The following is a 99,474-nucleotide window of genomic DNA, read 5'->3' on the forward strand; positions in this document are numbered from 1 at the left end:
CTATATAAGGATGCCTTGAGAGCTACACTCGCATTGTCTTATAAAACAAAACAACCCCCATTGTCCCCACAGAGTTATTTCTATTTTAAACCATTAATGGCAATTTTGTCTCTTCTATGGTTTAACTGTCCACTTTAGTGATGTATGATAGATGGAAAATACTTAGGCACTAGGGATACTCAATGAGCACTATCATCGATTCATTAGAGCTTGTATGCGAACGAATGCAACAAGAGCAGGCTGATCTAAAAGCGGTCATCAAAGAGCGTATGCAGATCAACGTTACGGATAGCGAGGTAGAGGGGAGCGTAGACCGTCTCATCTACAACCATTCACTTAAGAAGAAAGAGCTTCAAGAGTTGTTTGGCCTATCTCGAGTAACGTTTAACTCACGAATCGATGAGGCAACAGAGCAGGGCATTATTGGCGCCCCCATCATTCAAGGGCGCACACACCTCTACAATCGCTTTGACGTGGCGAACATGATGGATTTCATGAACTTCCCTAAATATAACCAGCGCTTTGAGCCGACCACAATTGTGGTGGAGAACCACAAAGGCGGCACCGGGAAATCGACCACCACAGTGACATTAGCGACGGCGACAGCGCTCGACCTTAACCTAAATGCTCGATGCTTAGTAATAGACCTAGACCCACAGGGTTCGACAGGGCAGAACCTTATTCACCAAGCGGATGATGAGTCTGTGTATATGACAGCGGTCGACATTGCCCTATCTGAATTTGAGCCGGAAGGGGACTTCGCCCAATACCTCAACGACTATAGTTACGAAGATCTCGTGAAGGCTATTCCATTTAAGACGCATCTTCCGAACCTCGATGTGATTCCCGCGTTCCCGTCTGATGAGCGATTTGTCGACTTCTACTGGGGGCAAGATGAGGTAGGGCAGGCAAAGATGGTGAGTGTATTACGGGAGAAAGTCTTACCCGTGCTTAAGAAAGAGTATGACCTCATATTTATTGATACGCCGCCACAAAACTCTCCAATCTTGTGGGCCGTTAACGAAGCGGCCGATGCAGTGCTGATCCCGGTAACGCCTCGCGAATTCGACTTTGCATCAACCAGTAATTATATGGGCACCATGCCGGGTACGTTCCGGGAATTGCCTTCTAAAGGTACAAATCTGAAGTGGGCGAAACTTTTGCCGGTGAATTTTGATGATAAAAGCGCACACGAGGTGAAGGTGTTCGATAAGTTGTTGCGCGCAGCACAAGGGCACTTGCTATCGACAGCGATTCGCCACTCTGAGGCGTTTGTTGCAGCGGCAGAGAGCAACCGAACGGTGCTGGATATTCGTAAATCAGAGCAGGTTTGTAGTGGTAAACAATTCGACCTTGCTATGACATCCGTGAACGCCGTTTACCACCAATTCATCACTGAAATCAAACAGCTAGCAACTAAGGGGCTTTAACATGTTACGACCACAAGATAAACGCACTGGATTCAACCAAGGCAATCAACTTGGTAAGCGTAGCAAATCAGAGAGCCCTAAAAAGGTCTTCACCTTTGCGAGCGGTAAAACCGCCACAGCGGAACGAGTCGTCGTTAAAGCGGACGAGTTGACTCAGAAAACGGCCATCCATTCTCTGAATCCTCGACGTCAAGAATCACTCACGCTGGATTCAGTGCGTGACATCTTGCCAACCATTCAAGAAGAGGGCGTGCATACCGAAGGGGTTGCGCTCAAAGACGAGCAGGGCACTTATCAGTTACTTGATAGCTCACGCCGCCGGTTTGCTTGTGTGCACGCAAAAAAAGACCTGCCTTTGTGGGTGATTGAAGATAGCGTTGACCAAGCTGATCTCGTTGCGTTCATTCAAACAACTCAATCGGTTAAGCGCTTATCTTATCGTGAGCTAGGTGCAGACTACCAAAGTATTATGCAAGAGCAGCAGTTTAAAAAGATTGATGAGCTAGCCGAGTATCTCAATATTGGCCGAGAAACTTGTCGTAAACGTTTTGCCGCTGCGGCAATCGACCAACGCTTGATAGAAGTGTTCCCGGACTGTGAGGGGATCCCTAATGGCTATTACGCCAAAATTGCCAAGGTCGAAAAGTATCTAGCTAAAGAGGGGGTGACTGCATCACGCTTCATCCAATCACTCAAGGTAAAACTCGACGATTTTGACAATGTGGAAGACAAGCAAAAGCATGTACTTAGCTTGATGGAAGCGCAGATTGCGAAGGGCACAGAGAAAGTTAGCTGGGATACCCAAACGCTCGCGAATTTTGATGATAAGAACAAATATGCCAAGGTCTCTCGCAGTAGTGATAAGCGCGGACTAAAAATCGAGCTTAGCCGCCTGCCTACAGAGCTCTATGATGACATTATCGCGTTTGTTGAGCAGAGAGTTACTGAAATAGAATAAGGTGATTGATGCGATAGCATCAATAAAATATGGTGGGGACAATGGGGGTTGTTTTACCTGAGTTGATCTTAGATTATGTGCCTGATAGTGGGACTTCCATACTCGTCACCAGGAGCAATCCCGAGGCAACTCCAAAACTTTTACTCAATGAGTGAGAGTTTAATACGAGAACCTCGCCGAGAAAGAGCCTTCCCTAGAGTCGTTCAGAAAGAACCAAGCCGATATCCTAGAAAAAACAATGCCGCTCACCTTAAGTGAACGGCATTAGTGCAAAAGCTCCGCCCTATAGCATCGTTCATACTTTGCGACCCTGTAAATAATTCTGTGTAACTGTCGGGGTTACATGTATTCAGTGAGTCGATCTTCGAACATAATCATAAAGCGGTTTAGAGCTTGCGCTTCTTGATCGCTTTTCTAATAACGCTGTTGAGGGATTCAATGGCGTTAGTCGTGTCAATGGCTCGGCGAATATCCTCTGGGTAGTTAAACAGGGTGTTGAGGTTCTCCCAATGCGCCGTCCAAGAGCGACTGATTTGAGGATATTTACTATCCCATCGTTCAGAGAACTGCTCTAAAGCGAGCAGTGCCTCATCTTCTGTGGCTGATTGGTAGATTTTCTTCAGGTCAGCCGTCACCGCTTTGTAGTCTTTCCAAGGGACGTATTTGACCGAGTTTCGCACCATGTGGACGATACAGAGCTGTATTTGCGTCTCTGGGAACGCAGTGTTGATGGCGTCAGGAACACCTTTTAGTCCGTCAACGCAAGCGATAAGGATGTCTTTTACCCCACGGTTTTGAAGCTCTGTCAGCACGTTAAGCCAGAACTTGGCGCCTTCCGTTTCAGAGAGCCACATGCCGAGCAGTTCTTTTTGGCCTTCCATGTTGACGCCTAACGCAAGATAGACCGCTTTGTTGATGACTTGCTTGTCTTGACGCACCTTAACCACGATGCAATCGAGATAGACGATAGGGTAAATGTCGTCGAGAGGTCGCGACTGCCATTCAATCACTTGTTCGAGTACCGAGTCGGTCACCTTTGATATCAGCGTTGGCGAGACATCAGCATCATACATTTCCTTGAACGTTGCGACGATTTCACGTGTGGTCATGCCTTTCGCGTACAGGCTCAATATCTTGTCGTCCATAGATTGGAATCGAGTTTGGTGCTTGCGGACGAGTTGAGGTTCAAAGCTAGCTTCGCGGTCGCGAGGGACGTCGATATCGACTTCTCCATCATCGGTGATGATTGATTTACCCGAGTAGCCATTGCGGGAGTTGGAGCTGGTTCTAGGTTGGTGTTTTTGATACCCAAGGTGCTCATCGAGTTCAGCGTTTAACGCCGTTTCAACGGTCACTTGGTTAACATTTTTCGGAAGTCATCAAGATCAGATTCAGTCTTAATTGACTTTGCTGCTTCACGAGCAAAAGCTTCGAGTGCTTTCTTATCCATATTGTCCATCCTTAGCCTTTAAGGCTTAAGTCTAGACAGTTACACAGAATTCAGGACACTCTCTACTTTGCTTGCACTGCTGGCGTGCGACTATTGAAACAGTGAACTACACACCACTAAATCAAAGATTGTAGTGGGTGCTTCTTGGTGTAGCCTTGACTTATGAGCCAAACTCACCAATTCTAATACGAGTGACCTAGCAAGTGACTCGCATCGGCTGGAACACGCAGCCGCTATCGAATAGACCTCTCAGGAGGTCGTTTCCGAATTCTTTTCTAATGATATTCAGACATCCGTTCACATCGGCGTTAAGTAGCTTTCCGCAAGATGATTTGTATAGACCGCGCTTTACACGCTTACCGCTGAACGACTTCTCTCCACCTTCGCCGTGCTTTGGGATGTGGTCAAAATCGATAGCACTAGCCTTGCTGGTATAGCTTTCATCACGAACGATAACCTCGATGCCGTATTCTTCCGCTTTGTACTGGATCTTATTAACCAACTCAGCATGAGGGATAGACACAAACTTCTGATTGTTCACGCGACCAATACCAATGGATTGTTTCCAATCTTTGTTCTTACCAATGACGATAACACCTGTATCGGTTTTTAGGCACATGTCGATAATGAACCTAGACACCTTATGAAGATGATCATTAATCCAGTTGTAACGCTTCATCGACTTAGCCAGAACGTGTTTGCCATTGCCGATTGATTGAAGTTTCGCTTTGTCCTTGTTGTACTTGTTATTGATTGACTTGATGACTTTGCCGTTAATCAGAACAGGGCGCACGCCTTGCTGATTTGATGCGATGGTTGCTAGGTTATCAATACCCAAATCAATGCCAATTACATTGGACTTATTGAGCGAGACAGCATTGCTAGGGCTGTCGTTCTTGTACACAACTTCAATGAAGTAGCACTTACCTTTTGGCACAAAACGAATATCTTGAACGATACTCAGGTCTGCTTTTTGGTTGAATGGCTGGTTGTCGCAGCACATGATTCTGAATGGCTTTAGGTTGATCACGTCAGAGCCAGATAGATGAACCATTCCGTTTTCTACCTTGAACCCATTCCTACCAACAATGAATGTTTTTTGGTGTTGCGCGTAATTAGGGAGCTTTGGTCGTCCATTGAACTTGTCAGGGCTCTTGCGCCACTCCTTGATTGAAGCAAAAAATGACTTCCAATCCTTACCAAGAACTTGAATCACTCGTTGCGCTGACGCTGCGCTAGGCATCCCCCTATAGCTTTCGTGGGCTGCTTTCTTTAGCTCTTTATCGACTGCGCTATGAGAAATGACATTTGAGTTATTAATAAACTCTTGTCGAATGCGATAGTTAGCTACATTGAATACAGACTTAGCCAAGCGGCACGCATGGCGCACAGCTAGGTAATTCTGGTCAGATGGCTTAACAAGTATTCGCTCGGCTCTCATGGTTTACTCTCAAGAAGTTCAAGCGTATGATGCACCTCAAACCAATTAGTGTCAATATTAACCATGGGCAAGAAAGCTAGTTATGGCGCACATTACCACTGCGTTTACAATCTAAAGTACCACTTGGTGTTAGTAACTAAGTATCGACGAAAGGCATTTACCAATCAGATGCTAATCGACCTTGAAGAAAAGATGCGCGAACTAGCTGATAAGTGGGGAGTGACTATATTGGAATTTGGCGGAGAATCGGATCATGTTCACTTATTGCTTGATATGAACCCATCAATACAGCCAAGCAAATTCATCAATAACTTGAAGACTGTCAGTTCTAGGTACATGAAGAAGATTCACGGTGAACACCTAAAGCGATACTACTGGGGAACTAACGCAATGTGGTCTAGAGCTTATTGCTTGATAACAGCAGGAGGCGCACCGTTGTCGGTACTAAAGCAGTACATCGAAGCGCAAGAACGACCTCACTAGGTTATCGCTGCGCGATAATGACTTACATCTCCACCCAAATAGCTTGTCATGCGCGAAGCTTTGACCGCTATTATGGATGGAGAATTACGTCAATTTGTTAAAAGCTTATGTGGAAAGTCAATCGACCCCAGATTAAGACGCTATCGCGTCTACGCCTTATATCCCCGCCCTCATCAGGCGAGGGTTTACGGCGAAATTGCTAAAAATAGCAGTTTGAAGGGCTTTATCGAGTGATTTTTCAACATCCTACGCACTTATGGATATTATAGTGTCCAATTTCTGTTTTATTTCGATATAATGGATATAACTGTATCTACTTGGTCTTTGCGGATGAACTTTACCTTACTTGATGATACCGATGTAAGCCAAGCCTATGCGGCTTATTTACGTGAGTTACGCAGGCAGGCAAAGCTGTCACGAGCGGCGCTTGCTGAGCGAAGCTGCGTACCTGCGGCCACCATTAAGAAATTTGAGCTGACCGGGCAAATTTCATTTCGCCAATTGCTGTTGCTATGGCAGACCCTTGATTCGCTAGATAGGCTTTATCAGCTCACACAACCTAGCAAAGAACGCGCTGCTATGCCCACGAGTATTGATGAGGTGCTAAAAGATGAGTTTTAAACCCATTCAAAAACTCACTGTAATTCGTACGCTAAGCTCAGGTGAGCAGATCTCTGTTGGAGTCTTGGCGCAGAATCGACAAGGCGTCTTTTTTCAGTATGCAGATCGTTATTTGCAGCAGTTTGGCAATTTATCACCGTTTACCTTGCTGTCGAGTACGCAAGTTCAAGCCGCACCTAAAGCGCCGCACCAAGGTGTACATGGCGTATTTGGAGATTGTTTGCCCGATGGCTGGGGCATGTTGTTACAAGATCGTATTTTCCGGCAAAAGGATATCCTGCCTAATCAATTAACGGCGATGGATAGACTGGCCTTTGTTGGTGATAAAGGCATGGGAGCATTGTCTTTTTCTCCGGTGTCTGAGTTTTCAGCCACGACGAACTCGGAAATTGATTTAGCGACGTTAGGCTTGGAAGCACAAACGCTGTTCGATTCTTCGATGTCAGATTATATGGATGATAATCACGATGAGTTAGATGGGCATACGCAACAGGTGTTGGCCGCATTAGTTGCCGGTGGTAGTTCGGGTGGGGCAAGGCCTAAGGCGCAGATTTATATGCCTACTGGAGAAACTCAGCATTGTCGAACCTTTGCTCAGCCTGGAGATGAGGCTTGGCTGATTAAATTTACCTCGAAGAATCTTGCGCTCGGTCATGAAGAAGGTTTGTGTGAGGCGGTTTATTTACAAATGGCAGAACTTGCTAAGTGTCAACCGCCGCAATGGCAACTCATTGAAGCACCACCTACAAGCGGTGCGTCTGCTTGGTTAGCGCTTAAGCGTTTTGATTATGTCACGGAACCGACCGACTTAGGCAGCAAGCGCAGTGCAGGTCGCTTGCATATGCACAGCGCTTGCGGGCTGCTGGATGCAGACTTTCGAACGCCAAGTTTAGATTATATTGACTTGATTAAAGCCAGCCGTCAGTTGTGTAAATCCCCCGCGGCTGGTCAGCTGCAATTTCGTCGCGCCATTTTTAACCTGCTGTCGTCTAATCAAGACGACCACAGTAAAAATTGGGCGTTTTTGCAAGCGGATGAAGGTCAATGGGATCCTGCACCTTTTTACGATGTGACCTACAGCCCACATCCATTCAATGAACACGCCACTGCTTTCGGCGGTTATGGCAAAGCGCCACCGCTTAAGGTGATGCAAAAACTTGCTACCAGTGCTGGCTATGGGAGCTGGCATGAGGCAAAGCAAGTCATTGAAGAAGTCGCAGAAGCCATCAGCCAATTTACTTATCTTGCACAGCAACAAGAGATCAGTAAGACAACAATGTCTGCAATTTCTAAGACATTGGATCAGCGCAAACAAGAGAATGCAGTGTTGTTCTATAAAAATAAGAAGGGACAATAATGAAGCACGGCCGAAACGATCCTTGTCATTGCGGCAGTGGTAAAAAATTTAAACGTTGTTGTATGAGTAGCGTTTCCAAGCAACATGCCCAAATCTTCGATGATGTTGAAACCATGCTGGCAATGAACCCAAGTTTAAGCATTGATGAACTAAACGCAGCCTTGCAGCACAAAGCGCACCATCGCAATAATCAACCTCATCCTGATTTTTGTGGTGTGACGCCAACGCAAATGGCCAATTGGCTTTATGCGCCTTTCGACGAATTAAAGTGGGTGACAATCAGCACACCCGACTCTCTTTCTGCCAGCCCGGTGATGCGCTATTTAGCCCTCATTCTTGATGAAGCTATTGCGCAAGAAGGCTCCTTCAAAGCCACTAGTAAAGGCAACTTACCAACTAAATTAGTCAAACAGGCTAGTGAGTTATTGCCGGAGTTTGCCGTTGCTCAATTCGAACGTGATATAAGTATCAGCGAGTTTGCGGGCAGCAACGAAGACAAATTCAATGCCTTGCACTATACCCGAGTGCTCGCCGAAATTAGTGGCATTATTTATCGGCGAAGCGGTCGCTACCATGTAAAAAAATCAGCGCAAAAGCAGTATCAAGCGCTAGGCATAGAGACCTTTTTCAAACCTATGTTAGAGGTCGCCATCAGCAAATATAATTGGGGCTATTTGGACGGTTTTGAGTATGATGCCGACTTACGAACCTTTTGGCTGTTTATGTTGTGGCGCATTCAAAGCCACAACAAGGTGGATCAACTGGTAGACGAAGTGATGATAGCTTTCCCTGATTTACTACAGGGTTTCCCAGTAGATAATTACTTCTCGCCGGAAAGAAACCTAAGCATGCTCATCGAATCTCGGTTTATTGAGCGATTTTTACAGTTTTGGGGATTTGTGAGTATTGATCCAAGGCGTTTTTTATACACGGAACCTATTGGTAGAACGGTACAGGTACTGCCTTTATTGAAGCAAACTTTTCAATTCACAATCAATAAATAGCAAGGTCTTCGTAAGCGAAAATGTATGAGCAGGTACTCAGGCTAATATTGGCGGCCCACCACTAAACAGGTAGTTGGTAACGGACATCTGCAAACCGATTTGGACGGGAAAAATAAAAAAGCCCAGTATTTACAAGAAATAACAGGGCTTTTAAGACATTTTCGACGGGTGAAAAAACTATTCGATGTTTTGGGTCAGTAAAAGCATCGACAACGAGTTTGCTTTTACTGACCCGGCTTAACATGATGGTAAATTAAGCTTCTCGCACTTTATTCTGCGTTGCTTTGACTTGTTTTTTCTTAATACGAGCAAAGATGCCGCCAAGAATCACGATGCCACACAGTGCGTAAGTCACCATGAATGATGTGTCACCTGAAACCAGACCAAGGTCAGAGAACGTAATGTATGCACCTAACACCATGTACAAAATGACTGCTGATGCTTCAAAACGGAATTCCCACGGTTTGATGTCCATTGCTTCGTTGACCGGTAACACGTAGTCAGTATCACGTGGGCGAGCCTTACCAATGGCAAGCATGATTAGACAACAGGCTACAAACAACACCGCAAGCTGATGGAAGAAGTGCAGTTCTGCGAGTGGCTTAAGAGGCCCTAAGTAGTCATGCATTGACGATGGTGTGAACTGAACAATACCGTACGCCGCAACAAAAACAGCAAGTGATACTTTCGCAGCCATGGCTGGTACTCGTTTAGTCATGTAACCCATAAATACAATCGTGAAGATTGGCACGCTGAATAATCCTGCTAAGCGTTGTAGCAAGTCGAACAGGCCATTTGGTGCGAACATGATGAACGGAGCAATGCCAACAGATAGAATTGCAATGAACAAACCAAAAACACGTCCTTTGTTGACTAGCTGCTGGTCAGAAAGCTTGTTCTCTTTATCAAATAGCGGCTTGTAAACATTAAGCGTAAATAGCGTTGTTGATGAGTTTAGAACGCCGTTAAACGTAGACAGAATCGCACCAAACATTGCTGCTAAGAAGAAACCTACAAGTGGCTTAGGCAGAACTTCGTTTACTAGACGTGTGTACATCGTGTCTGCTTCGTAACTTTGACCTGCGGCATCAATGGTTCCAAACATATGATAAGCAATGATACCTGGAATAATTAAGAACAGTGGAGTAAGTACTTTGATAGCACCTGCTAGAATTACCCCTTTTTGTCCTTCTTTCAGGTTCTTTGCCCCTAATGCACGTTGGATGATTGCTTGGTCAGTGCCCCAGTAATATAGGTTGACTAGCAACAAGCCTGTAAACATGGTCGAGAAGGGTACGTTAGGATCATCGGCTGCACCAACCGCTTGTAGCTTGTCAGTCGCGTTGGTCGAAATGATATGCATCCCTTCCATAAAGCTACCATCACCAAGCACAATTAAGCCGAAGATAGGTATCATTAAGCCACCGACAATCAGACCAACACCGTTAAGAGTGTCTGCGATTACGACCGCTTTTAAACCACCATAGATAGCATAGAACAAACCAAGGAAACCGATCACTGCAGCAATAAGTAAGATGGCTTGGAAACGACTAATACCCAACATGGTTTCAATATCAAAGATACCACCGATGACCATTGCACCGGCGTAAAGCGTATTCGGTAGCAAGTTCACGATATAACTTAAAAGGAATAGCACAGTAACAAACTGCTTTACCGATAAGTCATAACGAGACTCCAAAAAGTCTGGAATAGTGGTAATACCTTGCTTTAAATACCTAGGGACTAAAAACAACGCGATGATGACCAGGGTGATACCCGATGCGACCTCATAGCCCATTACCGACATGTTGCCTTTGAACGACAGTGCACTCATTCCCACAAAACTAGTGGCAGAAAGGTTGGTTAGAATCAGTGAGCTTGCAATCAGGCCACCAGTTAGGCTTCTTCCACCAAGGAAGAAACCATCTTTAGAGTCATTTTTCTGATTCTTAACACGAGACCAGGTGTAATACACCACGAACCCGGTAAAGAAAAAGAATGACAGTAGGATTGTCATTGGCATTTTATTTTTCCTTAAATTTTGTTAGTAAATTCTTATTGGTTATTTTCTTCAGGCAAAGGGGTAGCGTCAGATGAGCATCACCCCTTCACCTGTATTCTTTTATTTCTGTTTGGTATTACTTTTCGCTAATCGAGCTTATATTTTTCTGAGATGTACAATTAGCGCTGACTCTGGGTCGAGGATTGGCAGAGTTAAGCCGATCTCTTTAAGGTTATCCCCGCTGAGTGTCAGTGTTTTATCTAGCCATTTAGGGCGTTGTTTCATTAGCTGGAAGCTGGTTTTTGGCATTTCCACCAGTTTGACTTGGTATTTCGCATCCACATCGGCGCAGCTAATACGAAGCGGAGAAGGCAATGCATGATCCGGCATGGTGAGCTGACAAACGGTAATGAGCATTTCATCATCATTTTCCACACCATAGATATTTTGGTTCTTATCCGCTGGATCAATGCGGAAGCTACGACCACGATGAAGAAGATGGCGATATTGCTTGTGCAGAGCAATGTAGTGTGAGAATGCTTCTTTCTCTTCCTGAGACTCTTTCACTGGGTCGAGCTCAACCCCCATGTGACCACCAAGAGCCGTTACACCCCGCATGTTGATGTTGTGGCGACGGTTAGTTGAATGGCACTCATAGGGACCAATATGTGCTCCCATTACCTCTGGTGGGAAGAAGTAACTCATGCCCTTTTGAATTGCTTGACGCTCAAGTGCATCATTGCAGTCAGAAGCCCAGAAACGCTGCGTGCGTTTAAGAATTTCGAAGTCAATACGTCCACCACCTGAAGAACATGATTCGATCTCGACTTCTGGGTGAGCTTTATTGAGTTCATCAACTAAGCGGTATAGTGCCCGTGTTTGACCATGTACAGCGGGTTTGCCTTCATGACCCGGCTGAACTAACTCACGGTTCATATCCCATTTCAGGTAAGTGATATTATAACTGGTTAAGAGGTCGTTAAGGCGCTCGAACAAGTAATTAAAACAGTCGTCATTTTGTAAATCCAAAACGTACTGCCAACGGCCAGATGGTTGATGATAACCTTGTAGGCCTAGCACCCAATCCGGGTGATTGCGGAACAAGTTTGAATCTTGGCTCACCATTTCTGGTTCAACCCATAAGCCAAACTCCATCCCTTTTTGATTAACATGTTCAATGACTGGTTCTAGACCATTTGGGTATTTCACCTCATCTAAGTACCAGTCACCAAGTGCCGCACGTTCACCATCACGACCGATAAACCAGCCATCATCAATGATGAATCGCTCTACACCCATTTCAGCGGCTTCTGTCGCCATTTGCATGATGTATTCAGGTTTATGATCAAAGTAGATACCTTCCCAAGTATTGAGGTGAACTGGGCGTGGTTTATCAACTGGAAACTTCACAATATTATCGCGAACAAACTGCTGGAAGCGTTGTGCGACACCATTCAAACCGTTGTTGCTATAACAGCCATATAGCCAAGGGCTTTGGTAAGATTCGCCTTTCTCGAGGATCACCTCGCCGGAAAGCAACAATTCACCCGCTTGAACAAAACGACGACCATCGCTACGAACATCAGCGCGCATTTGGTGGTTGCCACTCCAACCAAGATGGAAGCCCCAAACTTGGCCAAGCTGCTCGCTGAAACCGTTCGAACCAACAAACAATCCCGGGAAGTTCTCGTGGGAGGTACGCCCGCGACGGTTCTCTTGCATAAAGCCACCGTGCTCAAAGCGTTGACGCTGTGTTTGGAACTCGTGACACCAACGACCGTGAAATGTCATTATCTCGTTTGCGTGATTTGGGAGCGGAAGCGTAGAAGAGAGTTTGCCTAAGTAGTACTGGCCATCACCGAGGTTTTTCACTGCGACACGTTTTTGCAGTACATCCGTTGCAGAGTTCAGCATCAGCTCAATAACAAGCTCAAGGTTGGCAGTGTTATCCACTAACGTAAAAGTAGCCCCATTAGCCTGTTCCTCAATGGCAACACAGTTGAACACTGGCGCCCAATCCAACCCCTGACGGTGACCTTCAATACCAGGTGCATTGAAGTGTCCGCTGCCTAATTCAGGGCAAAGTGATAGCGGCACATCCACATCCAGACGAGCTTGCGAAATTGGACGTTCCGTTGATAGAAGAAGGTCTTCATCAATCTGAGCAATTTTCGCTCCCCAATGCAGAATTTCTGGTACGCGATCTGTTTTAATAATAACGCTGTGGTTTTTACTCTGTAGGTGTACAAACTTAGTCATATTCAAACTCGGCAGTTGTTTTCGTAAACATTTTGTGGGTTAACTATCGATCTAAATTATGCATAGTGGTAGTGGATTAACGGTAAAACGTGATCTTATAAGGCTTTGAAGCAATAAAAACATGGCTTAGATCGACTGTTTTCGATAACATCTTATGTGTTTTCGATAACATTTTTGGCGTGTATCAAGTTAATTTTTATCTCGATTTGTTAATATTTGTCCAACACAAAGATTAAGGTGGTAAATAGCATGGGTGTAACTTTTAAAGAAGTAGCAAAATTGGCTGGAGTGTCGACCCAAACAGTATCTCGTGTAACCAATGGTTCGGAAAATGTTTCTGAATCAACCCGCGCTAAAGTCAACAAAGCCATCAAAAAACTTGGTTATGTTCCCAATAAAGGCGCACAAATGCTTAGCCGTGCTAAATCAACCAACATTGGTTTGGTTACCCTAGACATGGCATTGCACGGCGCAGCATTAATTGCTAACGGAGTAAGACGAAAAGCCAATCAGTTAAACTTCGGTACCTCATTTTCCATTGTCTCTGGACCGGGCTTAGACAATATTCAAGCCTCAATGAGAGAGTTGATTGCTCAGCAAGTGGATTGTGTGATCCTTAATGTTCCTTTAACCTCAGAAGAGGCTGTCACGCTAGTCGAGCAGTTTCCTAGCCACCACCTTATTTTTATTGACGTACCAGACGGAACATCGGTTAATTTTGTGCATGGCGAACACGCGTCTGGCGCTGCAGAAGTCGTCAAACATCTTCTCGATACCGGACGAGAAAAGTTCCTACTGGTTACTGGCCCTGAAGAATCGAGTGCCTCTAAAATTCGTTTAAATAGCTGGCTAGATGAAATATCAAAAGCGGGTAAAGAGGTGGCCTTTCAGTACCAAGGAGATTGGCAAGCGAGCAGCGGCTATTTAGCAGTGCGCGACGCCGTCGGGCAACAACGTGAGTTTGATGCCGTTGTGGTTGCAAGCGACCAGATGGCACTTGGCGCTCTGCGAGCATTGGATGAGTTACAAATGAAGGTGCCGGAGCAAGTTGCCGTAGTCGGTTTTGATGGTATCACCGACAGCGCTTATTTTACGCCACCGTTAACCACAGTAAAGCAAGATTTCACGCTAATTGGTGAACAAGCCATGATCCAAGCGATTGAGCTAAAGAATCACACTCCTCAAGATACCGATTCTTTTAAGCAAACTCGTATTCCTGTAGAGTTAATCGTTCGCAAGAGCAGTGAACAGAAACCACAAAACCATTACAACAAGCATGAGATTCAGAAGTTATTAAAAAAGGTAGAATCACTTCTACCTTAATCAATGAAATCAAATGAAAGTGTGTCGTGGGCACTACCACCCCCTATAGGAGTGTGGTAGTTAAAAAATCGAGCCGAGCCTGAACACTTTTATCTCTGAGCGTCCAAATTTAGGATGGTAATCGCGTTGGCAACGCTCGTTGCTAGTATATCGATGGCTCCGGTACGAAGAGCTCCAACAATCGACAATGGCTTGCTGCTTTCTGCGGCTATGGCGATAACCTGAGGGATTTTTTGGTAGTCAGCAATGGTTAAGCCAATGACACGATTACTCATTTTTGTGTCCTGAACTTCCCCTTTGATGTCGTAAAAATCATAACCCCCAACTTCTCCGACTACACCTTGCTGAATACGTGCCTCAACCATTTCTTGTACCGAGAACCAGCCTAGGTTGACCATGTAGCTACTTTCGTTCAAATCACCGATACCAACTAACGCGACATCTGCTTTACGAGCAATGTCCATAGTTTGCTGTACCGTTTCATCCTCCATTAGTGCACTACGTAACTCAGGGTTGCGTATATACGCTGGGGCATACAGTGTTTCACTAACCCCGTCGAAAGTCTTAGCGAAGCGACGCGAAATATGGTCGGCATTGAGGATGCCTCCGCGAGGGTGAATCCCGCCGATACTTGATACAAAAGTACACTTTTTGGGGTTCACAATACCAGTGTGTTCTGATACTGCAGAAACATTTCTTCCTTGTCCTACGGAGACGACCATTCCGTCTTTTAGAGTCGTAGATAGATATGTCGATACTACTCCGGCGAGTAGTGCTCGTTGTTCGTTCTCTGTTGGTTGGTCAAGAGCGATCAGCGCTCGTTTGAGACCAAAACGTTCTTTAAGCTGTTCTTCTAGTTTGGCACCAAATACAGGGTGGTATTTTACTTTAATTTCGACAATACCTTGGTCCCTTGCACGTTTCAGTAAGCGACCAATTTTGACTCGAGATAGGCCAAAACGCTTTGAAATCTCTTCCTGAGTGGCGCCGTCTTGGTAATACGCAACAGAAATTTCGGTGAGTAGGTTAGTCTCTTCCGTCTGTTCTATATTATTCAGTTCCATGATGTTCCTTGTGAAATGGCCGCTTAATGCGGCTCTTGTTTATGTCGCGACCGGTTCTAGTTCACTTTCAAGTAGGTGTGAATCATGAGTGGACTTAACCATTCTAATCTTTTTTGACTTGCCTTGTATCAGTAGAGTCTCGGTAGTGAGTGATTGGCCCTGTTTTTGAACACCATTAAGGACGTCGCCAGTCGTGATCCCGGTTGCCACGAATATCACCTCGGAACTTTTTGCTAGTTGATTCAGTTGTAATACGGTATTTGGCGTAACATTCATTTCCGCACAGCGCTGAAGCTCTACTTTTGCTAACGCGATAGTATGCTGGTCTTGTCCTTTGACCTGATCGCGTGGAAGCAAGCGCGCTTGCATATTTCCACCCATTGCACGAATGACTGCGGCACTGACAACGCCTTCTGGTGCACCGCCAATACAGTACATGACATCAACTTCACTTTGTTCCAAACAAGTGAGTAGTGACGCTGCAACATCGCCATCAGGAAAGGCATAAACTCTTACGCCAAGGTTTTGCATCTCCTTAATGGCAAGGTTGTGTCTCGGCTTTGCTAATGTCGCGACCACTAATTCATTAATAGGTTTGTTGAGTGCTTGTGCGATATTCTGCAGGTTTTCTGTGAGCTCGAGTGTTAAGTCGATGGCGTGTCTTGCTCGAGGACCAACAACGAGTTTTTCCATGTACATGTCTGGCGCTTGGAGGAGTGTACCTTTCTTTGCTGCAGCAAGTACTGCAAGCGCGTTAGATTGTCCCATGGCTGTCATGCGTGTACCTTCGATGGGATCAACTGCAATATCAATCTCAACACCACCCGAACCGAGTCGCTCACCGATGTATAGCATTGGTGCTTCATCGATTTCTCCCTCACCAATCACAATGGTTGCGTCGACCTGAGTTCGATTCAGTTGTAATCGCATTGCTTCTACAGCTGCCGCGTCTGCTTTCTCTTTATTTCCTCTACCAAGCCACTGATAGCCTGCTAAAGCAGCACGTTCGGTTACTTGTACGAGAGCGAAGCCTAGTTCATCCATGTATATGTCCTTATAAAAAATGTTGATGGTCGTTCATTTGTTAAGGTTACATTTCAAATGTTCATCATGCAAAACAAAAAATGAGCAATGGGTATAGATCAAATGTTAATTGCTATGTGCATCGTAATTCAGCCAAGTCGTATTGTATTTTTGCATTTACGAGTGGGGGGTGAGCCATGGTTACGATGGGGTTTAGGAGGTGTTTTGGTTAAAGCTATGTTTTTTAATCGTATTTTTGCGGGGGATTGTTGGAGGTAATTGTTTTCAAGTTAAAATGCTTAGTTTCATATTGATCACGTAATTGTTATCAATATGTATATATTTGGTGATCCAAGTCCCACTTGAAAAATGTTCATATGTTGTTTTTCTGTATATATGATTAAGGTCATTTGTAAAGTTCGTGGTCATATGAACAGGAGGAAACATGATAGCGATAGGTTGTGATGATGCGGCGATTGAATTGAAAGAGTGCCTGAAATCGCATTTGGCTTCGAAAGGTATTGAATTTGTCGATTATGGGGTAGACCAACAAAGTGCAGAGCTTTACCCAGATATAGCAAAGGCAGTCAGTGTTGCTGTCAGTAAAGGTAAACACCAACGCGGAATCATTCTCTGTGGTACGGGTATAGGTGTATCAATTGTGGCGAACAAAGTCCCGGGTATACGGGCTGCTCTGTGTCACGATACTTTTTCAGCAGAGCGAGCTCGAAAAAGTAACGATGCTCAAATTATCACAATGGGATCTCGAGTCATCGGTCATGAGCTAGCTAAGTCTATTTTGGATACATGGCTAGATTCTGAGTTTTCTGATGGTCCTTCAACCAAAAAAGTAAATAGAATTAAGGAGATAGAGAAAGAGTTTATAAGCTAATTTTGCTTCAATGTTTAACGGAATAACGTGGAAATAAAAATGAATAATATCAAACTTACTCTGACTACAACGGCAATCACAACCCTACTATCGACTAATGCATTTGCAACAGATCTGAAAGTGGCAACAAGTGCTCAAGTCGGGTCACTCCAGTACAACACAACTCAATATTTCACCGAAGTTGCGAACGAAGAGTTTAAGAAACAAGGCATCGATTACAACTTGAAGTTCTTCGGTGCGGCTCAGTTAGGTAAAGACAAAGACGTTCAGCAAAAACTGAAATTGGGCACAGTAGATTTGGCACTACTAACATCAACGCTGCCAACTCACGTTTCAGAAATGGCCCTGTTTGAACTGCCATTCCTTGTGTCTGACCGTGAACACGTTGCAAAGATAGAGGAAGACGTCTTCTGGCCATATATTGCGCCGGCCGCTGAGAAAAAAGGCTACAAAGTCATAGGCTTTTGGGAAAACGGCTTTCGCAATATTACTAATGCGAAACGTCCAATTAATACACCAGAAGATTTACAAGGTCTGAAAGTTCGAACACCAAACAGCTCTTGGCGCGTGAAAATGTTCAAAAACTGGGGAGCTAATCCAACGCCAATGAGCTTCAGTGAAGTATTCATCGGTTTACAAACAGGTGTTATCGATGGGCAAGAAAACCCATACACCAACATTTACGCGGCAAAACTGCATGAAGTACAGGGTTACCTAAGTGTGACAAACCACGTGTATACACCGGCATACCTCACTGCAGGCGCGCGGCACTACGGTAAGTTTCCTGATGATGTTCGTGCCATCTTAGAAAGCTCAGCGAAACAAGCGCAGCAATGGGGCTACCAAGAAGCGACAAAACTTGAGACAGAGTTAAGAGACAAACTTGTTGAAGGTGGTATGAAGCTCAACATTGCAAATCGCGATGCCTTTGTCAGCGCAAGTCAACCAATTTACGACGACTTCGTGAAAAATGTAAATAACGGCAAGGTGATGTTAGATAAAGTTATGACGGCAAGTAACTAAGTTAAACGCCATAACGTTTATCTCTAACGGCTGCACCGTTGGGTGCAGTCTAGCTGTCACATGTTGCGAGGGCTTACGATGTCTTTTTTAGCTAGCATAAATACAATTTCACATGTTTTAGAAAAAGTGCTTATCGCGATTTCGATGACCATACTCATCGCGTTAAGTACCATTATTATTGTCGCTGTTTTTTCACGATTTAGCGGCGCTTCTCTTTATTGGTACGACGAAGTGTCGGCCATTCTTTTGGCTTGGCTAACCTTTTATGGCTCCGCTTTATGTGCACTAAAACGTTCTCATATGGGGTTTGGAGGGTTAGTGGCTAATATGACGCTTGGTATGCGCAAAACCGTTTTCCTACTGAGTGAATTCATTGTTATTGCGTTCTTCGCCGTCATTGCTTGGGCTAGTTACTACATCTTACAAATCTTTGGTGACGAGACACTGACCAGCCTAGATTTTATCCCTTTGGCCTTTGCTCAATCAGCGCTACCAATTGGTGCGGTGCTGTTTATTGTGGCTCAACTGTGCTCTCTCCCCAAAGCGTGGGCGTGGATTCGTCTTGGTTCTAACCAAGAAAATGAAGAGATCAGAGAAGCCATCAAAGATGCGAAAAAAGATATGGCTGAAGCCATGGAGGCAGTGAAATGAGCGCGCTAGTTGTACTATTTTGTTTAATCGGCTTAGTCATGATCAATGTCCCAATTGGTATAGCTATTGGTGCTGTAGCTCTGATTGGTATGGTAGCGACATCGGGTATCGATGCTATCTATAACGCGGCTTTGGCGATGTTTGAAGGTGGCTCAAAATTTACCCTGTTGTCTATTCCATTGTTTGTCTTTGCTGGTGCATTGATGAATACGGGTGGTATTTCGCTGCGCTTGATCAATTTTGTTAACGCGATTGTGGGCTTTGTCCGAGGTGGACTTTCAATGGTGAATGTGGGTGTATCGATGATCTTCGCTGAGATCTCGGGCTCCGCTGTAGCCGACGTTGCAGCCTTGGGTTCGATCTTGATTCCTGCAATGAAAAAGCGTGGATATTCCGCCAGTTTCTCGGCGGCAGTCACATCTTCTTCTGCCTCGCTCGCTGTAATCATCCCACCTTCTTTACCTATGATTATTTACGGTGCGATGGCAGACGTGTCCATCTCGCAGCTATTTGTCGCCGGTATTATCTCTGGCTTACTGGGTGCGGCGGGTATGTTTGCGGTCTGTTATTACTACGCAGTCAAATACAATCTACCTCGTGAGGAGTCTTTCAGTTTACGAAAATTATGGGTTGCATTTAAAGATGCGTTCTGGGCTTTGACTCTGCCATTCGCCATTCTAGGTGGCATTCTTTCTGGGTTTATGACCGCAACCGAAGCTGCGGGTATTGCTGTTCTACTCGCGATTGTTATTAGTGTTTTCATCTATCGGGAAATGAACCTAAAGCTGTTTTACAAAGCGATGATGGAAGGTGTGACTGGCACTTCAGTAGTGATGCTCTTAGTGGCGACATCAGCAGTGCTTGGTTTGTTCCTAACTGAGCAAGAAGTACCACAAGCAATGGCGGCTGGGATTCTTAGCATTTCAGAAAACAAATACGTTGTACTGATGATGCTAAACCTCATGTTGTTGGTTGTAGGTGTATTCCTACACGGTGCAGCAGCGATCATCTTAACGGTTCCCATTGTATTACCGCTAATTCATGAACTGGGTATCGACCCAATTCACTTCGGCATCATGCTTGCTCTTAACATCTCGATTGGTCAGCAAACGCCTCCGGTTGCCAGTGTGTTGATTACCGCATGTTCGATAGCTAAACGTGACATTTGGCAAGTAACTAAAGTGAATATTCTATTTATTGGTGTGTTGTTCGCAGTGCTTATGCTTGCGACCTACGTTCCAGCAATGTCTGTTGGCTTTGTTGACTACATGTATAAATAACTTCAAGGATTTGAGAAATGACTAAACCTACTATTGCACTTGTTCTCGGCGACCCTTCAGGTATAGGCCCTGAAGTAGCAGTAAAAGTATTGGCTAAGGAAGCAAACCGCCAGCAAGCGAATATTCTGATCATTGCCGATGAGTATGAATTGCGCAAAGGCATGGACATCGCGCAAGTATCGTTTGATTACGATGTAGTTGATAATTTTGAACAAGCTAATTTTCAACCTAGTAAGCCGGTGTTGTTGAGGTTCTCAAGCTCTCACGAGGAGCCGATAGAATACGGACAAGCCACGCCGCAAGGTGGTACTTATGTTCTTGAAACGTTGAAGATTGCTGTTGATCTGACGTTAGCCAACAAAACGCATGGTATCTGCTTCGCACCATTGAATAAGCAAGCGATGAACATGGCAGGGCTAGCACATCGAGACGAGCTGTCATGGTTTGCAGAATTGACGGATTTCCACGGCTTTGGCTGTGAAGTGAATGTGGTAGATGACATCTGGGCTGGCCGCGTGACATCGCACATTCCATTTAAAAATGTGGTGGAAAACCTAACGGTAGAGTCGGTGCTTGAAACCATCGAATTGATGAACACAACCTTGATATCTGCAGGTTTTGAACAGCCTCGTATTGCGGTGCAAGCACTTAACCCGCACGGCGGTGAAGGAGGCCTGTTTGGTGATGAAGAAATCACAGTAATTGCACCAGCGATTGAAAAAGCCAAGGAGAAGGGCATTCAAGCGTTTGGACCTTTCCCTGGCGATACTACGATGTGGGTCGTGGAGAAAGAGAACATGAACTCAATCGTGTCTATGTACCACGATCAAGGAGCAACCGCATTAAAGATGATGGGCTTCGATCGTGGTGTCACTGTTCAGGGCGGGATCCCAATTCCGATTGCAACGGCAAACCACGGCAGTGCATTTGATATATACGGTAAAAACGTCGCGTCGACACCTGCGATGGAAAATGCGCTCAAGCTTACAGTCCGTATGGCATCTAGCTATCAAGCGAACAATCAGTCCTAGGGTAGGGAAGAGTATGAGAAAACCAAAAAAATTAATTAATGACCCTATGAATGTCGCTCAGGAGCAATTCGACGGTTTGCTCGCGACGATGAATGGAAAATTGGAGGCGTTACCGGGAATTACCGCGGCGATGCGTACAGATTATCCATCAGACAAAGTGGCGATTGTCACTGGTGGTGGTGCTGGGCACGAGCCGTTATTTGCCGGTTATGTTGGTCCAGGACTAGCGGATGCTGCGGTACTTGGCGATATCTTTGCAGCTCCAGCGCCTAACGTGATTTTACAAACCACTGAAGCGGTCAGTAACGGTAAAGGTGTGATTTATATTTATGGTAATTACGCTGGCGATAATATGAATTTCGACATCGCGGCAGAGCTAGCGGATGATGATGATATCAAAACTCACTCTATTCGTGTCTGGGATGATGTTGCTTCAGCACCGTTGGACAAAATTCAAGAGCGCCGCGGCACAGCCGGTGATTTGTATGTACTGAAGATCGCAGGCGCCGCTTCTGAGCAATATGATGACTTTGACAAGATTGTGTCGGTAACAGAACGTGCTCGTGATAACACCCGGTCCATTGGTGTTGCCCTATCAGCGGGATCGGTACCACAAACCAATACCTTCAACTTTGAACTGCCAGACGACGAGTTAGAAATCGGTATGGGCTTACATGGTGAGCCGGGTGTATCACGCGAAAAAATGACATCGGCAGATGACGTCGTCGATCGCATGATAGACCAACTTTGTGATGACCTACCTTACCGCTCAGGTGATGATGTCTGCTTGCTAGTCAATAACCTTGGTGCTTCAACTTATATGGAGCTGCTTATTGCCAATCGACGTGCGCACATTAAGTTGGCCGAGCGCGGAATTAAAGTACATAACACTTTAGTCGGGAACTACTGCACTTCACAAGAAATGTCAGGTTACTCGATCACTCTTATGAAGCTTGATGATGAGCTAAAAACACTATTTGACCTACCTTGTGAATCATTTGCGTTGAGGAAGTAAAAATGAATGCATTAACAGCGAAAAACATGATGGCTTATGTTGCTCAAAAGATGGTTGCAAGTGAGCCAGTATTGACCAAATACGACCAAGCGATTGGTGATGGTGACCATGGGATTGGTATGGAGCGCGGCTTTAAAGCGGTTGCTGAGCTCTTAGACAGTGATTATCAGCCGGAAGATGTCAGTAAACTACTGTTGAAGATTGGCTCTACGATGATGGCCACCATGGGCGGTGCGTCCGGTGCGATTTTCGGTACTTTGTTCCGCAGTGGTGCGAAGTCAATTAAAGGTACGACAGAGCTTGATACGGATACGTTATCTACGTTCCTAGCAGGCGGCTTACAAGGGGTTTATGAACGTGGTGGTGCTAAGCCGGGTGATAAAACTATGATAGATGCATTGGTGGCTGCGGTCGAAAAATCAGAACAACTTTCTGGTCCACTAACCGATACGCTCCCGGCTATTGCACAAGCTGCCGCACAAGGTGTGGAAGCAACCAAAGATATGATTGCAACTACAGGTAAAGCAAAGACACTAGGCGAACGTTCGCTGGGGCACCCAGATCCAGGTGCGATGTCGATGGCGTTTATTCTGCAGTATATGAATGAATACGCGGCTGAGCAGGTTACCGCATGAAGAAGGTCTGGGTCGGCACTAGCTGGAAAATGAACAAAAATATGCAAGCAGCCGAAGCCTGGGCTTCTGCTGTCTTGCCATCATTGACACGTTGTTCGAATCGTATCCAACCTTTCGTGATCCCGCCTTTCCCTTACGTGCAAATGGTGTCTAAGTTGTTCTGCGAGCAATCGATTCGCGTCGGAGTACAGAACATTTGTTGGCAAGATGAGGGGGCATACACCGGTGAGGTGTCTCCTATTATGGCGAAAGACTGTGGCGCGACGATTGTCGAAATTGGTCATTCTGAGCGTCGAGCCATGTTTGGCGAGACCGACGAAACGGTCAATTTGAAAGTACATGCAGCACTGCGTCATGGTTTAACTCCACTTGTATGCGTTGGTGATACCGCGCAAGAGAAAGAGTGGGGGGTATCAGTGGAATCTGTCATTCGACAAGTGAAGATTTCATTGTATGACGTTCCTGTTGAATCGTTAGTGCGAGTAGTGATTGCTTATGAGCCTGTTTGGGCGATAGGTGAACATGGCGTACCGGCAACTAAAGAAGAAGCGCAAATTATTCACCAAGCCATTCGTTCAGCTTTAGCTGATCAATATGGTTCAGACGTCTCTCAAAGCATGATTCTGTTGTATGGAGGTAGCGTAAATTTGTCCAATGCGAGTGGCTTAATCGAACAGCCTGATATCGATGGTGTGTTCGTCGGTCGAACAGCGTGGGAAGCAAATGGTTACTCAGAGTTACTGAGTATAGCTGAACGAAGCAGCTAAGGGCGGGTATGGAGCAAGTTAAGTTAATGAGCTGGATCATTCTTGGCCTAGGGTGTGCCACTTTGATCACTGGGATTTCCAAACCTAGAGTGGATTGGGTCAGACGCTTTGCTTTTACTTATCTTGCGCCGTGCTTGTTTTTTTCATCGGTATATCGAACGGATCTGCAAAACCTTCCATCACTGTCGGTATTTACTACTTATATTTTATGCTTTGGCGTTGTTTTCTGGGGACTGAAAGCATGGCTCGTCACACAAGGTAATCATACGGTGGCTTCGTCCAATATCAAGGCTGTCGCAGCTTTATATCCTAATGCCGTTGGGGTAGGGGGCCCGCTAGTGCTTGCGCTTTACGGTCCCAAAGCCACTTTAGTTCTGATGGGTGTGATCGTGACGAACCTGTTATTGGTTTTACCATTGGTCAATATCTTAATGATTCGCTCGGGCGAGCAAGGGTTTTATAACTACCGTAATGTGGCAACTGATCCGATCTTATTGGCCATCGTGTTTGGGTTATTGCTTAACGCACGGGGTATTGAGCTTCCTATCCTCTTAATTGATGGGTTCTCTATGATTGGAGCAGCTGCAATACCAATAATTTTATTCATCTTAGGCGCAAGCTTAAGCTTTTATTCACTCCGCTCACTAATTCAAGAAAAAATAGGCCTACTTTTGGCCATCAAGATCCTTCTATTTCCAATGCTTATATTGCTATGCGCGAAGTATGTTTTCTCTCTCTCGGTTATCGAAACCCAAGTGCTGGTTATTTTGGCCAGCCTACCGACGGGTTTGAATGTCTACTTGCTATCCGAGCGGTATCAAGTCGCCAAAGAAGCCACCGCTGGAGTGATCCTATTTACTACCGGCTTCTCTCTTATCTCTTTGTTGGGTTGGGAAGTGTTGCTGTATCAGTGGGTAGTTTAAACAAAGAATTGCTAAAAGGTTGAACACTATGAAAGTATTAGAAAGACTAGCCATCAATACGGCTATTTTTGACGGACATGACCTCAAGACATCGTTAAAAACGATTCGAAGCTTGGGTGTAAACCAAGTTGAATTCGCTTTTAATCAGGGCTATGTAGGTAGATTAGATAGCGATATGTTCTCTAACACCCATGCCCAATACTTGTTGTCACTGCTAGAGAAAGAGCAACTGATCACACAAGCTTTGGGCTGCACAATGAACTTGGCGTCTCCCTCAGCGATAGAAGATTTTATGGTACGTATCGATTTTGCGCACACGCTGGGTGTTACTTATTTAAATACTTGTACCGGTCCTATTGCCGATCGTCACATTATTGTCGAAAACCTGAAAATATTGGCTGAATATGCCAAGGATAAAGGTTGTGTTATCTGTATCGAAAATGGCGGCGACCATAACTTTAACGCTTTTGCGAGCGCGCATGATGGCGTAAGAATTTTGTCGGAAGTCGATAACTCGGCACTAGCTCTGAATTTCGATCCTGGCAACTCAGTGTCATTAGTACCTAATCTTAGCCCGAGTGAAGAAGCGCAGGTCGCATTGCCATTCTGTCGTCACTTCCATGTTAAAGACGTTCAAGTGCATGACGATAAGTTCACCTTTCCAGTGTTGGGCGAGGGGGTGGTAAACTATCAGTCGATTCTGCAGTCTTTAGCATCGCGTCAAATACCTTTTAGCATTGAAAAGCCGTTGCGTATGTACCGTCGAAAGGACTCCTTTCCTATTCGAGGGCGCTCACCAGAAAGCATGGAGACCATTGTTTCGGTATTGAGGCAATGCATTGAATACATTAACACTACCACTGACTAAGCGGGTGGCCGTATGCCAATTAGTACAATTGAAGAAATTATTGAAGATTATCGCCTAGGTAAAATGGTCATTCTAATGGATGATGAAGATCGTGAGAACGAAGGCGATATTATGATGGCGGCGCAACATGTGAGCGCACAAGACATCAATTTTATGGCCACTCATGGTAGAGGTTTAATTTGTTTAACTCTGACTAAACAACGTTGTGAATCACTCAACCTATTCCCGATGGTTTCTAACCCAACAGAACCTTGGGCTACAGCCTTTACCGTTTCTATCGAAGCGGCTCAGGGGGTTACAACGGGTATTTCAGCAGAAGACCGCGCTACTACCGTCCAAGTGGCTGTTGCGCAAGATGCCAAGCCTACTGATTTGGTCACTCCCGGTCATATTTTTCCTCTAGCGGCAAAAGAGGGTGGTGTACTTGTTCGTGCAGGACATACTGAAGCTGGTTGTGATCTAGCGAAGCTAGCGGGTGTCGAACCGGCATCAGTTATCGTAGAAATTCTCAATGAAGACGGCACTATGGCTAGGCGCCCTCAATTGGAGGTGTTTGCCGAAAAGCATGGTATTAAACTTGGCACAATTGCGGATCTGATTGAATATCGCAACACAACTGAAACTACCATCGAGCGTATTGCGGAGTGCAAACTTCCCACTGAGTTCGGCGACTTCTCAATGACTACTTATCGCGACACGGTCGATAATCAAGTGCATTATGCATTAACTAAAGGCGAAGTTAATTGCGAACCGACCAACGTAAGAGTGCATTTGCATGATATCTTCAGTGATTTGCTGTTTTCGACTCGCGACAACAAACAAAGTTGGTCACTTAGAAAATCAATGCAAAAAATTGGTGCTGATGGTGGTGTTTTGGTGATTTTAGGCCACCAAGAATCGTGCGAATCTACTATCGGGCGAGTAAAGAATTATCAAGCGCTAGATGCTGGACAGAATGTTAAGCCGAATAAGAAAGATCAAGCGTCACGCCAAGTAGGTGTTGGTTCGCAAATCTTGGCGGATCTTGGGGTCAGCAAGATGAACTTACTTTCTTCGTCCGACAAGAAGTATCATGCTTTGTCTGGCTTTGGCTTAGAAGTGGTAAGTTATATCGAGCCTTAATGTCCCCTTTCTCCAAAGGGGGACTCTTAGTTCGCTCGAATCAAATTGGGTCATCTAGACTGGGTTACTCCAATCCGCTAATCCAGTCGCTCCCTAAGCTAATCCTGCCTGCCCGACAGTTGCTGCGTTAAGATCTCGATGATGGCTTTCTGTTTCGAAGGTACATTAAAGCATCGCGATCGTATTTGCTTGGTTCGAGAGCAAGCAGTTTTATTTACCAATTCAAAACCAGCGGTTTAATTAAGTGTTCAGTACTATTATTGTCTATCGATAAGTGCCCGCCATCGATATGGCTGATGATCTTTGGCCGTTCAGGGAGCGTGTACTTTATCGTCTTAGCCAGCCTGTTAGACTCTATCACTTGTTGAAACGTCACCCACTCGCACAGCCCATTTAGTATGTATTTACAAAATAAAAACTTATTTATAAAAAATTATTAACTTTGTGAGACCGGTTTCATTTTCTGACAATCTCTGTTGCATAGGAAGTGCGCAACCCATAAGTTGAAACTAGTTTCAATTAGAGGGGTGTTCCGTGTTTGATATTTCGATAATGTATCGATACTTAGACTCGTTTATAGATGGATTTTCGATAACCGCTAGTATTAGCGTCGCTTCTATTATTGGTAGTTTCTGTATTGGTTTGCTGGTGATGTTTGCGTGCATTAGTCAGTCAAAAGTGCTGTCTAAAACGGGCTATATCTACATAAACGTGTTTAGGAACATTCCCTTTATTGTTCAGGTGTTCTTTATTTTTTATGGTTTACCTGAACTACGTATTTTCATTGATCCCTACGCCACGGGAGTATTGGCGCTATCTATTGCTGTTGGCGCGTATTGTGCTGATGTGCTGCGGGCGGCTGTTCAGCAGGTTGATCGGGACGTGATAGAAGCAGCTCAATCCTTTGGCTTAAAACGCCTAACTATCTATCGAAAGATCGTTCTTCCCATCGCGTTGCGAAATTCGATCAAACCGCTAGGTTCGATCTTCGTGAACCTAATTTTGACCACGTCTATTTTGTCGACAGTAACACTTAACGAACTTACAGGGACCGCAAAAATCATTGCGGCGGAAACGTTTAGGCCATTTGAAGTTTACTTCTTTTTATTACTGTTTTACTGCGTGATGACGTACATCTTATCCATTCTTATTGCTTTAGTGCACAAGCGACTAAATCGATTCTCTGAAGTAGGAGCATAGCGATGTCTGATAATGAATTTGTCCCCTATGACCTTATTGTTTTGCTTAGTGGAATCAGTGTTTCGTTAAAGGTGTTTTTGGTATCTAGCTTGTTTGGCGGTTTGTTGGGTTTAGGGTTGGCGCTATCTCGTCACTATCGATTCCCTATATTGAGCCAGCTTTCTGTTTTTGTAAGCGAGTTTCTTAAAAACTCACCAGTTCTGGTTCAGCTGTTCCTGATCTACTTTGGTCTGCCGATCTTCCTCTCTATGGACATGTCGGCGGAATTAGCCGCGACTATCACGCTGACAGGTAATACGGCTGCATTTGTTTCCGTCATTATTGTTACCGCAATGGCAGCGGTAGATAAAGGTCAGGTTGAAGCTGCACGTTCGTTTGGCATCTCTGAGATGGTGATTTTGAAGAAGATCATTACGCCTCAAGCATTGCTGGTTGCCATTGCGCCACTCGTCGGTCTCGCGGTTAACCAACTACAGGTCACGTCACTAGTCTCCGTTATAGGGGTTATGGACATTACAAAAGTAGGCGCCATTTTGAACCAACGTACGTGGCAGCCATTTATTGTTTGGCCTGTCATCGGGCTGACCTACTTCTCCATGTCGATGGCCATCTCCAAGGTGGGAAGAAAGCTCGAGCTCTACTTACGAAAACATCAATCTTGGTCTTTAGCATAAGGTGAACCCCATGATTTCAATTAACAACGTAAAGAAGTCTTTTGGAAGTAACAACATATTAAAAGGGGTCAGCCTAAATATTGAGCAAGGTGACGTAGTTTCTATTTTAGGTGCGAGTGGCTCTGGAAAGTCAACCCTACTGCGCTGTATCAATGGGCTGGAATCAATTAATGACGGTGACATTACCTTCCTCGACCTTTCGGTTTCCAACAAAACGGAGCTACAAAAGATCCGTACGTCAGTGTCGACGGTGTTTCAACACTTTAATCTTTACCCGCATTTGAGCATTTTGGACAACATCACCCTAGCACCTATTGAAGTATTAGGGCAAAGCAAGGAACAAGCCAAAAGCACCGCAAGAGAACTGTTAAAGCTTGTTGATTTAGCCGACAAAGAGGCGAGTTTTCCAGCTCAACTCTCTGGCGGACAAAAACAGCGTATCGGTATTTGTCGCGCTCTAGCAATGAAGCCGGAGTGTTTGCTATTGGACGAAGTAACTAGTGCGCTTGACCCAGAAATGACCTCAGAGGTGCTCGATGTACTCGCTGACCTGGCAAAATCAGGCACAACATTAATCTTTGTCACTCACGAAATTGCCTTCGCGAAAAAGATCTCCAATCGCATTGTTTTCCTCGACGAAGGGGTAGTAAGAGCTGACATGGATAAAGACGCTTTCTTCTCCGATGAAGGCGGTAAAAAAGACGAAAGAATTAGACGATTTTTAGAGAAAATGGATAGCAAATAATGATTGTATTATCAAATTCAGAAGCTTGGCCGGGAATCGATGACACGGTAAATATGCTTAATAGCGGCGACAATGGTCTCGATGCGGTTATTTGTGGTATTGAAAAAGTTGAAGCAGAACCAAGAATTCGCAGTGTAGGTTACGGTGGCTGGCCTAACCTATTGGGTGATATGGAATTTGATGGTGCGGTAATGGACGGCAACACGCTTCGAACAGGTGCCGTAGGGGCCGTCAAAGATCATTTTCACGTCACGCGCATTGCCAAAAAAGTGATGGAAGAACTGAACCACGAAATCCTCGTGGGGGAAGGGGCGACACGCTTTGCCTATGAAATGGGTTTTGAGTGCCCTAACCCTCTACTAGAGGACTCTAAAGAAGTGTGGTTTAAGAAGCTTCAAGAAATCACTGGCGAAGAAAACCCTGACATGTCGACTCGTCCGCTTGCGCATCTCAATTCAATGATCACCGACCCAGAGAAAGTCCGTGATACCACCGTATTTCTAACTAAAGACAGTAAAGACAGTATCTATGCAGCTACTAGTACGTCAGGGTGGGCATGGAAATATCCAGGACGCCTTGGCGATTCGCCTATTGTCGGCGCTGGTTTTTATGCGGATAGCCGATATGGTGCAGCGGCCTGCACTCATACTGGGGAAATGACCATCAGAGCCAACACATCCTACTCCATAGTAATGGCGATGCGTCTTGGCTTCTCACTAGATCAAGCGGTAGATATGGCCATTGAAGAACTAAATTCGCTTAGAACGGGCTTTTTAGCCGGCGTTGTCATTCATGCGATCGATAAAGATGACAACTACCGAGTCATCAATTTTGGATGTGAAGAGGACATCAAATACTGGGTTTACAAATCTGGAATGAGTAAACCTGAACAAAGAATAGCGGAAAGACGCTATATGGATAAACGAAATGAAATGGAGAACCACAATGAAATTTAAGGCATTGGTTACCACCATATTGGCAAGTGCACTCGTAATCAGCTCCCCCTCAGTATTCGCTGGCAAACTCGAAGACATTCGAGAGCGCGGTTACATTAAAATTGGCGTTTCACTCGGTGGCGAACCTATCGGGTTTCGTGATCAAAAGAATAACCCAGTAGGTTATGACGTTGATTTAGCAAAACGCTTAGCACAAAAACTTGGCGTTGAAGTACGCTTCACTGATGTTCATGGTGACGCTCGTGTTTCAATGTTGTTTTCTGACCAACTAGATGCTGTCATCGGTAATATGTCAGCGACATTAGAACGTGCTAAATCGGTAAATTTCTCTATTCCTTATGCACGCGCTGGCCTTCGTATTGTGCATCAAAAAGACCAGAATATTAATTCACTGCAGGAACTTGCGGGCAAACGCGTAGTTGTAGGCCGAGGTTCAACTGGTGAAACCTTTTTGAAACGTGAAGTGCCAGACGCTGAACTGGTTTACACCGATAACTTTGCACCAGACGGTGTATTGTTGCTTCGACAAGGCCGTGTAGATGCGGGTATTGAAGACAGCTCCCTGATTGATTACCTAGCCACTAACAACCCAAATCTTGTAACTCTGCCAGGCTTGCACTCCAATGACCCTATCGCCATTGGAGTGAGAAAAGGCGACGCCGAGTACTTACGCTGGATGGATATGTTTGTTTCCGATTACATTAATTCTGGTGCTTATGAAGCCTCTTACCACAAATGGTGGGGCGCGGATGCTAACCCACCTAAACTAGTGGGTACTTGGTAAGCTAATAATTCAAAGGCCCTTTCCCCCGGGCCTTTTCTCTTCTCTATCTTTCCACAAGTTCCAATGAGCTAGCTGTATGAAAATTGAAGTCTGTATCGATAACATTGAATCACTGTACACTTCCATCGCGGCAGGGGCCGATAGAATAGAATTGTGCAGCGCTCTGTCGCTGGGCGGTCTAACGCCCTCATTAGGCTTGATAACTCAGGCTGTTGCTGTTTCTTCTATCCCTATTTATGTAATGATTCGCCCTCGCGATGGCGACTTTGTCTTTAGTGAAGAAGAGATCCACTTTATGGAGCAGGAAATACTCAGCTACAAGTTGCTTGGCGTTGATGGCGTCGTCATTGGTGCGCTTAATCCCGACGCTACCATTAATGAGTTGGCACTGCGTCGATGGACTACCGCCGCTCAAGGTATCGGAATCACTTTTCATCGCGCATTTGATTTGGTTGCTAACCCGATAGAGAGTTTAGAGCTTCTATGCCAATACCCGATTGACAGAGTTTTAACTTCAGGGCTTCAGCCTACTGCGCTAGAAGGTATAGCGATGATCAAACAGTTAGTCGACGTCGCTCATGGGCGCCTATCGATTATGGCGGGCTCTGGAGTAAACGACAGCAATGCGCTCTCACTGGTTGATACCGGCATTTCTGAGCTGCACCTTTCTGGTAAGAGGAAGCGCCCTAGCAACATGCTTCAGCAGAGCTCACAAATCTCCTTGGGAATAGAAAGTAGCGATGAGTGGGTCTCGGTAACAGACTATGATAAAGTGCAAAAAATCGTGAGGTTATTTGCGAATGAGTACTAAAACACTACCTACATTAAAGGATGTAGCCGACCGAGCCGGCGTATCAAAAGCGGTTGCCTCTCGGGCTTTTTCAAAAGAGAAAAAACCCATATCTGAAACAAAGAAGCAGCGCGTGTTGAAAGCCGCCGAAGAACTTGGGTACGTCATGAATCCCTTCGCTCATAGCTTGAATAGTAAAACGACTGGACTCGTTGCCATTGTGGTCAACCACATTAGTGATCTGAGTGACCTTGAGCTGTTTGACAATTTACTTCGAGGACTGCAATCAATAGGCAAGCTACCAATTTTCATTCGCATCAAAACCGAGCAGGATATTGCATCAATTACTGATAATTCGTTCGTCCATCACGTGGATGCGGCAATCATTTTCTCGGATCTCATTGAACCTAAAGACATGCCAAAGCTGTTCCTTACTCCGAGAGTGATCAACCTTAACGGACAAAACTGGGACAATACATGGTCGGTTTTGCTCGACGAAGAGCAAGCCATTCAGGATGCGGTGAATTATGCTGTTCAAGCCGGCGTGAAACGAGTTTATTTACTTGCCGGACGACAAAGCTCTGCGGTTGAAGAACGCAGGCTGGCTTTATACCGAGACAACTTTGCACGCCACGATATTTCTTTGAAAAACATCGCCTATTGCAATTATAAGTATAATGAGGCGAAGCAGTACCTCATCGACAATTCAAGCGAAATTGTTCAACCAAATAGTGGTGTAATTTGCACCTCTGATGCAATGGCGATGGCTGCAGTAGACAGTTTTGGTAACAACCAACATAACCGTCCGGTAATCATCGGGTTTGATAACACTTTCTTCTCTCACTTTGGATCTTACCAATTCCCAAGTATTGGCTACTCAAAGGAAGAACTTATTGACATGGTGTTGGAGTTGATTACCCTGTCTTCTACGGAGCAAAACCTATCTGGTGAAAAGTTCATTCGCAACTTTTTTAACTGTCATTGAGAGAATGTGTTTTATACAGGGTGTCAAACCCGAAGAGAATTAAAACGCTCTTAAAATAGCTTCTTGAGATCCGAAGACATCAATCTGGTAATGGTTTGTTCAGGGGTTGAGTTTAAAATTAATTATTGTTAGTTTGATGGGATGAAACATACCACAACACCTTCATTATTTTTCTTTTGGTGGCGCTCTAACTAGAGCGGCACGGGATTGTCACATTCTTAAGCTGCTGGAAGGTAGCTAGGACTGTGTTCTCATTATCTCCAGTAGCGATCTATTTGCATACTAGGAGATACAATCATGAACACTAATCAACCCTCTGATAAATCAGAAATCATTTTAACAGGTGACCGAGCTACAGGCCCATTGCATCTTGGCCACTATATCGGATCTTTGAAGCAGCGTGTCTCTTTGCAACATGTTCACGACCAGACTATTCTTGTCGCTGACATGCAGGGTCTAACAGATAACGCTCACAATCCATCTAAGGTATCTTCCAATATACTTAATGTCGTCGCAGATTATCTTGCGGTAGGCATCGACCCGAGTAAAACAACAATTTGTCTCCAGTCGCAATTACCCGCATTAGCTGAGCTAACGATGTATTACAGTAATCTTGTGACAATCGCGCGGTTGGAACGAAATCCTACGGTGAAAAGTGAGATTAAAAATAAAGGCTTCGAACGTTCAATCCCTGCTGGCTTTTTGACATATCCAATTTCTCAGGCCGCTGACATCACTGCTTTCAACGCGACTCTCGTTCCTGTTGGGGATGATCAATTGCCAATGCTTGAACAAACGAATGAGATTGTAAGGAAAATAAATACCCTAGCAGGAAAAACAGTCCTCAATGAATGCCGCCCACTACTAAGTAATGCATCACGTCTACCTAGCACAGATGGAAAGAACAAAATGTCAAAATCAATGGGAAATGCTATCAACCTTGGTTTTTCCCAGAAGGAGATCAGTGCTGCCGTAAAATCAATGTATACCGATCCAAATCACTTGAAGATTGAGGATGCTGGTTGTGTTGAAGGAAATGTTGTTTTTACATATCTTGATGCATTTCACCCAGATTCAGACTACATCACTCAATTGAAGGAGCACTACCAACGTGGAGGTCTTGGTGATGGAACGACAAAAAAAATCCTTGAAGAATGTCTGCAAGAGCTACTTCGACCTATTCGAGCGAAAAGAGCAGAACTATTAGATGATAAGGCACAGTTAATCGGCATTTTGACTAAAGGAAGCCAAGTATCTAAAGAGAAAACTGAACGAGTACTTTTTGATATCAAAGATATCTTTGGACTGAATATCCTTTGAACTGAACATCCAGTGCTTCGGGAGACTCAACTCAAATTAACGCGTGATGTTCCCGAAGTGATGGAATTTTGGTGCTCATTGGATATTAAAAAGGAGCGACTAATCGCTCCCTTAATGATGAGAAAAGCTTACAAGAATGCGCGGTAAGGTAATTCTGGATCGTTCTTGAAAATGTCTGCAAAACCACGAAAGTGCTGATAATGCATGCGGCCTTTATCTGTTGGGTATGTGTATTTACCACCCACTTGCCAGAAGAAAGGAGCAAAACCGTATTGAAGACGCTCTTTCTTCATATTCCATAGCATTTCGATTTCACGTGGATCGTTCTGGAAGTTAGCCCAAATGTCATGGTGGAATGGAACAACTACTTCGCAGTTCAGAGATTCAGCAGCACGAAGGATATCTGAAGAGGTCATTTTATCCGTTACGCCACGTGGGTTCTCACCGTAAGAAAGTAATGCAACGTCGATCTTATGGTCGTTGCCGTGTTTAGCGTAGTAGTTTGAGTAGTGTGAATCACCTGAGTGGTAAACAGAACCCCCTGTTGTTTCTACTAAATAGTTCACCGCGCGATCATCCATACCGTCTAGAATGTCTTTGTCTAGAGAAGACGTACCTTCAGGAAGTGTTACGAGTGCTGTTCGATCGAACGCATCTAGAACCTTGATGTTTACGTCTTTAATTCTTATCTCGTCACCAACTTTAGCGACAACACAACGCTCTTCTGGTACCCCCCATTTTACCCATAAATCTACACACGCTTTAGGACCAATGAATTTTACATGATCACCACAGTTTTGTAGAACCGCCGCTGCAACGTTGATATCGATATGGTCGCCATGGTCGTGAGATGCCATTACCGCATCGATTTCCTTAATCGCAAATGGGTCTAAAGGGAAGATAGCAGTACGTAGGTTTGGTTGAAGTGCTTCAACACCACCCATACGCATCATTTGGTGCTGGTTTTTCATTTTTTGAACAGCTTGTGTTTTCTTGCCAGTTCCGCACCAGAAGTCCATTGATAGATTTGCGCCTTCTTCTGATTTTAACCAGATACCTGTACAACCAAGCCACCACATAGAGAACGTGCCTGGTTCAACAATGGTTTTTTCAATCTCTTCATTTAGCCATGTGCCCCACTCAGGGAATGTATTTAGTATCCAAGACTCGCGAGTGATTTCGTTTACATTGCTCATAATAATACCTTTTATTTCGATAAATTGATTAATTTGGATGTAGAGAGCCGAGCACCTTAATTTTTACTAAGGCACTGAGCTGAAATTTATTATTATTTGAGGGTGGATTAGCTCACTAGATTTACACTAAGATAACTTGTGTCCCTTGATCTTCAATCTTTTTAACCACGTCTGGGTTGGCATCTTTACCGGTGATTACTATGTCTATTTGTTTAGTGTCACAAAACAACATTCCGGTTCTTTGGCCAACCTTAGAGCTGTCTACCACAACGACTAACTTGTCGACTTGTTCTAACATCTGTTGCTCGGCAACCGCGGTTAGCATGTCGGCTTTATAGAGACCCGCATCAGTTAACCCTTTACCAGACGTAAACATCCAGTTCCCGGCATAGCCACCCAATGAGTTTGGTGCTGGGTTTAAAAAGATGTTTTGTGCCTTGTTGTATTGGCCACCAATGATGATCACGTCGTCATGATCTTCGTTGATCAGGTAACTGGCGAGTGGGAAGTAGTTGGTCACGATCTGAACATCATCCCCACACAGTTGCTGACCCAATAGGAAAGCGGTTGAACCACAGTTTATGACTACGGTGTCACCCGCCTGACAAAGCTCGGCTGCGGCATGCGCTATTTGGGCTTTCTCTTCATAAAACTCAGTACTGTTGATATTGAGCGGTGACCATTTTCTCTTTTGGTTTTCTATTCTTTCGGCGCCATTTCGTACCTTTCGAAGTCTGCCTAGCTCATCTAATTTTGCGATATCACGTCTAGCCGTAGCCGGTGAAACACTAAAATTATCAATGATATGAGAGACGTTAATCGTCTGCATTTCTTCTAGTAACGACAGGATACCGTTGTGTCTTTGCACTTCGTTCATGTTTATCACTCTATTTGTCGTTGTGACAACTTTATGATTAGTTTTGATTTGTTTTGATTCTAATAATCACCTTTGTGATTGTCAAACATTCAGGTTAGGAAAATAAGGTCTTACTCACGTTGTTTTTTAAATTATTGTTTTTATTAAGCTTTATTATCTTTGCGTGATCCGACGCTCAATTGGGCACATTGTAAGGATAGATAATTGATATAAATCAAAGCAATCACAAGTGAGCATTGAATGATTACTTTTGATTGTTAAAGTCTATCTCGTGAGCAGTGAAAGACATCACTGAACCCTACAAATCATTAAAACTACAAATCATATTAGAGGTAAAGATATGGAGTTCTTATACGAAATCTTCTATATTTTTTACAGTCAGGTTATGACCAAAGCACCTTTGCTGCTTGGTATCGTAACTTGTCTCGGTTACATCCTTCTCAAACGTGACGCAACAACCGTTATCGCCGGTTCAATTAAAACCATTGTTGGTTTTATGATTGTTCAAGTGGGTGCGGGAACACTGGTAGCAGGTTTTAAACCGGTTATCGAAAAAATGAGTGAAATTCATGGACTGACAGGCTCGGTAATCGACCCTTACACCTCCATGATGGCCACTATGGAAACCATGGGTGACAATTACTCTTGGGTTGGGTATGCAGTCCTTATGGCGCTGGGTATTAATATTCTATTAGTTGCCTTCCGCAGGCTCACAGGTATCCGCACCATTATGCTTACGGGACACATCATGTTCCAACAAGCTGGCTTGATTGCTGTTTTCTACTTCGTGCTTGGCGCGAGTATGTGGGAAACCATCATCTACTCTGCAATTTTGATGTCACTATACTGGGGCATCTCTTCCAACATCATGTTCAAGCCTACACAAGAAGTGACAGGCGGAGCTGGCTTCTCTATTGGTCACCAACAGCAATTTGCATCTTGGGTTGCAACTAAAGTAGCTCCTAAGCTAGGTGACAAAAACGACAGCGTTGACCACATCAACCTGCCAAAATGGCTACATATCTTCCACGACAGTATTGCTGCAACCACTCTTGTGATGACAGCTTTCTTCGGATTGATTCTTCTCTCATTTGGAATCGATAACCTTCAAGAAATGGCAGGCAAAACGCATTGGGTCATATACATCTTTGAGACTGGCCTGAAATTCGCAGTTGCAATTCAAGTTATCGTAACCGGTGTACGCATGTTCGTAGCCGAGCTATCTGAAGCGTTCAACGGTATTTCTCAACGCCTAATCCCGAATGCGGTTCTTGCGATTGACTGTGCGGCTATCTACGCATACTCACCAAACGCAATGGTGTTCGGTTTCCTTTGGGGTGCTGTGGGTCAATTTACCGCGGTATTGGCAATGCTGGCTTTCGATGCGCCAATCATGATTATCCCTGGCTTTATTCCAATGTTCTTCTCTAACGCAACGATTGGTGTGTTCGCTAACCACTTCGGTGGCTGGAAAGCGGTAATGAAGATCTGTTTCGTGATGGGCATTATCGAGGTGGTTGGTTCAGCTTGGGCGATTCACATCTTCGCACAATCAGGTACTGAGTTTAACGGCTGGATGGGTATGGCTGACTGGGCTCTTGTATTCCCACCAATCATGCAAGGTATCTCAAGCTCTAGCATGTTCTTCTTTGTTGTTGTCGCTCTTTCTGGTGTGTACATGTACTTCGCATCGAAAGCACTACGTGCTGAAGAAGACGGCGAAGCGCAACAAGCACAAACCATGACAGCAGTAACACCAGAAGGAGTAGAAGTTGAGGTTGAAGCGCCTAGTTCTCAAGCGCCAGTAAAATCTCAAGCGTTGGCTGAAGCTCCACAAGCTAGCAGTGCCACTGGACAGAAACCAGTACGAGTTCTCGTGTGCTGTGGCTCTGGTCAAGGTTCTTCAATGATGTGTTCTAAGAAGATCAAAGAGTTCTTAGATAAGAAAGGGGTTCCAGCAACCACATTCAACAGTGCAATCACAGACTACAAATCACACTTAGGTTCATTCGACATCATCGTGACTTCAGTTGCGTTGGCAGAAAAGATTATCAACTTACCAGAAGGTAAACAGCAGCTAGCAGTGAAGAACATGATCATGGTGAAAACCTTTGGTGATGAATTAATGTCACTTATCGAAAACAACTTCCACAAATAATTGAAATAGCCCAGCGGCAAAGCGGCTGGGCTAATAAAAATACTAATAACAAATCACTAAGTGAGCAAAACATGAATTTGAAAGAATCTCTGATTACCAACAGCTCAATCCAACTTAATGCCAAAGCAACCGACTGGCAGTCGGCTATCAAAATCGGTACTGATGCACTAGTTAAAGCAGGTGTTGCTGAAGAGCGTTACTACGATGCGATCATCAAAGCAATTTCTGCTGAAGGCCCATATATCTGTATTCACGACGCATTTGCTCTACCACACTGCCGCCCTGAAGATGGTGTAATCAAAACAGGCTTTGCGCTAACGGTACTAGAAACCCCAATTCTTTTTGACGACGTTGATGAGCCTGTCGATGTGCTGATCACTTTGGCAGGTAAAGATTCAGAAGAACACATCGAAGGCACGATGCAGGTCGCGAACCTGATCGAATTTGATGAAGATTTCTCAAAACTGCGTGCATGTAAAACACCGCAAGATGTGGCGAACCTGATTGATATGGCTCTCGCACAAGCTGAAGCGGCTTAAGGAGTCGATATGTCCAAATATAGCCAATTGAAACAACGTGTTTTAGAAGCGAATTTACAGCTTCCTAAGTACGGCTTAGTGACATTTACTTGGGGCAATGTTTCTGAGTTTGACCGTGAAAATGGCGTGATAGCGATTAAACCATCGGGTGTCGAATACAGTGATATGACGGCTGAAGACATGGTGGTAGTGGACTTAGAAGGCAACGTTATTGAAGGCAAGCTGAATCCTTCAAGTGATACAGCTACCCACCTGGAGCTCTACAAAGCGTTCCCAGAAATCAGCGGCATTGTGCATACCCACTCTCGCAGTGCAACTATTTGGGCGCAGGCGGGCATTGATATTCCTGCTCTTGGCACAACGCACGCTGACTACTTCTATGGTGATATCCCGTGTACTCGCAAGCTCTCAAGCACCGAAATCGCCGATCAGTATGAGAAGAATACTGGCTTGGTGATCATCGAAGAGTTTATTCAGCGTCGTGTAGACCCGATGGCAGTTCCGAGTGTAATTGTGGCGGGACACGCTCCTTTCTCTTGGGGCAAAGATGCCAAAGATGCCGTACATAACGCGGTGGTGCTAGAGGAAGTGTCGGCCATGGCATTGGCTACACGTTCGCTGAACAGCGGCATCAAGATTCAGCCGGAGCTATCAGACAAACATTACCTACGTAAGCACGGTGAAAACGCTTACTACGGGCAGCAATAAGCGTGATGCGAGGATAGGCGATGTATCAAGTATTGGCGTTAGACCTTGATGGAACCGTGTTGACCGATGATCACACCATCCATCCTGAAGTGAAAAAAGCGATCCAAGAGACCAAGCAACATTGCCATGTAATGATCGTGACGGGCAGGCATCACACTGCAGCAAGACCTTATTACTATGAGTTAGGACTAGATACTCCAATTATCTGCTGCAACGGAACCTACGTGTATGACTACCAAACCGAGACCGTTTTAACTCATAACGCAATAGAGCACGAGAACGCTCAGACGTTCATCGACCTAGCGCAGGCACATAAACTGAAGATGGTGATGTACATCACCGATGCGATGACTTACTCCAACTACAACCCATTCGCCTACATGTTGGCGTTGGAAGAGTGGGCAGAGCAAGCGCCAGAGCACCACAAGCCAAATATCTATCGCGTGGATTCATTCTCCGAAACGGCGAAGAACACTGAGTATGTGTGGAAGTTTGTGGTGGAAGGGGAGCAAGAGTCGGTCGATCACTTAATGCAAACGCCTTGGGTCAAAGATCATTTTAACGTCGAACGTTCGTGGTCGAACCGAATCGACTTTGCTGCTAAGGGCAATAGCAAAGGCCTACGCCTTGCTGAATACGTGAAGGAACTGGGTTTTCTGCCCTCCCAAGTGATTGCCATTGGCGACAATCACAATGACATATCAATGCTTCAGTACGCAGGCTTAGGTGTAGCGATGTTTAATGCTGACGACACCGTCAAATCGAACGCTCAAGCCGTATGCAAAACAGACAACAATCAAGATGGCCTTGCCCATCTAATACGTGAACAAATTAAAGGATAAAACCATGACTAAACCAATGATTCAAATCGCCCTAGACCAAACGAACCTACCTGCTGCTATTGAAGTTGCGAACAACGTAGAGAGCTACGTAGATGTGATTGAAGTGGGGACTATCCTTGCGTTCGCTGAAGGAATGAAGGCGGTTTCGACACTGCGTAAAAACCATCCTGACCACATTTTAGTGTGTGATATGAAAACAACAGATGGCGGCGCGATTCTGGCTCGTATGGCATTTGAAGCCGGTGCTGACTGGATTACGGTTTCGGCAGCTGCGCACATTGCAACCATTGATGCGTGTAAGAAAGTCGCTGATGAGTTCAATGGCGAAATTCAAATCGAGATCTACGGTAACTGGACTATGGACGACGCCAAAGCTTGGGTTGACCTTGGTATTACACAAGCGATTTATCACCGCTCTCGTGATGCTGAGTTGGCGGGTGTGGGCTGGACAGAATCAGACTTAGTGAAGATGCGTGATCTGTCTGAGCTGGGTATCGAGCTGTCTATCACAGGCGGCATCGTGCCAGAAGATTTGTACCTATTTGAAGGCATTAAAGCGAAAACCTTTATTGCTGGCCGCGCGTTGGCGGGTGAAAAAGGGCAAGAAACCGCTGAAGCACTAAAAGAACAAATCAACCGCTACTGGAACTAGGAGGCGTTATGTACCAAAACTTAATGCGCCATCGTGTTGGGCTATATGAAAAAGCCCTTCCGAATGACTTAAGTTGGGAAGAGAAACTAAAAACTACTAAAGAGTTAGGCTTTGATTTCCTTGAAATCTCGGTTGATGAATCCGATGAAAGACGCAGCCGTTTAGATTGGAGCGATGAAGAGATCTATGGGCTTCGCCGAATGTGTGAAGAGTATCAAGTGCCGTTGCAGTCGATGTGTTTGAGTGCACACCGTAAGTTTCCATTCGGCTCAGCCGATCCGAAAGTGCGAGAGCAAGCTGTTATCCATATGGAGAAGGCAATTACGTTGGCGTACAAGTTGGGAGTTCGTACTATTCAGCTCGCAGGCTATGACGTGTACTACGAACCTGCAGACAAAGCGACACACCTGCGTTTTATCGAAGGTATGAAGCTCTCGGCACAACTGGCGGAGCGCGCTGGGGTGATGTTAGCAGTTGAAATCATGGATACGGATTACCTGAACTCGTTAAGCAAATTTGAAGTGTTGAGCCGCGAGGTTGACTCGCCTTATTTCACCGCTTATCCAGATGTAGGCAATATATCGGGTTGGAATTATGACATAGTGACAGAGCTTAAGTTGAGTAAGCCACGTATTACCCAGATTCACCTTAAAGACACATATCGCGTCACTCCTGAATACAAAGGGCAGTTCCGTGATTTAGTGATTGGTGAGGGAGAAGTCGATTTCAATGCGGTTTTCAGAACATTGAAAGAAACGGAGTGCGTCGTGCCACTTGTGATCGAAATGTGGGCGCAAGACGAGAATTGGAAACAGAACATCTTGCAAGCTCAGGTTCGCTTAAACGAAGTTTGTCGTCAAACGGGTGCGATGCCCCTGTTTAGAAATGAATTGCTTGGAAGCTAATCGAGTAGATTGAAATTGCGCAAAACAACAGAACAGCAGCTCAGTTAGCTTAACCGATTAGCGAATTAAACTTCGCTAATGTCAGAAAGTTTATGCTCCTTTCTGGCGATAAAAACGTGCAGCATATTGCCCCCAATATGTTGCACGCTCCACTTTATCTGCGGTTAAGAACTAGATGTCCGTTGTTTAAATAGCAACAGTGATGTGATCGCGTCCTACTTTTGCCAACTCCATCAGGACATCTGTATGGTATTTCTTCTTCACGGTAACGTGAGTACCAATCTCACTGGCAATCGTTACGATTTTTAGTGCGTCTGTGGGATGTAGAGAAGAGTCTTTTGCAATTTCGATGTTTATGCCTAGTTTAACGAGTTCAATAACGTCGGTTGAATGCATGATAGATTTCCAAATTTGACTTTTGGGGGACTATAACACTTTCGATTATTCCAACTCTACGATGTTCCTCCAAAAACTCGTATTTATGTTCTGGTTGGCTCCAACCGGACACTTTCTTTAGGTAGGCTGAGACATCTTTCTTCATATGCTCTCTGGTTGGCTGATGTACTTTAAATAACCAGTCGTGCTTTAAGCTTCCGAAGAACCGCTCGACCACGGCATTATCCCAGCAAGCACCGACATCTCCCATGCTTGCCCGTATGCCATAACCCTGTAGCTGTTTGCGATACTGAGGCAGCAAAGTCAATTAAGACAGAATCTGATCTTGATGACTTCCGTAAAATGTTAACCAAGGTGACCGTTGAAACGGCATTAAACGCTGAACTCGATGAGCACCTTGGATATCAAAAACACCAATCCAGAACCAGTCCAACTCCCGCAATGGCTACTCGGGTAAATCAATTATCACCGATGATGGAGAGGTCGATATCGACGTCCCTCGCGACCAAACCAAAATCGCCAAAGGTTAGCTGTCTGCTTGAGCAATTTGCTATGTGTCGCTATAATCTGTACCTAATTATGTACATGAACAGTTTGGAGTGAGAAATGGACGCCATTAGTTACACCGCAGCCAGAGCAAACCTTGCATCTACAATGCAAAAAGTCTGCAATGACCATGCCCCTGTCATCATCACACGCAAGAGCGAAGCACCTGTAGTGATGATTTCATTAGAAGACTACGAAGCAATGCAAGAAACGACATACCTCTTGCGTGCCCCTACCAACGCTCGACGATTACTCGAATCCGTCGCAGAACTAGAGTCTGGTAAAGGACAAGAAAGAGAGTTGCTCGAATGAAGTTAACTTTCTCAACCAATGCTTGGGAGGATTATTTGTATTGGCAAAAGACCGACAAAAAAATTCTCAAGCGAATCAATATCCTCATCAAAGATATACAGCGTGAACCATATGACGGTATCGGTAAACCTGAGCCACTAAAGCATGGCTTATCCGGTTATTGGTCTCGCCGCATCAACGATGAACATCGAATTATTTATCGGTATCAAGATGAAACAATTCTGATAGCACAACTGAGATTTCATTACGGCACATAACGAACGATATGGACTCCCTATCCCTGACACTCGGCATCCGATACTGACTCAGTTCACGCTGAAAAACTGTCAGTTACCATGTCTAACAACAACTGATAGCGAAAGAGCCTAACCCTGAAGATAAGCGTAGCCAGTGCTTATGCAGTACCGAAGAAGGTGAAGCCATTCTGGTGAAGATCACAGATACTGATACAGCGATGCTGAAGAAAATGCAGAAAGGAATTGCGAACGAAGAGTTGGAGTCGTTCTACAATGTTGCCCGCCGAAGGGCTAAAAATTTATCGGAATGAGTACTTCTTTGCCGCTTATGTATCGAAAGCTCTGAATCTCGCTGCAGGTCAGCCAGTATTGAAGATCTGCTGAGTGAACGACAATCAAGATGGATGGCGAGCTTGAGTATTGGCGACCTAATGTGAGCAAGATTTGCATCGATAGCGAAGGGTGACTACTCACTGCCTATCGGGCGAGGGTTACGGCGAAATTGCTAACCCTGCAATAGTAGATTCGGGCTATCGTCATTACTTAAGCCACGTAGGTATCTCAGAACCATTTCATTGCTTTTCCAATCTCCAAGCTGAATGAGTTGGGTAAGTGACAAACCGGCAGCGTAGCCATCTTGGAGAGCCCCCACTCGGCTAGAGTGTCCACTCCAAACCGAGCGATGACCATCATGATTTTGCATTACACTGTAACCCAGCTTCTCAAGAGAACGGTCAGCACGCTGATATATTCTGTCAATTGTCATACCACTCATAGGGGTCTGCCTGTAACCAGCCGGTCGATGCCCCTTTTTTGTGAGCCAACAGAAAACAAAGTCATCCTCATTCAGAGATGTGCAATACAATTCAATGTAACGCCTCAATATCTTTGAGAACTGTCCGGTTAGCCTTTTGGGTTCGGGAGATATGCTTGTTTTGGATGTTACACGATATATGTTTATGTCCCCATTTTCGAGGAATTTAACATGCTTTTTGCGTATTTTCCCTATTTCCCCTTCTCGAAGTAGAGTACCATAGGCGACGGTTAGGACAGTTAAGTCTCGGTATGAAAGTGGTATTTTTTCATTACCCCAAATGTCCATCAGTTGTTTTAAGTGATGCTTACGAAATGGCTTGGCCTGTAACTCAATAACTTGAGTTCCGCTTAGTTCCATTTCGTCTTTCATGAGTGATCTAAAAAAACTGGTTAACGAAGGCGACTTCGTCACATCTTCAACCCCCATTATCTTATGGAACAAACTGAGTTGTGCTCGATACTGCTTCAGGCTGTTTATCTTTACGTTAAACTCGAGCCTTTGCCATTTGAACCAGTTCAACAATATTTCGCTATTGATAGGAAAGCTATAAATTTGGTGAGACTTACAGTACTCATCCCACTTTCTAACAACGAATGCCAGCATCTTTAGTGTATTGACGCTATGACCACCACGATTTTCTTCAAAGGCAACCAAGTTTTTTCGTACCGTCGGTAACAATGCCCAGTCAGGAGCAAAACTATCAGATAAGTCAGGGAAATTAACGCGGAAGCGCCGTAGTTTTTTTTGAGTTTTACGCCACTCTACTTCTACTTTATCTTGAGAATGCAACTGTGACAGTGTCACTTGGTTTTTTCTATTTGCTGGAAAGTTTCCCATGACGATCCTATCTCATTCAACTCAATGGTGTGATATAAATGTAATTATATCACACTATTGGATTGGGATAACGTAGACAGTCCGATAGCCAATTTCACTCAACCTAGCGCGGCGACGAAAACGTACGCTAAGATTCATACGCCTACTTGGGGTTTTGAGCCCGCTTCAGCGAAAAGTCCAAGTAGGCATCTTAGCCTTTTACTAATAATGATGACTATCTTCTATAGCATATTTTCTTTCGTAGCCCTATGAAATGCGAACATATGAAAAAATCGGTTGGTAATTAAGGTACGACAGAATCACTCGGTGATAATCACACAAGAAATAGTCCTCGTAACTCGGTTTGGGACAAGAGCGACTACCCTAAAGCGTTTCTGCCCCATACAGTGTTAACGCAATTACCCAAGCGCAGAAAACACTGCTGAAACGGTTACTTATGACTCATATTTGAGACGCCACTCTATTAAAGCATTCACTCTCCATATCATCTAGCTTTCTCAATTTACTTTAACAATTAATGAACTAATATCTGGTTTGTTACCAACGAGTTGTCGGCATGTTAAGTGATCAACGATTTATGGAGTAAAGTTGGACAAGGCCCATTTTAGCAACTTTAAAAGCATTGACTGATAACAATGCAAAAGCTGATTAAGAAGAAGGCTCTATGAAGAATATTATCGCAAGTATACTAGTGAGTGTAACAGTGTGGTCTGGTAAAGCTAGCGCCGTTGATGTCAGTGAGTTTTCTTCAATGGATGCCGCGGGACTGGAACATTTGGTTTCATCGAAGAAGTACAGGTTAATTAATAGCGGCTCTGATACTACGAGGGTTTATTATAAGGAATATGGCGACAATAGGGAGTATATAATAGTCGAAGTGTCAGGTTACGATATTGTTGATATTAGATTACTCTATCATGATGGTTCATCTATAGACAACAACATAAAGTCTTTGGTAAAAATATATGGCGATCCTATGTTACATTCGGATATTCTTGAAGAAGTTATAGATAATAATCACGCCTATAAAGAATTGACGTTACAGCATCTTGAAGCGCATTGCCAAAAGTCTCCTCTTTCAAATGACTTACAAGAATTATGTGCAAATATTGATAACCCCATAGTTCTAGACACCCTATTAAAGAACAATTTGCGAGGTGCAGATATACCACACTTCTACTGCCAGCAGGTAGGTGACAAGCCAAACTCACCACTATTTAATGGGGAAGAATGTTTGCTTGAACTAGTATACCTAGATGAGCTCAAGAAAGGTAAGGACACATTCAACCGCTCCCCCTTATTAGCCCCACCTCCAAACTCCTTACTCTCAGTCGAAGAAAGCTCTAATGGCCACGCAAAGTTCGGACTATTTAGTGCTATCGTTTGGAACACTGGAGACGAATTTGTGACCTACCAGTATCAGACGGGAGCATACGCGGGCTTGAGGGAAAGACCAGATGAGGGCTTTAGTTTTCATGTTGTTCGTATTCACCCTTTTTCTAAGACTGTTCTTTCGACTCAGACTGATTTAGATGACTATACAGTGACGAGGACAGGGCTTAAGTATCGCATTGTTAGTGGCAATAATTCTGGGCCTAAACCTACAGTTAATTCTAGGGTAACAGTGCACTATGAAGGTCGGCTAAAAGATGGGACTAAGTTCGACAGCTCTTTAGATAGAGGTCAACCCGTCACCCTGCCACTTAATGCTGTCATCCTTGGTTGGCAAGAAGGAATTAGCTTGATGGGAGTAGGAGACAAATTTACTTTTGAGGTGCCTCCTAACCTGGGATATGGCGAACAGGTAGTAGGTCAAATTCCGCCCAGTTCAACGTTGGTTTTTGATATAGAGCTGATAGATATAGTTGAGTAAGGTCGTGGAACCTAACTCTGTGAATATATTAGCCTATCGTAAACCGCCAGCTACCCGTTTTTTCTACGACAGAGAAGGAATGCCTACTGAGTAACTATGTTTGCTTTGAGAGCTATGCACTTCAGAGAGCTTTATTTGCAATCTATATCAAACAATAAGCTAGAAATAGCTTACGATTTAAACCCCTATAAATTTTGGATACAGATCTATGAAACTTAAAATATTTTTAGCGACCACATTTTGTCTTATTCTTAGCGCGTGTGGTGGTTCCACACCTCTAGATGTTGGGAAGAAATTTCTAGACGAATATTGCTCTTTCGACGGTGAAGGTACGAAAAAATACTCAACTCAAACATTTGGCTCAGTCATCTTTGCAAGGGTTAACAATATTACTAGTTCAGAGCAGCAAAAAGCAGACCCGATTGTAAGGTGTGAATACGAAATCACTGAAGTAAAAGAACAACCTAACCGTGCTATCCTGATGTACTCAATAAATTACATCTATCAAAGCGGGGCTTCAACTGGTTTCAAAAAAGGGTGGAACAACGCGGTAATGCTAGAGCATTCAGAAAAAAATGGATGGCAAGTTAATGGATTCAACTAATTGTAATGGATAAGGTAGCTTGGCTAACCACTTTGATTATTTGATGCTATGTAGGAAGGGAGAGTATTCGCGATTTAGAATACACATAATTACCCAAAGGTTAAGCATTGCCTGACGTTCATAACTCGATAATATCCAGTATTGGAGCTATTTTTCGTCGCTAACTCTGTTCTGCCCCATTTCCTAGTTAGTAATTCATGATTCAACTCGCGTAATGCGCTCACTGTCGCAAATTTAAGATTTACCTATTAGTACTTTCGGAACTCTATACAAATCTAGAGTTCGTATCTATCTTTCAAAGTATCATAGTTATTAAATGAGGTTAATATGCGTAAATATTGGGGTTTATATATAGTTGCAACGACAGTTGCGTTCTCTGTTCAAGCACAATGGTGGAAGTATGAATTCGATGGAAAGTTTTCAGGTAATTCAGTCGAGACTTTTCAAGTTGGAGAAGCGAAGTTGGGTGATAAAATTGACGGAGACCTCACACCATTATCATCTAGATTGGCGACCGTCAACGAAACGTTAAGCGAACTAAGTAGTGAATGCTTAAATGGGAACCCAGCTACACTCGAAGCTTGGAGAGAAATGAATAGGGTAGGAGCGATATCACCAAATTGGAAAAGAGAGGAATTATGGCAAACTGCACCCATTCTACTTTCTGCCAATACAAAAGACCATCATATCGCTAACAGCAATGCTATGGCAATTAATGACACTATTGTATCGATAAGCTTTTATAAGGAATATGTGACTACTAGCGATAGTGAAATTTTGGAAAATATGGATCAGAAGTACGGTGAGCGCATCATACATGAATCAGAAAAAAATGACCTCGGTGAGGTACATTATGTAGCGTATGGAAAGCATTCCCCCTCTTCTTTGAAGACACTTTTTGCTAATGGTGACAGTCCACTCCGGTATTACCCTAACGTTAATTTAACTTCTTCACGGTTCTATACACTTTGGAAAAAAATAAAAAATCAACCTGATATACCTGAAACGCCTTTGTTATATGCACAATTAAGTACCAGTAAAGGAACTGGTAAAGTTCACTTAGCAATAGTTGCGTTTCAAAACTTAAAGAAACAAGTTACTTATTTTGATGAGATGGTCAACTACTGTGCTGAAACAAAAAGAAAAAGATTTGAAAAGTTAACTGAAGAAAAGTTAAAGACGTTGGGCAATGAGCTTTAGATGCGTCTTGCTACATATATGTAGAGAAGATGGAGTCTAAGGACTAATACTTAGTAGATAGCCGCAAGATTTAGCGGCTATTTCTGATCTTAGAGCTTAAGCTTACAATTTGCGGGGGATGTCTTTCCGCTTGGCTTGCCAGCAGGGATAAACATAGCCAAATCTTCAGGTTTCGACCACAGTGTTCTAGACCCATAGCGCCAAGGCGCTTTTGTCCCCGAGCAAGACACTCTGACTAATAAAAAGAGGAGACGTTTCCGTCCCATCTAAGTTTAGCCACGATACGTATCGTCCATACCGTAACCACCAAGTTTTGATAGCGCTTCACTTTCCTCTTCTGTCAATGGCATATTTAACATTCTGGTATATTTGACCTTTCCCCCTAAATTAACACCATGACTTTGATGAGATTTCTAATACACTAGAAACAGTGGAGATCTCAAAATGAAAAAACGATACACGGAAGAACAAATCATTAAGGCGATAAAGCAGCACGAGGCTGGCGCTAAGGTGGACGACATTTGTCGTGACATGGGAATATCATCTGGCACGTTTTACAACTGGCGCAGCAAATACGCTGGGCTTGAAGTGAACGAAGCAAAAAGGCTCAAGGAACTCGAGTCTGAGAATAATAAGCTCAAGAAATTGTTGGCTGAGAAACTGCTCGAAGTTGAAGCGATGAAGGACGTTGTCTCAAAAAAGTGGTAACGCCATCTTCTCGAAAGCTTGTTGTCCGATATCTCATTGATACTCATCGACTGAGTGAGAGAGTGGCCTGTAAGCTTGCGTGTTTGAGTCGAACGGCGTTTCGATACTGCCCTAAAACCCCGTCAGATATTGGGTTACGCGAACGCTTGAAAGAGCTAGCGGCACAATATTCTCGCTACGGCTACCTAATGCTCCATGGCTTACTAAAAGCGGAAGGTCTAGTTGTGAATAAGAAGCGCACCTATCGTCTATACACGGAAGAAAGGCTTCAAGTCAGAACGAAGAAGCGCAAAAAGCTACATCGCCCTCGATTGGTTATGGATCTCCCTACCCGAGCTAATCAACGCTGGTCGATGGATTTTGTATCTGATCAGTTGAGTAATGGAAGACGTTTTCGCGTACTCAATATCGTTGATGACTTTTCACGAGAGATCATTGGACAACTGGTGTCCGTATCAATCAGTGGTCAGCAGGTTGCTCGATTTTTGACTCAACTGATCGAGGTGCGCAGTAAGCCTAACAATATTGTTTGCGATAACGGCACAGAGTTCACCAGTAAGGCTATGTTCTTTTGGGCTAAGACCACCTCGGTAACACTTGCCTTTATCCAGCCTGGTAAACCAACTCAAAACGCTTTTGTGGAGAGCTTAAATGGCAAATTCAGAAATGAATGTCTCAATCAACACTGGTTCAGAACTCTGGATGAGGCACGTTACGAAATAAATCTATGGAGAGAGCATTACAACCACGTTCGGCCTCATAGCTCTCTCAATTACATGACGCCAGTTGAGTATGCCAATCAAGCGGCGTGAAGATAAGAAACTTCATCGAGGTGATGGTACTAATCTCGGGGAAAGGTCATATCGAATCACTTACTTAGACAAAGGGTTCATAGACTTAACGTCACTAACAATTTGCTTTAGTAAGCTCGTGTGTTCCTTAACAGTATTAGCAGATAAAGCATGTTCAAGCTTCTTATCTATAGGTGTTCTGTAGATCTTGTCTACTGACTCCATGATCAACTTGTCTTTGTTCTCATCAGTGTTCAACTGTTCTGCGTAAGAGTTCACAGTCAGTGCTACAGCAGACTTGAAAGCATACTCCTCTTGGAAGTTTCTTTCTTTCGAATACTGCGAGATAACAAACCACATAAACGCCAAAGCAGGGATAATTTTTAATGAGTTTACAGCGAAGCTTTGCCAAGTCAGTTCAGCTAAAGACGTTCCATTAAAGATAGAAGTTATCCACCAAATAGTAAGACTCGCAGCTACAGGAACTAGACCACCCCAAATCAAAATAGTCCTATTCAGTTCTTTTTTACGTGCTTTAAAAGTCTCGAACAAAGAAGCACCTACTTCTCGACCTATCAGATCATTTAGGTACTCGCTTCGCTCTTCGTAGCTCTTATGTCTTTGTTCTATATCGGCTAGAGCAAGCATCATTTCAGAGTCATGTTTCGCAAACTCTGCTCTTTGATGTTCCGTATTAGAAAACGCTTCTTCGAATCGCTTATCTTGTTCGGCTATAAACTCGTCTAGCTTCTCTTCTCTTTCTTTTAGAAAGTTCTGTGCTTCCCTTATCCGTCGGTCAAGGTCTAGCTTGGTTTGCTCATTACTTTTTACCCCATCTTCGGCACGGGTGATTATCTGCAAACCTTTATTGTTAATATTGTTGATTTCAGATTCTTGCTGTCTAGCCGCTTCTAACAGACTTGTAATCTCGTTTAGTTCGGCTGATTTAGACTTGGTTAAGTTATCTAACTTAGCTTTCGTTTCTTCGATACCGTCTAGTGAATGCTTAAGATGTCCAGAAACACTAGACAAATAGTTTCTTAATGAATCGATTTGATTCTGTTCTGCCTCTAGGTCTAACGGACTATAGAAGTCAGATGAACGAACATATAAACCGTTCAAAGTTAAGTAATGAAGCAACCTATTGATACTCGGTACAGCAGAAGGAAACTTTTTACCGTTAATCTGATTAACCAAGTTAGCAAGATCTTGAGTCAAGTTGCCGTTGCCAAAGTCATTTTGAAAATTACAAGTAAACGGCATGAACTTTAGCTGACCGTTTATATCAGCATGTTCAAAAGCAACTAAGATACGTTCTATAGCACCTACAAACTCGTTTATAGACAGTTCACCGATAACTGCTTGGTCAGTATCAGCTACGTTTGGATAAGCTTCTGCTAGCTTTTCTGAAAGCTCTAGTTTGCTTAATCTGTCTAAAACATCCTTGACTTGTTTCGCTTGCGTTTGATTCATCATCACTCCCTAAAGGTATGAAATTATTCTACATAAATCGAGATATAAAAGCGATTGACTATAGGTGTTCCAAACTCTGGGGTGCTGTGTGGTAAGACCTTAGCTAACTAGACATTACACAGACAAGAAAATGTAGGTCAAACCACCTAACAGTGATTTGTGAGGCTGAACGCTACTGGCAAGGAATGGGGCACAAGTAATTCACGAAACAGATGGATTCGCAATTGTGCAAGACCCTCTTGCACAATTGGATACTAGATCTTTGTCCAACAGCCTGGTGGACAATTGGGGACATGTAGGAGTTGTTGCAAATTCTGCAACTACTGAGGATTCCTCGGTAGTTGCTCATTAGCTCATCCTATGGATTTTACAGTGGCTCCTGAAACGTTTTGGGGCAAAGGCTTGTTACGACGCCCGAGGTTGAAACTATTAAATAATGCTTATGAGTTAGAGAGCAATAAGCTCTGGTACATTTACCCCTCACCACGAAAAAGGATAAAAGGCCAACGTAAAATACGCTGGCTATGGGGTTCTGAGTGGGTTGATTTATTGCTTTTCAACGTAAATCGCTTGACCACTAACAGTTTGTTCAGAGATTGGTATCAAGTACTGATAGTCGGTACCTTGTCCACCTATCATTACTGAGTTATTGCTACCAGTCGCACCTAGTAAGACCCCATTTGCTCCAAGTTTCGCAGCCTGTTTTTTCAGCTCCTCAATTGCATAGTCAATTGAATCCTGCTTTGTAAAACCAGCGTCACTTGAAGCATTTACCAAGGCGATTGTCTCATATGACTCTGGCGTTTGGAGATAGAGACGTACTTTTTCTGGCGCGATAGGCTCTCTTGCTTCATCTACTAATATTGCAGATCCTGAAGCGCAACCAGTAAGTGCAAGTATGAGTGCAAGTAAGAGTGTTTTATAGATTCTCATTTTTTAACTATTGCTACGTGGATTATCTGAGCACTACATTATACAGTTGGCCGTCACCATTATGATAAAAAGTATCATCATCCCATTGCCTTGATTTGTAACAAACATTAGAGATACCCACTTTGGGCAACTTTGTACTTCAAAGCATGGCTCTAAGCTCTTTCATTTTATCTTCTGCATGGCGGTAGCCTTGCTGGTAATCAGCCGCTGACTTTCGACATGCCTCAGCATAGCTCTCACCTAAGCCTTTATTATTGTCGAAATTAGTGAACTCATCACGATAACGTTCAACGAAATGGTCATAGTCTTTTTGATGTACAGCAATCTCATTAATAATGTTTGCTCGTTTGGACTCTCTCCAAGTTTTGTAGGTAAACCATGCTGAACACAATGCGATAAATACTGCTAGTAAGGCTATCCAGTCGGAGCTTTCCATCATTACCTCTATTGTTGGGTTATTAAAAACTTCAGCCGCTTACAAACTGTACTCGCATAAGAGAAACTAAGTCAAATTCAGCTTATTGAAGTGCGTGGACACATACTCGAAACGCGTTTTGGGGCAAAAGCGATTCAACAACTGAACCGCTTTTTGCAGAGCAACTATCTGTTAACTTTTATTGCTGTTACGACCCGTTTTCAGTAACTGGACCGTTTTCTCGTTACGCTCTAAGAGATCGTGAAATTCCGTATCGCTAATTGGTAGCTTCCCTTTATCCTTGAGGATCTGACCTTCAACTACAACATACTCAACATTGACTGGCTCAGCATTGAATGCAATCTGTGCTAATTCATCATGGTTAACCCCCATATTGGTCGTGGCTGGGTCAATGATGATCAAATCAGCCCTTTTCCCTACCGTCAACGATCCAATCATGTCTTCCATTCCAATGACTTTAGCGCCACCCATCGTTGAAAGATACAGCACATCCTCGACTGTCGGGAACACCGATGGATCTTGATGATAGGCACGCTGCAGACCGATAGCGGCTTTCATCAGTGCGAAGTAGTTTGAGTTATCAGATGTCCCACCATCTAACCCCATGCCAATATCAATCCCCGCCTTGTACATTTTTTCAACAGGCGCGACGCCCGAGGCTAATCGCATGTTACTCAATGCATTGTAAGTTACCTTAGCCCGACTTTTCGCCATCATGTCAATTTCATCATCATTGACATCAACAACATGATTAAGAACTAACCGCACATCCGTTGCGCTGGTATTGCGTATAGTCTCTGTCTGCTCATCTAAGCGATCTTTCTTATTTTCGGCATAATGTAAGTTGAGTGTGGTCTTCATTTCCTTCGCCATATCTACCGCATTCTGCACTTGGTCCTGCATAAAAACGGCTGGGTGCGAAGCCAGATGTAATGTACCAAGTACATCTTTGTCAATCTGTGCTTTCGTCACTTTAGCATGAGCGTTAGTCAGTGGGTTCAGGTTGTAGGTATAGACATAGCGCATCCCCGAATCCTGCAATGCCTGTACATTGCCCTCAACAAACTTGGCACTGTAAGCATGTGACCAATCAACCACTGTCGTTACGCCAGTGTTAATAAGATCTAAAGTACTCAAAGTCACAGCATCATACGCTTGCTGGTAATTAAACGAGATGTTATAGACACAAGGAGGCAACCAATCTTTCACATTTTTGTCTATACCACATCCTCTGATGGTAGATTGCCATAAATGGTTATGGACATCGATAAGCCCTGGCATCACTATTTTTCCACTGGCATCAATGACTTTTGCATTTTGATTAGACAGATTTTCTCCAATAGCGACGATTTGACCGTCATCTATCAGAATGTCCTGCTCATAGAGTCTTCCTGTCAGGTCTTTATCTGTCGATTGCATCGTGATAACCAAAGAGGCATCTTTGATCAGTAAAGGTGCAGCGTTCACCATTAATGGTGCACATATCAGTGTTGCGAGTATGGTTTTCTCATATACCTTCATTATTGAGTTCTCAAGATGGTAAAAACAACAACAAGGCAACACTCATGCCATAATGTTATGATATATATAACTTTTACCCATTCAACTTGAAGTAATGGTGCCGAGCGTTTTGAATCAATCTTAAATTTCTTTATACTTAGGCTGACTCCTAAAATCACTCGGATAACTTTAGATAGGGTAAATTTGTATCGATAGGATTTTGGAGAGTATTTACCTAGCTGATAAAGGGGCAGATCTGCGTTACTTCGACCTACCCAGGCAGCACAGAGTTGGACAAAAGTTTCTTAGGTTAATAATTCAAGTTAGATACACACGGATAACTTTTGGTGAGCAAATCGCTTAGTGAAGCGTCCAGTTGGCTGGAGCAGATCAAGAAGCTTACTCATTTAGAATCAAGGAACTGAACTTAGCTATAGGAGGTTTCAAAGCGATGGCTGTGGTAAAATTTAGGTGCCAAGAAGTAGAAATCTCTCAGGCTCTAAGGGGTTACAGCTCTAACCCAACCGATTGACCCACGATGTTTTCAAGCCTTGATTTGCATAAGGCGATATTCGCCTCTGAAACGTTGTAAACCTCCTTCACGCCATGAAATGCCCAATACTGAACTGAGGTGATGGAGTCGTCATTTCTATACAACGATATGAGAAAATTACGGTCGACTTTGTCCGACTTTTGATCCCAGTACATTGGAAATACGATGGGTCTATTGCCTTTCTCAATCTTGTCCTTTTGAGTAGAGAAAGATGGGAAATCATAAAAATAGAAACTTTTATTTCTCTTTGTTTGTAGGGTCTGTTTGGGGTTGCCGAATCTCTTAACTAAAGCTTGACTGACGTCATCTACCGAGTAGGAATATTGTACGGTAGCGGATAAGCCTATCACGGCTTTTGTGGTGTCATGATAATAAACCTCAATATGCCTTACATTATGGTTAAGAAAAGATTCTTGAATCAGCATTCTTTTGTACAAAGGTTCTTTAAAAGGGACGGACTTATCAACCTCGTAGGAATGATTATACCCCTGTTTCTGAGTGAGTCTTAACCAATTCGTGACCGCGGTTACCTCTGCCTTATTTTGATTGTTAATGCGGTCTTTAAATGGGTTGGTACAAAATTGTTCTCCAATAATGAAAGCGATGCCATCCATATGGCGACTCTCCTTATCAAAGTAGTGATTGGGTAACGGCTTACCAATCTGTATGTCACCAACTCCGAAGTTATCTAAGTTATCACCGACGACTTTGTATTCGGTACTGTAAGCCATCTGATTGAAAAGCAGCAGTGTCAACAATAAGCGCATCTTCATATTTGGATCTCTGTGTGATAAATTATTCAAGCATAGCACTGCACTTTTCATCTGTCAGATCCCATAAATATGTTGAGGCGCATATCTCCTAAATCGTGTCACAGAATATCAAAATCAGAATACTATTATTCGCTCAATTGCCGATACAACAAGTTATGGGGAAAAAGTGTTTTAGAGCAGTCGCACTAAGGCGCTCTTGTCCGTAAGCGACTTCACCACCTCAATATAAAAACTCACTTATCATACATAAATATAGCCACGGTCACATGAACAGAATTTGGCCAAACTTCGATTGTCTACGAGCTGGGTTTTGTTGGGCGAAACTGATAATGGGGCAAAAATGCGTTGCAGTTTTCAAATAGGGAAGTGTCTTTCCTCATACTCTTCAACCAATGCAGCTAGTCTTTCAAGTTCGTCACCTTCGGGAGTGCCTGGTTCGGCTACATCAAACAGAGATTCAATTCGCTTCAATGCGGCTTTGTAATCACTTTCACAGGGTTCAATGCCCATTTCATCCAATTTTGCCGCAGCCAGCTCATCAGCATGTGCAGTATAGGATGTCATCCCCGCGACTAGTTCTTTTTCTGACTGCCGTTTCTTGTTCATAGATAGCTTTTCCATTTAAAGACTCCCAACCACTACAGGATGATGTTCCTTATCTCACCCAAAATGGCAATAGGCACTTAAGGGTAAGATGCCGTTGGTGGAAGTTGCTAGACAATAGTATCTGACTACCCCCTCCTACTTTGGTTCATAAGTAGGAGGGGGTATTGCCATTTTCGAGTGTTTGTTTTTGGGCTATGGGTAAGTGAAAAAGCCAGAATGCCGATAAATACTCAACCCTTTCATGCACATTTCCTTATACTGGGATATCGCTACTACTTTTCTCCGACAGCCCTACTGATTATTTCATACTCCTCTGGGCTACGGTGTAAATCAAAATTGAAGATATGCTCTTTGATTTCCCGGGTACGCTCGAAGTCACAATCAGCAACAATCAGCTCATCATCCACCGTTGATGCCAGGGCAACGATTTCTCCTGTTGGCGCGATAATACAGCTCTGGCCTAACAGTTCACAGCCCTCTTCATTGCCCGCTTTGGCACAGGCAATGACCCAGCAACCGTTCTGGTACGCCGCTGACTGCATAACGACATGATTATGGAAACCCTGCAGATGGTCATGTTGCGGAACGGGTGGGTAATGCATAGGAGTGTTGTAACCCAGAACAATCATCTCAGCCCCCTTGAGAGCCATAACCCGGTAGGTTTCCGGCCAGCGGCGATCATTACACAGCGCCATACCTACCTTACCCCCCATAAAGTCCCAGGTACCGAAGCCAAGGTCGCCGCGCTCAAAATAACGCTTCTCCAGATGCTGAAAAGGACGCCACGATTCATTATCATGATGGCCCGGCAGGTGGATCTTACGGTACTTGCCGACAATCATTCCTTTGTCATCCACCAAGATAGAAGTATTAAAGCGTTGACTGGGACCTTTCCCGTCCAGAACTATCTCTGCATAGCCCAAATAAAAGCCGATCCCTAATTCAGCCGCTTTATCAAACAACGGCTTGGTATCATCATTCGGCATCTCCTTTTCGTAAAACTGGGCAAGCTCACCTTCGTCTTCAAAGAACCAGCGCGGGAAAAAAGTGGTTAAAGCAAGTTCAGGAAAAGCAACAAATGTACACCCTTTCCGGTGGGCTTGTGTAAGCAAACGGATAAGGCGAGTAACAACTTCACTTTTGGTTTCATTGCGGGTGATAGGCCCCAGTTGGGCTACTCCAACCGTGAGTATTCTAGACATGTAAACAACTCCTTTTTCACATGCAAAGTTCTAATATGGTCTTGAGCAATACATTTGCTCCATTAGCCACCTGATCTGGGTGGGTGTATTCATGGATGTTATGGCTGATACCATCCTGGCTTGGGACAAATATCATCGCCGTTGGACAAAGGGGCGCAAACATCTGCGCATCGTGCCCTGCACCGGAAAACATGCGCTTTGTCGACATGCCACTGTTTTGCGCGTGACGTTCAATATGTCCGATCATCTCAGTGTCAAAGACAACAGGAGCAAAACGGGCAAGTATCTTTTTCTCAACGCGGATGCCATGCCTATCCGCCAGGGAAGCGATGAAGGCTTCAAGCTTTGCTTCAGCACATTGCAGCTCTAGCTCATCACTGTTTCTCAGATCAACCGTGAATCTGGCGTAATTTGGGATAACATTAACTAAGTTTGGCCTAAATTCTACAGAGCCCACCGTCGCCAGTTGATTAGGAGACATGGATCCGGATAACTGATGGACATAGGATATGACGCTTGCAGCCGCTAGCCCCGCATCATGGCGGTATGACATCGGCGTCGTACCGGCATGGTTAGAGGTGCCATGAAAAGTATATTCAGACCAGGATATTCCCTGCACACCCTCTACAACGCCAATATCTAACGCTTCCTCATCCAGGACAGGGCCTTGTTCAACATGCAGTTCAATGTAAGCAGCGACGGCATCCTTAACACACGGAAATGTATCTACCCCCTGGTAGCCGATACGTGACAACTCCTCACCGACACTCACCCCGTCAATACCTATAGTCGCAAGGGCGGTTTCAAGTGGCAAGCTCTTGGTAAAAACCGCACTGCCCATCATATCTGGCGCAAATCGTGAGCCTTCTTCATTGGTAAAAAACGCTACACACAGCGGAAAAACCGGTTTAATACCGGAGTCAATAATAGTTTCTATTACCTCTATTCCAGCCAGAACACCAAGGTTACCGTCAAATAGGCCGGCAGTCGTTACCGTATCGATATGCGAGCCCATCATCACGGCGGGCTTTTCGGCCTGGCCTTTAAGGGTAGCGACAACATTGCCTATAGGATCGATTGCAATGTCGAGACCCAGCTCTTTCATCCAGCTTACCACTAGATCACGCCCCATCTTGTCCGAATCGGTAAGAGCCAACCGTGATACCCCACCGCCATCCAGAGCTCCAATTTCGCCAAGCATTTCCAGACGGCCCAGTAAGCGCTCGGCGTTGACAGATAGAGGCGCTGTGCTTTCCTCGGCCATCAAACCACCTCTCCACTTTCCATAAAATCTGTGACTAACTCTTTGTATAGCTGTGGATCCGTTGCGCCTTCGCTTCCGATGAGTAGAACGTTACTGTTCTCATCCAGCCTTAATGCCGCCCTAGCCTCGTTATCGCCAGCCGCCAGTAGCAATCCACTGAGCCCCGCCACTGCCGATTCACCCGCGATAATCGTATGAGTGGAGCATAAATCGCTGCCGGCCAACAAGCGCATACAGTCAATAGCAGACTCATCAGTTACCGTCATAAAGTGGCTTGCACCTACGGAAAGGATATCCCAAGCCAGCAGCGACACTTCGCCACACGCCAAGCCAGCCATTAATGTATCCAGCTCTCCATCCACCGCTACCGGACGTCCAGCTTTGGCACTTTTGAACAGACAGTCGGCTTTTTCTGGCTCCACCACAACACAAATAGGGCGCTGCGCGCCATAACGTTGCCATGCCTGTGCAACGACGGCTGCAGCGAGGCCGCCTACGCCACCCTGGACAAAAATATGACTTGGAACGGTACCTTCCGGCATCTGCGAGAAAGCCTCATCAGCCATCACGGTGTAACCCTGCATCACGTCCCTAGGCACATCCATATAGCCTTCATAGGAAGTATCAGAAACCACATATCTGCCGAGTTCTTTAGCATCTAGGTCGGCCTGACGCACGGCATCATCATAATTACCTGGGACGCGGATAACACTGGCACCATAAGCTTCAATCGCCTTCTTCCTTCCTACACTCACAGTTTCGTGGATATAGATAACGCATTGGCAACCATACTGCTGACATCCCCAGGCGACAGAACGTCCATGGTTACCATCAGTGGCACAGGTAATGGTGACATTTTCAATAACTTTGCGATATTTCCCAGAACGTAAATCCTGATCACTAACGTCATCCCCTCCCCCCGACGACTGTACAATTCGTTTGAGCAGATTTGCTACAGCATAAGCACCGCCAAGTGCCTTAAAGCTGCCTAATCCAAACCGGGTGGATTCATTTTTATAGAAAATACCCGCGACATTGATCGCTTTGGCTGCATTGTCTAACGTCTCCAGCACTGTTGGTGTATAGCCTGGCCACTGCGAGATATCATTAAACGCAGCCTTGAAACCAGCTGGGTTGAGTATTTTTTGGTGCTGGTCACCCAGAGCTTTCGGAGCATTGCAGGAAGGGTTACCGACCAACCGAAATCCAGGAGTGATAGAATAATTCATATATTGTTATCTCCGAAGGGGCGGTAGATACCACCCCATAAAAATGATTAAGATTCTTCAATTGCAGCAAGGAATGCGTTCATCATTTCCTCACCTTCACTGCCGTATTTCTCTGTAATCACCTTCTTCACTACCGGCTGGGACATATCTTTAAATGCCTGGCGCTCTGCTGCTGTAGGTGTATACACCTTCATCGTTTTCTTAAGCAGCTCTAGGCCTCTGTCGGAGGCTTCGATAGCTCGGGCTATACCTCGACCAGCAACAATAGCTGAACGGGCTGCATAGTTAACAACGCTCTTCTCTTCTTCACTTAGCGAGGCGTAGAAGTCCGGGTTGATAGTCCACACATAAGGGGTAAATAGATGACCAGTCAGGGTAAGGTATTCCTGTACTTCAGCAAATTTCGCAAATGAGATAATCGGCACTGGGTTCATCTGTCCATCCGCTACGCCGGTCTGCAATGCCGTGTAAACCTCAGACCATGCAATAGCTGCAGGCTGGCCACCCAGGGATTGGATAACTGCTTTGTGAGACTCCAGTCCCATGGTGCGGATTTTCAGTCCTTTCATATCCTCAGGAGAGTGAATCTCTTTCTTAGAGTTCGTTAACGCAAAGAAGCCGCCAGAATCACCAAAACCAAGCACCTGCAGGCCCGCTTTATCCTGAATATCTGCCCCAAGTTTTTTACCGAACTCGCCATCGAATACCTTATATGTGGTACTGATGTTTGGATATGCAAATGGAACATCAAGCACACCGATCAGCGGATAGGCAGCTGCCAGACCACCAACAGAATGAATACCAGACTGAATTACGCCAGCTTTTACCTGGAAGATAACTTCACTGTCTTTACCAAGCTGTGAGTTTGGGAATAGTTGCACCTGCACCTCACCATTGGTACCGGATTCAACGAGGCTCTTGAATACTGTAGCCATCGCACCTGTTGGGTTGTCGAATGGGTCATTATTGTTCAGGTGGTGCAGTTTCAACGTTTTTGCAGCCATAACGGGGCTGATAATACAGCTAGTTGCAATCAGGCTAAGTGCCGCAGTTTTTAATGTCCGTTTAATTAATTTCATGGATGTCTCCCTTAGAATCCGAACTGACGAGGTATAAACAATGTAAGGTCACTCCAAAACGCAATAAGTACTAAAACAGCGAACTGGATTAGCAGGAATGGCCACAGTGAATAGGTGATTTTTTCTACTTTCTCTCCTGTCACAGAAGAAAGCACGAATAAGCAAGCGCCCACTGGCGGGGTCATCAGAGAAATGTTAAGAGCTAGAATAATCATGATGCCGGCATGAATAGGGTCCATACCGATTGCATTGGTAAGCGGAACAAGAACAGGAGCCAGGATAATCAACACCGCGTTAATATCCATAAACATCCCAATACCAATCAGCAGCAGTAGTATCATCAAGGTGATAATCGCAGGATCTTGGGAAAAACCTAGAAAGCTTTCTGCAATCATTTGTGGGATCTGGTTGAATGTCATCCACCATCCAACAATGGACGCCGATGCAATAATCAGGAACACAACACCAGTGATCTTTGCGGTGCGGATAAGCATCTCTAAGATGTCATTAAGGCTAATACAGCGATAAATAACTGTACCAATAAACAGCGCGTAGAACACAGCTGCAGCGGCAGCTTCCGTTGGGGTTACTATGCCGACAAGGATACTGCCCAAGATGAATACAGGCATAAATATAGCGAGCAAGCTTGAACGGAATGTTTTCAGTATAAACAGTAAACTGGGCTTATTTTCACCGGCCGGCAGCATCCACCTGCGACCAAATGCTGCTATTAACGCCATACAGGTTACGGCAATCAGGATCCCGGGAATGATCCCTGCGGCAAACAAACCTGAGATCGAAACACCCATTAACGAACCATATATCACCATAAGGTTTGAAGGTGGTATCGTTGGTCCGATGATTGAGCCAGCCGCCGTTACAGCACAAGCAAATGGACGGGTATAGCCCTTTTTCACCATAGCTGGAACAAGTGTATTACCAAAGGCAGCGGCATCAGACACAGCAGCTCCGGTCATACCGGCAAACATCACCGATGCAAGCATGTTCGACTGGGCTAACCCTCCGCGGAAATAGCCCACCAAAGCCTCAGCAAACTGGATTAAACGCACCGTAATACCCGAGCGGTTCATAATCTCCCCGGCCAGAATAAAGAACGGCATCGCCATGAAAGTGAACAGGTCCAAACCCTCGAAGAAACGTTTGGCGCCCATCACCATCATATAGTCGCCCCCAATATTGTATAAGCCGACAACGCCGGCGATACCTAACACATATCCAATGGGCATACCTAAAAGCATCAATAGAAAAAAGCAAACAGTAACGGTCAGGATCATTTGTTGTTCCCCACAGGCAGGTATTTAGGAAACAGGGATAACAGAGGAGAAGTAAACAGAATCTGAATCACTGTTAGGAAAGCGGACACCGGTACCGCAGCAAAAGGAATCATCATGGTTATGCCAAATATATTGGCGTACTGGTGGGCGCCATCGATCGTCATTCTCAATCCATAAACCACCAGATAAACAAAAAAGAGGATTGAGATAATGTCAACAACAATGGCAAGCAGCTGTCTTAACCTTTCTGGTAACTTATCAACCAACAAGTTAAAACCAATATGCTCCCTCTTTCTTGCACCACATGACACAGCAAGGAGCGCCGACCAAATCATCACATATCTGGCAAACTCTTCTGTCCAGGTGATATTGGCACCGACAAAGTACCTGTCGACAATCCCCAGCCATACAACCAAAACCATCAGCCCAACTAAAAGCGCACAGGTAACTTCTACAATACGGTTCAGCCGGCCAGAAACATTCTGCACAAACACGCCGAATCTACCTACTTCTACCGATGTGAGAACGACATCTGTTCGGGTCATTTCCTTTCCTTTTAAGTTAGCCACTGAAAATGCAATATCAACTTTCAAAATATTAAAATTTGATTTTCAGTCGGTCAAGGGTTTTTTGAAAATTATTTTTCATATAACATGCATTCTGAAAATTTATTTTCGATATGACAGGGGATATCATGAACAAGATAAACGAGCAGAACCTACTTGATGCCAGAATTCGGGAGCATTATGAAAGTATGCCGCCTTCAGAAAAGCTACTTGCCGATTTTCTCCTAACTTTCCCTGGGCACATTACAGACTATTCTGCAACAGAGCTGTGTGAACTGGCTGAAACATCAAGAGCGGCTGCATCTCGTTTCTTCAGCCGACTAGGCTATAAAGACTTTAATGATGCAAAACGGCAGGCCAGGGAAGCCAAAAAGTGGGGCACTCCTCTTTACCAGACCAACACCCCGCCGGCTAAAAGCAACTCCAGTACTAGCCAGGTTATCTCTGATCATATAAACCGGGAACAGACCAACATACAGCGTTCTTTAGAAGGTATTGAAGGGGCAACCCTGCGTTCAATAGTAAACGCGATTGTTAACCATAAGCGTGTAATGTTGGTGGGTTATAGAAACAACCACTTTTTCGCTGAGTATTTTCAACGGCAACTATCTCTTCTTAGAGATGGCGTTACGATTCATCCTAGCTCCCATCAAACCATTGCTGAAGAGCTATTTGATCTCAGTAGTGAAGATTTATTGATCGTATTTGGCTTTCGAAGAAGAACCCGTATTCTTAGTGATATCATCGATCTAGCGAATAAATGTGGAGCCTCAACGCTGTTAATAGCTGACCCTACTGCTGCCGCTCTCGAAAAGCGGGTAAAGTGGAAAATTGAGTGTAACGTGTACAGCACATCAAGCTTTGATTCCTACAGTAGTGTAATGAGCACCCTAAACCTCCTGATCAACCAGGTACTATCAGCAAATGAATCTATAATTGAAAGGCTGAGGGCTATTGAGTCAGTCCATGAGCAACTTGGCGAGCTTAGCGAAAATTAACTTCACTTGAGTGAGGTTGCGCAATCCTGTGAAATTGCATAACAAGACAGAAAAGCCTGAAAACACACCAATCTGGAACCAGATCCAACTCCCGTAATAGTTACTCGGGTAAGTCACTCTGAATCGGCCAGCCTCCTGTAGCCACTAATTTGATTTACTATTAGTAGTCCACAGGAGGACAAATGAACAAGCAGTTGACCGATAAATTTAAAATCCAAGCCGTTAAGCAAGTCACCGAACAAGACTGCACTGTAGCAAGCGTGTCAAAGCTCCTTGGGGTCTCCACCAATAGCCTCTACAACTGGATGAAGAAGTACGGTTCAGACAGCATTATCAGCAAACGAGTGAGTACAATGCCGCGAGAAACGTGCTTGCAAGAAATGAAGACACTGATATAAGTCTTTTCACACTTTATAAAAAGGTACGTGAAATTTTGAAAGCACGAACTGACCGACTTAGGCTCTAGTTACACGCTCGGAAACGAGACATTAACGGAGTGCAAATTAGTCGCATGAACACATTTGTCTATGTTTATCCGAGCAGGATGTCAATAACCACCAAACCAAAACTGCCAAAGGTTAGCTGCCTACTTGAGCAATTTGTTATGTGCCGCCACAATATGTACCTAATTACGTACATGAACAGTTTGGAGCGATAAATGGACGCCATTAGTTACACAGCAGCCAGAGCAAACCTTGCATCTACAATGCAAAAAGTCTGCAATGACCATGCCCCTGTCATCATCACACGCAAGAGCGAAGCACCTGTAGTGATGATTTCATTAGAGGACTACGAAGCAATGCAAGAAACGACATACCTCTTGCGTGCCCCTACCAACGCTCGCCGATTACTCGAATCCGTCGCAGAACTAGAATCTGGTAAAGGACAAGAAAGAGAGTTGCTCGAATGAAGTTAACTTTCTCAACCAATGCTTGGGAAGATTATTTGTATTGGCAAAAGACCGACAAAAAAATTCTCAAGCGAATTAATATCCTCATCAAAGATATACAACGTGAACCATATGACGGTATCGGTAAACCTGAGCCACTAAAGCATGGCTTATCCGGTTATTGGTCTCGCCGCATCAACGATGAACATCGAATTATTTATCGGTATCAAGATGAAACAATTCTGATAGCACAACTGAGATTTCATTACGGCACATAAGAGGCAGATATCTTCGCTCGAGACTCTAACTCGTATTGTAACTGCTGTGATTTCACAGTAACCGTACCCCAATGTCTTCGGCCTCAACGAGATCAGTTTTCACGCAAACGCTTAGTCAATAATTTGCTGGTGAACGCTTGCTAATTTTGCACAGCCTGTTGAAAAAATCACTATGAGCACTTCTGGCCCCATTGCAATTTTCGAGCGAATGAACACACACTTCACCTAAGCGCCATTTGACTTACTTTTCGCAATACTAGTAATGTGCTTACATGAAAGGGCTAACATATTTGTATGAGTTCAACCAATACGTGTAATGACCCAGAGAAGAATTGGACATGATATTAGGAATCATTATGAGTAACGAACCAGAAGTAAAACGTTGGACTGTAGTGGTCAACTAAATCCGGACACTTTGTTAGGCCGATTCTCGGCTTTAGCGGGCGGCCCCCCATCATTGTGCTGATAACAAGCAAAGGGGCACTTCAGGTAAACCTAGAAAATAAGAAGGCCTTGAATCGACATCGTTTCCTTTTGCGTTTTTAAACGATGATGCACGAATAAAAACGCAGCATAACTCAGCTCTCGTCATTCCGACATAGTGCAGGTTCGTATCTTCGGCTTATTAAATGAAGAAGGCATTAGCCGTACGACGTTGTATCACTGAAATTGTTTCATCAAACGTTGTAATGCTTCGATTCGTTCAACCAATACGCTCGTACGTTCGATTGATGTTTGAGAGGTAGTCGAAGTTTCGTTCGCTAGTGCTTTGATGTTTGAAACATTACGATTTACTTCCTGAGTTACTGTCGCTTGTTGGTCAATCGCTGTAGCGATTTGTATACTACTGTCCGTAACCATGCTCAGCTTATCGGAAATAGCTTGCAGAATATTACCAGTCTCATTCGCTCGCATATTGCATCGAATAGATAACTCACCTCCTTTCGTCATTGAACTAACGGCACTGTTTGCTGTTCGCTGAAGCTGAGCAATCATAGAGTGAATTTCATTCGCAGAGGCAGCTGTTTTTGAAGCTAGGTTCCGTACCTCACCTGCAACAACGGCGAAACTACGGCCAGCGTCACCAGCACGGGCAGCCTCAATTGCGGCATTTAGAGCAAGAAGATTGGTTTGATCTGCAATAGTTGTGATTAGATCAAGAATCGTTTCAATCTGTTGGCTGTCTTGTGCTAGTCGAGTGATAATAGAACGGGTATGGGTAAGTTCATGGGTTAAGGAGTTGATCTCAGTAATGGTATTCTTGATACTTCTAAGTCCTTCGTTTGACTTTTTGTCTGCTTCCTCGGCTAGTTTGGATGAATTGGCCGCTGACCTAGCCACATCTTCAATCGAGTAGCTGAGCTCTGCAATAGCAGCAGCTACTTGTTCAGTTTCATTGCACTGGCGATCGAGGCTTTGCCCCATGGCTTGAATGGTGCCGAACTCATCTTCAGCAGATAGCAGGATATGACCTGAAGTTTCTGTTGCTCTGGCACAGACCGCGCGAAGTTCAGTACTTTTCATCATTAATGCTAATTCAAGGCGCGAATAATCATCAAAGTGATTTGTGTATAGCTTTTCCATCAAAGGGTTATCATAGATTGATTTTGCTAAGTCTTTAGCAATTTCAAAGCGGCGTCTCTGTATAAACATCAACAACATTAAAAGAGTGCTGATAAGCGCTATCGCAACAGCAGGGATAGTCGGTTGAGTCATCGCTGATGCTATAGAAATAGTAGCGAGAATGGTGCTAAAGATCGCTGCAATACTGTGAAACGCAACTCGAGGCTTAGCTCTGCATGTGTCAACAGAACTCATTTTTTTATAGAGTTTGCTTGCTCGGTCAATCTGCGAGTCGGTTGGCTTAGTCCGAACAGATTGATACTCTATCGTAGAACCATCTACACCTGTAATAGGGGTAACAAAAGCAGATACCCAATAGTGTTTTTCTCCCTTACATTGATTTTTAACTAATCCCATCCAGCTTTTTCCAGATTGAAGATAGTCCCACATTTGCCTAAATGCCGCTTTTGGCATGTCTTTGTGGCGTACCATATTGTGAGGTTTGGCAATCAGCTCCTTTTCATCATATCCAGCTATAGCGCAAAACTCCTCGTTCGCATAAGTTATGTAGCTTTTAGGGTCGGTGGTTGATATTAAGTTTGCTGACTCTGGATAGTCCTTGTTGAGCTGTCTGTCGTTCACTATTAACCGGTCTCTCTGCTTCTTCGGAACTTATTATTATATCGTTCGGTGCTTTGTATATCCGTTGATTTAAGGCAGTGATGTTACGTTACACATAAGCGATTGATATATGATGCAGATCAAGTATCGCATTTATTTATAAAAGCGTAGTAAATCGCCGCTACACCTACGCTTTCTTCTTTTCTAGGCTCGCGATGATCAAAGGTGTTACTTATACACATCAATAACCACCAAACCAAAACCACCAAAGGTTAGCTGCCTACTTGAGCAATTTGTTATGTGTCGCCACAATGTGTACCTAATTACGTACATGAGCAGTTTGGAGTGATAAATGGACGCCATTAGCTACACAGCAGCCAGAGCAAATCTTGCATCTACAATGCAAAAAGTCTGCAATGACCATGCCCCTGTCATCATCACACGCAAGAGCGAAGCACCTGTAGTGATGATTTCATTAGAGGACTACGAAGCAATGCAAGAAACGACATACCTCTTGCGTGCCCCTACCAACGCTCGCCGATTACTCGAGTCCGTCGCAGAACTAGAGTCTGGTAAAGGACAAGAAAGAGAGTTGCTCGAATGAAGTTAACTTTCTCAACCAATGCTTGGGAAGATTATTTGTATTGGCAAAAGACCGACAAAAAAATTCTCAAGCGAATCAATATCCTCATCAAAGATATACAGCGTGAACCATATGACGGTATTGGTAAACCTGAGCCACTAAAGCATGGCTTATCCGGTTATTGGTCTCGCCGCATCAACGATGAACATCGAATTATTTATCGGTATCAAGATGAAACAATTCTGATAGCGCAACTGAGATTTCATTACGGCACATAAGAGGCAGATATCTTCGCTCGAGACTCTAACTCGTATTGTAACTGCTGTGATTTCACAGCAACCGTACCCCAATGTCTTCGGCCTCAACGAGATCAGTTTTCACGCAAACGCTTAGTCGATAACTTGCTGGTAAACGCTTGCTATTTTTGTAATAAGACGTGCTTAGAGCGCATGAAACCAGCATGAGATCTATTTGTGCAACAACTGCTGCACAATTAGGAAATTGCCTGCTTCATCGAATGTCCAACAGGCTGTTAGACAAAGAACCAACGCACGTATTGGGCAAGGAGCATTTAGAGATGAAGTGCTCGAGATATGGGACAAAATACTTGTCCCGTTACGAAAGTCGCGCTGCCTGAGCTACTGATAGCTTCTCATATTGTTTCTTGGGTATTAAATGATGATGAAAAGATCGATGGCTACAACGGCTTCCCTTTCACGGCGATGACAACAACTGCATACTAAAAGTTTTTACGGGCAGAAATAGAATAAATAAGAGGTACTTGTTGATTTTTGTGCAGCATCTGATACCCGGCGCCAGGAACATATTCTAGTCCATCAAAACAGTCATAAGGGCTATAGGGAGATTCAGTGAGTCCTTCAATGGTTAACCCTTCTGCTAATAGAGCGCTGACAACCTCACTAAGCGAGTGGGACCACGTCGCCATAGTTGATGTCGTACCATCGCAGTTTTCAGTGTATGTGCCCTCTTCATCAATATCAGGTGTATTTTTTGGAAAGTAGGAATATCCATTTAGCAAATCGTTGAACGAATGAAACTCGACCAGGTGGAATTGACCTCCAGTGTTTAGTGATCTGGCTATGGTCTTAGCCCAATTAGACAAATCAGACAACCAGCAAAGTACACCGTATGACGTAAATACGATGTCAAATTGCTTGTCGTTGGTGTCGCCGAACTGCACCACATCACTCTCAATAAAGGTCGCTTCTAACCCCAACGATGTTTTCAACTGGTTCGCAGTGGCTATTGCTTTACTGGAAAGATCCACACCTGTCACTTCGGCTCCCAAACGAGCTAAGGACAAAGTATCCTGACCAAAATGACACTGAAGATGGAGGAGCGACTTGCCTTTTATATCTCCCAGCAAAGTGAGCTCGAGTGGGTTGAGCGAACATTTTCCTCTTTTGAATGACTCAACATCGTAAAATTTTGACTTTATGTGGACTTCAGTTCTGGAGTCCCATGCCTTTTTGTTCAATTTTAAGTAGTTCATCTTGTTGCCTGCATTGTCTTGTGTCGTTGTTGATATCACTGATCTAAGAGGTAGAGTTTTCGAAAGTGGTCGGCCAGTTTTCTATCCCCATGCGGGGGGGCTATCATATCTCTTGCACTGACAGTAAGAAAAAACTCTGCGGCTCCTCCTATGCGCTCAGGTAGAGAAGTCGCAATAAACAAAGCTGTTCTTCGTACCCAGTCTGGCAAGTTTGTCACTTTTACGCTTCGGTTCTGAGATTCAAATGCTAACTCTGCTATCTGGCCTATAGATAACATCTCGGGCCCGCCTACACTTAACTCACGATCATTCCTGTCGATGGCTTTTACGCAAAAATCCGCAAGATCTTCACCATGGATAGGGTTTAGTTTCGTTTCTCCGACTCCAAATACATACGCTCGACCCGATTGTGCCATTTTGTAATACGCTTCCAGATCAGAAAAAAATCCGTTCGGTCTTATCACACACGGGATTAAATGTTTTGTGGAGAGCAACTTGTCAGCAAACGTCTCTTTGGCATTGAGCAAACGAACATATCGGTACTCTGGCGCTTTGAATGCCGAAATATAGATAAATTTCTCTACTCCGGCCCGCAGCGCTTCTTCTAGTAAGTTGCAGTTGCCTTGATAATCGACATCCATGTAATTGAAGCCATCTTTTTGCCTTGTGATACCAACACATGAAATAACAATATCTACGTTTTCACAACACCCCTTTAGGCTCTCAGGGCTAGTAACCTCCGCTATTTTAATTTGTGTATCACTAAGCCCTGTTTGCCTTAGCTTTTCAGCATTTCTTGCTAAAGCAAAAACGTCTTCACCTGAGTTTATTAATTCGTTAACAATATGATGGCCGAGGTATCCAGTTGCTCCTGCGACCAGAACTTTTCTTGTTTTACTCTTCACTTTTTTCCTCCGCAATTGAATTTAGTAACGAAAGCTTACATAGAAATCTTAGCCATTAAATCACCATAAGTGGTGATTATGTTTCCTATTGCGATTGGTAGCGTGATCCATTGTTTTGTGTACTCAGGAATCACTGATATGAACTCAATAAACAAGGCTAGAGCCGCACTTTTTGTCAACGTTTTCTGTTTTGTTTATGGATTGGTGTTGTTAATCAGTAAGTTTCAATACTTGCAGGATGAGCAGCTCACTCATGGCCAAATACTGGATATGCTACTGACAGATATCCATTATTTCCTGAGCTGGAATATAATTATTTACCTAATTTACGGTTTGTCACTGCTCCATCTGACCGTTACCTTGTTTTTTGCAGCTAAGCGAAAGACACCGCAAACCGCGACTGGTTTTCTAGTGATGGGAAGCATTTGGTCAGGTTACATGTTGTTCAGTGGTGGACTTGCGGTTGAGCTTATCAATAGCGTTGCAGTTCTCTATCAAAACAATCGAGAACTTGCGGTAAAAATATGGATAACAGGAAGCTTGATTCACGAGAGTGTTGGTGGAGGCAACGAGCTAATTGGCGCTATCTGGGTGGGTCTAATTTCCTATATGGTTCCTCATCAAAAAGGGATATCAACGGCAACCAAACGATTTGGCTATGTTACGACTTTTTTGGGGCTGTGTACCTTGTTTGAATCTTATGAAATCTTCTCTAGCCTGTTCGGAGTTGCCTTGATACTCTGGTTTTTACTATTGTATATAGTGCTTCCAACCTCTTTTCAGACTTGGAAAGGGCGAGAATCATGTACCAGAGCACGTGAATGATCATTAAAACGAAACTTCATATTCCTGAGCCGAAATCAACCTATGTGGTGAGACAGGCTCTATCGGAAACACTAGAGCAAATTACCAATACGAAACTTACGCTTGTGTCCGCTCCTGCAGGTTTTGGTAAATCAAACTTGGTTGCGGATTGGTGTTCCCGAAAGGAAGAAAAGCTCGCCTGGTTATCTTTGGATAGCAATGATAAAAACAGTGACACCTTTCTGAGTTACCTTGTCGCAGCATTCAGAGAGGCGGACATTACCCTTGCGCAAGAAGCATGGGAGCTTGTTCAGGTGCAAAAAGAGGTCAATGCAGACCACGTAACTACCAGCCTGATAAATGAGCTAGCCTATTACCAGGAAGAGCTAACTTTGATACTGGATGATTACCATTTAGCAAGTTCCACAGCGACAGATTCTGTTATCAGTAACTTTCTAGACAGAATGCCTGAAAACATTCACCTGGTTCTTATCACGCGCTCAGATCCATCACTTTCTCTCGCCAGGCTAAGGGCGGAAGGAGAGCTTATTGAAATTCGCGCATCCGACTTAAAATTTACGGATGAAGAAGCTGGGAAGCTGTTGAGCCAAACCTGTCATGCGCAGTTGGAAAAGATCGATGTGGCCGCTGTAAATAGAATAACGGAAGGTTGGGCAGTTGGTTTACAACTCTCATCTTTGGCTCTCAATAGCAATGCTCACCCTAAAGATATAATCACTCGGCTCTCAGGCTCGCACACCTTTATTCTCGATTACCTGACAGAGCAAGTTCTTTCTGGTATGGACGAAAAGGTTCGACACTTTTTATGTGAGACTTTTTTCCTGAAAGAGCTTTCTGTAGAGTTTTGCAACCATGTATTAAACAGGGAAGATTGCGGTGAAATACTTACTTACCTAGAGTCAAACAACATCTTCCTTATCTCTCTGGACAATGAGAGAAACTGGTATCGTTTTCATCACCTCTTTGCTGATGTTTTACGCATTCACGCCCATATCACAGAGGAGAGAATACAGAAGCTGAATTTACGCGCAGCAATGTGGATGGCCAACCAGGGTCGCCTTGTTGATGCGGTTCAATATGTCCGTTGCTGTGGAGAGAAAGAGCTGCTGAAGCTATTGGAAAACCATTGGCCAACCGCACGTACACATTCACATGATTCTCAACTGATAGAGTGGCTGGCGTCGGTCGATATAGAAAGTCTTCAAGCATTTCCAATTTTAGCAGGATATTACAGTTTGGCGCTTTTGCCTCACAACCCCGAGCAAGGAATCTTTTTGCTTGATGCAACAAAGAAACATTTCGAGCGATGTGTCACATCATTAAAGGACCAAGAAAAAACAACTCTGGGTATAGTTAATATCGGGCAAGCCTATATTCATGCAGCTCAAAGTAATACCAGAGAAGTACTTGAGCGCGTTCGTAATGCTTTGAGTGTGTTACCGACAAAAGAGCAAGTTTGGCGAGGCTCATCCCGAGCCTTAGAAGGTATAGCGTTATGGCGGGATGGTGAAGTTTCTGGTGCGGAACGTAGCCTTATAGCCGCCGTAGCCAATATGGACCGCTCTGAAGATCTCAGTGCTAAAATCACAAGCCGTTTTTTGCTGGGAGATTTCTATTACCAGTTTGGCTGGTTGAATAAGGCTAGGTCTGTTGTCGAATCGGCGATTGATAGGGTCGATCAAAGCAGAAGCTATACCGTCGAAGGGAGTGCTGATGTATACCTGCTGCTTTCAGAAATTGAGTTTGAGCAAGGCAACATTGAAAGCGCATTAAGTTTGCTTGATACCGCTCAGCAGTTTGGTCCTTCAGGCTCTATGCAAGAAACAAAATACCGTTATCCACTCATTTCTGGAAGGATTGCTTCTTTAGAGAATCGTATTGAAGATGCTATAAAGTACATCAGCGAAGCAGAGGCTCTATATGCTGAAACGCCCAATCCATGTCATCGTCCACCCTCGCTCTGGAAAGGTATTATCCTACTCAATCAGGGCAGCCGTGAATTACTCACAAAACAGACTCCTTGTTCCACACCTTTTTATATTAATAGCCTAGCCTATTTAACTTATGTCATTACACAGCCAAACGAACGAAGTGAAATCACAACGATGCTAGATAATGCCTTCTCTGAGGGTGCTCCACCTACATTACAGTTTGTTCAGAAAGTGGTTTGTGCTATCGACGCTGAAGCTAACAAAGACAAAAAATCTGCAGAGGATGTACTTAGACAAGCTGTATTGATAATGGCCGAAAACAGCGCTTATGTATGGCGAACAGAGATCAAAGCATTACATGAGCTATTTACAAGATATGATTTATCACCGAAAAAGCTATCAACAACGATGTCAGTAGACTCACTGGTTGAACCTTTAAGTGCAAAAGAGGCGCAAGTCTTAAACTGGCTAGACACTGAACTCAGCGGCCCTCAAATTGCGTCAAAGCTGTTTGTTAGTCTCAATACGCTCAGAACTCACACAAAAAACATCTATTCAAAGCTTGGCGTGAGTAACCGCCGCGCCGCCATAAATAAAGCGAAGTTACATAAATTACTCTCTTGAACCAAACTATTATAAATCACATCATCTGGTGATGTGTGTAAAGAGCCCTGTGGGTAATCTAGCCATTAAGCAAACCCGCTTAACCTCTCAGTAAAACAAGGGCTCATTATGAATTCAAAACTTAACTCGCTGGCAATGTCCGGCTTAATATTGCTTTTCGGTACAGTCGTTAACGCTGCAGAAAACCATTCTTCCTTTAAAGTGTTGCTTGGTAGTAAATCGCTGGACTCTAACTGGGGAAAAGATGACTCAATGGACACAATTGGATTTCAATCTACCTACCAACCCGCATCGCTGCCTTTTGGCATTGCCCTGGATTTTTTCGGAAGTGGGAATGAAAGCAAGGTTGGTGGGAACACGGTCGAAACAACCGTAGGTGAAATCAACCTCGGACTCAGGTACCAACCCACGATGTTAGCAGGTGCTTTTTTGCCCTATTTGGGGGCTGGGGTCAGCTATGTTTCAGTAGAACTGGAAGAATACAGTTCAGGTGTTAAAAGAAACTACGAAGATACCGGTACCGGCTATTGGATTGGAGGTGGCATCGATTATCTATTTGCACAGCAGTGGTCAATTGGTATTAATGCACGCTACTCCAGTGCTGATGTAGAACTCAATGGAGAAACGCGTGATGCCGGTGGAGTTGGCTGGGGAGCGAATATCGGATACCGCTTTTAGTCAGCAAGTGAGGTGGATTATGTGTAGTATGCACAATGAAGGGTTCGGTTATTTTAGCGTATATGTAGAAGAGAATTTATCTCCAGACTGGCAACAAACTTTTTCAGGAGTAACCGTACAAAAAGTAGCAAGTGGAACCTGTATTGAGGTTTATTGCAAAGATATGTCAGAGCTTCACGGTATCATGAATTTAGTTTTCAATATGGGGCTGAAATTGCAAGCAGTCATCAAAGAAGGGTTTTCTGTAGATGTTTAAATTGGAAACGGAGCGATTGATACTTAGAGATATGCAGCTTGAGGATGAGGCGACCTTCGTCGCTATTTCTCAAGATGCAAAATATCAGCGTTTCTATGATCAATCGGATTGTGAACCGAATAAGTATCGCAAACTGACAAGGTTGTTTATTGAACAAGCATGCGAAAGACCAAGAAAATCTTATCAATTAGCCATTGAGCACAGAATGACCGGGCAATTTATTGGAACAATCTGCTTACGCCTTGAAAAAGAAAACCAAGCATCGGTAGGCGCTGGGCTATCTAGAGAGTACCAAGGTAGTGGACTGATACGGGAAGCTGCTCAGGCATTGGTGCAGTATGGCTTTTCTAATCTTGGAGTTCATCGTATATACGCAGAAACCATCAACCAAAACCGGGCAGCCATTAGGCTTTGCCAAGCTCTAGGCATGAGAAAAGAGGCTCACTTTAGAGAAAACCGTTACTTCAGAGGTCAATGGTGGGATACGGTCGTGTTGGCTATCCTGCGAGATGAGTGGGATGGGAGCAGTCAATCAAAAGATAAACACGGACGCAAAGTATGGTTCACTTAGCTGCTTCTACCTATATATTCATTATTCTGGGAGTGATTGTTTTTCAGTTCTGCCTTATTACTGGGGCGCCTTGGGGGAAAGTGACTCAAGGTGGCCGCCACCAAGGCTCGTTGCCTATCTCAGGACGGGTCGTTGCTGGCATCTCTGTCACGTTACTCATCTTTATGGCGATAGGTATCGCCTCCGAGGCTAAGCTGATTGCCGGTTTACCGAAATGGGTCCTCTATACTGGACTGACCATACAGGCTTTGAGTGCCCTTTTAAACTGGATTACGCCCTCCCGAATAGAGAGGCTCATATGGGCACCCATTACCACTCTGATGTTAGCATTGGCACTTTATGTCGTATTTATGTAATTGTGTAACATTAACTTTGGTTCGAGACTTGGATAATGTCATGCTCGGATGAGTTATCAATAGAGCACAAACTATGATGTTTATCTTAAAATTATTGATAGCTTCTCCGCTGATTTACTTTGTGATTGCTTTGTCCCTACTTTCTCTACCTTTTAGTAGAGAGAATTCCGACAAAGGTTTAGATTTTAACGTTCTACATATTGATAGTGCTCCTGAAATTGATATCGCTGAAAAACATTATACTGCGCGCGATGGAAGCGACCTTTTTTATCGCTTCCTGCTCGGGGACTCAAAAGTTATTGTTGTCTTAATCCACGGTTCTGGCACAGACGGAAGGTATTTGCTTCCTTTGGCGGAAAGATTAAATGTTTCTCTAAATATATCTGTTGTATTACCTGACCTCCGCGGCCATGGAAAGTCTGCATTGGGGAGTATGGGTGACGTAGATTACGTGGGTCAATTGGAGCACGACCTTGAAGATTTAAAAAAAGAGCTTGCATCTAAATACTCTGATTACAAGGTCATCCTTGGAGGGCATTCGTCTGGTGGAGGACTGGTTGTTAAGTATGGTGGCAATGAGCTTGAAAAATACGATGGCTATATCATGTTAGCGCCATATTTAGGCTACAAAGCACCGACTGTTCGCCCGAACTCTGGAGGGTGGGTGCAAGTTAGAAAAGCCAGATACGCTGGGTTAGCTATGCTTAACAACGTAGGAATTAAACTGTTCAACCATCTGTCAGTACTATATTTTAATCGACCTGTAACTATTGATGACGAGCTTCAAGTAGATAGCTATACCTTTCGGATGAACGAGTCTTTTTCTCCTCAGTTTTTTTCTGCTGACCTACAAGAAAACAACAGCAACATTCTAGTGTTGGTTGGAGAGAATGACGAAGCATTTTATGCTTATAAATTTGAGAAAATTTTTAGGAAAAACGCACCGCAAACTGACTTGAGAATAATATTCGGTGCTAAACATCTAGACTTGCCAAACAATCAAGAAACGGCTGATATCATGCTGGCATGGCTCGGAAAAATATATGATAAGAATTTGAAGCGAACAAACCGATGAAAAGCATATTTGAAAATACCGAAATGAATATCTCAGCAATGATGAGTTTAGGCTTTTTCAAGCTGAGTTAATGTCTAGCCCGAAGCAGGGTGACCTGTTAAGCGGGTATCACAAAATAAAGGCAGTAAAACGCCTGGAATTGACGGCGTTATGTGGAATACAGATACGCGCCGCATGAAAGCAGTCAATCAATTGAGCAGACAAGCTTATCAAGCCAAACCGCTCAAGCGTATCTACATCCCCAAGAAAAACGGCAAACTCAGACCACTGGGTATCCCCTGTATGGTCGATAGAGCGCAGCAAGCGCTTCATCTTCTTGCACTAGAGCCAGTATCAGAAACACTTGCCGATCCTAACAGCTATGGATTTAGACCAAACCGAAGCACTGCTGATGCTATCGCGCAGTGCTTCAAGTGTCTGGCACTAAAGAAATCAGCTCAGTGGGTACTTGAGGGAGACATCAAAGCCTGTTTCGACAAGATTGGGCATCAATGGCTTATGAACAACATTGCCGTGGATAAACGCATGTTGGAACAATAGTTAAAGTCTGGTTTTATGGACAAAGGGCTGTTCTATCGTACAGATGAGGGAACACCTCAAGGCGGGGTTATATCCCCCACCTTGATGCTAATGACCCTTGCAGGACTTGAGCAGCGCATAAAGTCTACCGCTCTCAAAAAGGGGGCAAGAGCTAACTTTATTGGATACGCCGACGATTTCGTCGTCACCTGTGCTTCAAAGGAAGTGCTGGAGAACGATATCAAACCGTTGATTGCTGATTTCTTAGCAGAAAGAGGCTTAACACTCTCCGAAGAGAAAACGCACATTACTCATATCAGTCGTGGTTTTGATTTCCTAGGTTTTAACCATAGGAAGTACAAAGGAAAATTGCTCATTAAACCGAGCAAATCCAACACACTGTTGTTCTTGAGTAACTTGCGCGAACTCATCAAAAAGCACGCAACTATCCCCGTCAACGATTTAATCAAATTGATAAATCCGAAACTACGGGGCTGGTCGAATTACTATCGACACTGCGTGGCCAAACAGGTATTCGGATATGTGGGTCACAAGCTATTCCATACGCTATGGCACTGGGCTAAAAGGCGTCATCCAACCAAGTCGAGAACTTGGATCGCTCTTAAGTACTTCATCAACCGTCAAGGCCAATGGCAATTTCACGGTTGGCAGAAGATCATGAATATGGATTGTCAGTTCAATCTGTTTCAAATAGCCAAGGTGCCAATAGAGAGACATGTGAAAATCAGGAGTGCCGCAACGCCTTTTGACCCTCAATACCAAGAATACTTGGCAAAGAGAAAGTCAAAAAGGCAATGTCGTAACTCTTGGCATGAGCCTGCTCTCGCTGCTTTATAAGTTGCTGGGTGCCAATAGGTGCCTTCGTGAAGGCTTGAGCCTAGTGCGGTGAAAGTTGCACGCTGGGTTCTTAGAGGGACGGCACTTGGTAACAAGTGTCGTCTACTCGACATATCCGAGTTAGCCGCGGCAACTGGCCCGGCGGTAGCAAGTATGCCACAGTCTTCGATACCGCATGATTGACCAAGCATTAACTTAGCTTCAATGAAACTGGTTGTTTGTTAAGGTAAACTAAGGCTCATCTCCTATGTTCCTTATACTTTTCTAGGCCAAGCTTAATGACCTCATGGACACTAACAGCAAGCCCGTTAGCTCGTTTGTTTAACCGCGATGTTACTGTCACCATAGATGAATCGGGTATTCATGTTTTGAATGGCGGAAATAGCGTCGAGTTCAGCTGGTCACAGCTTGATAGCCCTCCTCGCTTATCACTCGCTCTAAGTGGAGGGTGTTTAACGCTGGTTTGCGCAGGTCAAACGTACCGCTACCGCATGTTGAGCTATAGAGCTCCTATCCAATATTCAAAACAATTCTTTCCGTTGTGGGCAAACCAAAACGCCCAACACTTGCAGGATTTTTTTACAAGCGCGTATATACAATGCACTGAAAGCTTTATTAGAGACTCAGCGATTGAACGCCTCCAGTCTTTTGCACAAAGCGAGCTTGAGCGCTGGAAAGGTTGGAACAATGTACAGGGTTTATCAGCCTTGGCGGAAGAAACCGTTTCAAAACTTTCAAATATTGCGAATTGGTCAGCAACTGATATTGATAAGATACGTAATCGCTATGTGCGAAAACAACTGGCTTTGTACCAAGAGTTTTTTGATAGTGTGGAGTCTAACCCGCTAACAACCAAACAACGAATCGCTTGTGTCACCGACAATGACAACAACTTGCTCCTAGCTGGCGCAGGGACCGGGAAAACGAGCGTGATGATAGGTAGAACCGGTTATCTCGTTAATAGTGGTAAAGCGGCACCTAGCGAGGTGTTGTTATTAGCTTACGGCCGTATTGCCGCACAAGAGATGGATGAGCGAATCCGGGCCAAGCTGGGTCTAGAGGATGTAAAAGCGAGCACCTTCCATAGCCTTGGTGTAAAAATTATCTCAGCGGTTGAGGGCAAAGCACCACATTTATCAAAGCTTGAGAATAGCCCTAAAGATAAAGCCCTTTGGATGCATAATGCTATCGAATCCCTAATGCAAGACAGCGGGTATAAGCAAGCATTACTCGAGTACTTTAGTACCTATTATTACGTCGACAAAGATCCATGGAAATTTGAATCTCAAGGGGCCTATTTAAAGTACCTGAATGACAACGAAATTCGCTCGATACAAGGTGATAAAGTTAAAAGCTTTGGTGAATTGACGATTGCGAATTGGTTTTACAGAAACGGCATCAATTACAAATATGAAGACAAGTATCGCTTTGATGTTGCTACCACAGAATACCGTCAATATTGTCCCGATTTTTATCTACCTGACTACGATATTTACATTGAGTATTACGGCATAGACGAGCATGGCAACACGGCGCCATACGTCGATCGAGAACGCTATCACTTGGGTATAGAATGGAAGCGTGCAACTCATCAGAGATATGGCACCGGCTGTATTGAAGTGTTTTACCACCAACACAAAAAAGGGCAGCTGCTTAACGCACTAGAAAATGAGTTATGTACGCGTGGCGTTGAGATAAACCCTATCTCAGATGATGCTGTACTCGATAACCTAGAGCAACTCGGCCAAGTGACAGAACTCGCTCGGCTGCTCGGAGCATTGGTGGATATGTTTAAGGCCGTTTGTTTGGATGAAGAAGGTATACAAAAAGTGATCAACGAGTCGGTTGATTCACGACAAACTCAAAAAGCACTCGAGTTATTAATGCCTTTGTATCACCGCTATGAGATTTACTTGCGTGATCAGCAAGTCATCGACTTCAATGACATGATCGGTAAGGCATTGGAATATGTCCAGTCAGGTCAATTTCAATCACCTTGGAAATTTTTGCTCGTTGATGAGTTTCAAGATATCTCAGAACCAAGGGCTCGGCTTGTAAAAGCGCTTCGAGATAGCGTTTCGGGCTCCTCTCTATTCTGTGTTGGTGATGACTGGCAAGCTATCTATCGTTTTAGTGGTGCGGATGTTCGCTTAACAAGTGATTTTGAACATTACTTTGGCTCAACGTCTGCCACAACATTGGACATGACTTTTCGCTTTAATAGCTCGATTGGTGATATTGCTACACGCTTTGTGACACAAAACCCGATTCAACTGGAGAAGCATATAACTTCTCTTGACCAAGTGAGCCAAGCTGCCGTGAGTCTTGTTCGCCAAGGCGTTGAAGAGGAGGGAATGTCTGCTATTGAGAAATCGCTAATAGCTATCTCCAATCAGATACAGGCTTTACAAAATCTGACTAAAAATAAGGTATATTTGCTGGCTAGGTACTGGTTCCAGTTACCTGATCTACACCAACTCAGAACCTTAAAGCACCGCTTCCCTAACCTATCCCTTGAAGTTCATTCTTTTCATGCTTCAAAAGGGAAAGAGGCAGACTACGTTGTGATTATGGGCCTGACTACCGGTAAGCATGGCTTCCCTTCTGAAAAACAAACCCCACCACTCGTGGAAGCGCTTTTACCACAAGGGGATACCTACGAGCACGCAGAGGAACGGCGACTGTTCTATGTAGCTCTGACTCGTGCAAAGCATCGTGTGTATTTGCTAGCAGATATGATGGATGTGAGTGATTTTGTCACTGAGTTAATTGAGCATGATTACCCTATCGAAACCGAAGAGTTTGACGTGTCGCTGATTCAAAAGGAAGTGGCTAAGATCTCTTGTTATAAATGCGGTGAGGGAGTAATGAGGCCGATACAAGGTCAGCATGGCCTATTTTTATCTTGCTCCCTGCACCCGCGCTGTACCAACAAGGAGACACCTTGTGATAAATGCGGTAGCCCTATGAGCCGCGATATCAAAGAGGGGTTCCAAGTTTGTATTGATTCCCGTTGTGCTATGGAGCGACCGGTTTGCAAGAATTGTGGTAGTGAAATGAAGCTAAGAAAAGGAAAGTATGGTACATTTTGGGGGTGCTCTACGTACCGCAAGGGAACAGAAAACACCTGTTCATATAGTCTAAATGTACAAGATTCAGCTGTTGATTGGCAACATAGCACGACCTGACTTCTTTTTGTTGCTGTACATTTTTTATAGTTGCTCGAAACTTCTTTTTTTTGCTGTACACTTTTTATAGTTGCTCGAAATTTCTCTTTGTTGCTGAACGCTTTTTATAGTTGCTCGAAATTTCTCTTTGTCGCTGAACGCTTTTTATAGTTGTGCTCGAAATTTCTCTTTGTCGCTGAACGCTTTTTATAGTTGTGCTCGAAATTTCTCTTTGTCGCTGAACGCTTTTTATAGTTGCTCGAAACTTCTTTTTGTTGCTGAACGCTTTTTATAGTTGTGCTCGAAATTTCTCTTTGTCGCTGAACGCTTTTTATAGTTGTGCTCGAAATTTCTCTTTGTTGCTGAACGCTTTTTATAGTTGCTCGAAATTTCTCTTTGTCGCTGAACGCTTTTTATAGAAGTAATCCCATTGCATTTACCGAACCTCTGAACTGATAGATAGCTTGGAACCTGTCGCCCACCACTATTTCCTGACAGGGCTGAGAAAGAATAATTTGCAGGGTAACAGGGTTTGCGTCTTGAGCTTCATCGAAAAGTATCGCGTCATAGGGCAATACCGGATTAGTTAATTGGTACGCCTTTAAATATCCATCATGAGTGGTCGGGCAATTACTGTCTGGTGATACCATCTCATGCACCAATTCCTTTGCGTGTTTCAAGAACAGGTTGGTTAATTCTTCTCTCTGTTCTTTTTCGACTTTGCCTTTCTTGATTAACACATCGATAAATTTATGCACACGGCCTGGGATATGAAGAAGTTTAACTTCAGTGGACGCGCTCGCAATGAACTGATTGGCAATAGCAGAGAATAACCAGAAGTTTTTATCTCAATGACTTTTTCAAATGGCCTTGTTTTCTTAAAGCTTGTGAACGATAAGAAATCATCCAGAGTTAACCAAGATGAAACGCGTCTTATGAAACGGCTTCTTTCGTCTCTTGAGAATTGGTTTAGTGCAAATGAATGACTGGTATATATCTCGACATTGTTTCCTTTGAACGTTTCCTTGGCCTCAATTTCAAGAGCTTTATTCAGGCAAATATACAAAAGCCTTTTTTCATGGCAGCATTTTCTACCGCTCTCAATATGCTCGTTTTACCAGAGCACGCTAAAGCTGAACCTTTAACATTAAGGCTTGCCTCAACAGCATTCATCAAATCGTTCATCTGTGGTGTTAGCGTGTGACCGCCTATTGTTCTATTCGTACTCAACCTAAGCCCCTTACAATTTTTGCTTAAACTCGGAAATAGAATATTTCGTTATCGTCACTCTCTGTTTTATAGGAACTGGCTTAAAGTCCGAAATCCCCGCCGCCTTAGCCGCGTAGGTTATTGATTGGTGAGCCTTCATTAAATGTTTTAATTGAGCTCTGATTTCAGAAGCATGTTTCTCAACGTTCTGAATTAATTCCAACTCCCATTGCTGAGCCAAAGGAAATTTCTTTTCACTCAGCGTTTCTGCATCGCCTTTGCTGACAGACTCAACAAGACGAACTAGCTTCCCTTTCCTCTTGATGAACCTCACGCTAAACCAACGCATCCTGAACGATGGCCCAGACAGCTCAATCCTGAACTCGTAGTTTGTTCGCTCCTCTCTACCTAGCGCTGTGCCCTCTCGATTCTTCTCCCGCTTGGCTACCTCCTTCATCCAAACCATGATGATGTATTGCGCGTCATCAAACAGGTCATCGATTTTCTTGTATATTGCTTGCTGAATTTCTTTCAATTTCACCACCTTGATTTTTACTATATCGAACATTTATGTTCAATATACCAAACAAAGTTGCAAACCGAAAATTATACTTTTCGGTTACTTCTAAGATAGGGTTAGATACCAACAAGTATGGTTTTCGGTTTCTTCTAAGATAAAGGTAGAAACCAAAAAGAGTGGTTATTGGTTTCTAAGGGATATAAACCAAAAACTATATGTTTTCGGTTACTTCTAAGATAAAGGTAGGAACCAAATAGAGTGATTTTCGGTTTCTTTATAAGAAACCGCAACCTATGTGACTTTTTACTCAAGAAAAAGGATACAGCTTGCCAATCTGGTATGTCTGCGTTTTCCGTGCTTCTCCTACGCTTACCCTCGAAAATGAGGCAATCTTGACCCCCGCTGAAAGGCGAAAAAACATGGTGTCCTCTGCTGGCCTCACCGCTTGAGAATGAGTCATCAATGTAGCTTGAGAGCGCCGGTTGAGATCGCTTTTGGCAAAGACTTCTCGCCCACTTCGTGAGCAAAAGGTCAGCAATTTAGTGGTCTTCATTTAACATAAAGTTTATTGGTTTTTGGCTGGATTTTTATTTATGCGCCAATGTTTCTCTATTATTATCCATGCGCGATCATCCTTTTTGGGTTTGATTGTTATAGCGCTTAACTTCACGGCAGCCTCGAAATCTCTTTTGTTTTTTCTATGTGAAAATTTTCCTAAAGTGTCACTTTGGAATGCGGAAAGTAGTGTTATCATATATAAGTAGACATGAGGGATTTATGATGATTAATAAGTTTTTATTGGCATTCAATAGGGTTATCTTTAAGGTGCTGCTCGTATTTGCATTGTTATTTGCGCTTTGGGTGGTTCTATACGGATATGATCACGGTCACTTTGGGTATTTGGAGGTTTTCACTTTGATGGGAGCTTACTATCACTTCGCAACTAACTTTGTTTCTGGTAGTTACTTTGACAAAGTAATGAAAGAATTTAATGAACTTCATAACAATGGTAAGCGTGGAGGTTAAAATGTTTATTTGGATGGCTGTTTTTTATATATGTATGATTGTGGTATTACAGTTGACTGGTGCAATTGTTCATGTTTCATGCTTGCCAACGGTGGGTTCAACTTCTAATGGAAACATTAAAAGGTTGCTTTTTTGGATGGCTTTAGGTAGATAGTTTTTTTCTAATTTTTTGGTTATCCATAAATATTATCAAGTGGAGTTGTTGATAACATCCCCACCTTTGATTTTTGTGCTGTAATTTTATGAGTGTAAATTGTCGGAGGAAAATTTATTAATGGCAGTTAACTTATCGTTTAAAAAGTCTTCTTTAGCAACGGGAGGTAGCTCTGGTGAATACTCAGTTTCAAGCGGGGAAGTAATCGATTCTAACGTTGACAGATAAAAACAAAGCCCTACGAGCAGGTCACAGGGCTTTATTGGTTACTTGTAGAAAGGAGTTTTAAAGTAATTGAGAAGCAATCTTCTGCTGTTGAATTTTGCCCGTCGGGTCGTTCTGAGTTTTGATGGAGACGAAATCTCGTGACCAATCCGAAGTCTGGGAGCGAATTGGTGGCTCATCCATGAGTGCGACATTGACTACGACATTAGCCACTTCATCTGCATCTTGGTAACTCCCATCAGCAGAGCGCTCTTGAGCTCCACCAATATATTTCTCTAATATAGGGCGATATTCATCTTCTAACATGCCACCGGTTTGTTGGAATTGCGCTAATACATTATTGGCAAACTCCGTTTTTATGCCTCCGGGCTCTACGTTCGTGAAGTTAATACCAAAGTTAGGGGTAATGTAAGTAGCAACTGATTCTACGTACCCTTCAAGGGCAAACTTAGCAGCACAATAGAACTCATTAAATGGCTGACCAACCATGCCGCCAACAGACGAAACATTTATGATATGCCCATTACGGTTTTCTCTCATGTGAGGGAGTACTGCTTTAATACAGCGTACAACCCCATGGAAATTGACATCCATAACCCAATGGATTTCGTCTTCTGTCGCTTGCTCTGTTGTTCGCACAAACCCCGCTCCAGCATTATTGACCAGTAAATCAATCCTACCCGTTTGTTGCAGGATATCCTGAATGCAACGATCAACGCTAGCGGTATCAACAACATCCAGCTGCATGACATTGACGTCAACTCCAGCTTCCTTTACTTGGGTATCAAGCTGGTCTCGTTTGGCTAGATTTCGCATGGTAGCGAAAACTTTATAGCCAGATTTAGCCAATTGGATAGCAATACTAATTCCAAGACCAGTAGATGTACCGGTCACAACAGCAACTTTCGGCATGTGTTCTTATCCTTATATTTAGTGGAACTTGCGAAACTCAGTAGGAGTTACGCCAACCTTCTTTTTAAATAAGCGTGCAAAATACTGCGGGTACTCAAAACCGAGTGAGTAAGCGATAGTGGCAACAGATTCATCCGACTCCAACAGACGGCTCTTTGCTTGGTCAATCAGATGTAGGAGGATCCACTCTTTTGCGGATTTGCCCGTTTCTGCTCGTAGACCATCGGTTAAATAGCGACTCGTCATGTTCATAACATCGGCAACATCTTGAATCTTAGGTAGTTCTTCCCTATTACTTTGTGCTAAGAGCTGGTCCAACGCTACGATAAACTTATCGTATAAAGAGCCAGTAGACTCTTGGCGTAATAAGAACTGGCGGCGGTAAAATCTATCTGCATATTTCAGTAATGTTGTGATCTGAGACAGGATGATATCTCGGCTGAACTCATCGTAGTTACCATGACACTCAAGCTCAATAGATTCCAATATACTTTCGACTAACGCTTCTTCTTTGGTAGAAAGGTGCAAGGCTTCACTGACGGCGTACCCGAAAAAAGAAGCTTTGTTGAGTAAGTTTTCTATCTCATGCCCTCGGACAAAATCCCGATGAAACATGATCACCTTCCCTTCTGAATCAACCTTGATCCCGTTGGTAGCAAACACCTGATTTGGTGCGAAGAAAATCATGGTGCCATTTTGGAAGTCGAATTCCGTTTTGCCGTAGAGCAGCTTGCCGGAGACCACATTCTTTAACGCAATGGCATAAAAGTCTGTTGTAACGCTGCAGTGATTACCGAGACAGTTAACCGCCGAAGAGTTAACCTTAGATATGTTAAATAGTGGGTGTAACGGCGCTGGCTTTCCTAGCGCAGCGCAGTAATCCGTGATGTTGTCATAATGAATTTTCTTCATCAAACTAGCCTTCTTAACCGAATATACTTAGCTTAGAAAAACCGCCCTATTAGATCACTAAACAAACTCACATAAAGTGGATACAAATTGACACGAGGGACAAGGTATTGTCTGGTTGTGCTTTGAATTGATACTGAAAGCCCCCGTTTTATACTGGCCCTATCTTAAAACTCTGGGAATCGGGTTAGGTTGCATAATGAGGTATAGCGTAGGATGGAACAAACTTCGGGGCAGATATGAGTTGTTGCAGAATCTGCAATCACTGAGCTTTCTCGTTGCTCGGGCAAAAATTGCAACAGTTTAACTACCGAGGAATCCTCGATAGTTGCTTGATAAGCAATGTGCATATTTTGCACATTAGTTAGTTCTATTGCCGAAGCGACGAGATCAGAACCGGATTGGAGCAGAAGTGCTTCATAGTGATTTCTGCAACAGACTGTTGCAAAATTGGGGGTTGGAGTTTGTCCAACAGCCTGTTGGACCTTCGATGAAGCAGGCAATTTCCTAATTGTGTAGCAACTTGTTGCACAAATAACCTTCTGCCGAGAAGACAATGCAATGACGTCTATTGGACCTGTTATTCATGAGGTTGGTTCAAGAAGCACAACAAAAACTGTTTTCTGGATTAGATTTGATAGCAGCAGAGAGGTAAAATACTCTATTAATCGTCAGCTCTGTCTTTATTCTTATTTCCTAGTAGCTTGAGTGTTACTAAGCCGCCGAGTGCAGCTAGAACAATCGCTCCTAGAGCCATGCCGATCACGATGTATAAACCGGTATAATCAGACATAGTATTTCTCCCAATTGTTTCGTGAAGCAAATGTTCAACCGCTACTCGTAGCGGTCAATTTGTCTTTGCTCATTAGCTATCTCAATTTCTTTGTCTTGGATTAGCAAAATCGGCGTAAACCATCGCCCGATGAGGGCGGTGATATAAGCCGAAATTGCGATAGCAATTTAAGACGGTGTTGATTGGCTATCGACATAAGCTCGAAGTGTTTCAATTGTTGCCCCACCTGCACTACAGGCGAAGTAAGACCGTGACCATAATGCTGAACTCTTACTTTGTCTTGTCAGATGCGTATTTTGCAATCTTAACATTCGTGATGATACGGCCTTGAGGTTATTTACCATCGTGCTTATCGCTAACTTTGGCGGGTAGGCAACTAGTAGGTGGATATGATCTTCCTCACCGTCCATTTCTATCAATTCACACTCAAGTTTTTCGCAAGATGACTCTAACGCTTCTCTCAATTGCTCAATCATGACACCAGTAAGCAGCTTGCGCCTGTACTTTGTGGTAAACACAAGGTGGACAACCAATTTGCTGACACTATGGCGTTTTCTGAGATAATCTTGAAGTAGCTCTTTATTGTGTACACTCACTTTACATATACCATCTAAGCTGTTAATTTACAGTCATTATACAGGTGAGCACTGAAATGTTAAGAGCAACCAAAGTACGTATTTACCCAACAGAGGAGCAGACTGAGTTTTTAATAGCTCAGTTTGGCGCTGTGCGTTTTGCGTATAACAAAGCTCTACACTTAAAATCGCACATGTACCGCAGGCATGGTGTTACACTGAGTCCAAAAAAGGACATTAAACCACTACTTGCAGTTGCGAAGAAATCGCGCAAATACCACTGGTTGAAGCAATACGATTCAATCGCTTTGCAACAGTCGGTGATCAACCTTCATCAAGCTTTCGATAACTTCTTCAATCCAAAACTAAAAGCCAAATACCCACAGTTTAAGCGCAGGCATGACAAGCAGTCGAGCTACCACTGTACTGGTGTTAAGGTACTTGATGGCGCAATTAAATTACCGAAAATGAAGCCTGTAGAGGCTAACATTCACCGTGAGATTGTGGGCAAGGTAAAGAGCATTACAGTAAGCTTGAGTAAAACAGGCAAATTCTACGCATCTGTCCTAGTTGATGATGGAGTCGAAGCGCCTAACTTGCTTCACACCGTGAGCAAAGTGACAGGTATCGATCTAGGTTTATCTCACTTTGCTATCGAGTCAAACGGTAAAAAGACAGCAAACCCAAGATTTGTAAAACGTGCTGAGAAGAACCTCAGGCGTAAGCAACGTCAGTTATCGAGAAAGGCAAAAGGCAGCGCAAACAGAGCTAAGGCTCGCCTGTTGGTTGCCAAGTGCCATGAAAAGGTAGCTAACGCACGCGCTGACTTTCAACACAAACTCTCTCGAACTCTCGTAGACAAAAACCACGCTGTGATTGTCGAGACGTTAAAATCAGCCAATATGATGAAAAACCGTAAGCTAGCAAAGCACATAGGTGATGCGTCATGGTCTAGCTTTGTTGTTAAGCTGGAATACAAGCTAAAGCAAGAAGGCAAGCACCTTGTGAAGCTCGACCAATGGTACGCCAGCTCTAAAACTTGTCATTGTTGCGGTCATAAGATGAAAGAAATGGATTTATCGGTTCGCAAGTGGGACTGCCCCTCTTGTGGAACAACTGATATAGATCGCGACTTAAATGCCGCACGTAATATCCGCGATAAAGGCATTCTGGAATTAAAGGCGGCTGGACAGTCGTCTCTGCTTATGGAAGCTGCGTAAGTCTCGGTACTATCGAGCAACGGCTAACGAAATAAGAAGCATCGCCTGATAAGGCGGTGAGTAGTCACTAACTGGCAGATCAGATAGACAAGCATACCGAACCAAGCGGAAAAGAAAGTGGGAATAGTAACTTCGCTCAACATTCCAAAAGCGCCAGCGGTAAACATAGACCAGACTTAAAGCTGACAGTGCAATTCTTAATGGACCCTGTAAATAATTCTGTGTAACTGTCGAGGTTACATGTATTCAGTGAGTCGGTCTTCGAACATAATCATAAAGCGGTTTAGAGCTTGTCGCCAGTTTCTAATCGGCATGGTCCACTTCTTAGAAGCATCTCGGATAGCCAAGTATATCACCTTTCTAGCTGATTCATCCGTTGGGAAGAGCTTGCGTTTCTTGATCGCCTTTCTAATAACGTTGTTGAGTGATTCAATGGCGTTAGTCGTGTAAATGGCTCGGCGAATATCCTCTGGGTAATTAAACAGGGTGTTGAGGTTGTCCCAATGCGCCGTCCAAGAGCGACTGATTTGAGGATACTTACTATCCCATCGTTCAGAGAACTGCACTAAAGCGAGCAGTGCCTCATCTTCTGTGGCTGATTGGTAGATTTTCTTCAGGTCAGCCGTCACCGCTTTGTAGTCTTTCCAAGGGACGTATTTGACCAAGTTTCGCACCATGTGGACGATACAGAGCTGTATTTGCGTCTCTAGGAACGCAGTGTTGATGGCGTCAGGAAAACCTTTTAGTCCGTCAACGCAAGCGATAAGGATGTCTTTCATCCCACGGTTTTGAAGCTCAGTCAGCACATTAAGCCAGAATTTGGCACCTTCCGTTTCAGAGAGCCACATACCGAGCAGCTCTTTTTGGCCTTCCATGTTCACGCCTAACGCAAGATAGACCGCTTTATTGATGACTTGCTTGTCTTGACGCACCTTAACCACGATGCAATCGAGATAAACAATGGGATAGATTTCATCGAGAGGTCGCGACTGCCATTCAATCACTTGTTCAAGCACTGAGTCGGTCACCTTTGATATCAGCGTTGGTGAGACGTCTGCATCATACATTTCCTTGAACGTTGCGACGATTTCACGTGTGGTCATGCCTTTCGCATATAGGCTTAATATCTTGTCGTCCATGGATTGGAATCGAGTTTGGTGCTTGCGGACGAGTTGAGGTTCAAAGCTGGCTTCACGGTCGCGAGGGACGTCGATATCGACCTCTCCATCATCGGTGATGATTGATTTACCCGAGTAGCCATTGCGGGAGTTGGAGCTGGTTCTGGGTTGGTGTTTTTGATATCCAAGGTGCTCATCGAGTTCAGCGTTTAACGCCGTTTCAACGGTCACCTTGGTTAACATTTTTCGGAAGTCATCAAGATCAGATTCAGTCTTAATTGACTTTGCTGCTTCACGAGCAAAAGCTTCAAGTGCTTTCTTATCCATATTGTCCATCCTTAGCCTTTAAGGCTTAAGTTTAGACAGTTACACAGAATTCAGGACACTCTCGTGTTCAGGGTCGAGCATTCGCCATCAATAGTTTGATTTCTTCCGTTATTTTTTGCCAGATAAAGTCCGTAATCTGCTTTTTCAATCAAAGCTTTCGGGGTAATGCTTTCGTCTGGGATCAATGATATGAATCCTGCACTAATAGTTACTATATCGATATCAGGCGACGGATGGGGAATGGCTAGATCAGAAACACCAATGCGTATACGCTCCGCCAAAGCTGATACACTCTGGTCTTCTCCATATATGATAATCGCAAACTCCTCCCCCCCGTAGCGACAAACAATATCCGTTTCTCGGTAACTGGCTTTTTCGAGTGAACGGGCAATTTTTTTCAGGCATTCATCACCAGCATAATGCCCAAGGCTATCGTTATAATGCTTAAAATGGTCAACATCGCAAAGGATCAATGAGATTAAACGCCGCTCTCTTTTAGCAAGGTTGATTATAAACTGCAACTTATTATCAAATTCCCTGCGATTCCTGAGCCCGGTTAGCCCATCACGCAAAGCCTGCTTATAGAGTGTTTCACTGACTGTTTCAGGTTCAATAATGCCAAACAAGAGTGTTGCCTTACCTTCATCGTTTCGAGCTAATGCTTTAGCCCGACTCGTAAAGTAAAGAACCTGATCCAGCTCCTCGTTATAGTATGGAAAACGATTTTGATATTCGTTAATGGTATTGTCTTTAAGCCCTCGATAGTCATCGAAGACTTTTTGTGCCTTGGCCGTACTCTTTATAGCGATATGCTTATTGTAGTCACCTGCGATGGGACAGGTGTTACTTACCGAATGGGCGGTTAAATCAGGATTAAGATAGAACATATCACACATAGTACGGTTACAATAAAAAGTATCTGGATCATCTTCTAGGTCGATAATCCACCAAGATACTCCCGAAAAGTTTAGAAGTTCATCGAATTGCTGATAGTACTTTTCAATCCTCGAATTAGGAAACATACCCCAACGCTCCTTTTATTCGCAACTAGTAGACCAATTATAGATGATGCCCATTTCGGTTGGATGTTTTGTTCGTGACTTTCTTACCCCCTCCCCCGAATTCAACAGCGAAATGCGACATTCGCCAATATCAAGCAGCCAGTGCCATTTCTTTAAAGACAATCGCTGGCTACTTGAGGTCTAAGCACTTTCTTGGACGATAATTTATCCGCGATAAAGCGAATTCAATATCGCTGTCTGTTACCGTTGTTTGGTCGGTTCCTTTCTTCACATATTGCCTTAAAAGACCGTTAGCATTCTCATTGACACGACGCTCCCAAGAACTATAAGGGTGGGCAAAGTACACATGCCTTTGCGATGGTTTCATGGCCTGCAAACTCTCTCCCGTTATCTGCCGTGATGGTATGGACATACTCCTTGTAAGGCATGAGTAGCTCTATGGTTCCTTTGGTGACATCTTCCGCTGACTTGGATGGCACTTTCTTCACCACGTAAAATCATGTTTTACGCTCTAAACGCACTTTCCCATTTACGACATACCCCCTTGGTAGCCGGTTAATGAGTTGACGATAGAAGTTGTGCTCGGCCTATGTTTACAGATAGACTCTTGGTTCGTAACCGCCAAAAAGCTTCTCCCAAGCCAACGAAAGAAACATGACGACTACGGAGCTAGCAATAACAAGTGCGATAAGTAACGCCGCATTATCGTTGATTATGCCGAACACATCCATTTTCCGACTCCCTGTTTGAGTTATTGATTCGTCTTTTGGGCAATTCGCGCCTGAAGGCTATCGAACGCCTCTTTGATGTCTTGCTCTTGACCTTGGATGTTCTCTTTTGACTCTAGCGCCTTATTGAGCTGGTCATATGGCAACTTCATGAGCTTGTAAGCCGTGAACTGGCCATTTAGGACGACTACCTCTTGCTCGATTGTCTCAAAGCCTTGCATTGGCACTTCAGCAACCAGAGAATCGACAAGCTTTGTAAACTGCTCAGTGGTCCCGTAGTTGGTGTCTTTGATATAGCTTTGCTCGTTACCGCTGAGCTCTTGGCCAACGGATTTGGCCAGCTCGTATTGCGCAGATAAGCTGGCTTTTTGCATCGCCAACTGAAGCTTTTTGCTTTCACCAATGCCAACCCCGTAAACGCCCGTACTGTCGGGTTTGGGCGGCTCTAGTGCCCAAGCGGGTACGGAATCCAAAATGTTCTCCGCTTTCTCTTGCTCAGACTTTTGTTGCAACGACTGAGCATTAAGTTCGTCTTGGACAATCTCGGTGCGAGTCGGCGTGCTCGAACAGCCGGCCAATGCAGAGCTGGCCAAAACCAGCGCAATCAATGTTTTCTTCATGTGTTCTCTCCTATGCGTAGGCTTTTCTTTGATTCTCTACTTTGGGAAGTACGACTTCTTTCACTTCCTTCCCTACCGTGCGTTTATACTTCCTATAGCTTTCGTAGATGTGCTTTGTTAAGGCATCTACGCCCTTCCCGCTCAGCAGCTCGTTTTCCGAGTGCCCGTTAAACAAGGGCAACTCGCTATGTGCGGCTACTGTGTTTTTGCTGCACAGAAGAAGCAATCGAGCGCTATTCGCTAGCTGGCTCGGATAGCCGCCCAAATGTTCAGGATGCTTTCTCAGAAATTGGTCGCAGCATTGGACTTCCTGGCACAAATACTCGGCTGACAATAAGCAGGAATGTTGCTTTTGAATACCTTCGATAAGGCGTTTCAATCGAACAATTTCAATGTTGTTCATCTTTGTCATTGCTCCATTTTTATATACACGCAATAGAGTTTGTCGGTCCCAACGGTTTCATATCCACTGCGCACCGTGTTAACGCGGCCAATCGTGTGCGAGCCGCTGAGCGTCACGGTTTCCCTGATGTCGTCCACTTGCGTAACGCCTTGACTGCTTTCTTTTGTCTGAGAGCTATATGTCGTCTCGGCGCTCACTGTGCTACCCAGCTCTAGGGACAACTGCCCTTTTGCCTTTGCTCTAGCGGTTAAGTCATCAATTCGCACATTGCCGGTCGCCGGTACGCAGCCGCTCGCCTCTATAGGCTCAGCTTGCGTCCCAAAAGACGCAAGACACACCAAGCCAACCAAAACAAATCTATTCATATTTCCACTTGGCCAGTTCGGTTGCTGGACGCACGACCACTCTTGATTCAATCGCCGTGATTGATTTCAGCGTCTTCTCTGAAACGCCTTTTATCACGATTGGATTGCGATATTTTTCGCTAATCAATTTGTTTCCGTTGGGCTCGCTCTTGTAGTGCATCACGAAATAGTCACGGCTAAAAATGTCGCCGAGCACACCGATGGGAAGATAGCCAGCCTTATCTCCTGCTTTCACTTCAATCGCGATAACATGCTCTCTGATATATTCTTGTAGGTCTTCGGTAAACGGGCGCTTAACCTTGTCTCCTCTATTGTCGTATTTGTTTATCGAAAAGGAATACCAAGGCCGGTTGTGGGTGGAAGTACTCAAGCGGAACAAAGGCTCAAGCGCTTCCATCAAAGGCTTTTTGTCCAACTCCCAATTGACCGGCACCAACACATCGAACGTGCCGTTGGTGTTCTTTCTGAACTCTGGATTACCCAGCGTGAGTTTGGTTTGATGCTTGAAATAGTCGAACAAATCCCGTTGAACCGTCTCTTTGGCTAGCTCGCCTTCTTGTGCCCCAAGACTGGCAAGCTGAAACAGAGTGCCAACTTCAAAGACTTTCTTGGTCGCCTCACGGTTGGTGTCCAATTTGGACAATACGTTGTTTCTGGCCTCAATTAACTCATCGCGAGAGCCGGTGTTAATTTTGTTTGTCAACTCGTACAGTTGCGCGTTCAGGCGTGCGTTTTCTTGCTCCAAACGCTCAATCTTTGCTTTACGTTCTGGATCGGTTTTAAGCTTGGCCAAGCCGTCTTTGATAGATTGCTTTGATAGCCTGATTGTTGCGTTGGTATCTAGGACGACACTGCCGTTGGAATCTACAGAGCGGCTATTCTTGGTTTCCAATACCTCCAAGAAACCCGCCGAAAGAACGCGAACTTGTTGCTTGGTGATATTGTTGCCGTCTACAACCAGCGTGGACTCTACATAGGACCCTGCATAGTCGCTGGCCGAGCGCTTGGCTTGCTCTAAAGCAATTGCCTTAGCACTGCTTAATGTATCGTTATCACCGAGCACATAACGCTCAGTGACAGAGAGCGTGATCGCCTCTTGGTTGTCAGAAATCACGGAAACTTGCGCTTGAACCGACACCGAAGAAAGCATAGCTGCAACAAATAGAATCAAAATTCTCATCGCTATCTCCAAAGAGAGGCTGACCAAGCCAACCTCTCAAACTAACGTTATTCCGGTTTGATGAACTCGTATTTTTCACCTTGCGTATAGATCGCCGGTACGACTACCTTATGCGCTACGTACTTTTTGCCCTCAGCGTAGAACTCTGGATACGAAGGTGAGTAGTAAAAGAACCCTTGTGGCAACAGGCTAGTTAACTTCTTGAGAAATTCGTCTCGGTCCACATCCAAGCCCTTTAAAGTCAGTTGGGCTGGTTCGATTTCGGCTATGCCATAATAAAGATCATCAAACCCATACAGATAGGCAGACTCGGCGTCAATCAGATTCGTTTTCCCTTCTTTAATCGCGCTTTCTTCACCGCGAATCAAGGCTGGCATTACCCCTCCTGCAACTCTCAAGTACTCACCCTCAACCAAGACTTCATAAGCGACATAACCATTTTTACTCACAGACTCTAGTCTCACCTCACCGTGTTGGCCAAGAAGGCTACGTATGGCTGAGTCAATGGTCGTACCGATGTAGATTTGCGCCTCTTTCTCGCTTGCAAAGTCAGCCGCATCAACCGCAACAATCCATCTTCTTCGTTGCGACAAGTGGCCAGAAAGCGCAGTGTCTGACACAACCCCGCCAGCAACATGGAAAATCCCCGTTAAATTTCCAGTTAACACACTGGCCATGCCCAGAATTTTTGATGCATTGGCCCCCTCTGTGCGGCGCTCTAGAATGTTCTTTGATTCCTCAACTTCCTCTCGCGTGAAATCGCGAAGCGGGCTGTTGTTTTTGGTCAGCTGAGTTTGGTTCGCCACGTTAAACGCATATGAGTGTTCGTTGGTAAACTCCGTAGGCTCTGGTACTCCCGTCACCACACATCCATTTAAAAGCGCAACACCCGTTGCCACTGCGAATAGTTTTTTGATTGTTTTCATCTTTCGTCTCTTTGTTGTGTCCTTGCTCTTTACAATTCTACAGAGCATTTTAAATTTCCAAACTGCCTACTGAAGCTTGTTCCAGCCTTCCTCGTAGGCATCACGGCGCAATTCGTCTGCATCGAAGTTCTCTGCACGCTCAATGTTCACTTCAAGTACATTCGAGCGATCGCCTGTGTCCAAGTAGGACCCCGCGCCGGTAAGGGAGTCGATGTCGATCGTTGTCGCATCCGTAAAATTGTCAGTTTTAAGGAGAATACCTATACAAATCAAGAACAACTCACTCTTGCGTTATGCTTGCTAAGCTGTTCTGGCGTATCATCGTCTTAGGAAACCTCGGACACAAATTCGGGAAGCTCGCACTCGCCTGTTGCACTTGTACTGCACCAGATGTTGAACAAGCGAGCCATTACAATGCGTCGTAGTAATCAATCAGTGCGTATACCGCGCTATCCCAAAGTTCTACAAAACCTGTTAGATATAGGAGAGCAAAAAAAACCGTCACCCCAAGCACATTCTTTGTCATTTTATTGAACATAGTTACACCTCTCTTTTTTCAGTTGGACTTGCTTACTACATGAAGGCTCATCGCCAAAGTCGGTCGGGCTTTTTTTATCCCGTAACTCTTCTAATCTATCAGTTAATTCAAATTTCCAAAGCGTAAAACATGCTGATTTTTTTGGGGGATAAAGGGCCCTTTAATTTAACCAAATATCACCCAGCCCCCTTGATATACAAGGCTTTCAGGGGAATTTAAGTTATGGGTAATTTAAGAGGTTTCGCTCACCTTTTTTCGAGCGTACTCCACAATATCTGCCACAGCACCTTTGGGTAACGAGAGAGCTTCTAAAGTCATCTTTCTTAGGTCTGTATTGGTCGAAGAAGCGAAGGCCGTGGTGTAATGGCCCAAAGAAGGACTGAAGATGATATTGTTTAAGTGATCTTCACAGAACGTAGGCAAGCTACCGTAACGCGCTGAACCTAGATTGTGTCTTGAAAGACCTAAAATGCGATGTTTGAAAAGAGAAACAGAAAAAGAAGATTTGATGGTGGTTGTGGGAAACTGTGTAAATCTTTGATTTTCCAGTTATCCACAGCCACTATAAGGATCTATATTTAAGTATACTAATCTATTTAAACTATAAATCTATAAGATCTATAGCAATGATAACTGTTTGATTTTTAAAAGATAAATTGAGTTTTGTGATCCTATTTTAGGCTCTTATATAACACTATTTAGGTGTTTAGGATCCTATTTTAGGTGTTATTGATCACTTTCTAGGTCTTTTGATGACACTATTTAGGTGTTTGGGATCCTATTGTAGGTATTGGTGTGACACTTTTTAGGTGTTAAACCTATTTACGTTACACTATTTAGGTGTAATCAATCATCTAAAATAGCTTGGTCACGAATCTACTCGTTTGTCTGACAGCTTTTAGGTCGAAAAATGCTTTGTGCACCTTTTTTGTGTCACATATCACAGTCACGCCCCTAAAAGATGAGGGTTATGAGAGCTGGATACCTAAAATGTGTCATCTATTAATAGTCAGGGTTGTCACTTAGGCCCGATAAGGTGTCTATCTTCTCTATCAGTGATTCCAGTTCGTCTTCTTCGCTGTCCAGTTCCTCTTGGGATTGAGAGAGATGACGGCGCGATAAACTCTCCTCTACTTTAAGGGCATGCTCTTCACGTCCAACATAGCGGTAAGCAATAGCCAAAGCTTCAAGCTCAGCTTCTGAGAGGCGAACACTATTTTGCAGGCGCTTCAATTCTAACTCTTTGATTGTTTTCAGTGCGTCGTGGCGGTTGAGCTCATCGATTGTGCCAAGTTTTAACCATCGAAACAGGAACTTGATGCCGGTAATTGTGCGTCCTTTCTTAACGACCTCAAAACCTTTATCACCTTGCTCACTTTCTAAGAACAGGAGCTCTTTACTGATTTGAGGGTGTTCTGACAGCTCTTTGATGCTTTCGCGTATGCAGCGCTTCATGAAGACGCTGTTGTTCTTAAACGAGCTTTTGTCTTTCTTTAACTTACCCGCCTCATCGAGTAAGCCGAACACTCCTTTTAACTCGCTCAGTTTCTGAGTGTGCATCTCGAAGCCCTTGTCTTTAAATCGGCTTAGGAGTTCATAAAGACGCTTGGAGTATTCCTTCTTAACATCAAAAAAGTTGCGAGTGTTGATCAGCGCAAAGCCTTGGTTGTACTCGATATATTCTGATTTAAGCATGTCATTGGGAACCATAGTGAGGACCCCGTTTTTGTATGCGATGTGCTTGAATAGAGGGCGGTAATCGAACTCCGTATCCCCTTTTCTGGACTCTATTTTGATGCCTATTTTTCGGCTCGCGAGTCGATTGGCGACAGGACTGAGGTTACTACCAACGTGCTTTGGCTCAACCCCTAGCCACTCTGATAGCTGGTGTGAGGTGAACTCATAATGGGGTGTGCTAGTATCCCAATCTGCGGCTTTCATGTGCGCGACCATGAGGGCAAACATGTCGGCTTCTCGCGCGGATAAATCCTGGCGAGAAAAGACAAGCTGATGACCTTTTTTAATGTGCTTAGGCAGGTTGTCACTGACTACAGGGTAATAGTATTGATCGTCGCTCATGAAAGTTTATCCCAAACATAATTTAGGCTTAATATTACACTTTTTAGGTGCTAACGCCAATTTAGACCTAAATTGTGTTATGTATTTAACACAACTTGTTTTGTTACCAAGATTTGGCGTAGTGAGCTTCGATTTGAATGTGCTGACCTATAATGACCGAAGTTCTGGAATATTCTAGACTATCATCTTTATGCAAGACTCTGTTGGTTAACTCTCAAAAACGCACCGTTTTGCCTACACAATTGGAATACTTAAAAGGAATTCCCCCATGATGTATAAGGTATCCGTACTTTCATTCGCAGTCCTTTCTTCTCTTTCTTTTCATACCTACGCCGATGAATGTGGTGAATTTGCTATTGCTGATATGAACTGGAACTCTGCCAGTCTAATCGCCAATATTGACCAGTTCATATTAAATAAAGGCTACGGATGTGAAGCTGAACTAATTCCCGGAGATACCGTACCGACCGGCACTTCTATGATCGAGAAAGGTCAACCCGATGTGGCACCTGAGATGTGGACCAACGGTATCAAACAAGCGCTAGAGAAAGGAGTCGCTGATGGACGCTTACGATTAGCGGGCACATCACTGGTTGATGGAGGTGAAGAGGGGTTTTGGGTTCCTGATTACCTTGTACAACAATACCCAGAACTCAAAACCATCGAAGGTGTAAAAAAGTATGCAAACATGTTTGAGCATCCGGAAAATGACGAACTGTATGCCTTTTACGGCTGCCCCGCGGGCTGGACATGCCAAATTACCGCGGGTCACTTGTTTGAGGCGCTAGAATTAGAACAACATAAGTTCGAAATGATAGACCCTGGTTCAGGGGCTGCTTTAGCAAGCACGATAGCTAAAGCCTATGAACGCAAAAAGCCTTGGTTTGGTTACTATTGGTCCCCTACTCCTGTGCTAGGAAAATACAATATGGTTAAGGTTGATTTTGGCAGCGGTACAGATATCGAAGAGTTTAGAAACTGTACAACTCAACCTGAGTGCGAAACCCCCAAAGTAACCATGTATCCATCCGCACCCGTCTATACTTTAACAACGGAGAGTTTTGCTAAGAACGAGCCTATTGCCTATCAATACTTCGAAAACCGCGGCTTTACTAACAATCAGATGAGCGAGTTACTCGCTTGGATGGAAGATAACCAAGCCGATGCTGAAGAAGCGATGTACCACTTCTTAGAGAACTATTCTGATACTTGGAAAGCGTGGGTGTCGGCAGA

96 protein-coding genes and 8 pseudogenes are annotated in these 99,474 nt (G+C 44.1%); 60 read left to right on the forward strand and 44 right to left on the reverse strand.

Annotated elements, in window-relative coordinates:
- Positions 1-182: 182 nt before the first annotated feature.
- The 3 genes and pseudogenes from AC6R1O_RS00250 to AC6R1O_RS00260 form a co-directional block, all read left to right on the forward strand.
- Positions 183-1,430 (forward strand): ParA family protein, encoded by a 1,248-nt coding sequence (locus tag AC6R1O_RS00250; RefSeq protein ID WP_500656267.1) that lies wholly within the window; start codon positions 183-185, stop codon positions 1,428-1,430.
- 1 nt (position 1,431) lies between these two features.
- A complete protein-coding gene (locus tag AC6R1O_RS00255) occupies positions 1,432-2,388 on the forward strand; it encodes a ParB family protein (RefSeq protein ID WP_500656268.1) in 957 nt (318 codons plus the stop codon).
- A gap of 72 nt (positions 2,389-2,460) precedes the next feature.
- A pseudogene (locus AC6R1O_RS00260) lies at positions 2,461-2,646 on the forward strand (IS4 family transposase); the annotation flags it as partial.
- A 131-nt stretch (positions 2,647-2,777) separates the two neighbouring features.
- On the opposite strand, the pseudogene AC6R1O_RS00265 reads toward AC6R1O_RS00260, so the two are convergent.
- A pseudogene (locus tag AC6R1O_RS00265) lies at positions 2,778-3,838 on the reverse strand (IS256 family transposase); the annotation flags it as partial.
- Between the two features lie 196 nt (positions 3,839-4,034).
- Positions 4,035-5,279 (reverse strand): RNA-guided endonuclease InsQ/TnpB family protein, encoded by a 1,245-nt coding sequence (locus AC6R1O_RS00270; RefSeq protein ID WP_500656269.1) that lies wholly within the window; start codon positions 5,277-5,279, stop codon positions 4,035-4,037.
- A gap of 63 nt (positions 5,280-5,342) precedes the next feature.
- Between AC6R1O_RS00270 and tnpA (AC6R1O_RS00275) the strand changes: the two genes are divergently transcribed.
- The 4 genes from tnpA (AC6R1O_RS00275) to AC6R1O_RS00290 all read left to right on the forward strand — a co-directional run bounded on the left by tnpA (AC6R1O_RS00275) (position 5,343) and on the right by AC6R1O_RS00290 (position 8,744).
- On the forward strand, positions 5,343-5,762 hold the full coding sequence (gene tnpA, locus AC6R1O_RS00275; protein ID WP_500625923.1) for an IS200/IS605 family transposase: 420 nt from the start codon (positions 5,343-5,345) through the stop codon (positions 5,760-5,762).
- Between the two features lie 330 nt (positions 5,763-6,092).
- Positions 6,093-6,383 carry a helix-turn-helix domain-containing protein gene (locus tag AC6R1O_RS00280; RefSeq protein ID WP_500625961.1) on the forward strand — a complete coding sequence of 97 codons (291 nt, stop codon included), beginning with the start codon at positions 6,093-6,095 and terminating at the stop codon, positions 6,381-6,383.
- Positions 6,373-7,740: a type II toxin-antitoxin system HipA family toxin gene (locus AC6R1O_RS00285; RefSeq protein WP_500656270.1), complete on the forward strand. Its 1,368-nt coding sequence runs from the start codon at positions 6,373-6,375 to the stop codon at positions 7,738-7,740. Before AC6R1O_RS00280 ends, AC6R1O_RS00285 begins: the two co-directional genes overlap by 11 nt.
- On the forward strand, positions 7,740-8,744 hold the full coding sequence (locus tag AC6R1O_RS00290; RefSeq protein ID WP_500656271.1) for a YecA family protein: 1,005 nt from the start codon (positions 7,740-7,742) through the stop codon (positions 8,742-8,744). Before AC6R1O_RS00285 ends, AC6R1O_RS00290 begins: the two co-directional genes overlap by 1 nt.
- A gap of 253 nt (positions 8,745-8,997) precedes the next feature.
- Here the strand turns inward: AC6R1O_RS00290 and AC6R1O_RS00295 are convergent, their stop codons facing one another.
- Both AC6R1O_RS00295 and AC6R1O_RS00300 read right to left on the reverse strand, forming a co-directional pair.
- Complete coding sequence (locus AC6R1O_RS00295) at positions 8,998-10,767, reverse strand: solute:sodium symporter family transporter (protein ID WP_500656272.1); 1,770 nt, start codon at positions 10,765-10,767, stop codon at positions 8,998-9,000.
- 135 nt (positions 10,768-10,902) lie between these two features.
- Positions 10,903-13,005 (reverse strand): alpha-galactosidase, encoded by a 2,103-nt coding sequence (locus AC6R1O_RS00300; protein ID WP_500656273.1) that lies wholly within the window; start codon positions 13,003-13,005, stop codon positions 10,903-10,905.
- Between the two features lie 249 nt (positions 13,006-13,254).
- Between AC6R1O_RS00300 and AC6R1O_RS00305 the strand changes: the two genes are divergently transcribed.
- Positions 13,255-14,328, forward strand: a complete 1,074-nt coding sequence (locus AC6R1O_RS00305; RefSeq protein ID WP_500656274.1) for a LacI family DNA-binding transcriptional regulator — start codon at positions 13,255-13,257, stop codon at positions 14,326-14,328.
- An 89-nt stretch (positions 14,329-14,417) separates the two neighbouring features.
- On the opposite strand, the gene AC6R1O_RS00310 is transcribed toward AC6R1O_RS00305, so the two are convergent.
- The gene (locus AC6R1O_RS00310) at positions 14,418-15,392 is read right to left on the reverse strand and encodes a sugar-binding transcriptional regulator (protein WP_500625940.1); all 975 of its coding nucleotides are present in this window, start codon (positions 15,390-15,392) and stop codon (positions 14,418-14,420) included.
- Positions 15,393-15,431: 39 nt separating this feature from the next.
- Complete coding sequence (gene glpX / locus AC6R1O_RS00315) at positions 15,432-16,436, reverse strand: class II fructose-bisphosphatase (protein WP_500656275.1); 1,005 nt, start codon at positions 16,434-16,436, stop codon at positions 15,432-15,434.
- A gap of 424 nt (positions 16,437-16,860) precedes the next feature.
- Here glpX and rpiB point away from each other — a divergent pair, with 424 nt between their 5' ends.
- From rpiB to ribB, 11 genes are read left to right on the forward strand one after another with little or no spacing between them, the layout of a single operon-like run.
- Positions 16,861-17,307, forward strand: coding sequence for a ribose 5-phosphate isomerase B (gene rpiB, locus AC6R1O_RS00320; RefSeq protein WP_500625942.1), 447 nt, complete (start codon positions 16,861-16,863; stop codon positions 17,305-17,307).
- 39 nt (positions 17,308-17,346) lie between these two features.
- Positions 17,347-18,330, forward strand: a complete 984-nt coding sequence (locus tag AC6R1O_RS00325; RefSeq protein WP_500656276.1) for a TRAP transporter substrate-binding protein — start codon at positions 17,347-17,349, stop codon at positions 18,328-18,330.
- 60 nt (positions 18,331-18,390) lie between these two features.
- Positions 18,391-18,981, forward strand: coding sequence for a TRAP transporter small permease (locus tag AC6R1O_RS00330; RefSeq protein WP_500656277.1), 591 nt, complete (start codon positions 18,391-18,393; stop codon positions 18,979-18,981).
- A complete protein-coding gene (locus AC6R1O_RS00335; protein ID WP_500625945.1) occupies positions 18,978-20,261 on the forward strand; it encodes a TRAP transporter large permease in 1,284 nt (427 codons plus the stop codon). Before AC6R1O_RS00330 ends, AC6R1O_RS00335 begins: the two co-directional genes overlap by 4 nt.
- A 17-nt stretch (positions 20,262-20,278) precedes the next feature.
- Positions 20,279-21,292 carry a 4-hydroxythreonine-4-phosphate dehydrogenase PdxA gene (locus tag AC6R1O_RS00340; protein WP_500656278.1) on the forward strand — a complete coding sequence of 338 codons (1,014 nt, stop codon included), beginning with the start codon at positions 20,279-20,281 and terminating at the stop codon, positions 21,290-21,292.
- Positions 21,293-21,305: 13 nt separating this feature from the next.
- Positions 21,306-22,307: a dihydroxyacetone kinase subunit DhaK gene (locus AC6R1O_RS00345; RefSeq protein WP_500656279.1), complete on the forward strand. Its 1,002-nt coding sequence runs from the start codon at positions 21,306-21,308 to the stop codon at positions 22,305-22,307.
- A gap of 2 nt (positions 22,308-22,309) precedes the next feature.
- On the forward strand, positions 22,310-22,942 hold the full coding sequence (gene dhaL, locus AC6R1O_RS00350) for a dihydroxyacetone kinase subunit DhaL (protein ID WP_500625948.1): 633 nt from the start codon (positions 22,310-22,312) through the stop codon (positions 22,940-22,942).
- Positions 22,939-23,709 (forward strand): triose-phosphate isomerase, encoded by a 771-nt coding sequence (locus AC6R1O_RS00355; protein ID WP_500656280.1) that lies wholly within the window; start codon positions 22,939-22,941, stop codon positions 23,707-23,709. Before dhaL ends, AC6R1O_RS00355 begins: the two co-directional genes overlap by 4 nt.
- 8 nt (positions 23,710-23,717) lie before the next feature.
- A complete protein-coding gene (locus tag AC6R1O_RS00360; protein ID WP_500656281.1) occupies positions 23,718-24,632 on the forward strand; it encodes an AEC family transporter in 915 nt (304 codons plus the stop codon).
- Between the two features lie 28 nt (positions 24,633-24,660).
- Positions 24,661-25,500, forward strand: a complete 840-nt coding sequence (locus AC6R1O_RS00365) for a sugar phosphate isomerase/epimerase family protein (protein WP_500625951.1) — start codon at positions 24,661-24,663, stop codon at positions 25,498-25,500.
- Positions 25,501-25,512: 12 nt separating this feature from the next.
- Positions 25,513-26,622, forward strand: coding sequence for a 3,4-dihydroxy-2-butanone-4-phosphate synthase (gene ribB / locus AC6R1O_RS00370; RefSeq protein ID WP_500656282.1), 1,110 nt, complete (start codon positions 25,513-25,515; stop codon positions 26,620-26,622).
- Positions 26,623-26,836: 214 nt separating this feature from the next.
- Here the strand turns inward: ribB and AC6R1O_RS00375 are convergent, their stop codons facing one another.
- The gene (locus AC6R1O_RS00375) at positions 26,837-27,049 is read right to left on the reverse strand and encodes an IS66 family transposase (RefSeq protein WP_500625963.1); all 213 of its coding nucleotides are present in this window, start codon (positions 27,047-27,049) and stop codon (positions 26,837-26,839) included.
- A gap of 107 nt (positions 27,050-27,156) precedes the next feature.
- Between AC6R1O_RS00375 and AC6R1O_RS00380 the strand changes: the two genes are divergently transcribed.
- From AC6R1O_RS00380 to trpS, 8 genes are all read left to right on the forward strand, one after another.
- On the forward strand, positions 27,157-27,822 hold the full coding sequence (locus AC6R1O_RS00380; RefSeq protein WP_500625953.1) for an amino acid ABC transporter permease: 666 nt from the start codon (positions 27,157-27,159) through the stop codon (positions 27,820-27,822).
- A gap of 2 nt (positions 27,823-27,824) precedes the next feature.
- Positions 27,825-28,496, forward strand: coding sequence for an amino acid ABC transporter permease (locus tag AC6R1O_RS00385; RefSeq protein ID WP_500625954.1), 672 nt, complete (start codon positions 27,825-27,827; stop codon positions 28,494-28,496).
- A gap of 10 nt (positions 28,497-28,506) precedes the next feature.
- Positions 28,507-29,241 carry an amino acid ABC transporter ATP-binding protein gene (locus AC6R1O_RS00390; protein ID WP_500625955.1) on the forward strand — a complete coding sequence of 245 codons (735 nt, stop codon included), beginning with the start codon at positions 28,507-28,509 and terminating at the stop codon, positions 29,239-29,241.
- Positions 29,241-30,197, forward strand: a complete 957-nt coding sequence (locus AC6R1O_RS00395) for a glycosylasparaginase (protein ID WP_500630533.1) — start codon at positions 29,241-29,243, stop codon at positions 30,195-30,197. Before AC6R1O_RS00390 ends, AC6R1O_RS00395 begins: the two co-directional genes overlap by 1 nt.
- A complete protein-coding gene (locus tag AC6R1O_RS00400) occupies positions 30,187-30,981 on the forward strand; it encodes a transporter substrate-binding domain-containing protein (protein ID WP_500625957.1) in 795 nt (264 codons plus the stop codon). Before AC6R1O_RS00395 ends, AC6R1O_RS00400 begins: the two co-directional genes overlap by 11 nt.
- A 76-nt stretch (positions 30,982-31,057) precedes the next feature.
- Complete coding sequence (locus tag AC6R1O_RS00405; protein ID WP_500656283.1) at positions 31,058-31,792, forward strand: copper homeostasis protein CutC; 735 nt, start codon at positions 31,058-31,060, stop codon at positions 31,790-31,792.
- On the forward strand, positions 31,782-32,756 hold the full coding sequence (locus AC6R1O_RS00410) for a LacI family DNA-binding transcriptional regulator (protein ID WP_500625959.1): 975 nt from the start codon (positions 31,782-31,784) through the stop codon (positions 32,754-32,756). The genes AC6R1O_RS00405 and AC6R1O_RS00410 overlap by 11 nt, the downstream gene beginning before the upstream one ends.
- A gap of 297 nt (positions 32,757-33,053) precedes the next feature.
- Positions 33,054-34,076, forward strand: coding sequence for a tryptophan--tRNA ligase (trpS, locus tag AC6R1O_RS00415; protein ID WP_500627365.1), 1,023 nt, complete (start codon positions 33,054-33,056; stop codon positions 34,074-34,076).
- A gap of 128 nt (positions 34,077-34,204) precedes the next feature.
- Here trpS and ulaG read toward each other — a convergent pair whose 3' ends face one another.
- Both ulaG and ulaR read right to left on the reverse strand, forming a co-directional pair.
- Positions 34,205-35,272, reverse strand: a complete 1,068-nt coding sequence (gene ulaG, locus AC6R1O_RS00420) for an L-ascorbate 6-phosphate lactonase (RefSeq protein ID WP_500656284.1) — start codon at positions 35,270-35,272, stop codon at positions 34,205-34,207.
- A gap of 121 nt (positions 35,273-35,393) precedes the next feature.
- Complete coding sequence (gene ulaR / locus AC6R1O_RS00425; protein WP_500627367.1) at positions 35,394-36,149, reverse strand: HTH-type transcriptional regulator UlaR; 756 nt, start codon at positions 36,147-36,149, stop codon at positions 35,394-35,396.
- A 340-nt stretch (positions 36,150-36,489) separates the two neighbouring features.
- On the opposite strand from ulaR, the gene AC6R1O_RS00430 reads away from it, so the two are divergent.
- The 6 genes from AC6R1O_RS00430 (at position 36,490) to AC6R1O_RS00455 (ending at position 41,953) form a co-directional block, all read left to right on the forward strand.
- Positions 36,490-38,307 carry a PTS ascorbate-specific subunit IIBC gene (locus tag AC6R1O_RS00430; protein WP_500656285.1) on the forward strand — a complete coding sequence of 606 codons (1,818 nt, stop codon included), beginning with the start codon at positions 36,490-36,492 and terminating at the stop codon, positions 38,305-38,307.
- A gap of 71 nt (positions 38,308-38,378) precedes the next feature.
- Positions 38,379-38,846 carry a PTS sugar transporter subunit IIA gene (locus AC6R1O_RS00435; RefSeq protein ID WP_500627369.1) on the forward strand — a complete coding sequence of 156 codons (468 nt, stop codon included), beginning with the start codon at positions 38,379-38,381 and terminating at the stop codon, positions 38,844-38,846.
- Between the two features lie 9 nt (positions 38,847-38,855).
- Positions 38,856-39,554 carry an L-ribulose-5-phosphate 4-epimerase gene (locus AC6R1O_RS00440; RefSeq protein ID WP_500627370.1) on the forward strand — a complete coding sequence of 233 codons (699 nt, stop codon included), beginning with the start codon at positions 38,856-38,858 and terminating at the stop codon, positions 39,552-39,554.
- Positions 39,555-39,574: 20 nt separating this feature from the next.
- Complete coding sequence (locus AC6R1O_RS00445) at positions 39,575-40,396, forward strand: Cof-type HAD-IIB family hydrolase (protein ID WP_500656286.1); 822 nt, start codon at positions 39,575-39,577, stop codon at positions 40,394-40,396.
- 4 nt (positions 40,397-40,400) lie between these two features.
- On the forward strand, positions 40,401-41,048 hold the full coding sequence (locus AC6R1O_RS00450) for a 3-keto-L-gulonate-6-phosphate decarboxylase UlaD (RefSeq protein WP_500627372.1): 648 nt from the start codon (positions 40,401-40,403) through the stop codon (positions 41,046-41,048).
- Between the two features lie 8 nt (positions 41,049-41,056).
- Positions 41,057-41,953: an L-ribulose-5-phosphate 3-epimerase gene (locus AC6R1O_RS00455; RefSeq protein ID WP_500627373.1), complete on the forward strand. Its 897-nt coding sequence runs from the start codon at positions 41,057-41,059 to the stop codon at positions 41,951-41,953.
- A gap of 186 nt (positions 41,954-42,139) precedes the next feature.
- Here AC6R1O_RS00455 and AC6R1O_RS00460 read toward each other — a convergent pair whose 3' ends face one another.
- Entirely contained in the window at positions 42,140-42,349 is a 210-nt protein-coding gene (locus tag AC6R1O_RS00460) for a hypothetical protein (RefSeq protein WP_500627374.1), read from the reverse strand.
- Positions 42,350-42,464: 115 nt separating this feature from the next.
- Positions 42,465-42,626 (reverse strand): annotated as a pseudogene (locus AC6R1O_RS00465) (integrase core domain-containing protein); the annotation flags it as partial.
- Between AC6R1O_RS00465 and AC6R1O_RS00470 the strand changes: the two are divergent.
- The 3 genes and pseudogenes from AC6R1O_RS00470 to AC6R1O_RS00480 all read left to right on the forward strand — a co-directional run.
- A pseudogene (locus AC6R1O_RS00470) lies at positions 42,602-42,858 on the forward strand (transposase); the annotation flags it as partial. The pseudogenes AC6R1O_RS00465 and AC6R1O_RS00470 sit on opposite strands and share 25 nt — an antisense overlap.
- 97 nt (positions 42,859-42,955) lie before the next feature.
- The gene (locus tag AC6R1O_RS00475) at positions 42,956-43,207 is read left to right on the forward strand and encodes a type II toxin-antitoxin system Phd/YefM family antitoxin (RefSeq protein ID WP_486018677.1); all 252 of its coding nucleotides are present in this window, start codon (positions 42,956-42,958) and stop codon (positions 43,205-43,207) included.
- Complete coding sequence (locus AC6R1O_RS00480) at positions 43,204-43,464, forward strand: Txe/YoeB family addiction module toxin (protein ID WP_500627388.1); 261 nt, start codon at positions 43,204-43,206, stop codon at positions 43,462-43,464. Before AC6R1O_RS00475 ends, AC6R1O_RS00480 begins: the two co-directional genes overlap by 4 nt.
- A gap of 484 nt (positions 43,465-43,948) precedes the next feature.
- Here AC6R1O_RS00480 and AC6R1O_RS00485 read toward each other — a convergent pair whose 3' ends face one another.
- A complete protein-coding gene (locus tag AC6R1O_RS00485) occupies positions 43,949-45,097 on the reverse strand; it encodes a tyrosine-type recombinase/integrase (RefSeq protein WP_500656287.1) in 1,149 nt (382 codons plus the stop codon).
- 664 nt (positions 45,098-45,761) lie between these two features.
- On the opposite strand from AC6R1O_RS00485, the gene AC6R1O_RS00490 reads away from it, so the two are divergent.
- The 4 genes from AC6R1O_RS00490 to AC6R1O_RS00505 all read left to right on the forward strand — a co-directional run bounded on the left by AC6R1O_RS00490 (position 45,762) and on the right by AC6R1O_RS00505 (position 50,294).
- Positions 45,762-46,970: an FKBP-type peptidyl-prolyl cis-trans isomerase gene (locus AC6R1O_RS00490; protein ID WP_500656288.1), complete on the forward strand. Its 1,209-nt coding sequence runs from the start codon at positions 45,762-45,764 to the stop codon at positions 46,968-46,970.
- A gap of 208 nt (positions 46,971-47,178) precedes the next feature.
- Positions 47,179-47,574: a hypothetical protein gene (locus tag AC6R1O_RS00495; RefSeq protein ID WP_500656289.1), complete on the forward strand. Its 396-nt coding sequence runs from the start codon at positions 47,179-47,181 to the stop codon at positions 47,572-47,574.
- 327 nt (positions 47,575-47,901) lie between these two features.
- Complete coding sequence (locus AC6R1O_RS00500) at positions 47,902-48,774, forward strand: hypothetical protein (protein ID WP_500656290.1); 873 nt, start codon at positions 47,902-47,904, stop codon at positions 48,772-48,774.
- Positions 48,775-49,218: 444 nt separating this feature from the next.
- A protein-coding gene (locus AC6R1O_RS00505) for an IS3 family transposase (protein WP_500656291.1) occupies positions 49,219-50,294 on the forward strand; the annotation gives its coding sequence in 2 pieces (ribosomal slippage) (positions 49,219-49,468 and positions 49,468-50,294; 1,077 coding nt in all).
- A gap of 60 nt (positions 50,295-50,354) precedes the next feature.
- Here the strand turns inward: AC6R1O_RS00505 and AC6R1O_RS00510 are convergent.
- The 12 genes from AC6R1O_RS00510 to AC6R1O_RS00565 form a co-directional block, all read right to left on the reverse strand.
- The gene (locus AC6R1O_RS00510) at positions 50,355-51,749 is read right to left on the reverse strand and encodes a hypothetical protein (protein ID WP_500656292.1); all 1,395 of its coding nucleotides are present in this window, start codon (positions 51,747-51,749) and stop codon (positions 50,355-50,357) included.
- 543 nt (positions 51,750-52,292) lie between these two features.
- Positions 52,293-52,679, reverse strand: coding sequence for a hypothetical protein (locus tag AC6R1O_RS00515; RefSeq protein WP_500656293.1), 387 nt, complete (start codon positions 52,677-52,679; stop codon positions 52,293-52,295).
- A gap of 139 nt (positions 52,680-52,818) precedes the next feature.
- Entirely contained in the window at positions 52,819-53,118 is a 300-nt protein-coding gene (locus tag AC6R1O_RS00520; protein ID WP_229653066.1) for a hypothetical protein, read from the reverse strand.
- Positions 53,119-53,286: 168 nt separating this feature from the next.
- Complete coding sequence (locus AC6R1O_RS00525; RefSeq protein ID WP_500656294.1) at positions 53,287-54,636, reverse strand: amidohydrolase family protein; 1,350 nt, start codon at positions 54,634-54,636, stop codon at positions 53,287-53,289.
- 486 nt (positions 54,637-55,122) lie between these two features.
- Complete coding sequence (locus AC6R1O_RS00530; protein ID WP_500656295.1) at positions 55,123-55,992, reverse strand: hypothetical protein; 870 nt, start codon at positions 55,990-55,992, stop codon at positions 55,123-55,125.
- A 303-nt stretch (positions 55,993-56,295) separates the two neighbouring features.
- A complete protein-coding gene (locus tag AC6R1O_RS00535) occupies positions 56,296-56,547 on the reverse strand; it encodes a hypothetical protein (RefSeq protein ID WP_500656332.1) in 252 nt (83 codons plus the stop codon).
- A gap of 272 nt (positions 56,548-56,819) precedes the next feature.
- Positions 56,820-57,749 carry an N-carbamoyl-D-amino-acid hydrolase gene (locus AC6R1O_RS00540; RefSeq protein ID WP_500656296.1) on the reverse strand — a complete coding sequence of 310 codons (930 nt, stop codon included), beginning with the start codon at positions 57,747-57,749 and terminating at the stop codon, positions 56,820-56,822.
- Positions 57,750-57,765: 16 nt separating this feature from the next.
- Positions 57,766-59,013, reverse strand: a complete 1,248-nt coding sequence (locus AC6R1O_RS00545; protein ID WP_500656297.1) for a Zn-dependent hydrolase — start codon at positions 59,011-59,013, stop codon at positions 57,766-57,768.
- Positions 59,013-60,242 carry a diaminopropionate ammonia-lyase gene (locus AC6R1O_RS00550; RefSeq protein WP_500656298.1) on the reverse strand — a complete coding sequence of 410 codons (1,230 nt, stop codon included), beginning with the start codon at positions 60,240-60,242 and terminating at the stop codon, positions 59,013-59,015. Before AC6R1O_RS00550 ends, AC6R1O_RS00545 begins: the two co-directional genes overlap by 1 nt.
- A 47-nt stretch (positions 60,243-60,289) precedes the next feature.
- Positions 60,290-61,321 (reverse strand): TRAP transporter substrate-binding protein, encoded by a 1,032-nt coding sequence (locus tag AC6R1O_RS00555; protein WP_500656299.1) that lies wholly within the window; start codon positions 61,319-61,321, stop codon positions 60,290-60,292.
- Between the two features lie 11 nt (positions 61,322-61,332).
- Positions 61,333-62,616, reverse strand: coding sequence for a TRAP transporter large permease (locus AC6R1O_RS00560; protein WP_500656300.1), 1,284 nt, complete (start codon positions 62,614-62,616; stop codon positions 61,333-61,335).
- A complete protein-coding gene (locus tag AC6R1O_RS00565; RefSeq protein ID WP_500656301.1) occupies positions 62,613-63,161 on the reverse strand; it encodes a TRAP transporter small permease in 549 nt (182 codons plus the stop codon). The genes AC6R1O_RS00560 and AC6R1O_RS00565 overlap by 4 nt, the downstream gene beginning before the upstream one ends.
- Positions 63,162-63,310: 149 nt before the next feature.
- Here AC6R1O_RS00565 and AC6R1O_RS00570 point away from each other — a divergent pair, with 149 nt between their 5' ends.
- From AC6R1O_RS00570 to AC6R1O_RS00585, 4 genes and pseudogenes are all read left to right on the forward strand, one after another.
- Positions 63,311-64,180: a MurR/RpiR family transcriptional regulator gene (locus AC6R1O_RS00570; RefSeq protein ID WP_500656302.1), complete on the forward strand. Its 870-nt coding sequence runs from the start codon at positions 63,311-63,313 to the stop codon at positions 64,178-64,180.
- A 182-nt stretch (positions 64,181-64,362) separates the two neighbouring features.
- Positions 64,363-64,497, forward strand: a pseudogene (locus AC6R1O_RS00575) (transposase); the annotation flags it as partial.
- Between the two features lie 341 nt (positions 64,498-64,838).
- Complete coding sequence (locus AC6R1O_RS00580) at positions 64,839-65,090, forward strand: type II toxin-antitoxin system Phd/YefM family antitoxin (protein ID WP_486018677.1); 252 nt, start codon at positions 64,839-64,841, stop codon at positions 65,088-65,090.
- The gene (locus AC6R1O_RS00585) at positions 65,087-65,347 is read left to right on the forward strand and encodes a Txe/YoeB family addiction module toxin (RefSeq protein WP_500627388.1); all 261 of its coding nucleotides are present in this window, start codon (positions 65,087-65,089) and stop codon (positions 65,345-65,347) included. Before AC6R1O_RS00580 ends, AC6R1O_RS00585 begins: the two co-directional genes overlap by 4 nt.
- Positions 65,348-66,007: 660 nt before the next feature.
- Here AC6R1O_RS00585 and AC6R1O_RS00590 read toward each other — a convergent pair.
- Positions 66,008-67,552 carry a methyl-accepting chemotaxis protein gene (locus AC6R1O_RS00590; RefSeq protein WP_500656303.1) on the reverse strand — a complete coding sequence of 515 codons (1,545 nt, stop codon included), beginning with the start codon at positions 67,550-67,552 and terminating at the stop codon, positions 66,008-66,010.
- Positions 67,553-67,883: 331 nt separating this feature from the next.
- Between AC6R1O_RS00590 and AC6R1O_RS00595 the strand changes: the two genes are divergently transcribed.
- Both AC6R1O_RS00595 and AC6R1O_RS00600 read left to right on the forward strand, forming a co-directional pair.
- Positions 67,884-68,135 carry a type II toxin-antitoxin system Phd/YefM family antitoxin gene (locus AC6R1O_RS00595; RefSeq protein ID WP_486018677.1) on the forward strand — a complete coding sequence of 84 codons (252 nt, stop codon included), beginning with the start codon at positions 67,884-67,886 and terminating at the stop codon, positions 68,133-68,135.
- On the forward strand, positions 68,132-68,392 hold the full coding sequence (locus AC6R1O_RS00600) for a Txe/YoeB family addiction module toxin (RefSeq protein ID WP_500627388.1): 261 nt from the start codon (positions 68,132-68,134) through the stop codon (positions 68,390-68,392). The genes AC6R1O_RS00595 and AC6R1O_RS00600 overlap by 4 nt, the downstream gene beginning before the upstream one ends.
- A gap of 461 nt (positions 68,393-68,853) precedes the next feature.
- Here AC6R1O_RS00600 and AC6R1O_RS00605 read toward each other — a convergent pair whose 3' ends face one another.
- Both AC6R1O_RS00605 and AC6R1O_RS00610 read right to left on the reverse strand, forming a co-directional pair.
- Positions 68,854-69,627 (reverse strand): class I SAM-dependent methyltransferase, encoded by a 774-nt coding sequence (locus tag AC6R1O_RS00605; RefSeq protein ID WP_500656304.1) that lies wholly within the window; start codon positions 69,625-69,627, stop codon positions 68,854-68,856.
- A 35-nt stretch (positions 69,628-69,662) separates the two neighbouring features.
- On the reverse strand, positions 69,663-70,532 hold the full coding sequence (locus AC6R1O_RS00610) for an SDR family oxidoreductase (protein WP_500656305.1): 870 nt from the start codon (positions 70,530-70,532) through the stop codon (positions 69,663-69,665).
- A 78-nt stretch (positions 70,533-70,610) separates the two neighbouring features.
- Between AC6R1O_RS00610 and AC6R1O_RS00615 the strand changes: the two genes are divergently transcribed.
- From AC6R1O_RS00615 to AC6R1O_RS00660, 10 genes and pseudogenes are all read left to right on the forward strand, one after another.
- Entirely contained in the window at positions 70,611-71,357 is a 747-nt protein-coding gene (locus AC6R1O_RS00615; protein WP_500656306.1) for a hypothetical protein, read from the forward strand.
- Entirely contained in the window at positions 71,354-73,912 is a 2,559-nt protein-coding gene (locus AC6R1O_RS00620; protein WP_500656307.1) for a winged helix-turn-helix domain-containing protein, read from the forward strand. Before AC6R1O_RS00615 ends, AC6R1O_RS00620 begins: the two co-directional genes overlap by 4 nt.
- Before the next feature lie 108 nt (positions 73,913-74,020).
- Entirely contained in the window at positions 74,021-74,590 is a 570-nt protein-coding gene (locus AC6R1O_RS00625) for an outer membrane protein (RefSeq protein ID WP_500656308.1), read from the forward strand.
- Between the two features lie 19 nt (positions 74,591-74,609).
- Positions 74,610-74,846, forward strand: a complete 237-nt coding sequence (locus AC6R1O_RS00630; RefSeq protein WP_500656309.1) for a DUF8691 family protein — start codon at positions 74,610-74,612, stop codon at positions 74,844-74,846.
- Positions 74,839-75,417, forward strand: a complete 579-nt coding sequence (locus AC6R1O_RS00635) for a GNAT family N-acetyltransferase (RefSeq protein ID WP_500656310.1) — start codon at positions 74,839-74,841, stop codon at positions 75,415-75,417. Before AC6R1O_RS00630 ends, AC6R1O_RS00635 begins: the two co-directional genes overlap by 8 nt.
- Positions 75,405-75,773: a hypothetical protein gene (locus tag AC6R1O_RS00640; protein WP_500656311.1), complete on the forward strand. Its 369-nt coding sequence runs from the start codon at positions 75,405-75,407 to the stop codon at positions 75,771-75,773. Before AC6R1O_RS00635 ends, AC6R1O_RS00640 begins: the two co-directional genes overlap by 13 nt.
- Before the next feature lie 73 nt (positions 75,774-75,846).
- Positions 75,847-76,848, forward strand: coding sequence for an alpha/beta hydrolase (locus AC6R1O_RS00645; protein WP_500656312.1), 1,002 nt, complete (start codon positions 75,847-75,849; stop codon positions 76,846-76,848).
- 13 nt (positions 76,849-76,861) lie between these two features.
- Positions 76,862-76,978 (forward strand): annotated as a pseudogene (locus tag AC6R1O_RS00650) (type II toxin-antitoxin system RelE/ParE family toxin); the annotation flags it as partial.
- Positions 76,945-78,225, forward strand: a pseudogene (gene ltrA, locus AC6R1O_RS00655) (group II intron reverse transcriptase/maturase); the annotation flags it as partial. The pseudogenes AC6R1O_RS00650 and ltrA, both read left to right, overlap by 34 nt.
- Positions 78,226-78,503: 278 nt before the next feature.
- On the forward strand, positions 78,504-81,413 hold the full coding sequence (locus tag AC6R1O_RS00660) for a UvrD-helicase domain-containing protein (RefSeq protein WP_500656313.1): 2,910 nt from the start codon (positions 78,504-78,506) through the stop codon (positions 81,411-81,413).
- A 392-nt stretch (positions 81,414-81,805) separates the two neighbouring features.
- Here the strand turns inward: AC6R1O_RS00660 and AC6R1O_RS00665 are convergent, their stop codons facing one another.
- Positions 81,806-82,150, reverse strand: a complete 345-nt coding sequence (locus tag AC6R1O_RS00665) for a UvrD-helicase domain-containing protein (RefSeq protein ID WP_500656314.1) — start codon at positions 82,148-82,150, stop codon at positions 81,806-81,808.
- A gap of 224 nt (positions 82,151-82,374) precedes the next feature.
- Between AC6R1O_RS00665 and AC6R1O_RS00670 the strand changes: the two genes are divergently transcribed.
- Positions 82,375-82,596 (forward strand): hypothetical protein, encoded by a 222-nt coding sequence (locus tag AC6R1O_RS00670; RefSeq protein WP_500656315.1) that lies wholly within the window; start codon positions 82,375-82,377, stop codon positions 82,594-82,596.
- Positions 82,597-82,632: 36 nt separating this feature from the next.
- On the opposite strand, the gene mobI is transcribed toward AC6R1O_RS00670, so the two are convergent.
- Complete coding sequence (gene mobI / locus AC6R1O_RS00675) at positions 82,633-83,169, reverse strand: conjugative transfer protein MobI(A/C) (RefSeq protein ID WP_500656316.1); 537 nt, start codon at positions 83,167-83,169, stop codon at positions 82,633-82,635.
- A 729-nt stretch (positions 83,170-83,898) separates the two neighbouring features.
- On the opposite strand from mobI, the gene AC6R1O_RS00680 reads away from it, so the two are divergent.
- On the forward strand, positions 83,899-84,147 hold the full coding sequence (locus tag AC6R1O_RS00680) for a hypothetical protein (RefSeq protein ID WP_500656317.1): 249 nt from the start codon (positions 83,899-83,901) through the stop codon (positions 84,145-84,147).
- 439 nt (positions 84,148-84,586) lie between these two features.
- On the opposite strand, the gene AC6R1O_RS00685 is transcribed toward AC6R1O_RS00680, so the two are convergent.
- The 4 genes from AC6R1O_RS00685 to tnpA (AC6R1O_RS00700) all read right to left on the reverse strand — a co-directional run bounded on the left by AC6R1O_RS00685 (position 84,587) and on the right by tnpA (AC6R1O_RS00700) (position 87,736).
- Positions 84,587-85,438, reverse strand: a complete 852-nt coding sequence (locus tag AC6R1O_RS00685; protein ID WP_500656318.1) for an SDR family oxidoreductase — start codon at positions 85,436-85,438, stop codon at positions 84,587-84,589.
- An 18-nt stretch (positions 85,439-85,456) separates the two neighbouring features.
- On the reverse strand, positions 85,457-86,350 hold the full coding sequence (locus tag AC6R1O_RS00690; RefSeq protein ID WP_500656319.1) for a helix-turn-helix domain-containing protein: 894 nt from the start codon (positions 86,348-86,350) through the stop codon (positions 85,457-85,459).
- Between the two features lie 661 nt (positions 86,351-87,011).
- Positions 87,012-87,140 carry a hypothetical protein gene (locus AC6R1O_RS00695; RefSeq protein WP_500625926.1) on the reverse strand — a complete coding sequence of 43 codons (129 nt, stop codon included), beginning with the start codon at positions 87,138-87,140 and terminating at the stop codon, positions 87,012-87,014.
- Positions 87,141-87,307: 167 nt separating this feature from the next.
- Positions 87,308-87,736 carry an IS200/IS605 family transposase gene (gene tnpA / locus AC6R1O_RS00700; protein ID WP_500656320.1) on the reverse strand — a complete coding sequence of 143 codons (429 nt, stop codon included), beginning with the start codon at positions 87,734-87,736 and terminating at the stop codon, positions 87,308-87,310.
- A 56-nt stretch (positions 87,737-87,792) separates the two neighbouring features.
- Here tnpA (AC6R1O_RS00700) and AC6R1O_RS00705 point away from each other — a divergent pair, with 56 nt between their 5' ends.
- A complete protein-coding gene (locus AC6R1O_RS00705) occupies positions 87,793-88,935 on the forward strand; it encodes an RNA-guided endonuclease TnpB family protein (protein WP_500656321.1) in 1,143 nt (380 codons plus the stop codon).
- Positions 88,936-89,171: 236 nt separating this feature from the next.
- Here AC6R1O_RS00705 and AC6R1O_RS00710 read toward each other — a convergent pair whose 3' ends face one another.
- The 11 genes and pseudogenes from AC6R1O_RS00710 to AC6R1O_RS00760 form a co-directional block, all read right to left on the reverse strand.
- Positions 89,172-90,380: an IS256 family transposase gene (locus AC6R1O_RS00710; protein WP_500656322.1), complete on the reverse strand. Its 1,209-nt coding sequence runs from the start codon at positions 90,378-90,380 to the stop codon at positions 89,172-89,174.
- Positions 90,381-90,430: 50 nt separating this feature from the next.
- Positions 90,431-91,402 carry a GGDEF domain-containing protein gene (locus tag AC6R1O_RS00715; RefSeq protein WP_500656323.1) on the reverse strand — a complete coding sequence of 324 codons (972 nt, stop codon included), beginning with the start codon at positions 91,400-91,402 and terminating at the stop codon, positions 90,431-90,433.
- A 169-nt stretch (positions 91,403-91,571) separates the two neighbouring features.
- Positions 91,572-91,917: pseudogene (locus tag AC6R1O_RS00720) on the reverse strand (IS30 family transposase); the annotation flags it as partial.
- A 78-nt stretch (positions 91,918-91,995) separates the two neighbouring features.
- Positions 91,996-92,133, reverse strand: coding sequence for a hypothetical protein (locus tag AC6R1O_RS00725; protein ID WP_500656324.1), 138 nt, complete (start codon positions 92,131-92,133; stop codon positions 91,996-91,998).
- 20 nt (positions 92,134-92,153) lie between these two features.
- On the reverse strand, positions 92,154-92,750 hold the full coding sequence (locus AC6R1O_RS00730) for a hypothetical protein (protein ID WP_500656325.1): 597 nt from the start codon (positions 92,748-92,750) through the stop codon (positions 92,154-92,156).
- A 10-nt stretch (positions 92,751-92,760) separates the two neighbouring features.
- Entirely contained in the window at positions 92,761-93,153 is a 393-nt protein-coding gene (locus AC6R1O_RS00735) for a hypothetical protein (RefSeq protein WP_500656326.1), read from the reverse strand.
- A 5-nt stretch (positions 93,154-93,158) separates the two neighbouring features.
- Positions 93,159-93,518, reverse strand: a complete 360-nt coding sequence (locus AC6R1O_RS00740; RefSeq protein WP_500656327.1) for a hypothetical protein — start codon at positions 93,516-93,518, stop codon at positions 93,159-93,161.
- The gene (locus AC6R1O_RS00745) at positions 93,511-94,698 is read right to left on the reverse strand and encodes a hypothetical protein (RefSeq protein ID WP_500656328.1); all 1,188 of its coding nucleotides are present in this window, start codon (positions 94,696-94,698) and stop codon (positions 93,511-93,513) included. The genes AC6R1O_RS00740 and AC6R1O_RS00745 overlap by 8 nt, the downstream gene beginning before the upstream one ends.
- Positions 94,699-94,745: 47 nt before the next feature.
- Positions 94,746-95,624, reverse strand: a complete 879-nt coding sequence (locus AC6R1O_RS00750) for a hypothetical protein (protein ID WP_500656329.1) — start codon at positions 95,622-95,624, stop codon at positions 94,746-94,748.
- Positions 95,625-95,690: 66 nt separating this feature from the next.
- Positions 95,691-95,897: a hypothetical protein gene (locus tag AC6R1O_RS00755; RefSeq protein ID WP_500656330.1), complete on the reverse strand. Its 207-nt coding sequence runs from the start codon at positions 95,895-95,897 to the stop codon at positions 95,691-95,693.
- 1,267 nt (positions 95,898-97,164) lie between these two features.
- Complete coding sequence (locus tag AC6R1O_RS00760; RefSeq protein ID WP_500630552.1) at positions 97,165-98,241, reverse strand: replication initiation protein; 1,077 nt, start codon at positions 98,239-98,241, stop codon at positions 97,165-97,167.
- Positions 98,242-98,509: 268 nt separating this feature from the next.
- Between AC6R1O_RS00760 and AC6R1O_RS00765 the strand changes: the two genes are divergently transcribed.
- Positions 98,510-99,474: ABC transporter substrate-binding protein (locus AC6R1O_RS00765; RefSeq protein WP_500656331.1), on the forward strand; the 965-nt coding region annotated here is incomplete at its 3' end.

This window comes from Vibrio sp. R11-SG3-ISO3-SZ, from assembly GCF_059834345.1.

Coding starts and splice junctions, on each gene's coding strand:
- AC6R1O_RS00250 (WP_500656267.1), top strand. CDS start 183: ATGAGCACTATCATCGATTCATTAGAGCTTGTATGCGAACGAATGCAA.
- AC6R1O_RS00255 (WP_500656268.1), top strand. CDS start 1,432: ATGTTACGACCACAAGATAAACGCACTGGATTCAACCAAGGCAATCAA.
- AC6R1O_RS00270 (WP_500656269.1), bottom strand. CDS start 5,279: ATGAGAGCCGAGCGAATACTTGTTAAGCCATCTGACCAGAATTACCTA.
- tnpA (WP_500625923.1), top strand. CDS start 5,343: ATGGGCAAGAAAGCTAGTTATGGCGCACATTACCACTGCGTTTACAAT.
- AC6R1O_RS00280 (WP_500625961.1), top strand. CDS start 6,093: ATGAACTTTACCTTACTTGATGATACCGATGTAAGCCAAGCCTATGCG.
- AC6R1O_RS00285 (WP_500656270.1), top strand. CDS start 6,373: ATGAGTTTTAAACCCATTCAAAAACTCACTGTAATTCGTACGCTAAGC.
- AC6R1O_RS00290 (WP_500656271.1), top strand. CDS start 7,740: ATGAAGCACGGCCGAAACGATCCTTGTCATTGCGGCAGTGGTAAAAAA.
- AC6R1O_RS00295 (WP_500656272.1), bottom strand. CDS start 10,767: ATGCCAATGACAATCCTACTGTCATTCTTTTTCTTTACCGGGTTCGTG.
- AC6R1O_RS00300 (WP_500656273.1), bottom strand. CDS start 13,005: ATGACTAAGTTTGTACACCTACAGAGTAAAAACCACAGCGTTATTATT.
- AC6R1O_RS00305 (WP_500656274.1), top strand. CDS start 13,255: ATGGGTGTAACTTTTAAAGAAGTAGCAAAATTGGCTGGAGTGTCGACC.
- AC6R1O_RS00310 (WP_500625940.1), bottom strand. CDS start 15,392: ATGGAACTGAATAATATAGAACAGACGGAAGAGACTAACCTACTCACC.
- glpX (WP_500656275.1), bottom strand. CDS start 16,436: ATGGATGAACTAGGCTTCGCTCTCGTACAAGTAACCGAACGTGCTGCT.
- rpiB (WP_500625942.1), top strand. CDS start 16,861: ATGATAGCGATAGGTTGTGATGATGCGGCGATTGAATTGAAAGAGTGC.
- AC6R1O_RS00325 (WP_500656276.1), top strand. CDS start 17,347: ATGAATAATATCAAACTTACTCTGACTACAACGGCAATCACAACCCTA.
- AC6R1O_RS00330 (WP_500656277.1), top strand. CDS start 18,391: ATGTTGCGAGGGCTTACGATGTCTTTTTTAGCTAGCATAAATACAATT.
- AC6R1O_RS00335 (WP_500625945.1), top strand. CDS start 18,978: ATGAGCGCGCTAGTTGTACTATTTTGTTTAATCGGCTTAGTCATGATC.
- AC6R1O_RS00340 (WP_500656278.1), top strand. CDS start 20,279: ATGACTAAACCTACTATTGCACTTGTTCTCGGCGACCCTTCAGGTATA.
- AC6R1O_RS00345 (WP_500656279.1), top strand. CDS start 21,306: ATGAGAAAACCAAAAAAATTAATTAATGACCCTATGAATGTCGCTCAG.
- dhaL (WP_500625948.1), top strand. CDS start 22,310: ATGAATGCATTAACAGCGAAAAACATGATGGCTTATGTTGCTCAAAAG.
- AC6R1O_RS00355 (WP_500656280.1), top strand. CDS start 22,939: ATGAAGAAGGTCTGGGTCGGCACTAGCTGGAAAATGAACAAAAATATG.
- AC6R1O_RS00360 (WP_500656281.1), top strand. CDS start 23,718: ATGGAGCAAGTTAAGTTAATGAGCTGGATCATTCTTGGCCTAGGGTGT.
- AC6R1O_RS00365 (WP_500625951.1), top strand. CDS start 24,661: ATGAAAGTATTAGAAAGACTAGCCATCAATACGGCTATTTTTGACGGA.
- ribB (WP_500656282.1), top strand. CDS start 25,513: ATGCCAATTAGTACAATTGAAGAAATTATTGAAGATTATCGCCTAGGT.
- AC6R1O_RS00385 (WP_500625954.1), top strand. CDS start 27,825: ATGTCTGATAATGAATTTGTCCCCTATGACCTTATTGTTTTGCTTAGT.
- AC6R1O_RS00390 (WP_500625955.1), top strand. CDS start 28,507: ATGATTTCAATTAACAACGTAAAGAAGTCTTTTGGAAGTAACAACATA.
- AC6R1O_RS00395 (WP_500630533.1), top strand. CDS start 29,241: ATGATTGTATTATCAAATTCAGAAGCTTGGCCGGGAATCGATGACACG.
- AC6R1O_RS00400 (WP_500625957.1), top strand. CDS start 30,187: ATGAAATTTAAGGCATTGGTTACCACCATATTGGCAAGTGCACTCGTA.
- AC6R1O_RS00405 (WP_500656283.1), top strand. CDS start 31,058: ATGAAAATTGAAGTCTGTATCGATAACATTGAATCACTGTACACTTCC.
- AC6R1O_RS00410 (WP_500625959.1), top strand. CDS start 31,782: ATGAGTACTAAAACACTACCTACATTAAAGGATGTAGCCGACCGAGCC.
- trpS (WP_500627365.1), top strand. CDS start 33,054: ATGAACACTAATCAACCCTCTGATAAATCAGAAATCATTTTAACAGGT.
- ulaG (WP_500656284.1), bottom strand. CDS start 35,272: ATGAGCAATGTAAACGAAATCACTCGCGAGTCTTGGATACTAAATACA.
- ulaR (WP_500627367.1), bottom strand. CDS start 36,149: ATGAACGAAGTGCAAAGACACAACGGTATCCTGTCGTTACTAGAAGAA.
- AC6R1O_RS00430 (WP_500656285.1), top strand. CDS start 36,490: ATGGAGTTCTTATACGAAATCTTCTATATTTTTTACAGTCAGGTTATG.
- AC6R1O_RS00435 (WP_500627369.1), top strand. CDS start 38,379: ATGAATTTGAAAGAATCTCTGATTACCAACAGCTCAATCCAACTTAAT.
- AC6R1O_RS00440 (WP_500627370.1), top strand. CDS start 38,856: ATGTCCAAATATAGCCAATTGAAACAACGTGTTTTAGAAGCGAATTTA.
- AC6R1O_RS00445 (WP_500656286.1), top strand. CDS start 39,575: ATGTATCAAGTATTGGCGTTAGACCTTGATGGAACCGTGTTGACCGAT.
- AC6R1O_RS00450 (WP_500627372.1), top strand. CDS start 40,401: ATGACTAAACCAATGATTCAAATCGCCCTAGACCAAACGAACCTACCT.
- AC6R1O_RS00455 (WP_500627373.1), top strand. CDS start 41,057: ATGTACCAAAACTTAATGCGCCATCGTGTTGGGCTATATGAAAAAGCC.
- AC6R1O_RS00460 (WP_500627374.1), bottom strand. CDS start 42,349: ATGCATTCAACCGACGTTATTGAACTCGTTAAACTAGGCATAAACATC.
- AC6R1O_RS00475 (WP_486018677.1), top strand. CDS start 42,956: ATGGACGCCATTAGTTACACCGCAGCCAGAGCAAACCTTGCATCTACA.
- AC6R1O_RS00480 (WP_500627388.1), top strand. CDS start 43,204: ATGAAGTTAACTTTCTCAACCAATGCTTGGGAGGATTATTTGTATTGG.
- AC6R1O_RS00485 (WP_500656287.1), bottom strand. CDS start 45,097: ATGGGAAACTTTCCAGCAAATAGAAAAAACCAAGTGACACTGTCACAG.
- AC6R1O_RS00490 (WP_500656288.1), top strand. CDS start 45,762: ATGAAGAATATTATCGCAAGTATACTAGTGAGTGTAACAGTGTGGTCT.
- AC6R1O_RS00495 (WP_500656289.1), top strand. CDS start 47,179: ATGAAACTTAAAATATTTTTAGCGACCACATTTTGTCTTATTCTTAGC.
- AC6R1O_RS00500 (WP_500656290.1), top strand. CDS start 47,902: ATGCGTAAATATTGGGGTTTATATATAGTTGCAACGACAGTTGCGTTC.
- AC6R1O_RS00510 (WP_500656292.1), bottom strand. CDS start 51,749: ATGATGAATCAAACGCAAGCGAAACAAGTCAAGGATGTTTTAGACAGA.
- AC6R1O_RS00515 (WP_500656293.1), bottom strand. CDS start 52,679: ATGAGAATCTATAAAACACTCTTACTTGCACTCATACTTGCACTTACT.
- AC6R1O_RS00520 (WP_229653066.1), bottom strand. CDS start 53,118: ATGATGGAAAGCTCCGACTGGATAGCCTTACTAGCAGTATTTATCGCA.
- AC6R1O_RS00525 (WP_500656294.1), bottom strand. CDS start 54,636: ATGAAGGTATATGAGAAAACCATACTCGCAACACTGATATGTGCACCA.
- AC6R1O_RS00530 (WP_500656295.1), bottom strand. CDS start 55,992: ATGAAAAGTGCAGTGCTATGCTTGAATAATTTATCACACAGAGATCCA.
- AC6R1O_RS00535 (WP_500656332.1), bottom strand. CDS start 56,547: ATGAACAAGAAACGGCAGTCAGAAAAAGAACTAGTCGCGGGGATGACA.
- AC6R1O_RS00540 (WP_500656296.1), bottom strand. CDS start 57,749: ATGTCTAGAATACTCACGGTTGGAGTAGCCCAACTGGGGCCTATCACC.
- AC6R1O_RS00545 (WP_500656297.1), bottom strand. CDS start 59,013: ATGGCCGAGGAAAGCACAGCGCCTCTATCTGTCAACGCCGAGCGCTTA.
- AC6R1O_RS00550 (WP_500656298.1), bottom strand. CDS start 60,242: ATGAATTATTCTATCACTCCTGGATTTCGGTTGGTCGGTAACCCTTCC.
- AC6R1O_RS00555 (WP_500656299.1), bottom strand. CDS start 61,321: ATGAAATTAATTAAACGGACATTAAAAACTGCGGCACTTAGCCTGATT.
- AC6R1O_RS00560 (WP_500656300.1), bottom strand. CDS start 62,616: ATGATCCTGACCGTTACTGTTTGCTTTTTTCTATTGATGCTTTTAGGT.
- AC6R1O_RS00565 (WP_500656301.1), bottom strand. CDS start 63,161: ATGACCCGAACAGATGTCGTTCTCACATCGGTAGAAGTAGGTAGATTC.
- AC6R1O_RS00570 (WP_500656302.1), top strand. CDS start 63,311: ATGAACAAGATAAACGAGCAGAACCTACTTGATGCCAGAATTCGGGAG.
- AC6R1O_RS00580 (WP_486018677.1), top strand. CDS start 64,839: ATGGACGCCATTAGTTACACAGCAGCCAGAGCAAACCTTGCATCTACA.
- AC6R1O_RS00585 (WP_500627388.1), top strand. CDS start 65,087: ATGAAGTTAACTTTCTCAACCAATGCTTGGGAAGATTATTTGTATTGG.
- AC6R1O_RS00595 (WP_486018677.1), top strand. CDS start 67,884: ATGGACGCCATTAGCTACACAGCAGCCAGAGCAAATCTTGCATCTACA.
- AC6R1O_RS00600 (WP_500627388.1), top strand. CDS start 68,132: ATGAAGTTAACTTTCTCAACCAATGCTTGGGAAGATTATTTGTATTGG.
- AC6R1O_RS00605 (WP_500656304.1), bottom strand. CDS start 69,627: ATGAACTACTTAAAATTGAACAAAAAGGCATGGGACTCCAGAACTGAA.
- AC6R1O_RS00615 (WP_500656306.1), top strand. CDS start 70,611: ATGTTTCCTATTGCGATTGGTAGCGTGATCCATTGTTTTGTGTACTCA.
- AC6R1O_RS00620 (WP_500656307.1), top strand. CDS start 71,354: ATGATCATTAAAACGAAACTTCATATTCCTGAGCCGAAATCAACCTAT.
- AC6R1O_RS00625 (WP_500656308.1), top strand. CDS start 74,021: ATGAATTCAAAACTTAACTCGCTGGCAATGTCCGGCTTAATATTGCTT.
- AC6R1O_RS00630 (WP_500656309.1), top strand. CDS start 74,610: ATGTGTAGTATGCACAATGAAGGGTTCGGTTATTTTAGCGTATATGTA.
- AC6R1O_RS00635 (WP_500656310.1), top strand. CDS start 74,839: ATGTTTAAATTGGAAACGGAGCGATTGATACTTAGAGATATGCAGCTT.
- AC6R1O_RS00640 (WP_500656311.1), top strand. CDS start 75,405: ATGGTTCACTTAGCTGCTTCTACCTATATATTCATTATTCTGGGAGTG.
- AC6R1O_RS00645 (WP_500656312.1), top strand. CDS start 75,847: ATGATGTTTATCTTAAAATTATTGATAGCTTCTCCGCTGATTTACTTT.
- AC6R1O_RS00660 (WP_500656313.1), top strand. CDS start 78,504: ATGACCTCATGGACACTAACAGCAAGCCCGTTAGCTCGTTTGTTTAAC.
- AC6R1O_RS00670 (WP_500656315.1), top strand. CDS start 82,375: ATGACTGGTATATATCTCGACATTGTTTCCTTTGAACGTTTCCTTGGC.
- mobI (WP_500656316.1), bottom strand. CDS start 83,169: ATGTTCGATATAGTAAAAATCAAGGTGGTGAAATTGAAAGAAATTCAG.
- AC6R1O_RS00680 (WP_500656317.1), top strand. CDS start 83,899: ATGATGATTAATAAGTTTTTATTGGCATTCAATAGGGTTATCTTTAAG.
- AC6R1O_RS00685 (WP_500656318.1), bottom strand. CDS start 85,438: ATGCCGAAAGTTGCTGTTGTGACCGGTACATCTACTGGTCTTGGAATT.
- AC6R1O_RS00690 (WP_500656319.1), bottom strand. CDS start 86,350: ATGAAGAAAATTCATTATGACAACATCACGGATTACTGCGCTGCGCTA.
- AC6R1O_RS00695 (WP_500625926.1), bottom strand. CDS start 87,140: ATGTCTGATTATACCGGTTTATACATCGTGATCGGCATGGCTCTAGGA.
- AC6R1O_RS00705 (WP_500656321.1), top strand. CDS start 87,793: ATGTTAAGAGCAACCAAAGTACGTATTTACCCAACAGAGGAGCAGACT.
- AC6R1O_RS00710 (WP_500656322.1), bottom strand. CDS start 90,380: ATGGATAAGAAAGCACTTGAAGCTTTTGCTCGTGAAGCAGCAAAGTCA.
- AC6R1O_RS00715 (WP_500656323.1), bottom strand. CDS start 91,402: ATGTTTCCTAATTCGAGGATTGAAAAGTACTATCAGCAATTCGATGAA.
- AC6R1O_RS00725 (WP_500656324.1), bottom strand. CDS start 92,133: ATGGATGTGTTCGGCATAATCAACGATAATGCGGCGTTACTTATCGCA.
- AC6R1O_RS00730 (WP_500656325.1), bottom strand. CDS start 92,750: ATGAAGAAAACATTGATTGCGCTGGTTTTGGCCAGCTCTGCATTGGCC.
- AC6R1O_RS00735 (WP_500656326.1), bottom strand. CDS start 93,153: ATGAACAACATTGAAATTGTTCGATTGAAACGCCTTATCGAAGGTATT.
- AC6R1O_RS00740 (WP_500656327.1), bottom strand. CDS start 93,518: ATGAATAGATTTGTTTTGGTTGGCTTGGTGTGTCTTGCGTCTTTTGGG.
- AC6R1O_RS00745 (WP_500656328.1), bottom strand. CDS start 94,698: ATGAGAATTTTGATTCTATTTGTTGCAGCTATGCTTTCTTCGGTGTCG.
- AC6R1O_RS00750 (WP_500656329.1), bottom strand. CDS start 95,624: ATGAAAACAATCAAAAAACTATTCGCAGTGGCAACGGGTGTTGCGCTT.
- AC6R1O_RS00760 (WP_500630552.1), bottom strand. CDS start 98,241: ATGAGCGACGATCAATACTATTACCCTGTAGTCAGTGACAACCTGCCT.